Source organism: Sediminimonas sp. (assembly GCF_024637375.1).
Taxonomy (GTDB): domain Bacteria; phylum Pseudomonadota; class Alphaproteobacteria; order Rhodobacterales; family Rhodobacteraceae; genus Sediminimonas.
On sequence record NZ_JAGXFK010000021.1, the window covers coordinates 1 to 81527 of the forward strand.

The 81527-nt window shown below is 66.8% G+C and carries 84 protein-coding genes; 31 read left to right on the forward strand and 53 right to left on the reverse strand.

Going from position 1 to position 81527, the window contains the following annotated elements; genetic code table 11:
* From Q0L89_RS02740 to Q0L89_RS02775, 8 genes are all read right to left on the reverse strand, one after another.
* Positions 1–258: YitT family protein (locus Q0L89_RS02740; protein ID WP_296762353.1), on the reverse strand; the 258-nt coding region annotated here is incomplete at its 3' end.
* A gap of 235 nt (positions 259–493) precedes the next feature.
* Entirely contained in the window at positions 494–1708 is a 1215-nt protein-coding gene (locus Q0L89_RS02745; protein ID WP_296762355.1) for an NADP-dependent isocitrate dehydrogenase, read from the reverse strand.
* A 122-nt stretch (positions 1709–1830) separates the two neighbouring features.
* Complete coding sequence (locus Q0L89_RS02750) at positions 1831–3072, reverse strand: MFS transporter (protein ID WP_296762357.1); 1242 nt, start codon at positions 3070–3072, stop codon at positions 1831–1833.
* A complete protein-coding gene (locus Q0L89_RS02755) occupies positions 3069–3437 on the reverse strand; it encodes a potassium channel family protein (protein WP_296762359.1) in 369 nt (122 codons plus the stop codon). The genes Q0L89_RS02750 and Q0L89_RS02755 overlap by 4 nt, the downstream gene beginning before the upstream one ends.
* 24 nt (positions 3438–3461) lie before the next feature.
* On the reverse strand, positions 3462–4097 hold the full coding sequence (locus Q0L89_RS02760; RefSeq protein ID WP_296762360.1) for a DsbA family oxidoreductase: 636 nt from the start codon (positions 4095–4097) through the stop codon (positions 3462–3464).
* Positions 4097–5632 (reverse strand): class I adenylate-forming enzyme family protein, encoded by a 1536-nt coding sequence (locus tag Q0L89_RS02765; protein ID WP_296762362.1) that lies wholly within the window; start codon positions 5630–5632, stop codon positions 4097–4099. The genes Q0L89_RS02760 and Q0L89_RS02765 overlap by 1 nt, the downstream gene beginning before the upstream one ends.
* A 70-nt stretch (positions 5633–5702) precedes the next feature.
* Complete coding sequence (locus Q0L89_RS02770) at positions 5703–5834, reverse strand: entericidin EcnA/B family protein (RefSeq protein ID WP_296762364.1); 132 nt, start codon at positions 5832–5834, stop codon at positions 5703–5705.
* A complete protein-coding gene (locus Q0L89_RS02775) occupies positions 5831–7654 on the reverse strand; it encodes an extracellular solute-binding protein (RefSeq protein ID WP_296762366.1) in 1824 nt (607 codons plus the stop codon). The genes Q0L89_RS02770 and Q0L89_RS02775 overlap by 4 nt, the downstream gene beginning before the upstream one ends.
* A 320-nt stretch (positions 7655–7974) precedes the next feature.
* On the opposite strand from Q0L89_RS02775, the gene Q0L89_RS02780 reads away from it, so the two are divergent.
* The 3 genes from Q0L89_RS02780 to Q0L89_RS02790 all read left to right on the forward strand — a co-directional run bounded on the left by Q0L89_RS02780 (position 7975) and on the right by Q0L89_RS02790 (position 9628).
* A complete protein-coding gene (locus Q0L89_RS02780) occupies positions 7975–8748 on the forward strand; it encodes a 3-hydroxybutyrate dehydrogenase (protein WP_296762367.1) in 774 nt (257 codons plus the stop codon).
* A gap of 103 nt (positions 8749–8851) precedes the next feature.
* Positions 8852–9169 (forward strand): HPF/RaiA family ribosome-associated protein, encoded by a 318-nt coding sequence (locus Q0L89_RS02785; protein WP_296762369.1) that lies wholly within the window; start codon positions 8852–8854, stop codon positions 9167–9169.
* A 60-nt stretch (positions 9170–9229) separates the two neighbouring features.
* A complete protein-coding gene (locus Q0L89_RS02790) occupies positions 9230–9628 on the forward strand; it encodes a DUF2177 family protein (RefSeq protein WP_296762371.1) in 399 nt (132 codons plus the stop codon).
* Positions 9629–9656: 28 nt separating this feature from the next.
* On the opposite strand, the gene Q0L89_RS02795 is transcribed toward Q0L89_RS02790, so the two are convergent.
* Positions 9657–9863 (reverse strand): cold-shock protein, encoded by a 207-nt coding sequence (locus tag Q0L89_RS02795; RefSeq protein ID WP_296762478.1) that lies wholly within the window; start codon positions 9861–9863, stop codon positions 9657–9659.
* Positions 9864–10079: 216 nt separating this feature from the next.
* Here Q0L89_RS02795 and Q0L89_RS02800 point away from each other — a divergent pair, with 216 nt between their 5' ends.
* Positions 10080–10397, forward strand: coding sequence for an ArsC/Spx/MgsR family protein (locus Q0L89_RS02800; protein WP_296762479.1), 318 nt, complete (start codon positions 10080–10082; stop codon positions 10395–10397).
* A gap of 42 nt (positions 10398–10439) precedes the next feature.
* The gene (locus Q0L89_RS02805; protein ID WP_296762372.1) at positions 10440–10808 is read left to right on the forward strand and encodes a hypothetical protein; all 369 of its coding nucleotides are present in this window, start codon (positions 10440–10442) and stop codon (positions 10806–10808) included.
* Here the strand turns inward: Q0L89_RS02805 and Q0L89_RS02810 are convergent.
* From Q0L89_RS02810 to Q0L89_RS02830, 5 genes are all read right to left on the reverse strand, one after another.
* A complete protein-coding gene (locus Q0L89_RS02810; protein ID WP_296762480.1) occupies positions 10792–11334 on the reverse strand; it encodes a DoxX family protein in 543 nt (180 codons plus the stop codon). The two genes, Q0L89_RS02805 and Q0L89_RS02810, sit on opposite strands and share 17 nt — an antisense overlap.
* Position 11335: 1 nt before the next feature.
* Positions 11336–12103 (reverse strand): DNA-binding domain-containing protein, encoded by a 768-nt coding sequence (locus Q0L89_RS02815; RefSeq protein ID WP_296762373.1) that lies wholly within the window; start codon positions 12101–12103, stop codon positions 11336–11338.
* Positions 12100–12990, reverse strand: coding sequence for a DUF692 domain-containing protein (locus Q0L89_RS02820; RefSeq protein WP_296762374.1), 891 nt, complete (start codon positions 12988–12990; stop codon positions 12100–12102). Before Q0L89_RS02820 ends, Q0L89_RS02815 begins: the two co-directional genes overlap by 4 nt.
* Positions 12991–13065: 75 nt before the next feature.
* On the reverse strand, positions 13066–13368 hold the full coding sequence (locus tag Q0L89_RS02825; RefSeq protein WP_296762482.1) for a DUF2282 domain-containing protein: 303 nt from the start codon (positions 13366–13368) through the stop codon (positions 13066–13068).
* Positions 13369–13558: 190 nt separating this feature from the next.
* Positions 13559–14317 (reverse strand): alpha/beta hydrolase, encoded by a 759-nt coding sequence (locus Q0L89_RS02830; RefSeq protein ID WP_296762376.1) that lies wholly within the window; start codon positions 14315–14317, stop codon positions 13559–13561.
* 192 nt (positions 14318–14509) lie between these two features.
* Here Q0L89_RS02830 and thrS point away from each other — a divergent pair, with 192 nt between their 5' ends.
* From thrS to Q0L89_RS02845, 3 genes are all read left to right on the forward strand, one after another.
* A complete protein-coding gene (gene thrS / locus Q0L89_RS02835) occupies positions 14510–16456 on the forward strand; it encodes a threonine--tRNA ligase (protein ID WP_296762377.1) in 1947 nt (648 codons plus the stop codon).
* A gap of 85 nt (positions 16457–16541) precedes the next feature.
* The gene (locus Q0L89_RS02840; RefSeq protein WP_296762379.1) at positions 16542–17270 is read left to right on the forward strand and encodes an alpha/beta fold hydrolase; all 729 of its coding nucleotides are present in this window, start codon (positions 16542–16544) and stop codon (positions 17268–17270) included.
* A complete protein-coding gene (locus Q0L89_RS02845) occupies positions 17267–17509 on the forward strand; it encodes a hypothetical protein (protein ID WP_296762381.1) in 243 nt (80 codons plus the stop codon). Before Q0L89_RS02840 ends, Q0L89_RS02845 begins: the two co-directional genes overlap by 4 nt.
* A gap of 54 nt (positions 17510–17563) precedes the next feature.
* On the opposite strand, the gene phaZ is transcribed toward Q0L89_RS02845, so the two are convergent.
* Positions 17564–18844 (reverse strand): polyhydroxyalkanoate depolymerase, encoded by a 1281-nt coding sequence (gene phaZ, locus Q0L89_RS02850; RefSeq protein WP_296762383.1) that lies wholly within the window; start codon positions 18842–18844, stop codon positions 17564–17566.
* Positions 18845–18949: 105 nt separating this feature from the next.
* Here phaZ and phaC point away from each other — a divergent pair, with 105 nt between their 5' ends.
* From phaC to Q0L89_RS02870, 4 genes are all read left to right on the forward strand, one after another.
* Entirely contained in the window at positions 18950–20743 is a 1794-nt protein-coding gene (phaC, locus tag Q0L89_RS02855; RefSeq protein ID WP_296762385.1) for a class I poly(R)-hydroxyalkanoic acid synthase, read from the forward strand.
* Between the two features lie 136 nt (positions 20744–20879).
* Positions 20880–21338, forward strand: a complete 459-nt coding sequence (locus tag Q0L89_RS02860; RefSeq protein ID WP_296762387.1) for a phasin family protein — start codon at positions 20880–20882, stop codon at positions 21336–21338.
* 119 nt (positions 21339–21457) lie between these two features.
* Entirely contained in the window at positions 21458–22012 is a 555-nt protein-coding gene (gene phaR, locus Q0L89_RS02865; protein WP_296762389.1) for a polyhydroxyalkanoate synthesis repressor PhaR, read from the forward strand.
* A gap of 6 nt (positions 22013–22018) precedes the next feature.
* A complete protein-coding gene (locus Q0L89_RS02870) occupies positions 22019–22996 on the forward strand; it encodes a LysR family transcriptional regulator (RefSeq protein WP_296762391.1) in 978 nt (325 codons plus the stop codon).
* A gap of 106 nt (positions 22997–23102) precedes the next feature.
* Here Q0L89_RS02870 and Q0L89_RS02875 read toward each other — a convergent pair whose 3' ends face one another.
* The 16 genes from Q0L89_RS02875 to Q0L89_RS02950 all read right to left on the reverse strand — a co-directional run bounded on the left by Q0L89_RS02875 (position 23103) and on the right by Q0L89_RS02950 (position 37926).
* Complete coding sequence (locus Q0L89_RS02875; protein WP_296762393.1) at positions 23103–24320, reverse strand: aminotransferase class I/II-fold pyridoxal phosphate-dependent enzyme; 1218 nt, start codon at positions 24318–24320, stop codon at positions 23103–23105.
* 135 nt (positions 24321–24455) lie between these two features.
* Positions 24456–25760, reverse strand: a complete 1305-nt coding sequence (locus Q0L89_RS02880; RefSeq protein WP_296762394.1) for an FAD-binding oxidoreductase — start codon at positions 25758–25760, stop codon at positions 24456–24458.
* Between the two features lie 114 nt (positions 25761–25874).
* On the reverse strand, positions 25875–27233 hold the full coding sequence (locus tag Q0L89_RS02885; protein ID WP_296762395.1) for a glutamine synthetase family protein: 1359 nt from the start codon (positions 27231–27233) through the stop codon (positions 25875–25877).
* Positions 27230–27910 carry a type 1 glutamine amidotransferase gene (locus Q0L89_RS02890; protein ID WP_296762397.1) on the reverse strand — a complete coding sequence of 227 codons (681 nt, stop codon included), beginning with the start codon at positions 27908–27910 and terminating at the stop codon, positions 27230–27232. Before Q0L89_RS02890 ends, Q0L89_RS02885 begins: the two co-directional genes overlap by 4 nt.
* Positions 27911–27985: 75 nt before the next feature.
* A complete protein-coding gene (locus Q0L89_RS02895) occupies positions 27986–29320 on the reverse strand; it encodes a glutamine synthetase family protein (protein ID WP_296762399.1) in 1335 nt (444 codons plus the stop codon).
* A 165-nt stretch (positions 29321–29485) separates the two neighbouring features.
* Positions 29486–30292, reverse strand: a complete 807-nt coding sequence (locus tag Q0L89_RS02900) for an ABC transporter permease subunit (protein WP_296762401.1) — start codon at positions 30290–30292, stop codon at positions 29486–29488.
* On the reverse strand, positions 30289–31170 hold the full coding sequence (locus Q0L89_RS02905) for an ABC transporter permease (protein WP_296762483.1): 882 nt from the start codon (positions 31168–31170) through the stop codon (positions 30289–30291). The genes Q0L89_RS02900 and Q0L89_RS02905 overlap by 4 nt, the downstream gene beginning before the upstream one ends.
* 57 nt (positions 31171–31227) lie before the next feature.
* Positions 31228–31944: a transporter substrate-binding domain-containing protein gene (locus Q0L89_RS02910; RefSeq protein ID WP_296762402.1), complete on the reverse strand. Its 717-nt coding sequence runs from the start codon at positions 31942–31944 to the stop codon at positions 31228–31230.
* Between the two features lie 35 nt (positions 31945–31979).
* Positions 31980–32756 (reverse strand): ATP-binding cassette domain-containing protein, encoded by a 777-nt coding sequence (locus Q0L89_RS02915; RefSeq protein ID WP_296762403.1) that lies wholly within the window; start codon positions 32754–32756, stop codon positions 31980–31982.
* A gap of 134 nt (positions 32757–32890) precedes the next feature.
* The gene (locus Q0L89_RS02920; RefSeq protein WP_296762404.1) at positions 32891–33646 is read right to left on the reverse strand and encodes a PhnD/SsuA/transferrin family substrate-binding protein; all 756 of its coding nucleotides are present in this window, start codon (positions 33644–33646) and stop codon (positions 32891–32893) included.
* 13 nt (positions 33647–33659) lie between these two features.
* A complete protein-coding gene (locus Q0L89_RS02925; RefSeq protein WP_296762406.1) occupies positions 33660–34100 on the reverse strand; it encodes a TerB family tellurite resistance protein in 441 nt (146 codons plus the stop codon).
* 51 nt (positions 34101–34151) lie between these two features.
* Positions 34152–34448, reverse strand: a complete 297-nt coding sequence (locus Q0L89_RS02930; RefSeq protein ID WP_296762407.1) for a DUF1330 domain-containing protein — start codon at positions 34446–34448, stop codon at positions 34152–34154.
* A gap of 45 nt (positions 34449–34493) precedes the next feature.
* Positions 34494–35150 carry a hypothetical protein gene (locus tag Q0L89_RS02935; protein WP_296762408.1) on the reverse strand — a complete coding sequence of 219 codons (657 nt, stop codon included), beginning with the start codon at positions 35148–35150 and terminating at the stop codon, positions 34494–34496.
* An 86-nt stretch (positions 35151–35236) separates the two neighbouring features.
* On the reverse strand, positions 35237–36880 hold the full coding sequence (locus Q0L89_RS02940; protein ID WP_296762409.1) for a CTP synthase: 1644 nt from the start codon (positions 36878–36880) through the stop codon (positions 35237–35239).
* A 174-nt stretch (positions 36881–37054) separates the two neighbouring features.
* Complete coding sequence (gene secG / locus Q0L89_RS02945) at positions 37055–37429, reverse strand: preprotein translocase subunit SecG (protein WP_296762410.1); 375 nt, start codon at positions 37427–37429, stop codon at positions 37055–37057.
* 101 nt (positions 37430–37530) lie between these two features.
* Positions 37531–37926: a DUF6524 family protein gene (locus Q0L89_RS02950; RefSeq protein WP_296762411.1), complete on the reverse strand. Its 396-nt coding sequence runs from the start codon at positions 37924–37926 to the stop codon at positions 37531–37533.
* Between the two features lie 167 nt (positions 37927–38093).
* Between Q0L89_RS02950 and Q0L89_RS02955 the strand changes: the two genes are divergently transcribed.
* Together Q0L89_RS02955 and Q0L89_RS02960 are read left to right on the forward strand one after the other, a co-directional pair.
* Positions 38094–39389 carry an adenylosuccinate synthase gene (locus tag Q0L89_RS02955; RefSeq protein WP_296762413.1) on the forward strand — a complete coding sequence of 432 codons (1296 nt, stop codon included), beginning with the start codon at positions 38094–38096 and terminating at the stop codon, positions 39387–39389.
* Positions 39389–39634: a DUF2842 domain-containing protein gene (locus Q0L89_RS02960; RefSeq protein WP_296762414.1), complete on the forward strand. Its 246-nt coding sequence runs from the start codon at positions 39389–39391 to the stop codon at positions 39632–39634. The genes Q0L89_RS02955 and Q0L89_RS02960 overlap by 1 nt, the downstream gene beginning before the upstream one ends.
* A 10-nt stretch (positions 39635–39644) precedes the next feature.
* On the opposite strand, the gene Q0L89_RS02965 is transcribed toward Q0L89_RS02960, so the two are convergent.
* Positions 39645–41756 (reverse strand): hypothetical protein, encoded by a 2112-nt coding sequence (locus tag Q0L89_RS02965; protein ID WP_296762415.1) that lies wholly within the window; start codon positions 41754–41756, stop codon positions 39645–39647.
* 122 nt (positions 41757–41878) lie between these two features.
* On the opposite strand from Q0L89_RS02965, the gene Q0L89_RS02970 reads away from it, so the two are divergent.
* Positions 41879–42580 (forward strand): thiamine diphosphokinase, encoded by a 702-nt coding sequence (locus Q0L89_RS02970; protein ID WP_296762416.1) that lies wholly within the window; start codon positions 41879–41881, stop codon positions 42578–42580.
* A 68-nt stretch (positions 42581–42648) separates the two neighbouring features.
* Here the strand turns inward: Q0L89_RS02970 and Q0L89_RS02975 are convergent, their stop codons facing one another.
* From Q0L89_RS02975 to Q0L89_RS02985, 3 genes are all read right to left on the reverse strand, one after another.
* Entirely contained in the window at positions 42649–43527 is an 879-nt protein-coding gene (locus Q0L89_RS02975) for a DMT family transporter (RefSeq protein WP_296762418.1), read from the reverse strand.
* A 163-nt stretch (positions 43528–43690) separates the two neighbouring features.
* Positions 43691–45064 (reverse strand): L-serine ammonia-lyase, encoded by a 1374-nt coding sequence (locus tag Q0L89_RS02980; RefSeq protein ID WP_296762420.1) that lies wholly within the window; start codon positions 45062–45064, stop codon positions 43691–43693.
* On the reverse strand, positions 45064–45768 hold the full coding sequence (locus Q0L89_RS02985) for a glutathione S-transferase family protein (RefSeq protein WP_296762422.1): 705 nt from the start codon (positions 45766–45768) through the stop codon (positions 45064–45066). The genes Q0L89_RS02980 and Q0L89_RS02985 overlap by 1 nt, the downstream gene beginning before the upstream one ends.
* A gap of 147 nt (positions 45769–45915) precedes the next feature.
* On the opposite strand from Q0L89_RS02985, the gene rpiA reads away from it, so the two are divergent.
* From rpiA to Q0L89_RS03015, 6 genes are all read left to right on the forward strand, one after another.
* The gene (gene rpiA / locus Q0L89_RS02990) at positions 45916–46704 is read left to right on the forward strand and encodes a ribose-5-phosphate isomerase RpiA (protein ID WP_296762424.1); all 789 of its coding nucleotides are present in this window, start codon (positions 45916–45918) and stop codon (positions 46702–46704) included.
* 10 nt (positions 46705–46714) lie between these two features.
* Complete coding sequence (gene gor, locus Q0L89_RS02995; RefSeq protein WP_296762426.1) at positions 46715–48076, forward strand: glutathione-disulfide reductase; 1362 nt, start codon at positions 46715–46717, stop codon at positions 48074–48076.
* 69 nt (positions 48077–48145) lie between these two features.
* Positions 48146–49312, forward strand: coding sequence for an FtsH protease activity modulator HflK (gene hflK / locus Q0L89_RS03000; protein ID WP_296762428.1), 1167 nt, complete (start codon positions 48146–48148; stop codon positions 49310–49312).
* 4 nt (positions 49313–49316) lie between these two features.
* On the forward strand, positions 49317–50195 hold the full coding sequence (locus Q0L89_RS03005) for a protease modulator HflC (protein WP_296762429.1): 879 nt from the start codon (positions 49317–49319) through the stop codon (positions 50193–50195).
* Positions 50192–50386 carry a DUF2065 family protein gene (locus Q0L89_RS03010; RefSeq protein ID WP_296762431.1) on the forward strand — a complete coding sequence of 65 codons (195 nt, stop codon included), beginning with the start codon at positions 50192–50194 and terminating at the stop codon, positions 50384–50386. The genes Q0L89_RS03005 and Q0L89_RS03010 overlap by 4 nt, the downstream gene beginning before the upstream one ends.
* Positions 50387–50624: 238 nt before the next feature.
* Positions 50625–52016: a Do family serine endopeptidase gene (locus Q0L89_RS03015; RefSeq protein WP_296762485.1), complete on the forward strand. Its 1392-nt coding sequence runs from the start codon at positions 50625–50627 to the stop codon at positions 52014–52016.
* A gap of 69 nt (positions 52017–52085) precedes the next feature.
* Here Q0L89_RS03015 and Q0L89_RS03020 read toward each other — a convergent pair whose 3' ends face one another.
* Positions 52086–52616, reverse strand: coding sequence for a peptidoglycan-binding domain-containing protein (locus Q0L89_RS03020; RefSeq protein WP_296762433.1), 531 nt, complete (start codon positions 52614–52616; stop codon positions 52086–52088).
* A 192-nt stretch (positions 52617–52808) separates the two neighbouring features.
* Here Q0L89_RS03020 and Q0L89_RS03025 point away from each other — a divergent pair, with 192 nt between their 5' ends.
* Together Q0L89_RS03025 and Q0L89_RS03030 are read left to right on the forward strand one after the other, a co-directional pair.
* Complete coding sequence (locus Q0L89_RS03025) at positions 52809–53132, forward strand: 2Fe-2S iron-sulfur cluster-binding protein (RefSeq protein WP_296762434.1); 324 nt, start codon at positions 52809–52811, stop codon at positions 53130–53132.
* 11 nt (positions 53133–53143) lie between these two features.
* Positions 53144–53839, forward strand: a complete 696-nt coding sequence (locus tag Q0L89_RS03030; RefSeq protein ID WP_296762436.1) for a VCBS repeat-containing protein — start codon at positions 53144–53146, stop codon at positions 53837–53839.
* A gap of 56 nt (positions 53840–53895) precedes the next feature.
* Here the strand turns inward: Q0L89_RS03030 and Q0L89_RS03035 are convergent, their stop codons facing one another.
* The 4 genes from Q0L89_RS03035 to Q0L89_RS03050 form a co-directional block, all read right to left on the reverse strand.
* Positions 53896–54552, reverse strand: coding sequence for a DUF1638 domain-containing protein (locus Q0L89_RS03035; protein ID WP_296762438.1), 657 nt, complete (start codon positions 54550–54552; stop codon positions 53896–53898).
* A gap of 34 nt (positions 54553–54586) precedes the next feature.
* Positions 54587–55297 (reverse strand): B12-binding domain-containing protein, encoded by a 711-nt coding sequence (locus Q0L89_RS03040; RefSeq protein ID WP_296762440.1) that lies wholly within the window; start codon positions 55295–55297, stop codon positions 54587–54589.
* Positions 55298–55476: 179 nt separating this feature from the next.
* Positions 55477–56502, reverse strand: coding sequence for a betaine--homocysteine S-methyltransferase (bmt, locus tag Q0L89_RS03045; protein ID WP_296762442.1), 1026 nt, complete (start codon positions 56500–56502; stop codon positions 55477–55479).
* A gap of 114 nt (positions 56503–56616) precedes the next feature.
* A complete protein-coding gene (locus tag Q0L89_RS03050; protein WP_296762444.1) occupies positions 56617–56931 on the reverse strand; it encodes a DUF1476 domain-containing protein in 315 nt (104 codons plus the stop codon).
* A 153-nt stretch (positions 56932–57084) separates the two neighbouring features.
* Between Q0L89_RS03050 and purC the strand changes: the two genes are divergently transcribed.
* From purC to Q0L89_RS03085, 7 genes are all read left to right on the forward strand, one after another.
* The gene (gene purC, locus Q0L89_RS03055) at positions 57085–57849 is read left to right on the forward strand and encodes a phosphoribosylaminoimidazolesuccinocarboxamide synthase (RefSeq protein ID WP_296762446.1); all 765 of its coding nucleotides are present in this window, start codon (positions 57085–57087) and stop codon (positions 57847–57849) included.
* Between the two features lie 14 nt (positions 57850–57863).
* Positions 57864–58103 carry a phosphoribosylformylglycinamidine synthase subunit PurS gene (gene purS / locus Q0L89_RS03060; protein WP_296762448.1) on the forward strand — a complete coding sequence of 80 codons (240 nt, stop codon included), beginning with the start codon at positions 57864–57866 and terminating at the stop codon, positions 58101–58103.
* 356 nt (positions 58104–58459) lie between these two features.
* Entirely contained in the window at positions 58460–59128 is a 669-nt protein-coding gene (gene purQ / locus Q0L89_RS03065) for a phosphoribosylformylglycinamidine synthase subunit PurQ (RefSeq protein ID WP_296762450.1), read from the forward strand.
* A gap of 36 nt (positions 59129–59164) precedes the next feature.
* Positions 59165–60934: an ATP-binding protein gene (locus Q0L89_RS03070; RefSeq protein WP_296762453.1), complete on the forward strand. Its 1770-nt coding sequence runs from the start codon at positions 59165–59167 to the stop codon at positions 60932–60934.
* Positions 60935–60937: 3 nt separating this feature from the next.
* Positions 60938–62272 carry a sigma-54 dependent transcriptional regulator gene (locus tag Q0L89_RS03075; protein WP_296762454.1) on the forward strand — a complete coding sequence of 445 codons (1335 nt, stop codon included), beginning with the start codon at positions 60938–60940 and terminating at the stop codon, positions 62270–62272.
* A 410-nt stretch (positions 62273–62682) separates the two neighbouring features.
* Complete coding sequence (locus Q0L89_RS03080) at positions 62683–65532, forward strand: ribonuclease E/G (RefSeq protein WP_296762486.1); 2850 nt, start codon at positions 62683–62685, stop codon at positions 65530–65532.
* Between the two features lie 125 nt (positions 65533–65657).
* Complete coding sequence (locus tag Q0L89_RS03085) at positions 65658–66872, forward strand: hypothetical protein (RefSeq protein ID WP_296762456.1); 1215 nt, start codon at positions 65658–65660, stop codon at positions 66870–66872.
* Positions 66873–66891: 19 nt separating this feature from the next.
* Here the strand turns inward: Q0L89_RS03085 and Q0L89_RS03090 are convergent, their stop codons facing one another.
* The 13 genes from Q0L89_RS03090 to Q0L89_RS03150 form a co-directional block, all read right to left on the reverse strand.
* Entirely contained in the window at positions 66892–68127 is a 1236-nt protein-coding gene (locus Q0L89_RS03090) for a LysM peptidoglycan-binding domain-containing protein (RefSeq protein WP_296762458.1), read from the reverse strand.
* Between the two features lie 64 nt (positions 68128–68191).
* Complete coding sequence (locus Q0L89_RS03095; protein ID WP_296762460.1) at positions 68192–68842, reverse strand: protein-L-isoaspartate(D-aspartate) O-methyltransferase; 651 nt, start codon at positions 68840–68842, stop codon at positions 68192–68194.
* The gene (surE, locus tag Q0L89_RS03100) at positions 68839–69627 is read right to left on the reverse strand and encodes a 5'/3'-nucleotidase SurE (protein ID WP_296762462.1); all 789 of its coding nucleotides are present in this window, start codon (positions 69625–69627) and stop codon (positions 68839–68841) included. Before surE ends, Q0L89_RS03095 begins: the two co-directional genes overlap by 4 nt.
* A 174-nt stretch (positions 69628–69801) precedes the next feature.
* Positions 69802–70443: an SDR family NAD(P)-dependent oxidoreductase gene (locus tag Q0L89_RS03105; protein WP_296762463.1), complete on the reverse strand. Its 642-nt coding sequence runs from the start codon at positions 70441–70443 to the stop codon at positions 69802–69804.
* A gap of 47 nt (positions 70444–70490) precedes the next feature.
* A complete protein-coding gene (purF, locus tag Q0L89_RS03110; protein ID WP_296762487.1) occupies positions 70491–71948 on the reverse strand; it encodes an amidophosphoribosyltransferase in 1458 nt (485 codons plus the stop codon).
* Between the two features lie 162 nt (positions 71949–72110).
* Complete coding sequence (locus Q0L89_RS03115) at positions 72111–72662, reverse strand: CvpA family protein (RefSeq protein WP_296762465.1); 552 nt, start codon at positions 72660–72662, stop codon at positions 72111–72113.
* 29 nt (positions 72663–72691) lie between these two features.
* A complete protein-coding gene (gene radA, locus Q0L89_RS03120; RefSeq protein WP_296762467.1) occupies positions 72692–74056 on the reverse strand; it encodes a DNA repair protein RadA in 1365 nt (454 codons plus the stop codon).
* Positions 74057–74111: 55 nt separating this feature from the next.
* Positions 74112–74495, reverse strand: a complete 384-nt coding sequence (locus Q0L89_RS03125) for a hypothetical protein (protein WP_296762468.1) — start codon at positions 74493–74495, stop codon at positions 74112–74114.
* Between the two features lies 1 nt (position 74496).
* The gene (locus Q0L89_RS03130; protein ID WP_296762470.1) at positions 74497–75243 is read right to left on the reverse strand and encodes an ATP-binding cassette domain-containing protein; all 747 of its coding nucleotides are present in this window, start codon (positions 75241–75243) and stop codon (positions 74497–74499) included.
* Positions 75240–76022 carry an ABC transporter permease gene (locus tag Q0L89_RS03135; RefSeq protein ID WP_296762471.1) on the reverse strand — a complete coding sequence of 261 codons (783 nt, stop codon included), beginning with the start codon at positions 76020–76022 and terminating at the stop codon, positions 75240–75242. The genes Q0L89_RS03130 and Q0L89_RS03135 overlap by 4 nt, the downstream gene beginning before the upstream one ends.
* Entirely contained in the window at positions 76019–77062 is a 1044-nt protein-coding gene (gene alr, locus Q0L89_RS03140; protein ID WP_296762473.1) for an alanine racemase, read from the reverse strand. The genes Q0L89_RS03135 and alr overlap by 4 nt, the downstream gene beginning before the upstream one ends.
* A 119-nt stretch (positions 77063–77181) precedes the next feature.
* Positions 77182–78678, reverse strand: a complete 1497-nt coding sequence (locus Q0L89_RS03145) for a replicative DNA helicase (RefSeq protein ID WP_296762474.1) — start codon at positions 78676–78678, stop codon at positions 77182–77184.
* Between the two features lie 196 nt (positions 78679–78874).
* Positions 78875–79549 (reverse strand): orotate phosphoribosyltransferase, encoded by a 675-nt coding sequence (locus tag Q0L89_RS03150; RefSeq protein WP_296762475.1) that lies wholly within the window; start codon positions 79547–79549, stop codon positions 78875–78877.
* 292 nt (positions 79550–79841) lie between these two features.
* Here Q0L89_RS03150 and Q0L89_RS03155 point away from each other — a divergent pair, with 292 nt between their 5' ends.
* Positions 79842–81527, forward strand: a complete 1686-nt coding sequence (locus Q0L89_RS03155; protein WP_296762476.1) for an IS66 family transposase — start codon at positions 79842–79844, stop codon at positions 81525–81527.

The window sequence follows — 81527 nt, forward strand, 5'->3', positions numbered from 1 at the left end:
CGTGAAGGCCAGCCCCATCCGCCGCAGCGCCAGCCAGTAGAACGGCAGGTTGATGACGAAAAACACCGGCCCGAACCCGTAGCCGGTGACGTAGGACAGCAGCACCGCCAGCCCCGCTGTCTGGCCCGTCACCAGGCCCAGATGCGTCAGGATTGTCACCGCCGTGGCGGTCATCGCGGTGCCGAACAACAGCCCCTGGATATCGGCCAGCGGGCCGTGGCGGCGGTGATGCTTCTGCGAGTCTGCCTGATCTGCCATGGCGGCGTTTTACCCCATTCGCCGCGCGATTCCAGCAGCGAATGGGGCAGGGCGGTGCGGATCAGACGACGCGCAGGCGGTCGTCACGCGTGGCGCGGGCCGCGGCGCTGATCGCGGATAGGTGCTGCGTGTGAATCCGGCGTGACGGCGGAATGTCGGTTCGGTGACAGGCGCGCAAACGCGAACGGGGGCCGTTGCGGCCCCCGTTGCGTATCGTTGGTGGCACAGTGCGCCGTCAGATATCCAGCGCCTTGTTGAGGTTCTGATCGACCTTTTCCAGGAATCCCATGGTGGTGAGCCATTTCTGGTCGGGCCCGACGAGCAGCGCAAGATCCTTGGTCATGTGCCCGGACTCGACGGTTTCGACGACCACGCGCTCCAGCGTTTCGGCGAAAATCCTGAGCTTGTCGTTACCGTCGAGCTTGGCGCGGTGCTTGAGCCCGCCCGTCCAGGCGAAGATCGACGCGATCGAGTTGGTCGAGGTCTCCTCGCCCTTCTGGTGCTGGCGATAGTGGCGGGTGACGGTGCCGTGGGCGGCTTCGGCCTCCATGATCTTGCCATCGGGGGTCATCAGTTGCGAGGTCATCAGCCCCAGCGAGCCGAAGCCCTGCGCCACGGTATCGGATTGCACGTCGCCGTCGTAGTTCTTGCACGCCCAGACATAGCCGCCCGACCACTTCATCGCGCTGGCAACCATGTCGTCGATCAGGCGGTGTTCGTAGGTGATGCCCAGCTTGTCGAACTCTTCCTTGAACTCGTTTTCGTAGACCTCCTGGAAGATGTCCTTGAAGCGGCCGTCATAGACCTTCATGATCGTGTTCTTGGTCGACAGGTAGACCGGCCAGCCCATGTCGAGGCCGTAGTTCAGCGACGCGCGGGCAAAGTCGTAGATCGACTGGTCGAGGTTGTACATGCCCATGTAGACACCCGCCGAGGGGGCGTCGTAGACCTCTTTCTCGATCACCTCACCATCCTCGCCGACGAACTTCATGCTCAGCTTGCCGGGGCCGGGGAATTTCATGTCGGTGGCGCGGTATTGGTCGCCGAAGGCGTGGCGGCCGATCACGATGGGCTTGGTCCAGCCGGGCACCAGGCGCGGCACGTTCTGGCAGATGATCGGCGCGCGGAACACCACACCGCCCAGGATGTTGCGGATGGTGCCGTTGGGGCTGCGCCACATCTTCTTGAGGCCGAATTCCTCGACGCGCTGTTCGTCGGGGGTGATGGTGGCGCATTTGACGCCGACGCCGACTTCCTTGATCTTCTCGGCGGCGTCCACGGTGATCTGGTCGTCGGTGCGGTCGCGTTCCTCGATGCCGAGGTCGTAGTAGAGCAGGTCGACGTCCAGGTAGGGCAGGATCAGCTTTTTCTTGATGAAATCCCAGATGATCCGGGTCATTTCGTCGCCGTCGAGTTCGACGACGGGGTTGTCCACCTTGATCTTGTCCATGTGTCGGCTCCTTTGTTGATGCCTTGAATCGCTCGCTTGCCTGCCTCTTATCGCAAACGGGCCGGTGTGCAAAGATGGTATGCGGTTGTATACCGCAAAAAGACCCACCCGGAGCCGCAGGCTCAGGGTGTCACGCGGTTCTCGGCGCGGCGCATCCACAGCATCACGATCAGCGCCAGCGCCGAGTACCCGCCGGCGCCCAGGGTCAGCGGCAGTGGCGTGCCGTTGAAAAGCAGCCCCACCGGAATCGCCAGCAGGGCCCCGGCGAAGGTCGAGATCGAGCCGATCACGCTGGCCGCCATGCCGGCGATGTGGCCCATCGGCTCCATCGCGATGGCATTGAGGTTGCCCAGCGTCAGCCCGATCTGGAAAAACACCGTCATCAGCCAGAACAGAAAGGCATAGAACAGCGCGTCGCCCGACAGCCCGGCCAGCCAGGCCAGCGACATCGCCACCGACAGCGTCGTCTGCACCGCCAGTGCGGCGGTCGCCAGGCGGCGCATGCCCAGCCGTATCACCAGCGTGGCGTTGAGGAAACTGGCCGACGCCGCGACGACGGCCATGGCGCCGAACCACAGCGGAAAGCTGGCGGCGCGGTCGAAGACCCTGTCGAACACGGGCTGCACAAGGCTGATGGTGGTGAAGAGCGTGCTATAGCAGAACACCTGCGCCAGCACCGACAGCTTCACCGTCGGGTGGGTCAGCATCTCGACCAGCGCGCCGCGGATGGCGCGCAGCCGGATCGGACGGCGCCGCGCGCGGGGCAGCGACTCGGGCTGGCGCAGCGCCAGCCACAGACCCGAGACCAGGGCAAACACCACGAACGAGGCAAAGATCGCCCGCCAGCCCGCCACCGCGATCACCGCTGCGCCACCAAGCGGCGCCAGCGCCGGAACGATGGTGAACACCATCATCACCAGCGACATGATGCGCGCCATCGGCCGGCCCGAATGCAGATCGCGGATGATCGCCATGCCCACGATGCGCGGCCCGGCGGCGCCGATGCCCTGGATCGCGCGCGCCGCCAGCAGCAACTCCAGGCTGGGTGCTGCATAGGCCAGCGCCGCCCCGGCGATATACAGCGCCGATCCCGCCAGCAGAACGGGCTTGCGCCCGTAGGCATCCGACAGCGGCCCGGTGAAGAACGTCCCCGCGCCAAGGCCCAGCACGAAGGTGGTGACGATCAGTTGCGCGCGGTTGGGCGCGGCTGGGCTCAGCTCGACGCCGATCGTCGGCAATGCCGGCAGCATCGAGTCGATCGAAAAGGCGACCGTGGCGAAAAGCATCGCCATCAGGGCGATGAATTCCGGCAGCGCCAGGGGGGCGCGCGTGGTGGCGGCGGGCGCGCGGGCGGGCGTTGTCATGCCCCGCGCCCCGGCGGCCGTGCGTCACCATCGGAGCCGGGGGGCGCGGATTCTGCCTCTGTCTGGTCAACTTCCTTGCGTGCCTTGCGGCGCTGCGCCAGGCGACTTGCGTAGGTCAACTGGGTTAGCTGCCGTATCGCCGCCCCGAAGACGCCAAGCCCGAGGAAGATCAGCGCCGTCGTGGCGATCTTGCCGGCTGCGGTGGCCGGCACCAGGTTGCCGTAGCCCACGGTCGAGATGGTGACCACGGTGAAGAAATAGGCATCCAGCCAGCCCCATCCTTCCACGATGTGAAAGAAAACCGTGCCGCCGGCGACGATCGCCGCGAGCAATGCGAAGATGATCGCGATGCCTTCCCTGGCCATGGCAAGATGTCCTTTGCTTGGTTGTCAGACCTCTTTGCTGCGGATCTCGTCGATGACCTTGAGCCACGTCTCGGGCGGTTGCGCGCCCGGCACGGCGTGCTGTCCCGCGACGATGAAGGTGGGCACCGACGATACGCCCATTTCGTGCGCGGCCTTGTCGCGCGCAGCGATGGTGTCGCGGTCGGCGTCGCTTTGCAGCAGCCGCGCCACCACCGAGGCATCCATGCCGATGCCATCTGCGATGTCGGCCAGCACCTCGTGCGCGCCGATGTCGCGCCCGTGGTGGAAATAGGCCGCGAACAGCGCAGACACCACTGCCGGTTGCCGCCCTTCGATCCCGGCCCAGTGGATCAGCCGGTGCGCGTCCAGCGTGTTGGGCGTGCGCGCGATGGCACCAAAGTCGATCTCGAGCCCGGCCTCGCGCGCGGCGGCGTCGATGCGGGCATAGACCTGCGCCGCCTGTTCCTTGCCGCCGAACTTGGTTTCCAGGTAGTCGCGCCGGTCCATGCCTTCCGCGGGCATGTCGGGGTTGAGCTGGAACGGGTGCCATTCGATCTCGAACGGGTGATCGGGCCGGTCGGCAAGCGCCCGGTCGAGATGGGCCTTGCCGATGTAGCACCAGGGGCAGATCGGGTCGGACATGATGTCGAGCTTGACCATTAGCGGTCTCCTCCGGTGGCGTGGGGGAACAGATCGCGCAGTGCGCGGCGCAGCAGCTTGCCGTTGGCGCCGGTGGGCAGCGCGTCGAGGTGGACATAGGCGCGCGGCTGCTTGTAGCGCGCCAGTCGCCCGGACGCAAAGGCATCCAGCGTGGCGTCATCGAGGGGGGCCGGCCCGGTGTAGAAGGCGGCGATGATGCGCACGTCGGGCTTGACCTCGATATCGGTGACGCCGACCTGCTCGACCCCCGGATGGGGTTGCAGCGCGGCCTCGACCTCCAGCGGCGAGACGCGAAAGCCGCCCGCGTTCATCATGTCGTCGGCACGGCCCAGGTAGGCGATGTGGCCGTCGGCATCCATCGCGCCCTGATCGCCGGTCAGGAACCATTCGCCGCGCATTCGTGCCGCGGTATCCTCGGGCGCGCCCAGGTAGCCCAGCATCAGCCCCGGGTCGCGGCGCGATATGGCGATGGTGCCTTCCGCGTCCAGGCTTTGGGGCGTGCCGTCAGGGTCGACGATGGCCACCCGGCGCCCGTTTTGCGGGCGCCCCAGCGTGCCGGGATGCGCGGGTTCCGACGGGCTGCCGGAGATGAAGGTCGAGCATTCCGACATCCCGTAGGCCTCGTAGATGGTGCTGCCGGTGGCCGCGTGCCAGTCGGCGCGGATGGTGTCCGACAGCTTTTCGCCGGCGGCCAGGCCATGGCGCAGCGCCGGCAGGTCCATGCGGCTGTGCGCTGCCAGCACCTTGCGGTAAACGCCGGGCGCGGCGGCGAATATCGTGGCGTCGTGGCGGCGCATCAGATCGGGCAGGGCGTCGGGCGGCACGCCCTCGGCCGGGATCAGCGCGGTGGCGCCCCGCGTCCACGGGTCCATCAGCCCGGTGCCCAGCGTGTAGGTCCAGTTGAACGCGCCCGCATGCATGAGTCGGTCGCTGTCGCGCAGCCCGTACCAGCCGTCATGCATCATCCGGCGCGCCCAGATCGCGCGGTGCGCGTGGGCGACGGCACGCGGCACGCCCGCGGTGCCCGAGGTGTGAATGATATAGGCCAGCCGCTCGGGATCGCCGATATCGAACGCGGCCGGTGGCAGGGCACGCATGTCGGCCAGCGCGTCGGTGTCGATCACCGGCAGACCGGTGTCATCGGGGCAGGGCACGCGCGGGTCGCGCAGGATGGCGGCGGGCGACAGGTTGCCCACCATCTTGGCCACCTCGTGCGCGGTCAGTTGCGCCGCCGTGGGGGCCGGCACCAGCCCCACGGCGATGGCGCCAAGATAGGCCAGCGGGAAATCCACCGTGTTGCCAAGCCGCATCAGCACCACGTCGCCGGGGGTGAGCCCGGCACGGAGCAACCCCGCGCCAGTGCCCAGAACGGCATCCATTAGCGCGCCGTAGCTCCAGTCACTGCTGCCATCGGGCGACAGGATCGACAGCGCCACCTTGTCGGGCGTGGCCTCGGCCCGCGCCAGAACATGCGCGGCCATGTTGAAGGGCGTCGGGCAGGGGGCATCGGGACCCTGGTCGAAAATCACTTTCATCGGGCCTTGCTAAGCGCCGCGAGGCGCAGACGCAAGCCGCCCGCCCCGGCGCATCGAGGGCCGGCGATGCCTAGAACCAGCTCTGCACCCAGCGGGCGCCGCCCGATATATCCTGCCCCATGCCATCGACCGTCGCGCACCCTGTCAGCAGGCCAAGCATGACCAGCGCCACGGCGCCCCTCAGCGATCTTTCCGGTTTCATTTGCTGCTCTCCTCGTACCACCAGACATCGGGCATCCACCCGATCCTGTCCCCGTAGATCGGGGTATTTTTCGGGTATTTCAGCTCTTTCACATGCGCGATCCGATCCACCGTAGAGGTCCAGATCGGGATCACGTAGCGCCCCGCGGTCAGCGCCCGGTCCAGCGCCCGCGCGGCGGCGATGAAGTTGTCGCGCGTGCGGGCATTCACCAGGCGGCCGATCATGGCGTCGATCGCGGCCGATTGGACCCCCATCAGGTTGCGCGTGCCCGGCCGCTGCGCGCCTTGCGAGCCCCAGTAGAGGCGTTGCTCGTTGCCCGGCGACAGCGACAGGCTGCGCCGGATCGGGATCATGTCGAAATCCAGTTCGGTTTCGCGCTGGTTGAACTGGGCGTTGTCGACCTTGGTGATCGTGGCCTCGATCCCCAGGCGGGCCAACGCGCGGCGGTAGATTTCCCACACCGCATGGGCGGCGGTGTCGCCCTGGCGCAGCAGCACGTCGAAGGCAAATGGTCGACCCTGTGCATCGACCAGCCGGCCTTCCTGCACGCGCCAGCCCGCCTCGCGCAATAGCTTGGCCGCCCGCCGCAGGTTCTGGCGGTTGCGTTTCGTGTCGTTGCCTTCGGGCAGGCTGTAGCCCTCGATGGCGCCGGGGGGCAGGCTATCGGCGAAAGGCGCCAGCAGCGCACGCACCTTGCCTTGCGAGGGGCCGGGGCGCATCGCCAGCGCCGAGTTCGAGAAATAGGAGGTGATCCGCGCTTGCCGCCCGCCGGTGAGGGTGCCGTTGATGTAGTCGAAGTTGAAGGCCAGCAGCATCGCCTCGCGCACGCGCCAGTCGGAAAAAAGCGGGTTGCGGGTGTTCATCGCGTAGCCCGTGATTCCCGAGGGGCGTTCATGCGCGATCTCGGACTTGACGATATCGCCCCGGCGCACGGCGGGAAAGTCGTAGTCGCGGGCCCATTTCGCGGCGTTGCCTTCGCGGTAGGCAGTCAGCAGCCCGGACTTGAACGCCTCGAACATCACCGAGTCGTCGGCAAAGAACTCGATGCGGAACTCGTCGAGGTTGTGCATGCCGCGCCGCACCGGCAAATCCCGCCCCCAGTAGTCGGGGTTGCGGCGCAGGGTGACGTGGCGGCCCTGTTCGTAGTCGGCCACGACATAGGCCCCGGTGCCCAGGGGGATGTCGTGCAGCCCGGCGTCGGTGAAATCGCGACCTTCCCATTGCGCCTTCTTGAGGATCGGGCGCAGTCCGGCGAGCAGCGCCAGTTCGCGGTCGGCGGTGTTGAAGGTGATGCGCAGGCTGCGCGGGCCGGTCTGCTCGATGTGCTTGATCTTTTGCGCCAGGCCGAGGTAACGCGGGTGCCCCTCGCTGCCCAGCACATGGTAGGACCAGATCACATCTGCGACGGTGACGGGGCTTCCGTCCGAGAAACGTGCCTCGGGGCGCAGGGTGAACTCGACCCATCCGCGGTCGGGCCCGGTTTCGACCGATTCGGCCAGAAGCCCGTATAACGAGAACGGCTCATCCCAATTGCGCGCCATAAGTGATTCGTATCCCAGGAATCGCAATTGCCACGGGGCCGTCCCCTTGAGGACGAACGGGTTGAGCGAATCGAATCCCCCCGTATTGCCCATCACCACACGCCCGCCCCCGGGGGCGTTGGGGTTGGCATAGGGCAGGGACACAAAATCTGGTGGCAGAGCAGGCGTGCCATACATGGCAATGGCATGCCGCGGCTCGGCGTGGGCCGCGAAGGCCAGAAAAACAAGCGCGAATCCGGCCGCGGCCCGGCGCAAGGGTCGGAAATAATCCGCTATCATTTTGGCAACAATCCTGCTCTGGCCTTGTTTTTATGGTCCCCACACTAGCCGCGCTTTCATGGATTTTCAAACTTTTAGCTTGGAACGAGGCGGTGAATTGCTTATAAAGAGGGCACTGCTCGATAGGTTTCTTGCCTGTATGAAACCTGCCTCAATAACTGGACGCCCGCCTTGTGCGGGCGTTTTTTTTTGTGCGGGCGTTTTTTTTGGCCGGGTGGCAGCATTCGCTCCATGCCCCGATCACGCCTTTGGCCGTGCCGCGTTTGCTTCCCGGCAAACTGTCGCTACTGTCGCGGCGACAGCAACACGGAGGTCAGGCAATGTCACTCAAGGGAAAAACCGCCATCGTCACCGGGTCGAATTCCGGCATCGGGCTGGGCGTCGCGCGGGAGCTGGCGCGCGCAGGCGCGGACGTGGTGCTCAATTCCTTTACCGACAATTCGGAGGATCACGCCCTGGCCGACGGTATCGCGGCCGAGTTCGGTGTCAGCGCGCGTTACATCCGCGCCGACATGTCGCGCGGGGCCGAGTGCCGCGCCCTGATCGAACAGGCCGGCCGCTGCGACATCCTGGTCAACAATGCCGGCATCCAGCACGTCGCGCCCATCGAGGATTTCCCGACCGACAAGTGGGATGCGATCGTGGCCATCAACATGAGTTCGGCTTTCCACACCACCGCCGCCGCGCTGCCGATGATGCGCGCCGCCGGCTGGGGACGGGTGGTCAACATCGCCAGTGCGCACGGCCTGACCGCATCGCCCTACAAGTCGGCCTACGTCACGGCCAAGCACGGGGTGGTGGGGCTGACCAAGACCGCCGCGCTGGAAACCGCGCAGGAGCCGATCACCGTGAACGCGATCTGCCCGGGCTATGTGCTGACGCCGCTGGTCGAGGCGCAGATACCCGACACGATGGAAAAGTATCAGATGAGCCGCGAGGACGTGATCGAGCAGGTGATGCTGGAGCGCCAGCCGTCGCGAGAATTTGCCACCGTGGAACAGATCGGCGGCACGGCGGTGTTCCTGTGCTCGGATGCGGCGACGCAGATCACCGGCACCACGATCAGCGTCGATGGCGGCTGGACGGCGCTTTGACCCTTGGGCGCCCAGGGCCTCGTGGGGCTTGTGCCTCGCGCGCGATATGCCTAAGTCGGCGTGACGATCAACACCCGGGTACGAACAAGAACGGAGAACGCGGATGCAGTTCCAACTGAATACCGATCACAACATCGGTGGCGACGAGCGGGTCGCGGAAGTGGCCGAGCAGACGGTCACCGATACGCTCGGGCCGCTGGTCAAGCGGCTGACCCGGGTGGAGTTGCACCTGAAGGACACCAATGCCGGCAAGGGTGGCCCCGACGACATCCGCTGCACGCTCGAAGCGCGGCCCGAGGGGCTTCAACCGCACACGGTGCACCATGACGGCGCCGATGTCGTCGCCGCGATCAAGGGCGCGGCCAAGAAGATGCGCGCCCATCTCGATCACGAATTCGGCAAGTTGTCGTCGCGGCACTGATCCGGGCGCGGGGCGGGCGCGTAATACCTACACTCCGCCCCTGCCAGAAGGTCGTGCCAGATGCAGATCGTTGTCGTCTATGTTGCCACCGCGGTGGTGTTTCTCGCGCTTGACGCCGTGGTGCTCAAGACCGTGATGAGCCCACTGTTCGAACGCTACCTCGCGGATCAGTTGCTGGACCGTTTCCGCCTTGCGCCGGCGGTATTGTTCTACCTGTTCTACATCGCCGGGCTGGTGCATTTCGTGTCGCTGCCGGCGTTGGCGCAGGGGGCACCGCTCAAGGCGCTTGTCGGCGGCGCGCTTCTCGGCGCCATGGCTTACGGCACCTACGAGTTCACCAATTATGCCACGCTGCGCGATTGGCACTGGCACATGGTCGCGGTGGACCTCGCCTGGGGCACCGCCTTGACCGGCGTTTCGGCATGGGCCGGGGTGATGGTGGCGCGCGCCATCGGTTGAGCGCCGCATCGCGCCACGCAGAATGCGCTCAGAGTAGCGACAACTCGCCGGCCATCTGGCGGCCGTCGCGGCCCTCCTGCAATTCATAGCTGATCTTCTGGTTGTCGGCCAACCCGGTCAGGCCGGACCGTTCCACGGCCGAGATGTGAACGAACACGTCCTTGCCGCCGTCGTTGGGGGCGATGAAACCATAGCCCTTGGTGGTGTTGAACCATTTCACGGTGCCTTCGGGCATTTCCCGCGTCTCCCTGATCGTGCCGGTTCGCCCCCGCAAGTCATCGCCGGGGCGGTCACGCTCGGGAACAGGAGCCGCGGCCAGGTCAAGCGCGGGCTGGCTGAACCCAAATGTCACGGTTAAAATGATTGCACGGGTTTTGTAAAAATCAAGCGAAACGCGGTGCCTGCGGTCGCGGTGCCGCAGATTTCAGCGCCGGCGAAGCGGGGAAAGCGCATGAAGGTCTACGGCTTGATGACTTGCGACACATGCACAAAGGCGCGCAAGGCGTTGCCGAATAACGATTTCGTCGATATCAGGAAGGATGGCCTGCCGCACGGATTGCTGGAACGGGCGCTCACCCGGTTCGGCGACGCGCTGGTGAATCGCCGCTCGACCACATGGCGCGGACTGTCCGAGGCAGAGCGCGCGCGACAGCCGGCGGCATTGCTTTCAGAGCATCCGGCGCTGATGAAGCGGCCGCTGATCGAAGATGACCATGGCGATCTGCATCTCGGCTGGGGGGTGGAGGTGCGCAAGAAATTGCTTGGCTGACAGGCGCGTCTGGCCTATGCGCGGGAAACAGGAGGATACGACATGCGCAACGCGGCACTGGTTCTGGGCGTGATCGGCGGGATCGTCGGCATGCTGGTGGGGTTTTTCAGCTACGGGTATACCGAAGCGGTAGATCGTTTCGGCGAGATCGAGGGGCTGGCCGAGCAGGTGGCCAATGTCGAGGTGATCCGCGCCGCGAGCTTCCTGTCGCCGCTTCTGGCCATCGCCGGGGCGGCAATGGCCAAGGTGCGCGCGCTTTGGGGCGGTATCCTGCTGCTGATATCGACGGGCGGCATGTATTACGCGTTCGGGTTCAACGTATTCACCATGTTTCCGCTGGGGTTCTGCGGGCTGGCGGGCCTGTTGGCCATCGGGGCCGGCAAACCCGACGAGCCTAAGTCGCATTTCTGAACAGCAGTCGGTCGAGCGACAGCGCGCCGCCGCCCTTGAGCACGATCGTCAGCAGCACGAACACCCACAGCGCGCGCTGATCCATGATCAGGCTGTCGGGGGCGCGGTCAAACCAGGCGCCCAGTGTTCCGTCGTGTTCGATGCCACCATGGCCGAAAAGATCGGTCAGGCTCTGCACGATGATGAAACCCATCATGCCAAACGCGGCCAGACGTGAGAAAAGCCCGATAACGATCAGAAAAGGAAGGATGAATTCTGCCCAGGTTCCTGCCAGAACCACGAAGTGGTGGAAGATCGACAATTGCGAGGCATCGTACATCACCGCTTCCATCGCGCCGGGAAATATTTGCGCGCAAGCGCCGCTTGAGGGCGAGAATATCCCCATGACACCGTCGCCGAGCTTGGTCACCGCCGACGCCCAGAAATAGGCAAGCAATACGCCGGCAAAGACGATGCGGGCAAGAAGCGGCAGCGCAAGCGCGTTTTTGTCAAGATCATGAAATAGTAAAATATGTCGTAAAAGCATATCAGTAATTGCCATTCTTCATGTTGAGTGAGGCGATGGCAGCGCCATCGAGTAATAGCCCCAGCGTGAACGCGGGGTCGAACCCAGACGCCGTGGCGGCAGCCTGGTCATGGGCCTCGGCAAAGGTTGCGCCGCGCGCCAGCGCCTCCACGAACTCGGCGCCGCCAGCGGGCAGCGGGGTGGCGACAGGGTCGAAATCCGGCCGGGTGATCAACACGTTCTGCGGTGTTGCCGCCGGTTTCGGATTGCTTGGGTCCAGCGCGTAAGCCCGGATCGCGTGAACCGGCCAGACCGAGCGTACAATCGTTGTCGCCGGGGCCAGGTTCGCGCTCGAGTCCATGAGTGTTTTCAGCGCGATGGCGCGCAATGTTCCAGAACAGATCGCGGCGCTGTCGGCGGCGTGATAGGCCCGGCGCATGGCGTGTTCGAGGCGCGCGACATCGCCGAGGTAGCGGATGTGCGCCAGCGGCTCGAACCCGTCGAGGAAGGCGGGAAAGCCAGCACCATAGAGCATCAGAAGCGGCGAATCCGGCGGGTTTTCCTGCGCGTATGTCCTTGCGACGGTCGAGAAATTCTGCTCGCCGATCAGGCTGGCCACGGCCGGAAACCCGGTGCGCAGCGCTTCGCGCAGCGACACCGCGACGTTGTTGCGGTAGACCCAGAAACGCCGCCCGGCGGGCCGACCATGCCCATCGGACAGCCCCCCCGGCGGCGCCAGGTTCGGCGTCGTGATGGCGCGGTGCAGGGTGGCCTGGTCCGGCGGGGTCATGCGGTTTCCCTGTCTGTACCCGGTACGGATCGGGGCGTCGAATGTACGTTTTGCAGTGCCGTTGCGGCGCGCCGGGCCTCGGCGGCCAGAACCGGCCAGTCGGGCACGTCGGTATCCCATTCGACCAGCACCGGGCGTCGCCCACCGCGCGCAAGGGTGTCGTCGAGCAGCGCCCAGACGGGTTCGACGACCACGCGGCCGTGGCTGTCGATCAGCAGTGGCGCGTCGTGGTCGTCGTGATCCTGGTCATGGCCGCCAACGTGAATTTCACCCACCAGGTCAAGGGGATACGCGTCGATATAGGCGCGCGGCTCGTAGCCCAGGTTGGTGGCCGAGACGAACACGTTGTTGACGTCCAACAGCAGGCCGCAGCCGGTGCGCAGGGCCAGTTCGTGCATGAAATCGGGTTCGGCCCAGGTGGACTCGTCGAAGGCCAGGTAGCTGGACGGGTTTTCCAGCAGCATCTGCCGGCCCAGCGTCTGCTGCACATCGTCGATATGGGCGGCGACGCGCGCCAGTGTCGCGTTGGTATAGGGCAGGGGCAGCAGGTCGTTGAGGAACGCGCCCTCGTGCGTGGACCAGGCCAGGTGTTCCGAAAAGCTGGCCGGTTGCAACCAGTCGCAAAGGTGGCGCAGCCGTGCCAGGTGATCCCGGTCGAGCGGCGCCTCGCCGCCGATGCTCAGCCCCACGCCGTGTACCGAGATCGCGAAGCGCCGCGCCAGGTGTTCGAGCTGTGCCAGCGGCCGGCCGCCGTCACCCATGTAGTTCTCGGCGTGGATCTCCAGCCATTCGACGGGCGCGGGGTCGGCGATGATGTCGCCATAGTGCTGCGGCTTGTAGCCCACGCCGGGGGCGTGCGGCAGGCTGTCATGAGGGGGATGAGGCATGTCGCGGCCCTTTTGGTGTCTGTCCGAAGGGCGCACAGGCCGAGGCGTTCCCGCCCTGTGCGTTGTGCGGATCGCTCAGGACGGGATGTCGCGCTTGAGCGGTTCCAGCGCGCCTTCGCGCGGGCTGCCGTCGGCCATGTCGGGCAGGTCGATCTCAAGGCAGGTGCCGGCGTCGACCATCTTCCAAGCGTTGCCCTGAAAGTCGACGGTCGAGGTGCCCGCGCAGGTGGTGCCGGGGCCGGCGGCGCAGTCGTTCTGGCCCGCCAGCGCGACGCCAAAGCATTTTTCCTTGGCCTGAGCCCGGGCATCTGTGCCGTGCGCGGCCAGCGCGGTTGCGAAGGCGCCGGCGACGGCGAGGGTGGTCATGTGTTTTGACATTTCGGTCTCTCCCATTCGTTTCGAGGTCGGATCGCGTCGTGCGATGGGAAAGTCGTAGCGAGCGGCAGGCGTCACGCGCCAATCACGTCGCCGTGGCATCACGAAATGTTCAGTTGTGGTGAGATGATCGTGAGACGGGGCGCAAAGCCGGGCGTGTGGGCCGCGGGTGCGTCACCAGCATCCGCGCGTCTCATCCGGCGGCCTTCTCGGTGACCGCGACGATTGCGCGTTCGACCAGCGCCAGGCAGTCGGGCGTGGAAAAGCGATGATCGGCGCCCTTGACCAGCGTCAGGTGGATATCCGGGCTGTCGGCGTGATCCAGCAGGCGCAGCGCCACGTCGCGGGGCACGTCGGCGTCCGCCGTGCCCTGCAACAGCCGCACCGGGAACGGCAGGCCCAGCGGCGCGCGCAGCACCAGGTTTTCGCGCCCGTCCTCGATCAGCCGCCGCGTGATGACATAGGGCGCGTCGTCATACTCCGATGGTTGTTCCAGCCGCCCCTGAGCGGTGATTGCCGCGCGCTGGTCGGCATCGAATTCGGCCCACATGCCGTCTTCGGTGAAATCGGGCGCGGCGGCGATGCCCACCATGCCGGCGACGCGCGCGGGCATCGCGCGCGCCACCAGAGCCGCGATCCAGCCGCCCATGGACGAGCCCACCAGTATCTGCGGACCCTCGGTCAGCGCGTCGATGGCGGCGATGGCATCCGCCGCCCAGTCGCCGATGCAGCCGTCCTCGAACGCGCCAGAGGATTGACCATGCCCGGAGTAGTCAAAGCGCAGGAAGGCGCGGCCATTTCGTTGTGCCCAGTCCTGAAGGTAAAGCGCCTTGGTGCCTTCCATGTCGGATTTGAACCCGCCCAGAAACACCACACCGGGCCCCGTGCCGGCAAGGCGGTGATGGGCGATGCGCCGGCCCGCCGGCGTTTGCAGGTATTGTGGCTCTTGCATTCGGTGCCTCCTCCGTGCGCGGTATTGCGGCGGCGATCCTGCCCGCCCGGCGCGCGGGGGGCAAGGGGTGGCCCGGCCCCACCATCGCTGCGGCGGATGGCTTGACACCCCGCGGCGGCGGGGCCAAAAGGGCGCGAACCATACCCGCAACCGGGCGTTCCGTGGGCGCCAAACCGACGAGGAGCCAGCGCAATGGCACAAGTTTCTCTCACCTTCCCCGATGGCAATCAACGATCCTTCCCCGCCGGCGTCACCGCCGCCGAGGTTGCCTCCGATATCTCCAGATCGCTGGGCAAGAAGGCGATCAGCGCGCAGCTCGACGGCCGCCACTGGGATCTGCAATGGCCCATCGACCACGACGCGGCCATCGCCATCAACACCATGGCCGACCGCGCCCCTGCGCTGGAGCTTGTCCGCCACGACCTGGCCCACATCATGGCCCGCGCGGTGCAGGAAATGTGGCCCGATGTGCAGGTGACCATCGGCCCGGTGATCGAAAACGGCTGGTACTATGATTTCGATCGCAGGGAACCCTTCACCCCCGAGGACCTGGGCGCCATCGAGAAGCGCATGCGCGAGATCATCGCCGCGCGTGACCCGGTCACCACCGAGGTCTGGTCGCGCGAGCGTGCCATCGCGCATTACCAATCGACCGGTGAGCCCTACAAGGTGGAACTGGTCGAGGCGATCCCCGAGGACCAGGCCCTGCGCATGTACTGGCACGGCCCCTGGCAAGACCTGTGCCGCGGCCCGCATTTGCAGCACACCGGCCAGGTGCCCGCCGACGCCTTCAAGCTGATGAGCGTCGCCGGCGCCTATTGGCGCGGCGATTCCAGCCGCGCGATGCTGCAACGCATCTACGGCGTTGCCTTCCTCAACCGCAATGACCTCAAGGCGCATCTGACGATGCTGGAAGAGGCCGCCAAGCGCGACCACCGCAAGCTGGGCCGCGAGATGGACCTGTTTCACATGCAGGAGGAAGCCCCGGGTCAGATATTCTGGCATCCGAACGGCTGGAGCATCTACACCACGTTGCAGGATTACATGCGCCGCCAGCAGAACAAGGGCGGCTATGTCGAGGTCAACACCCCGCAGGTGGTGGACCGCAAGCTGTGGGAGGCCTCGGGCCACTGGGAAAAATACCAGGACCACATGTTCATCGTCGAGGTCGATGAGGAGCACGCGCGCGAGAAATCCATCAACGCGCTCAAGCCGATGAACTGCCCGTGCCACGTTCAGATATTCAACCAGGGGATCAAGAGCTACCGCGACCTGCCGCTGCGCATGGCCGAGTTCGGATCGTGCAACCGCTACGAGCCGTCGGGCGCGCTGCACGGCATCATGCGGGTGCGCGGGTTCACCCAGGACGATGCGCACATCTTCTGCACCGAGGACCAGATCGCGCAAGAGACCGAGCGTTTCATCGACTTTCTGTCGCGCATCTACAGCGATCTCGGGTTTGAAAAGTTCACCGTCAAGTTTTCCGACCGGCCCGAGACCCGCGCCGGGTCGGACGAGGTGTGGGACAAGTCCGAGGCCGCCCTCAAGCAAGCGACCGAGGCGGCCGGCTACGCCTATGACGAGAACCCCGGCGAGGGCGCGTTTTATGGTCCCAAGCTGGAGTTCGTGCTGACCGATGCCATCGGGCGCGACTGGCAATGCGGCACGCTTCAGGTCGATTTCGTCCTGCCCGAACGGCTGGATGCCAGCTATATCGGCGCCGATGGCGACAAGCACCGCCCCGTGATGCTGCACCGCGCGGTGCTGGGCAGTTTCGAGCGATTCATCGGCATCCTGATCGAAAGCCACGCCGGCAAGCTGCCGTTCTGGCTGGCGCCGCGGCAGGTGGTGGTGGCCTCGATCGTGTCGGACGCCGACGACTATTGCCGCGAGGTGGCCGCAGCGTTGCAAGCCCGCGGCGTGCGCGCCGAAACCGACCTGCGCAACGAGAAGATCAACTACAAGGTGCGCGAACATTCGGTGGCCAAGGTGCCGGTGATCCTGGCCTGCGGCGCGCGCGAGGTCGAAGACCGCAGTGTGACCGTCCGTCGCCTGGGCGAGAAGCAGACGCAGACCCGCACTCTGGACGAGATTACCACCGAGCTGGGCACCGAGGCCAAGCCGCCCGACATGGCCTGAGCGCCGCGTCGCGCACCGGGCGCCTTGCCGCCGGGCACCATAGGCGCCACACTTGTGTCGATGGCGACGCGAAAAGGGGCAAGCGATGGCTGAAGCGGTGGTTTTCCTGCCGGGCATGATGTGCGACGCACGGCTCTACGCCCCGCAACTCGCCGATCTGAGCCGCGATCACGCGGTCACGGTAGCGCCGATCACGCAGGGCGAGCGGGTCGAGGAAATCGCCTCGGGGTTGCTCGACGTGCTGCCGGGGCGGTTCGCGCTGGCCGGGCTGTCGATGGGGGGCATCGTGGCGATGGAACTGCTGCGCCGCGCGCCGGATCGGATCACGCGGCTGGCGCTGATGGACACCAACGCGCTGGCCGAGACGCCGCAAAGCGCCGCGCATTACGAGCCGCCGATCATCGCCGCGCGCGCCGGCCGGGTGGACGAGGCGGTCATGCAGATGGTGCGCCCCGAGGTGCTGGCGCCGGGACCGGGGCGAATGCAGGTGCTGGCGCTGGTGCGGCAGATGGCGGCCGACCTGGGCGCCGAGGTGTTCGTGCGCCAGGCGCGTGCCTTGCAGCGCCGCCGCGACTACCAGGCGGAGCTGCGCCGCTGCAAGGTGCCGACGCTGGTGCTGTGCGGCGCGCATGACGCGCTGACCCCGGTCAAGCGCCACCGTTTCATGGCCGAGCTGATCGGGCATGCGCGTCTCGACATCCTCGACGACGCCGGCCACCTGCCCACGATCGAGGCGCCCGAGGCAACGACAAGCGCGTTGCGCGACTGGCTGGAAATGCCGGCTCCGGGGGGCGCGGCGGAGGGCCGTCCATGAGCCGCGGGACGCGCCGATGGGTGAAGATCAGGCGCGGGTGCCAGCGTGCGCAGGTCTGGGCGCGCCGGCGCATTCCGCCGGGGCTGCGACTGCTGGCGGGGCTGGTGCTGATGGTGGGGGGCGTGTTCGGCTTCCTGCCGGTGATCGGGTTCTGGATGTTTCCCTTGGGCGTCGCGGTGGCGGCGCTTGACATCGCGCCGCTCTGGCGTCGGCTGCGCGCATGGTGGCGCCGACGCTGAAACTCCCCCCCCCGGCCCCCGGTGAGGGGAGGGCGCGTTCCGGTGCCGCGCGCCTCAGGCGGCGTTGGTGTTGGCGGCTTTCTTCGCGGTGCTCGGCTTGGGGGCGGGGCTGTTGGCGTCGATGAACTCCAGAACCAGCGGCCGGATGTTGTTGCGCCAGCTCTTGCCGGCAAAGATGCCGTAATGGCCGGCGCCAGGTTCGACGTGGCTGGCTTTTTTCGCGTCCGGCAGGCCGGTGCACAAATCCAGCGCGGCGATGCACTGGCCCGGTGCCGAGATGTCGTCGTTGGTACCTTCGACGGTTTTCACGGCGACATCGGTGATCTTGCCCATGTCCACCTGGTGGCCCTGGACGGTAAAGGCGTTGCGCGCGATCTCGCGGCCCTTGAAGACACGTTCGACGGTCGACAGGTAGAACTCGGCGGTCATGTCCATCACCGCGAGGTATTCGTCGTAGAACCGGTTGTGCGCGTCGTGGTCCGATGCCTCGCCGCGGGCGACGGCGCTGATCTGTTCGGTAAACGCCTTCTGGTGGCGTTCGCCGTTCATGCCGATGAACGAGGCCAGTTGCAGCAGCCCCGGATAGACCGTGCGCCCGACACCCTTGTAGGTGAAGCCGACGCGCTGGATCATGAGTTCCTCGAGCTGGCCCATGGTCACGCGGGCGCCGAAATCTGTCACTTCGGTGGGGTTGGCGTCGGGGTCGATGGGACCGCCGATCAGGGTCAGGCTGCGCGGCTGCGCCTTGGGGTCGATCTCGGCCAGGTAGGCGGTTGCCGCCAGCGCCAGGGGCGCCGGCTGACACACCGCGATGACGTGGGTGTCGGGGCCCATCTCGCGCATGAAGTCGACCAGATAGAGCGTGTAATCCTCGACATCGAACTTGCCGCAGCTCACCGGGATGTCGCGGGCATTGTGCCAATCGGTGATGTAGACCTCGCAATCGACCAGCAGGCTTTTTACCGTCGAGCGCAGCAGGGTGGCATAGTGGCCCGACATCGGCGCCACCAGAAGCACCTTGCGCGGCATCGGTTCGCGCCCCGGTACGGCGAAATGGATCAGGTCGCCGAAGGGTTTCTCGACCACCGTCTCGATATTGACCAGGTGATCCTTGCCATCGGCGCAGGTGAAGGTCCGGATACCCCAGTCGGGCTTGGCCACCATGCGTTGAAAGGTGCGTTCGGTCACCTCGCCCCAGGCTGCCATCCAGCTGAATGCGGGGTTTGGCACGGTGCTGAAAAACGGGTAGGATGCGAATGACAAGGCGGAGGCACCCAGCCATTGGTTCGCATTGCGGAAGGATTCCATCAGATCGTATGTCGCCATGTAGCGCATCGTGCGTCTCCTTTGGTGTCCGGGGCGGCCCCGATGGCATGCCGCTTGCCCCGGCCCACGGCATTTATGCTGCTTTGCAGCGAAGAATAGGGGTAAAACTTTAATATGACAACCAACGACGACGTCGCGAAGGAAAACCTGGAGCGGTTGAACGCCAATCTGGCCCGTGTCGAGGAACTGTCGCAGCGCCTGGTCCATGCCCTGACGGCGCGACAGGGGGTCAGCCCGGCGCTCAGCGGCCCCGACAGCGACGTGTTCCTCAAGGCCGGCGCGGCGTATTGGTCCGAGATGATGCGCGACCCGGCGCGCATGTTCGAGCATCAGGTCGAATACTGGAGCAAGTCGGTGAAACATTTCATCGAGGCGCAGCAGGCAATCGCGCAGGGCGGGCTGGAGGCGCCCGAGGACGAAACCCCCGACGATCCGCGCTTTGTCAATCCGCTGTGGCGCACGCATCCCTATTTCAACTTCGTCAAGCAACAGTACCTGCTGAACGCGCAGGCGGTGGAGCAGGCGGTGGCCGATGCGCAGGAGCTCGACCCGGTCGAGCGCAAGCGGCTGGAGTATTTCTCGCGCCAGATCATCGACATGATGTCGCCGACCAATTTCCTTGGCACCAACCCCGACGCGCTGGAACGCGCGGTCGAGACCGACGGCGAAAGCCTGGTGCGCGGGCTGGAAAACCTGGTGTCTGACCTAGAGGCCAACGACGGCGAACTGCTGGTGCGGCTGTCGAGTCCGGATGCCTTCAAGCTGGGCGAGAACATTGCCACCACGCCGGGGCAGGTGGTTTATCGCAACGACATGATGGAACTGATCCAGTATGCGCCCGCGACCGAAAAGGTGCACGCCACGCCGCTGATCATCTTTCCGCCCTGGATCAACAAGTTCTACATCCTCGACCTGAAAGACCGGAACAGCCTGATCAAGTGGATCACCGAGCAGGGGTTCACGCTGTTCGTGGTCAGCTGGGTCAACCCCGACGAAAGCTATGCCGATATCGGGCTGGAGGATTACATGGAGCGCGGCTACCTGGCGGCGCTGCGCGAGGTCAAGGCGATCACCGGCGAAAGCCGGGTCAACGCGGTTGGGTACTGCATCGGCGGCACCACGCTGGCGATGGTGCTGTCGCTGCTCAAGCACCGCGGCGACGACTCGGTCAAGTCGGCGAGCTTCTTCACCACGCTGACCGATTTTTCCGACCAGGGCGAGTTTACGCCGTTCCTTCAGGACGATTTCATCGACCCGATCGAGGCCGAGCTGGCCGAGCGCGGCATCCTGCGGTCGTTCATCATGTCGCGCACCTTTTCGTTCTTGCGCTCGAACGACCTGATCTACCGCCCGGCGATCCGCAGCTACATGCTGGGCGAGGCGCCGCCGGCCTTCGACCTGCTGTACTGGAACGGTGATGGCACCAACCTGCCGGGGCGCATGACCATGCAGTACCTGCGCCAGCTTTGCCAGCGCAACGAATTCGCCGATGGCGGGATCGAGCTGTTGGATGAACGTCTTCACCTTGGCGACATCAACCTGCCGGTGTGCGTCGTGGCCTGCCAGACCGATCACATCGCCGCGTGGAAGGACAGCTACCGCGGCATGCAGCAGATGAAATCGCGCAGCCGCACGTTCATCCTGTCGGAATCGGGGCATATCGCGGGTATCGTGAACCCGCCCAGCAAGAAGAAGTACGGCCACTATACCAACACCGCGCTGAGCCTGCCGGCCGAGAAATGGCTGGAGGGCGCCACCTACCACGAAGGCAGTTGGTGGCCGCGCTGGGGCAAGTGGCTGGCGAAACGCTCGGGCGGCATAGTGCCCGCGCGCACGCCGGGCGATTCGGAGCACCCGCCGCTCGCACCGGCGCCGGGGCGCTATGTCGATCGCGCGTTAAACGACTGATTCCAAATTGTTTTGGAAATTATCGCTGCATCGCGGCATAAATTCCTTGAAATGCTGCGTCGCAGCATGCATATTGTGTTCAGAACAACAAAGGCGGGGCGCTCCCTCCCCGCAGGCTCAGAAAAGGATTTGAGACATGACCAAGGCAAATGACATGACCGACATGACCGCCATGATGAAGGACATGATGGGCGCATTCCCCGTCGACACCAAGGCGATGGAAAACGCGTTCAAGAACCAGGCGACGCTGAACGAAAAGCTGTCCGGCGTGGCGCTGGATGCGGTTGGGAAGTCCTCGGAAATCTCCAGCAAGTGGACCAAGGACACTCTGGCCAAGATGGCCGACATGAGCAAGGCCAAGACCGATCCGGCCGACTATGCCAAGTCGATGACCGATTTCGCCTCGGCGCAGGCCGAAGTCGCCGCCGAGAACATGGCCGCCTTCGCCGAAGTCGCGAAGAAGGTTCAGATGGACACGGTCGAGCTGATGATGGCTGCCGGCAAGGACATGGGCGAAGAAGCCCAGTCGGCCATGCAGAAGGCCACCAAGGAGGCGAGCACCGCCGCCAAGAAGGCCACCGCACAGGCCAAGTAAGCGCGACGCATCGACTTCCTCCCTGTCGATGTCATCGGGGCGGGCTGCCAAGCCCGCCCTTTCAATTTGTCGGCACCTGCCCTAGGATTGCTGCACTGCTGCATCTGGGAGGATCGCCCGTGGCCGACGACGCCAAACCGCTTCTGATCAAACGCTACGCGAGCCGCCGGCTCTACAACACCGAAACCAGCGATTACGTCACGCTGGAGGATATCGCGCGGTTCATCCGCGAGGGCCGCGAGGTGCAGATCGTCGATCTGAAATCCGGCGACGACCTGACCCGTCAATACCTGCTCCAGATCATTGCCGAACACGAAAGCCGCGGCGAAAGCGTGCTGCCGGTCAACGTGCTCAACGACCTGGTGCGCAGCTATACCAGCCAGGCCGGGTCGATCGTGCCGCAGTTCCTGCAAATGTCGTTCGACATGCTGCGCGATGGCCAGAGCCAGATGATGGAGAAAATGGTCAAGGCGAACCCGATGGCCAAGATGCCCGGGTTCGAGGCGATGCAGGCCCAGCAGGAGGCGTTCCTCAAGGCGATGACCAGCGGCGTGGCCGGCAGTACCGGGCCTTCGGGTGGCGGGTCCGAGGCGGACGGCGGCGAAGAGGATCTCGACGAGATCAAGCGCCAACTGGCCGAATTGCAAGACAAGCTGTCAAAGATGAACAAGTAGGCCGCGATGGTCGATAGCCCCGGCCGGATAACCCTCTGGGGGATTGAGGTGTTCGTCGCCACGGCGGAGGAGGGCAGCATCTCGGCCGCGGCGCGGCGTCTGGGGGCCAGCCCCTCGGCGGTCAGTCAGCAATTGACCAACCTCGAAGGCGCGATCGGCGCGGCGCTTCTGGTGCGCAACGCCCGGCCGGTGGTGCTGACCCCGGCCGGAGAGCTGTTTCGCCGTCGCGCCGGCACCATCCTCAACGAGGCGGCGCTGGCGCGCAGCGAACTGGCGATGACCGACATGACGGCGCTGACCCGGTTCCGGCTGGGCATGATCGAGGATTTCGAGGCCGACGTGACGCCGCAGTTGCTGACCGGGCTGGCGCACGAGATGAGTCACTGCCAGTTTTTGCTGGAGACCGGGGCAAGCCACCATTTGCACGACCAACTCGATGCCCGCGCGCTTGACGTTGCGGTGGCCGCCGAGATGGGCGCGATCCCCGACTGGGCCGAGCAGCACCCGCTGCTGAGCGAGGGATTCGTGGTGGCGGCGCCGCGCGGTACCCTGGGCGAACTGGCCCTTGACCATGCGGGCGTTCTGGACCGGCTGCGGGCGATGCCGCTGGTGCAATACAGCAGTCGCCATTACATGGGCCGGCAGATCGCTGCGCATCTGGCGCGGCAGGATCTGCGCCTGTCGCACCGGTTCGAACTGGACAGCTACCACGCCATCCTGGCGCTGGTGGCCCAGGGCGCGGGCTGGACCATCCTGACGCCGCTGGCGCTGATGCGCGCGCGGCGCTTCGCCGGCAGCCTCGACGTGGCGGAGCTGCCCTTCGCGTCGCTGGAGCGGACGATCTCGTTGACCGCGCGGCGCGGGGAGCTGGGCGACATGCCGGCCCACCTGGCGGCGCTGATCAAGCCGCTGTTGCAAGAGGCGGTTGTGACCCCGGCGATTGCGGCGCACCCGTTCATGGCGGCGCACCTGCGGGTGCTCTGACGCAGGTCAGGAAAAGGCCGGATCGGGCGCGCCCCGTCGCTGGCGCGGCGGGCGGCGCGTTGCAAGCTCACGCCAGGGCCCTCTATCGGGCGCGCCTTGCCCGCGATCAGGTGCCGTAGCCGCGGATGTTGCCCATCACGTCCTGCGCGGCGCGCACCAGCGCTTCGGCGATCACGTCAAGTTCGGGCAGTTGCAGCCGCGCCGGCAGGCGGGTGTCGCAGGCCCGCATCAGCATCTGGCGGGTGCGCGGCAACTCGGGCAACTCGCCCAGGAACTGCCAGTTCCAGAACGCGCGCGCGTTGTCGGCGCTCAGCCCGAAAACCTGCACCTTGACGCCGCGTTCGGCCGCGGCGCGCGAGAACGCCTCGACTTGGTCCTGTGCCATGCCCACAAGGTTGAACTGGATGGAATCGGGGGCGCGTTCCTCCGGGTCCAGCTTGGCCGGCACCTCGATCCAGGGCGACAGGTTCAGCCGTTCGGCGACGTAGTCATGGTTGCGCCGCCCGTCGGCGATGCGGCGGGGCAGTTCGGGTATCTGCGGGCGCAGCAACGCGGCGCTGAGATTGCCCATCCGCAGGTTGTATAGCGGCAGGCGGTTCTGCCACCGAGCAAAAGCCTCGTGCAGCGCCTGCGCGTCTTCTTCGGTGGCGGCCATGTGCTTTGACCAGTTGTGCTCATAGGCGCCCGACATGATCACCGCGCGGGCCATGATGTCGGCATCGTCGGTGATCATCATGCCGCCTTCGCCGGAATTGAGCAGCTTGTAGCTCTGGAAGCTGAAGCAGCCCACGCGCCCGATGGTGCCGATGCGCTGGCCGTGCCAGGTGGTGCCCAGCGAATGCGCCGCGTCCTCGATCACCGGCACGCCGCGGGTCTCGGCCAGGGCCATGATCGCGTCCATGTCCGAGGTGTGGCCGCGCATGTGGCTGATGATGACGGCGTCGATGCTGTGGTCGAGCCGTTTGGCGAAGTCGTCGATGTCGATGCGGTAGTTGTCGCCCACCTCGCACAGCACCGGCGTGCAATCGGCGTGCACGACGGCCGAGGGCACGGCGGCGAAGGTGAACGCGGGAACCAGCACCCGCGCGCCGCGCGGCAGATCAAGCGCCTTGAGCGACAGGAACAACGCCGCCGAGCAACTGCTGACCGCAAGCGCGTAGCCGCTGCCAAGCGCGTCGGCGAATTCGCGTTCCAGCAGCGACACCGGCGCATCCTGCGGCGCGGTGTAGCGGAACAGATCGCCGGTCTGCAAGAGCCGCTCGATCTCTTCTCGGGCGGCGGCGGGGATCGGCTCGGCATCGTAGACATTGGGCGGCAGGGACATCGGGATTTCGGCTTTCCTGAAATTTCCTTTCCGATTTCCTAAACGAACCGAACCGAAAAGCAAAGCCCCCGGCGCCCGCGAGGGGCGCGGCGATAAGTCCCGTGGCAAGCGGAGGTGCGGCGCGCGCGGCGTGTGCTAAAGGCCCAGCCGGTCGCGCAGGGCAAACCAGCTCATCGCCAGCGTCAGCAGCGGTGTGCGCATGGCCGCCCCGCCGGGAAACGGCGTGTGCGGCAGGCGTGCCATGGTGTCGAAGCCCTCGGCCTGTCCGGCGATGGCCTGCGCCATCAGCATACCGGCATGGGTGGCGGTTCCCACCCCGTGCCCCGAATAACCCGAGGCCGACAGGATGTTGGGCGCCAGCCGCACCAGATAGGGCAGCCGCTTCATGGTGATGGCCAGGGTGCCGCCCCAGGCGTGGTCGATTCCCACGTCGCGCAGATGCGGGAAGATCTGGCACATCGGCTTGCGCACCAGCGCGGCGATATCGCGCGGGAAACGGTAGCCATAGCTTTCGCCGCCGCCGAACAGCAACCGGCCATCGTGGCTGAGGCGGAAATAGTTGATCACGAACTTGGTGTCGGCGACGGCGACGTCGCGGGTCAGCACGCGGGCGGTCTCGGCACCCAACGGTTCGGTCGCGGCGATGAAATTGTTGATCGGCATTACCCGGCGCGCCACTTGCGCATCCAGCCCGCCGAGGTAGCCGTTGCAGGCCAGGATCAGGTGGTCGGCTTGTACCCGTCCCGTTTCGGTGTGCACCACCGGCTGCGCACCATGGTCGAGCGCGCGCACCTCGCTGCGCTCGAAGATGCGCACGCCGGCGTCACGGGCCGCGCGTGCCAGCCCCAGAGCGTAGGCCAGCGGATGCAGATGCGCCGCGCCGTGGTCGAGCGTGCCGCCGTGATAGGCCGGCGAGGGGCACAGCGCGGCGAACTCTTCGGCGTCGAGCTTTTCCACCTGGTCATAGCCGTAGCGGCTGTTGAGGTGGTCGGCGTGGGCGTGCTCGGCGGCCATTTCGCGGCGGGTGAAACAGGCATGCGCCACGCCCGGTTTCAGGTGGCAGTCGATGGCGTGGCGGTCGATCAGGCCCTTGACCAGATCCTTGGCCTCTTCGGCCTGTTGCCACAGCCGCATCGCGTCTTCGGGGCCTACGAGACGTTCCAGCGCGTCCTGTTCGACGCGCTGGCCGCTGCCCAGTTGCCCGCCATTGCGCCCCGAGGCGCCGAAGCCCACGCGGTGCGCATCGAGCAGAACGACATCAAAGCCCGCCTCGGCCAAGTGAAGCGCCGCCGACAGCCCCGTGTAACCGGCGCCTACCACGCAGACATCGGCGCGCGTGTCGCCGTGTAGCGGCTCGAACGGCGGCAGCGGCGTGGTGGTGGCGGCATACCAGCTATCGGGGTAGGTGCCGGGGCGGTCGTTGGCGTGGAGCAGGTTCATGCGGCTGGTCTTTCGAGGTTCGGGCGATGGTGGGGGCGCTGCCCCCGCCGCGCGTGCCGCGCGACTCCCCCGGGATATTTGTGGCCAGAAGAAACGCCGGCGGCGAGGAGAGGATCAGACGTTGATGAGCAGGTGTTCACGCTCCCAAGGGCTGATGACCTGGAGGAATTCCTCGTACTCGGTGCGCTTGACGATGCTGTAGACGCGGGCGAACTCGGAACCGAGGATATCGTGCAGGTCGGTGGCGGCATCGAAGAGGTCGAGCGCCTGGCCCAGCACGCGGGGGATCTCGCCCTCGCCGTCATAGGCGTCGCCCTTGAACTGGCGGTCGGGGCGGACCTCGTCCATCAGGCCCATGTAGCCACAGGCGAGGCTGGCGGCGATGCCGAGGTAGGGGTTGCAATCCATGCCCGCCAGGCGGTTTTCCACCCGGCGCGCCTCGGGGCCCGACAACGGCACGCGGATGCCGGTGGTGCGGTTGTCGCGCCCCCAGGCCAGGTTGATCGGTGCGGCCTGGTCGCGCACATAGCGGCGGTAGGAGTTGACGTAGGGCGCCAGCACCGCGATGGCCGAGGGCAGGTGCCGTTGCAGCCCGCCGATATAGTGGAAGAAGGCATCGGTTTCGCCGCCCTGCGGGCCGGCGAATATGTTGTGTCCGGTTTCGATGTCGAGCACAGAGTGGTGGATGTGCATGGCCGAGCCGGGTTCCTCGGCAATCGGCTTGGCCATGAAGGTGGCGAAACAGTCATGGCGCATCGCCGCCTCGCGGATCAGCCGCTTGAAGAAGAACACCTCGTCGGCCAGCTTAACCGGGTCGCCGTGGCGCAGGTTGATTTCCAGTTGCCCGGCGCCGCCTTCCTGGGTGATGCCGTCGATCTCGAATCCCTGCGCCTCGGCGAAGTCGTAGATGTCGTCGATGACAGGGCCGAATTCATCGACCGCGGTCATCGAATAGGCCTGGCGCGCGGCGGCGGGGCGGCCCGAGCGGCCGATCATCGGTTCGATGCTCTTGGCGGGGTCCACGTTGCGCGCCACCAGGTAGAATTCCATCTCGGGCGCGACGACGGGGTTCCAGCCTTGCGCGTGGTAAAGCTCGACCACCCGGCGCAGCACGTTGCGCGGGGCGCATTCGATCGCCGCGCCGTGGCGGTCATAGGCGTCGTGTATGACCTGCAGCGTCCAGTCGCCCGTCCACGGTGCCGCCGAGGCGGTGGACATGTCCGGTTTCAGGATCATGTCGCGTTCGATGAACCCGTCGTCGCCGGCGGCCTCGCCCCAGTCGCCGGTGATGGTCTGGTAGAAGATGCTGTCGGGCAGGTGGAAGTAATCCTGCCGGGCGAACTTGCTGGCTGGCACCGCCTTGCCGCGGGCGATGCCGGGCAGGTCCGAGATGATGCATTCGACCTCGTCCAGGCGGCGCCCATCGAGGTAGGCGCGGGCATGGTCGGGCAGGTTGTCGGTCCATTCGGTCATGAGGTGGTCCTCTTGAAGAAGTCCGCCATCCGGTCGGCGAAGGTTTGCGCGTCCAGCGGCGTTTCGAGGCGGTCGCGGGCATCGTCGAGCAGCGCATCGTCGATCAGGCCGGGGCCGCGATGGCGGATCAGTGAATCGACCATCTCGGCGTTGAACTCGGGGTGCGGTTGCACCGTCAGCACGGTGTCGCCATAGGCCAGCCCGGCATTGCGGCAGAACGGGTGGGTGGCGATCACGCGCGCGGCGGCGGGTTTCTCGACCACCTGGTCCTGGTGCCAGGCGTTGAGGGTTATCGGGGTGCCGTCGAAATCATACTCCTGCGGGCCGATCGCCCAGCCGCCCGAGAACTTTTCGACCCGCCCGCCCAGGGCCTGGGCGATGATCTGGTGGCCGAAACAGATGCCGATCAGAGGCCGGCCCGAGGCGGCGATGTCACGCAGCAACGCCTCGAGCGGCGGGATCCAGGGGTGATCCTCGTAGGCGCCGTGTTTCGAGCCGGTGACAAGCCAGCCATCGGCGGCCTCGGGGCCGGGGGGGAACTGGTTGTCGACAACGGACCACGTTTCGAAATCGAAGCCGTGCCCCGACAGCAGCCGCATGAACATGTCTGAGTAGTCGCCCAGGGTGTCGACGACTTCGGCGGGGGCGTGGCCGGTTTGCAGGATGCCGATTTTCATGGATCACCGGTTGGTTGGAATGGCGCAAGGCTATGGCGGAGAAGCCCGGCAGGCAAGGGTGGCTCGGAGCGTGTTTCAGACCGAGTCGAGATAGATTTCCGCCTGTTCATCCGGGGTCAGTTCGCCCATGTAATGCATTTCCTGGCGCTTGGTCAGCACCAGGTTGCGGATCAGTTCGGGCGCGAAGATGCGCTTCACGATGTCCGAGCCCTCGAACGCGTCGATGGCACCGGCCCAGGTGTCGGGGATGTGCGGCAGGTCCAGCGCGTAGGCGTTGCCGGTGATCGGCGCGGGCGGCTCAAGCCCGTCCTCGATACCGCAAAGCGCGGCGCCCAGGATCGCGGCCAGCATCAGGTACGGGTTGACGTCGCCGCCCGCCACGCGGTGTTCGATGCGCCGCGCCTTGGGGCTGCCCGAGGGCACACGGATGGCGGCGGTGCGGTTCTCGTAGGCCCAGCAGATGCCGGTGGGCGCGTGGGCGTCGGGCACCATGCGATCGTAGCTGTTGGCGTGGGGGGCAAAGACCAGCGTGCTGTCGTGCATGGCGTTCAGGCACCCGGCGATGGCGTGGCGCAAGGTGTCGGTGCCTTTGGGCCCGCCATCGTCGAAGACGTTGTTGCCTTCCTTGTCGAGCAGCGAGAAATGCGTGTGCAGCCCCGACCCGGGGTAGTCGTCATAGGGCTTGGCCATGAACGAGGCGGCGAACCCGTGCCGCCGCGCCATCCCCTTGACCAGCATCTTGAACAGCCAGGCATCGTCGGCGGCGCGCAGGGCGTCGTCGCAATGCATCAGGTTGATCTCGAACTGGCCCAGTCCGGCTTCGGAAATGGCGGTGTCGGCGGGGATGTCCATCTCTTCGCAGGCGTCGTAAAGATCGGTGAAGAAGATGTCGAACTGATCCAGCGCGCGCACCGACATCGTCTCGGCCGCCTTGCGCCGCTTGCCCGAGCGCGGGCTGATCGGCACCTGCAGGTTGCGGCCCGAATCGTCGATCAGGAAGAATTCCAGCTCCACCGCGACCACCGGCGTCAGGCCGCGCGCCTTGTAGCGGTCAAGCACCGCGCGCAGCGCCTGGCGCGGGTCGCCGTCATAGGGGCGGCCATCCTCGCGGAACATCCAGATCGGCAGCAGCGCCGTGGGCGCCTCCAGCCACGGCATCGGCATGAAGCCGCGTTCGGTCGGTTTGAGCACACCATCGGCATCGCCCGAATCGAACACCAGCGGGCTGTCGTCGATATCCTCGCCCCAGATGTCGAGGTTGAGCACCGACAGCGGAAACCGGGTGCCATCCTCGACCACCTTGTCGGCAAAGCGCGTCGGCACGCGCTTGCCGCGCGGCTGACCGTTGAGATCCGAGGCGGCGACGCGGATGGTGCGCACCTCTGGGTGTTTCCTGAGCCAGTTCTTCATTCCTGTCACCCGGCGGGTTGGGGCCCGGCACGCCCGACCGATGGCGGAGCAGGGAGCCCGTGTGCGTTATTGTGATCAAATCATTGGCAGCGATGCCCCATCCCCCGGCAGGGTTTGGCGAGCGGTGTCAGCCCATGGCGTTAAAATTTGATCAAATATTGGATACTACCGGATAAGATTGGGACGCAAGCGAATTTTTCGCCGTGCTTCTTGCGGAAGATGCCGGTTCAGGCGTCTGTTGACCAGCCCGAACAGGCCGATGATACACAGCGTGAGCAGGATGAAATAGCCCGCCAGGATCGGGTAGGGGACGAACGGATTGAAGGTCTTGTCGGCGAAATAGCTGGCGTAATAGAGCGCGTCGCCCTTCTGTCGCCAGGCCGGGAAACCGGAAAAGTATACCAGCGTCGTGGCATGGAAGAGGAAGATCGCCTCGTTGATGTAGGCGGGCCAAGCCAGGCGCAGCATGGTCGGCCAGACGATGCGCCGGAACCGCGCCCAGCCGGAAAACCCGTAGGCGTCCGCCGCCTCGATATCGCCGCTGGGGATGGCGCGCAGGGCGCCATAAAATATTTCGCCGGAATAGGCGGCGGTGTTGAGAAACAGCACCACCAGGGCCCCCAGCCAGGCCGAGGTGAACGGGTCGAACGCCGGGTGCACCGACTTCAGCGACAGGAACAGGAAATAGGCAAAGAAGAACTGGATGAACAGCGGCGAGCCGCGGAAGACGAAAATGAACCATTCCGACGACTTGCGCACGAGCCGGTTGCGCGCGCTCTTGCCGACGGCCACGGCGGTGGCCAGAAAGAACCCCGCCAGCAGTGCCAGGGTGCCGAAATAGATGTTCCAGATCATCCCCGAGCCGATCAGCGTGACTTGCTCGCACAGGGTGAAATCCTCGCGCGGCAGCAGCCGTTCGCCGATGCCGACGCTGCGCAGGCCGTAATCCTGGACCGTCTGCCAGCAACTCATGCCGCTTTACCCTGTGCCCTGCCGCCCGAAGTGGCCTGGCCGTGGCTGAATTTCACCATCAGCTTTTCAAGGAAAACCTCGGAAACCCGCGTGAAGATCAGGTAGAAAACCAGCAGAGCCAGGAAATACCACACCCGCCAGTCGCCATGCGGGTAGGCGGTGAAGCGCGGGTTGGCGGTGCCGCCCAGTTCGCGCGCCCAGTAGACGATATCCTCGACCCCCAGCAGAAACAGCAGCGGCGTCGCCTTGATCAGCACCATCCAGAGGTTGGAAAGCCCCGGCAGGGCATAAAGCCACATCTGCGGCACGAGGATGCGCCAGAAGGTCTGATGGCGCGACATGCCATAGGCCTCGGCCGTTTCCAGTTGCGCCCGCGGCACCGCGCGCATTGCCCCGTAAAGGACGTTGGCCGAGAACGCGCCGAAGACGATGGCGAAGGTCAGTACCGCCAGGAAGAACCCGTAGGTTTCATGTATCCATTGCGGCGCGTTGCCCAAGGGCAGCTTGGCCGCGTCGCAGACAATGAAATCGTTGCCCTGACGAATGGGCTGGTCCCAGTCGGGGCACTTGATCTTGTGTCGAATCCACTCGAATGCCTGGTCGAGCGCGATCACGAAGAAAAGGAAAAAGGCGATGTCCGGCACGCCGCGCACCAGCGCGATATAGGCCTTGCCGAAAATCCGCAGCGGCAGGATGCGCGAGCGCGCGAGCGTCGCCCCCCCGAAGCCGAAGAGAAGCGCCGCGGGCGCCGTTATGCCCAGAAGTGCCAGCACCACCAGGACCGAGGTGTAAAGCGCCATGTGCTTGCCGGTGGTGAGGTAACAGGCAAGCCAGCGGACGCCGTAGAGAGTGTCCGGATCGGTGCAGAAATCGAAAATGGCCCTGTCTCCCCGGAGCGGGCGGACCCCGAAGGCCCGCCCGGTGATCGGTTGACCTCAGAACGTCGAGGCGACATCCCATTTCTTGATCAGATCGTTGAGGCTGCCGTCGTCCTTCATCGACTGGATGGCCGCGTCGAGCGTGGCCTTCAGTTCGGTGTCGGATTCGCGCACGCCAAGGCCCACGCCGCCGCCGATCGCTTCCTCGCGGTCGAGCAGCATCAGGTCGGCCTCTTCGTCGGCGATCGGTGTGAGATACGACTTGTCGGCCAGCACCGCGTCGGCCTCGCCGTTGCGCACCGCGGCGATGGTTTCCTCGGGCGTGGCGTATTCCACCAGCGTCCAGCCCTGTTCGGCGACGAAGCCGGCCTGGATCGTGTTGGCCTGTGCCGCGATCACGCCGTTTTCGAGGTCGATGTCCATGGACATGGCGATGTAGGATGACGGGTCGGGCGGGGTGTAGTTCTGGGTGAAGTCGATCACCTGGTCGCGCTCTTCGGTGATCGACATGCCGGCGATGATCACATCGTAGTTGCCCGACACCAGGTTCGGGATGATCGAATCCCAGTCGTTGGTCACCCAGGTGCAGTCGAGCTCGGCGCGCTTGCACAGCTCGTCGCCCAGTTCGCGCTCGAAGCCGTCGATCTCGCCGGCGTCGTTGATGAAGTTCCACGGTGGGTAGGCGCCCTCGGTGCCCAGGCGCACGGTGTCCTGGGCCCAGGCCATACCGGCGCTAAAGGCCACCACGGCGGCGGTCGCAATCAGTTTCTTCATGAGTTTCTCCCTCTTGGTTGGTGGTTGGTTTCCGTTCAGGCGGCCACGGTCGAACTGAGGAACTGCCGCAGCCGCTCGGATTTTGGCTGGCCGAAGAGAACCTCCGGCGCGCCTTCTTCTTCGATCAGACCCAGGTGAAGGAAGACGACGTGATCGGACAGATCACGCGCCAGCTTCATGTCGTGGGTGACAAGCACCATGGTCCGCCCCTCGGCGGCGAGATCCTTGATCACGCGCACCACCTCCTGTTCTAGCTCTGGGTCGAGCGCCGAGGTCGGCTCGTCGAAAAGCAGCGCCTCGGGTTCCATGCACAGCGCCCGCGCGATCGCCGCGCGCTGTTGCTGACCGCCGGAAAGCTGGGCGGGATAGACATCGGCCTTGTCGCCGATCCCGACCTTGTCGAGATAGCCGCGTGCGGCGGTCTCGACCTCGGCGCGATCCCGGCCCAGCACCGTCACGGGCGCCTCCATCACGTTTTGCAGGATGGTCATGTGCGCCCAGAGATTGAACTGCTGGAACACCATGGAAAGGTTGGTGCGGATGCGCAGTACCTGCCTGGCGTCGGCGGGGTGGCGGTGCGCGCCGCTGCCGCGCCACTTGACGGGCTCGCCCTTGAACACGATCTCGCCTTGCTGGCTGTCTTCCAGCAGGTTGGCGCAGCGCAGAAGCGTCGATTTTCCCGACCCCGAAGACCCGATCAGCGACACCACGTCACCGCGCCGGGCCGAGATATCCACCCCCCTGAGTACCTCCAGCGCGCCGAAGGCTTTGTGCAGGTTGCGGATTTCGATCACCGGGGGGGCCTCGGCCATGCGTGCGCTCCGCTGTAGGTCACAGGTCTGTAACACATGACAATAGGGCGGAAAATGTCCACCAATGCAATGTCCAATTCGAAATCCACCGCCGGAATCCGGCCGAATTGACCCCTGGGAAGGCCAATCCGCCATCATCCCGGCGGCTGGTCACCGGCGGGTGCGGGCGGTACGGGAAGGCGCAGGTAGGCCCCCTCGGGGACGTCGATCAGCGCCCGCAGCCCCAGTACCGCGCGCGCGTCGGCGTCAAGCGCGGCGATGGCGCGGCGCAGCGCGGCGCGGATCGGGGCCGGGTCGCGCGTGGCGGCGGTGATATAGGGCAGCCCCGGCGTGGGCGGGGTGGCGCACAGCACGCGCAGCCGGTCGGCGAAATCGTCGTGCCGGCGGATCAGCCGCCAGCTGGCCGCGTCGATGGCCGCGATGTCGGCGCGCCCCGTGGCCACGGCACGGGCCGAGGCCGCGTGCCCGCCGCTGCGCAGCGTGCGGCCAAAGCGCAGCCCCAACCGGTGCGCATATAGAACCGGCGCCGCCCAGCCCGATTGCGAACACCCCTCGTTATAGGCCAGCGTTTGCGCGGCGAAATCGGCCAGCCGTGTGCCTTGCGCGTCGCGGCGCACCACCAACAGGCTGCGGTAGTGGCCCGGCGGGCACCCCGGCAGCCCCAGGTCGGGTGCGCCCAGCAATGTCACGCGCCCGCGCAGCCGGGTGCGGTAGGGCAGGCTGCAGGTCTGCGACAACAACAGCTCGGGCGCCAGCCAGTCGGCCCACGCATCGCCGCCGCGGGAAAGCCGCGCGGGGCCGCGCCCCAACTCGTCGCGCACCGCCTGCCACAGCCGGTCATTGGCCGCGCGGGTCTCGGGCCGGTCATACATGGGCAGGCTTGCGATCATCGTCGCGGGCGGGTCACTGGCCGGTGTCTACACGCTGACGCGCCAGGGCGCTGTCGCGATCGTTGATGCCCAGCAGGTTGGCGACCATGCGCAGCAGCGAATCCTCGTGATGGTCGCGCTCCCCGTCAGCCAACGCCACCTGCCACAGCGCCTCGATCACGGCCAGGCGGTCTTCATAGGCCACCGAGTCCTTGATCGCGCGGGTAAAGCGCACCGTGTCGGGGGCGTGGGCCTCGACATCCTCGGCTTCGCGGCGCAGGGCCTTGGCCTCGGCGTGCGTCAGGCCGTACCGGGTGGCGACGATGCGGTCGATATGGGCGATCTCGTCGGCCTCGTAGGCCTCGTCGGCGCGCGCCACGCGCACCAGCAGCGCCGTCAGTGCCAGCCGCGCGTCGTGATCGCTCAGCGGTTTTGGCTCGGGCACGAAGAGGGTCTTGAGCAGGTTTGACAACATGACGTTCATATAGCCCGGTTCACGCCGCGCGCCAATGCGAAACCGCGGCGCTCAGGCAGGGTCATAGCCTTCGACGATCACCAGATCGCCGGTCGAGACCGGGTCGCGCAGCGCCTTGGCCGCCTGGTAGCCGGGCGAATCGTAGCACGCCAGCGCCGCCTCGTAGCTGGGAAACTCGATCACCACGGTACGGGCGCGGGCCGCGCCCTCGCGGCATTCGCGCGTGCCGCCGCGCACCAGGAAGCGCGCGCCGTACTCCGCGAACGGCGCCGCGTTGGCGGCCTTGTAGGCCTCGTATGCGTCGGGGTCGTCAACATCCACATGCGCAACCCAGTATCCCTTGGCCATTGCATTCCTCCTTGCCGGTGTATTCAGGTCGGTGCCAGTTCAGCGTCAACCGGTCAGCGGCGCAAGGGCGAAAACGATGTCGTCGATGGCAATGCCGCCGGGATCGGTGTTGTGGATGGTGATCGCGGCGATGCCCGCACCGGCGCCTTGCACCACGAAGCCGAACGATGCGACTCCGTGCCCGAGGGTCAGGGCCTCAATGCCAAGCCGGGTGCCGTCGCGGGCATGGAATTGCACCGTCGCGACGCCGGGCGGCGGCCGCCCTCCCAGCGGGTCGGCATAATCGGCGTGGATGCGAAGGCCGACAGCCTGCTGGTCGCTGTCGAACAACAGCGCCAGGGCCCCCTCGCCGCGACCCGAGCGCGCTTGTGCGCCGTTCGGGCCGACCGGGAACACCGCGCCCGACCCGAACCCGCGATGCTGGGCCACGGTCAGCGATTGCCCCGCCGTCCCGGATCGCAGCGCGAGCGGCGCGCGCAGGTCGGCATGTGACAGTTCGTCGTGCCGCCCGCCGCCCCATGCCTCTGGCAGGTGGCGTATGCTGACGCTCTGGCCGGCGAAGTGCTCTGCAAGGGCGGCACCGGGCACCCGGTATACTTTGTCGAGGATCACGCCTGGTTCGGCTGTCGCGGGCAGGTCTTCGAAATCCATCCGCCCGTCCAGTTGCGCGGCGAGCGTGTCGTAATCGGCCGTGACGATCACAACCGGAGCCCCGTCTTGCGGCGATGCGCCTGTCGACAGCAGAAACAACGGCAGTGCAAGTACTGCGGCGCAACGCCCGCGCATCGTCACACCAGCCTGCTCGTCTCCACCGCCGCGCGCACGAAATCGGCAAACAGCGGGTGCGGGGCGAAGGGCTTGGATTTCAGCTCGGGGTGGAACTGCACCCCGATGAACCACGGGTGATCGTCCCATTCGACGATCTCGGGCAGGCGCCCGTCGGGTGACATGCCCGAGAATTTCAGCCCGCAGGCTTCCAGCTTGTCGCGGTACTTGGTGTCCACCTCGTAGCGGTGGCGGTGGCGTTCCTCGATCCTGGTGGTGCCGTAGATCGCCGCCACCCGCGAGCCCTCGGCCAGCTTTGCCTCGTAGGCGCCCAGCCGCATGGTGCCGCCCTTGTCGTCATCGACGCGCCGTTCGATCCGGCGGCTGCCCTGCACCCATTCCTTGAGGTGGTAGACCACCGGTTCGAACCGGGTCTGGCCGGCCTCGTGGTCGAATTCCTCCGACCCGGCGGTGGGCAGGCCGGCGACGTTGCGTGCCGCCTCGATCACCGCCATCTGCATGCCCAGACAAATGCCCAAGTAGGGGATCTTGCGGGTGCGGGCGAACTCGGCCGCCTTGATCTTGCCCTCGGTGCCGCGCTCGCCGAAACCGCCGGGCACCACGATGGCGTGGAAGCCTTCCAGCCGCGCCGCCGGGTCTTCGGTGTCGAAGACCTCGGCATCGACCCAGTCCACCCGCACCTTGACGCGGTTGGCCATGCCGCCATGGGTCAGCGCCTCGCGGATCGACTTGTAGGCGTCTTCGAGCTGCGTGTACTTGCCGACGATGGCGACGCGCACCTCGCCCTCGGGGTTGTGGATGCGGTCGACGACATCCTCCCACACCGCCAGGTGCGGGCGCGGCGCGGGCGAAATGCCGAAGGCATCCAGCACCGCCTGGTCCAGCCCGACGCGGTGATAGGCCAGCGGCGCCTCGTAGATCGAAACCAGATCGTAGGCGGGAATGACGTTTTCCTTGCGCACGTTGCAGAACAGGCCGATCTTTTCGCGTTCTTTCTCGGGGATCGGCTGTTCCGATCGGCATACCAGCACGTCGGGCGCGATGCCGATGCTGCGCAATTCCTTGACGCTGTGCTGGGTGGGTTTGGTTTTCAGCTCGCCGCTGGCGGCCAGGTAGGGCAGCAGCGTGAGATGCATGAAGATGCACTGCCCGCGCGGGCGATCCTGCGAGAACTGGCGAATCGCCTCGAAGAAGGGCAGCCCCTCGATATCGCCGACGGTGCCGCCGATCTCGCACAGCATGAAATCGACCTCGTTATCGCCGATGTCGAGGAAGTGCTTGATCTCATTGGTGACGTGCGGGATCACCTGGATCGTCTTGCCAAGGTAGTCGCCGCGGCGTTCCTTTTCCAGAACGTTGGAATAGATGCGCCCCGAGCTGACCGAGTCGGTGGCGCGCGCCGCAACCCCGGTAAAGCGTTCGTAGTGGCCCAGGTCGAGGTCGGTTTCGGCGCCGTCATCGGTGACGAAGACCTCGCCGTGCTCGAACGGGCTCATGGTGCCGGGATCGACGTTGAGATACGGGTCGAGCTTGCGCAGCCGCACCGAGAACCCGCGCGCCTGCAACAGCGCGCCAAGTGCAGCCGAGGCCAACCCCTTGCCCAACGAAGAAACAACACCACCGGTGATGAAAATGTAACGCGCCATCTGGTTGGCAACCCCCGTGATCAGGCCGTTGATAGTCAGCAGTTAAGCGCCCTGACCGGCCCTGCCGGACCGCTGAACCACGGGACCCAAGTAATAAGGGATTCGTGGCGAAAGGGCAAGCCTGCCGCAATATGCTGTTGCGGCGCAGCGTGTCCGCCCCAATCGCTTGTGGGATCAGTCGGCGCGCGGCACCAGTGGCGCGCTTTCGCCCGGCGTCGGCGGCACCAGCGTGTCGTCCGCGGGCGCGGCCGGGTCGGCGGGCTCTTCGGCAGCGGGCTGTTCGCCCAGCCGGTCAAGCACCGATCCGCCGGTCGATTTCTGCGCCGCGATGATCGTCAGCGCCAGCGACGTGCAGATGAAGGCGATCGCCAGCACCCAGGTCAGCCGCCCCAGCGCGGTGGCTGCCGCGCGGCCCGACATTACCCCGCCGGCACCGCCGCCGCCACCGCCCATGGCACCAAGACCGCCGCCTTCCGAGCGCTGCAGCAGCACCACGCCGATCAGCGCCAATGCCAGAAGGAGGTGGATGATGAGGATGACGTTTTCCATGAAGGCGGCCCGCTGTCGCTGTGATGTGCGCCGTATCTAGGCAAATTGCGCGCCCGGCGCAACCCGTCGTCGCGCCCCCGCAGCCCGCGCCGGGCGGGGCGTTATTCGTCGACGTCGTCGATGTCGGCCTGGCCGCTGAGCTGGCGGCGCAGGATGGACCAGCTCAGCCCGATACCCAGCACCAGTGACAGCGCCAGCAGCGCCAGCCACAGGTTGAGATCGCGGTTGGCAAGGTCGAGCACGCCGTAATCGTAGAGCACCCACATAAGCGAGCCGACGATCGCCAGCACCAGCCCCATGCCGAAGGCCCCGATCGAGCGCAGAGTCGCGCGCAGGTAGATGATGTAGCCCACCAGCAGCAACAGCCCCAGGAAAACGGCCAGCGGTGTCTGCGGCTCCCAGTTGGTGCGCGCCCAGGTTGCATAGTTCCACGGCGTCGGGTTGTAGGTGCCGGCCAGCAATGCGAACGCCACCAGCCAACGCAGGAAGAACCCCATGACAAAATCTCCTTCGCTTCAATGCCGCGATCTTGCGCATCCGGGCCATCGCTGTCCAGTCGCGGTGACCCGCGATGGCACACGAATTTGCGGTTTCATGTGTGATCCGGTGCCGCTATACCGGCGCGGGTTTCACCGCAACACCGTTTCACACGAAGGGTCCGGACATGGCGAATGTGGTTGTCGTCGGCGCGCAATGGGGCGACGAGGGGAAAGGCAAGATCGTTGACTGGCTGTCCGAGCGGGCCGACGTCATCGCGCGTTTCCAGGGCGGGCACAACGCCGGTCATACGCTGGTGATCGACGGCGCGGTCTACAAGCTTCACGCGCTGCCCTCCGGGGTGGTGCGCGGCGGCAAGCTCAGCGTGGTGGGTAATGGCGTGGTGCTCGACCCCTGGCACCTGCTGGAGGAGATCGAGACGCTGCGCGGTCAGGGCGTCGAGATCACCCCCGACACCCTCATGATCGCCGAGAACACGCCGCTGATCCTGCCTTATCACGGCGAACTGGATCGCGCCCGCGAAGAGGCGGCCAGCAAGGGCACCAAGATCGGCACCACCGGGCGCGGCATTGGCCCATGCTACGAAGACAAGGTGGGCCGCCGGGCCGTCCGGGTGGCCGACCTCGCGGATGAGGCCACGCTTGAGGCGCGTGTGGACCGCGCGCTCCAGCATCACGACCCGCTGCGCAAGGGCCTGGGTGTCGAAGCCATCGACCGCGACGTGCTGATCGCCAGGCTCAAGGCGGTCGCGCCGGCGATCCTACCTTTCGCGGCGCCGGTGTGGAAGGTGCTCAGCGAAAAGCGCAAGGCCGGCAAACGCATCCTGTTCGAGGGCGCGCAGGGCGCGCTGCTGGACATAGATTTCGGCACCTACCCGTTCGTGACCTCGTCGAACGTCATCGCCGGGCAGGCGGCGACGGGCACCGGCATCGGGCCGGGCGGCATCGACTTCGTGCTTGGCATCGTCAAGGCCTACACCACCCGCGTCGGCGAGGGGCCGTTCCCGACCGAACTGCAGGACGGCGATGGCCAAAGACTGGGCGAGCGGGGCCACGAGTTCGGCACCACCACCGGGCGGCAGCGCCGCTGCGGGTGGTTCGACGCCTGCCTGGTGCGCCAAAGCTGCGCCATCTCGGGGGTGAACGGCATCGCGCTGACCAAGCTCGACGTGCTCGACGGGTTCGAGACGTTGAAAATCTGCATCGGCTACGACCTCGACGGCACGCGGCTGGATCACCTGCCCACCGCCGCCGATGCGCAGGCGCGCTGCACGCCGGTCTACGAGGAAATGCCCGGCTGGACCGAGTCGACCGAGGGTGCGCGGAGCTGGGCCGACCTGCCTGCCAATGCGATCAAGTACGTGCGCCGGGTCGAGGAGTTGATCGACTGTCCCGTCGCGCTGTTGTCGACCTCGCCCGAACGCGAGGACACCATTCTTGTCACCGACCCGTTCGCCGATTGATGGCCCTGTCCTGGAAAACCCGCCGGCGGCTGTCGCTGCTGATCCTGCTGGTCGGGATGCCCGCCTACATCGTGCTGGCGATCACGCTGCTGGGCATGCTGGACCGGCCGCCGTTCTGGGCCGAGGCGGGGCTTTACGTGCTGATCGGCACCGCCTGGATCGTGCCGTTCAGGGCGGTGTTCCGCGGCATCGGTCAGCCCGACCCCGACGCCGCCCCGGACAAGGGCGACGACGACGCGCGCTGAGCGCCCCCGCTCAGCCGGCGCGCCGCGCTTCCTGCTGGAACCCGATCTCGCGCGTGGCGGTGAATTGCCCGCCGCCGATCTTGCGCAGTTTGCCGTTGCGCAACAGTTGGCCGAAGCTGCGCAAGCCGTCTTCGCGGCTGAACGCGTCGCCCTGTAGCGCCCGCGCCCGCGTCATGAGCTGTGGGCGGGAGAATTCGGACCGCTCTTCGACGAAGGTCATGTAGGCGGCCGCTGCTTCGAGAATGTCGCCGAGATTGTGCACCCCGACGCTGGCGGCGAATTCGGCGAATCCGTCCTGCTGCGCGGGCGGCACCTGGGGGGCGGTGTCGCCGGTCGCATCGTTGAGGTCTGCGCGCGATACGCGGCGGGGTCTGACCGGTTGCGTCGGTTCGGGTGTGTCGATGCGCTGCTCGGGCACCAGTTTCAGGGGCGCCGGGCCCTCCGCGGCGGCCGGGCGACGGGTCGGCGCGCCCTCGGCGCGGGCGGGGCGCTTGGGCCGCACGGCGCTGGCAGGGTCGTCGGGCACCGCTGCGGGCATGGTGTCTTCGTGCGCACGGCCCTGACCGGCTTCGATCTCGGCAGTGGTGGCGGCGACGGCGGCGCGCAAGTGGGCGATGGCGTTTCGCCGGTTGGCGGCCTGGGGCTCGGCCATTTCGCTTTGCGTCTTGGCGATTAGGCGGTTCATGTCCTGTTCGTCAGCGGTTCTGTACAGGCGTTCGCGCCGCGCGATCCGGTCCTGGCGGCTTTCGTGCTCGGCCGCGCCGGTTTCGACAAAGATCGAGCTGACCTCATCGTCATCGTCGTCGTCGTCCTCGGCGGCTGCCGCAGCGTCGTCGCTGGTGCCCTCGTCCGGTTCACCGCCCAGCTCTGCCTCGACCTGGGCCAGTTCGCGGCGCAGTTCGGCCTCTTCCTCGGGGCTGAGGGTGCTTTCCTCGTCTTCGCCCTCGTCCCAGTTTTCGTCCCAATCGATCACGGCATCATCACCTGCCGTGTCTTCGCTTGCCGCCTCCTCGGCGGCTTCCGTCGCATCATCGTCCTGTTCAGGAGCGAGCGCCTCTTCGAAGTCGGCGCGCTTGACCTTGAGGACGCCGGCGCGCGTGGTGCCGGCGGTGTCTTCGGGCGCCGCCTCGGGCGTGTCGTCCTGCGCCCCGTCGTCCGCCGTGTCCTGCGCGGTATCGGGTTGGGCGCCCGATGCGTCTGTGTCGCCGCCGGGTTGGGCGGCCGGGGCTTCGGCGGCGGGGCCCATGCCGGCGCTGTCGTCGGCATGCTCGTCCTCGCTGTACCCGAAGGCGGCGGTGGCGGGCGTGGCCCCTTTCGAGACGACGGCACGAATGCGTCGCAGTTTTGCGGCGACGCTTTCGTTCTCGGCGCGCGTGTGCGGGGCCAGCGGTTCGGTCGCTTCGGGTTCGGGTTCGGGTTCGGCTTCGGCTGTTTCGGGTTCCGGCGCCGCCTCGGTCGCCTCGGCCTCCGTCTCGGCCGCTTCGGATTCGGGCTCGGCTTCGGCCGCAATTTCCGGTTCCGTGCCGGATACCGGTTCTGCCTCTGCTTCTGTTTCGATTTCCGGCGCTGTCTGGGCTTCGGTCGCTGGTTCGGTCGCGCTCTCCGGTTCCGGGGCAGGGGCTTGTTCGGCCTGCGGCACGGGGGTTGCGTCGGGCCTGGCGTCCGTTTCCGCCCCGGCTTCCGGCTGGTCCTCGCTGCCGGGTTGCCCGGCTTGCGCGGCGTCATCGGCCTCGGCCCCGGTGGCCTCGGCGGCGGGCTGTTCGGCGGGTTGCGGGGCCTCTTGAGGCGCAGGCGTGTCGCCATCGCCGACCGCCGCGTCCGCCTGCGCGGTCGCTTCGGGCGCCGGGTCTTCGGCTGCCATGGGCTGATCGGCGGCGCGCAGCACGATCTGGCCGTGCTCCTGGCGCGCCTCGACCTGGCGGGCGATTTCGCGTTCGGCAATGCGGGCAAGCATCTCGGCATCGGGCGTGGGCGGTTCGGCACCGAAATAGCGGTCGTTCGAGGCAAGGTCGCGGAAATACTCGGCAATAGCCTTCATCGTGCCGAAGGAATCGTCGAATCCTTCGAGCGTGCAGGAAAATGTCCCGTAGGAGACGGTAAGAATTTTACTCGTGTTCACCATAGCTCACTCGCTTTCTGCCGTAATGCAAGTTCCGCATTTACCATGTGATACACGTCGAAACGTGACCGATTCTTCGGTTATTAGGGTATCATTTCATGGCGGGAATGTGTTCTGTGCAAGATATGGGCGACAATTCGCGCGGCACGGGGGTCATTGTTCGCTCGGGCGATCCAATCGTGCTGGTGGGCGGTGGCGGTATCGCGCCGGCCCTGTGGGACGCGGTGACAGCGCATGGCGGCGAGGTCGTCGCCGCCGATCGCGGCGCCGGGGCGGCGCTGGCGCGCGGGCTGATGCCGCGCGCAGTGATCGGCGACATGGATTCGCTGCGCGCAAGCGACCGCGCGGCGCTGCCGCCGGGAATCATCCACCCTATCGCCGAGCAGGAGACCACCGATTTCGAGAAATGCCTGCGCTCGGTATGCGCGCCTGTGATACTCGGGCTGGGTTTCGGCGGGCCGCGGATGGATCACGCGCTGGCCAATTTCAGCGCCCTGGTGCGCCACCCCTACCGGCGCTGCCTCCTGCTGGACGGCAAGGACCTGGTCTTTCTGGCGCCGCCGGTCCTGCGGCTCGATCTGGTGCCAGGCACGCGGTTCTCGGTGTTTCCGATGGGGCCGGTCGAGGCCGAGTCGGAGGGGCTGCAATGGCCGCTCGACGGGCTGTCGCTGGCCCCCGACGGGCGCATCGGCACCTCCAACCGGGTGACCGGGCCGGTGTGGCTGCGCGCGAGCGCGCCCAAGCTGCTGGTGATCGTGCCGTTCAAGGCGCTGGATGCGGTGATCGCGGCGTTGCGCGCGCTGCCGGCCGATCCTTGGGGCAGCTGAAGGGTGCGGGTTCATGCCGGCGGCAGCGGGCGGCGGCGGATGCTGTTGGCGCGTTCGCGGGCAAACACTTAGAGCCCCGATCCCACGATCACCGCGATCCCGGCCCATGTCAGCAGGTTGGGAAAATCGCCGAAGATCCAGTAGCCCAACCCGGTGGCGGCGACGATTTCGAGATATTGCAGCGGCGCGATGGTGGCCGCCGGCGCCATGCGCAGCGCGAAGCTGATGAACAGGTGCGACACCGTTGCCGTCACGCCCACGCCCAGTAATGTCCACACCGCCAGCCCCCGTGGCACCACCGGATCGAGCGCGGCGACACCGGTGCCGTCGAACACTACCAGCAGCGGCACGATCACGAGGGTGGCGGCCACGGCTGTATAGCCCTGCAACGTGATCGGATGGATGCTCCGCGTCATCGAGCGCGTCATGATCATGTAGCCGGCGAAACAGAACGCGGTGCCCAGCGGCAACAGCGCGACGAAGCCCAGCTCGGCAAAGCTGGGCTGGATCACCAGCAGCGCGCCGCCGAACCCCACCAGGCAGGCAATGATGCGCCGGCGGCCCACGTCCTCGCCCAGCAACAGCCCGCCCAGCAGGGTCAGGATGAACGGCTCGACGAAGAAGATCGAGATCGCGTTGGCGATTGGCATGTAGCGCAGCGCGGTAAAGAAGAACCCCGTCGCCACCAGCAGCAGCACACCGCGCAGCAGGTGCAGGGCGCATTCGCGCAGGCCGGGCCGGTGCGCCATGCCCAGAACATGCGCCAGCGGGACCAGCGTGATCACCTGGAATCCGAAGCGCACCGCCAGGATCAGCCCCACGGCGATCACCTCGGGCGTGGCCTTGGCAAAGCTGTCCATCACCGGGGCAAGCGCGCTGAAGGCGATCATGCACACGATGCCGGCAACGGTGCGGTCGGGCAGGGCGGGGGCAGAAGTGTTGGTCATGCCGGCACCCTGCCACGCCCCGGCGCCGGGCGCCATGGGGTTGAGGCGCGTCGGCGCGCACGCGCGGTGCGGGTGTTGCGGGGGCCGGTCTGCGGGACGAAACGAGCCGCTCGTTTTGCATTCCCAGCGTGGAACCAGGGCGCGGAACGCGCCGCCGCGCGCCTCAGCAATTCGGTACGTTGACCGCCAGCCCGCCCAGCGAGGTTTCCTTGTATTTCTCGCTCATGTCGGCGCCGGTCTGGCGCATGGTCTCGATGCAGGCATCGAGCGGCACCAGATGGGTGCCGTCGCCCCTGAGCGACAGAGACGCGGCGCTGACTGCCTTGATCGCGCCCAGCCCGTTGCGTTCGATGCACGGCACCTGCACCAGCCCCCTGACCGGGTCGCAGCTCATCCCGAGGTGATGCTCCAGCGCGATCTCGGCGGCGTTCTCGATCTGCTCCGGCGTGCCGCCCATCACCGCGGCCAGACCGGCGGCGGCCATCGCCGCGGCGCTGCCCACCTCGGCCTGGCAACCGGCCTCGGCGCCCGAGATCGAGGCGTTGTATTTCACCAGCCCGCCGATCGCGGCGGCGGTCAGAAGGAATTCGGCGATGCGCGCGGTGGTGGCGCCCGGCACATGGTCGAGCCAGTAGCGGATCACCGCCGGCACCACGCCCGCGGCGCCGTTGGTGGGCGCGGTCACCACCTGCCCGCCGGCGGCGTTTTCCTCGTTCACGGCCATCGCGTAGGTGCTCATCCAGTCGTTGATGGTGTGCGGCGCGTTCAGGTTCATGCCGCGCTCGGCCATGAGCGCGTCGTGGATGGCCTTGGCGCGGCGCCTGACGCGCAAGCCGCCGGGCAGGGTGCCCTCGGTGCCCAGGCCGCGCTCGATGCAGGCGTTCATGACGTCCCAGACGCGCGTCAGCCCCTGTTTGAGGCTCTGGTCGCAGCCGCGCGAGACCTCGTTGGCGGCCTTCATCTGCGCGATGGTCTTGCCCGAGGCCTGCGCCATTTCCAGCATCTCGGCGGCGGTCTTGAACGGGTAGGGCACCGGTGGCCCGTCGTCGGTGTCGCGCCCGGCGGCCAGTTCCGCCTCGGTCAGCACGAAGCCGCCGCCGACCGAGTAATAGGTTTCCTGCAAGATCACGTCGCCCTGCGCGTCGGTGGCCATCAGGATCATGCCGTTGGCGTGGCCGGGCAGGGGCGGGCCGTAGTCGAAGACGATGTCGCGTTCGGGGTCGAAGTTCAGCGTGCCCAGGCCCTCGGGCGCGACGGTCCTGGTGTCGCGAATCGCCGCCAGCGCCGCCTCGGCGGCGTCGGTGTCGTAGGTTTCGGGTTTGAACCCGGCAAGGCCCAGGATCGTGGCCCGGTCGGTGGCATGGCCCACGCCGGTAAAGGCGAGGCTGCCGTGCAGCGACCCCTTGACGCCGGCGCAGTCGAAGGGTGCTGCGCGCATCAGCTCGAGAAACCGCGCGGCGGCCACCATCGGGCCCATCGTGTGCGACGACGACGGGCCGATGCCGACCTTGAACATCTCGAATACGGACAGGAACATCAGGTTGCACTCCCTTCGGGCGGGGTGGGCAGGCGCGGCGTGGTGAATGGGTGTGGCCCCAGCCCCTCGGACCGGGCGGCGCGGGCGACGCTGTCGCGCGCCTCCACGCTTGCGGCAAGGCGCGCCAGGTGCGGGTGCTCGGGCAGGGCGAACCACGAAGTGTCGCCCACCGGGTACAGCGCCAGCCAGCGCAGGCACGCACACAGGTAGAGATCGAGCGCCGAGGGCGTCGCTGCGCCGAGCCAGCCGTGACCCGCGCCGGCCACCCGGTCGAGCAACGCCAGATGCCGGCGCAGGCTGTCGCGCAGGCCGGTGCGCAGAGCGTCGCACGCATGGGCGTCGGGGCCGGTGTATTGATCGGGGTAAAACAGCATCCGCATCTCGGCATGCAGCGTGTTGGACAGGAACATCAGCCAGCTCAGCGCCAGCGGCCGCGCGCCGCTGTCGGCGCCGGGCAGCACCCGCCCGTGCCGGTCGGCAAGCCACAGAAGAATCGCCGCCGTTTCGAACATCGGCCCGTGCGGGGTTACCAGCACCGGGATGCGGCCCACCGGGTTCAGTGCCAGGTAGGCGGCCGACCGCTGTGCGCCGGCGCGGCGGTCGACCAGCACCGTTTCGAACGGCTGGTCCAGTTCCAGCAGCGCCAGCCGGATCACCAGCGAGGCGTTGTCGGGCGCGTAATGCAGGCGATAAGGCGTCTCCATGCCCCAGACCTATCAAACCAGCCGCCGCGGTCCACGCCGAAAAGCGGCACTGCGGCGGCGAAACGCGCAAAACTCTGGCGATGCCCCCTCGCGCCGGGAGCGGCTATTGCCTATAAGTGCCGGTGAAGCCACTCGGGAGTTTCAGACATGAGCGGAGAATTGTCGCCCATCGACAAGGCCAAGTTCGTGGCCGCCAAGCGCGCGGTGGATTTCGTCGAGGACGGAATGCGCGTGGGGCTGGGCACCGGATCGACCGCCGCGTGGATGGTGCGCTGCCTGGGCGAGTTGGTGCGCGAGGACGGGTTGCGCATCAAGGGCGTGCCCACCTCCAGCCGTACCGCGGTTCTGGCACGCGACGTGGGAATCGACGTGATAAGCCTCGACGAGGCGAGGTGGCTGGACCTGACCATCGACGGCGCCGACGAGATCGACAGCGAACTCAACCTCATCAAGGGCGGCGGCGGCGCGCTGTTGCAGGAAAAGATCGTCGCCACCGCCAGCGACCAGATGGTGGTGATCGCCGATGCCGGCAAGGAGGTCGAAAGCCTTGGCGCATTCCCGCTGCCGGTCGAGGTGATCCCGTTCGGCTGGCAGACCACCAAGGCGCTGGTCGAGGAGTTGCTGGTGTCGATGGACGTGCTGGGCCGCGAAGTGACGTTGCGCATGAACAGCGACCACCCTTACGTGACCGACGAGGGCAACCATATCCTCGATCTGCACCTCAACCGCATCGGCAATGCCCGGCAACTGGCGATGGTGCTCAACCAGGTGCCCGGCGTGGTGGAAAACGGGCTGTTCATCGACATCTGCGACGCGGTCGTGGTGGGCTATGGCGACGGGCGGGTGGAAACCCGCGACATCAACGAAGGCACTGTCGAACGCGACCGACTGGATTTCGTCGAGAACGAGAACCTGTTCACCGACCTCAACGACTGAAAGGCAAGGAATGGCATTCGACTATGATCTCTTCGTGATCGGTGGCGGCTCTGGCGGGGTTCGCGCGGCGCGCGTGGCCGCGCAAGGGGGCGCGCGCGTGGCGCTGGCCGAAGAGGACCGTTACGGCGGCACCTGCGTCATTCGCGGCTGCGTGCCCAAGAAGCTGATGGTCTATGCCAGCGAATTCGTCGATACCGTCGAGGATGCCCGCGCCTTCGGCTGGGACATCGCGCCCGGCGCCTTCGACTGGGCCGGGTTCCGCACCAGGCTGCATGCAGAGCTGGACAGGCTGGAAGGTGTCTATCGCAAGCTGTTGTCGGGCAACGGGGTCGAGACCTTCGACATGCGCGCCAAGCTGGCCGACGCCCACACGGTGGAACTGGCCGACGGCACCCGCAAGAGCGCGCGGCACATCCTGCTGGCCGCCGGCGGCTGGCCCGTCAAACCCGGTATCAAGGGTGAAGACCTGGCGATCACGTCCAACGAGGTGTTCCACCTCGACCATCTGCCCGAAAGCATGCTGATCGTCGGCGGCGGCTACATCGCCTGTGAATTCGCCTGCATTCTCAATGGCCTGGGCGTGAAGGTGACGCAATACTACCGCGGTGCGCAGATATTGCGCGGCTTCGACGACGAGGCCCGCGGCCTGGTGGCCGAGGAGATGCAGCAGCGTGGCGTCGAGCTGCACCTGGGCACCAACGTGTTGGAGATGTCGCGCGACGATGCCTCGGGCGGCGTGTTGGTGAAATCGACCAATGGCGACGAACGCGTCTTCGACAAGGTGATGTTCGCCACCGGCCGCGCCCCCAATACCGCCGGCCTGGGCCTGGAGGACATCGGCGTCGAGCTGGGCCGCAACGGCGAGGTGATGGTTGACACTTACAGCCAGTCGACGGTGCCTTCGATCCACGCCATCGGCGACGTGACCGACCGGGTCAATCTCACCCCGGTGGCAATTCGCGACGGCATGGCTTTTGTCGAGACGATATTCGGCGGCAACCCCACGCCGGTGGATCACGCGCTGATCCCGACGGCGATCTTCACCCAGCCGGAGATAGGCACAGTCGGCCTTTCCGAGGAAGCCGCCAGCGCGCAAGAACCGATCGAGGTCTACTGCACCTCGTTCAAGCCGATGCAGCAGGCCTTTGCGGGCCGCGGCGACCGGGCGCTGATGAAACTGATCGTCAGCCGCGAAAACCGCAAGGTGCTAGGGTGCCACATCGTCGCACCGGGCGCGGGCGAGATGATCCAGATGGCTGGAATCGCCGTGAAAATGGGCGCGACCAAGGAAGACTTCGACCGCACCGTCGCGGTGCATCCGACCATGTCGGAAGAGATCGTGACGATGAAGGTGCCGGTCAGGACGGGTTGAAATCCGCCGCTGGCTGCACAGGTAATGACAGGAGATGATACGTGAAAACCAACAAGGGAAGGTTCGCTGATGGCTGGTAACTCAGGCGGCCCATGGGGCGGCGGCGGCGGCGGTGGAAATCGCGGCGGCGGTGACGACCGGCGGCCACCACAGGGCGGCGGGCGGCCCCCGCAGGGCGACGGGCCGCAAATCCCCGAGATAGACGAGCTGATGAAAAAGGGCCAGGAGCGGCTGCGCGTGCTCATGGGCGGGCGCGGCGGCGGCGGCCAGGGCGGCGGCGCCGATGGTGGCGGCGGGCCCGGTTTCAATCGCGGCACGATTGGCCTGGGTGTGTTGGTGGCAGTCGGCCTGTGGGCCTTCGCCAGCTTCTACACCGTCAAGCCCGAAGAGCAGTCCGTCGAGTTGTTCCTCGGCGAATTTTCCTCTATCGGCAGTCCGGGTCTGAACTTTGCGCCGTGGCCGCTGGTCACCGCCGATGTCGTCAACGTTACCTCGGAGCGGACAGAAAACATCGGCCAGCGTAGCGGTACCGGCGATGGCCTGATGCTGACCACCGATGCCAATATCGTGGATATCACGTTTCAGGTGGTCTGGAACATCAACGACCCCTCGAAATTGCTGTTCAACATCCGCGACCCGCAGTTGACGGTTCAGGCGGTGTCGGAGTCCGTGATGCGCGAGATCATCGCGGCCAGCAACCTCGGTCCAATCCTCAACCGTGATCGTGGCCTTATCGCCGATACCGCGATGCAGGACATCCAGAACACGCTGGACGAGTATGAGAGCGGCATTTCAATCGTGCGTGTCAACCTCGACACCGCAGACCCGCCGAACGAAGTGATCGACGCCTTCCGCGAGGTGCAGGCTGCCGAACAGGAACGCGACCGCCTGCAACGTCAGGCCGACGCTTATGCCAACCGCGTTCTGGCCGAATCGCGTGGTAACGCCGCGCAGATCCTGCAGGAAGCCGAAGGCTACCGCGCACAGGTCGTCAACCAGGCGTTGGGTGACGCGAGCCGCTTCACCTCGGTGCTTACGGAGTTCACCAAGGCCCCCGAAGTGACCCGCAAACGGCTTTACCTCGAAACGATGGAAAATGTCATGAGCTCGGTCGACAAGACGCTTCTCGACCAAAGCGTGGTTGGCGAAGGCCAGGGCAGCGGCGTGGTTCCGTACCTGCCGCTGAACGAACTGCGTCGCGATCGCTCGACCACCGACACCGGACAGGGGAACTAGGATTATGCGCAAGACAACACTCCTGCTGCCGCTCGTCGTGATCCTCGTGATCGCCGGGCTGTCGTCGATCTTCGTGGTGGACGAGCGTGAAAAGGCGCTGGTGCTGCAATTCGGGCAGATCAAGGCTGTCAAGAAAGAGCCCGGACTGGCGTTCAAGATCCCGCTCATCCAGGAGGTCGTGCGCTATGACGACCGCATCCTGTCGCTGGATACCGAAACGATCGAGGTCACGCCGTCGGACGACCGCCGCCTGGTGGTGGACGCCTTTGCCCGGTATCGCATTGCCGACGTGGTGGAATTCCGCAAGGCGGTTGGCGTCGGTGGCGTGCGTGCCGCCGAGTCGCGACTCCAGTCGGTTCTCAATGCGCAGATCCGTGAGGTGCTGGGCGCTGACCAGGTCACGTCCGATACCATCCTTTCAGAGGACCGGCGCGAGCTGATGAACCGCATCCGTGATCAGGCGCAGACGAGCGCGCAGGGTCTGGGGCTGAACGTCGTCGACGTGCGGCTCAAGCAAACCAACCTGCCCACGCAGAACCTTGACGCAACCTTCGCGCGGATGCGCGCCGAGCGCGAGCGTGAAGCCGCCGACGAGATCGCCCGCGGTAAGGAAGCGGCCCAGCGCGTGCGCGCCCAGGCCGACCGGACCGTGACCGAAACCGTATCGGATGCCGAACGCGAGGCACAGGTGATCCGCGGCGAGGCCGATGCGCGGCGCAACGCGGTGCTGGCCGAAGCCTACGGCAAAGATACCGAGTTCTTTGCCTTCTACCGCTCGATGGCGGCCTATGAGAAGGCGCTTTCGGGCGAGAACTCGAACATGGTCATGACGCCTGACAGCGAGTTCTTCGAATACCTGCGCTCGGGGACCGCGTCGCAGTGATCGAGACGGCGTTTCTGGCCCTCGGGCTGGTACTTATCGTGGAGGGGCTGATCTATGCATTGGCCCCTTCGCTTGTCGAACAACTGCTCGACGCGCTGCGCGCGCTGCCGTTGTCGGCGCGTCGCAACCTCGGGCTGGCGGCATTGGCGCTGGGCGTGGCGCTGGTCTGGATCGCCAAGAGCGTCCTCTGATCGGTGGCCGCCGCGCGTCGGCGAGGTGCCGCCGATCCCGGTAACAGGCCCGTGATTGCGCATCGTGCTGCTTTGAAATGGTGCGCGCGCGTTCTTAGATGTCGATCAACAGGCCGGGCTGCGCGGGTTTCGCGCGCCGGGGACGGAGCCAACGAGAGGAGATCAGGATTTGCGACATCACGTAACCGCATTGACGCGCGACGACGACATGGCACCAACGCTCAGGCTTTTCTGGGGCATGTTTCTCGGGCTGGTCGCCGCGATGGCGCTGGCCCTGCCGGCCGCGGCGCGCCCCGGCAGCTTTGCCGACCTTGCCGACAAGATCAGCCCCGCAGTGGTCAACATCACCACCTCGACGATGGTGGCGGGGCAAACCGGGCCGGGGCCCATTGTGCCCGAGGGCAGCCCGTTCGAGGACTTCTTCCGCCAGTTCCAGGATCGCAACAACCCCGAGGGGCGGCCGCGCCGGCGTTCGGCGCTGGGGTCCGGGTTCGTGATTTCCGAGGACGGCTTTATCGTTACCAACAACCATGTAATTGACGGCGCCGACGAGATCGATGTCGAATTTCAGGATGGCGAGACATTCGCCGCCGAGGTCATGGGCACCGACCCCAAGACCGACATCGCGCTGCTCAAGGTCAAGGCCGACCAACCGCTGCCCTTCGTCACCTTCGGCGACAGCGACACGGCGCGCGTCGGCGACTGGGTGCTGGCGGTCGGCAACCCGCTGGGGCAGGGCTTCTCGGTCAGCGCCGGGATCGTGTCGGCCCGCAACCGGGCGCTGTCGGGCACCTATGATGACTACATCCAGACTGACGCGGCGATCAACCGCGGCAATTCGGGCGGGCCGCTGTTCAACATGGATGGCAAGGTCGTCGGCGTGAACACCGCGATCCTGTCGCCCAATGGCGGCTCGATCGGGATCGGGTTCTCGATGGCCTCGAACGTGGTCGGCCGCGTCATCGATCAGCTCAAGGAGTTCGGCGAAACGCGGCGCGGATGGCTGGGCGTGCGCATCCAGAACGTGACCGACGACATGGCCGAGGCAATGGGCCTGGAAGCGGCGCGCGGGGCACTGGTCACCGACGTGCCCGAGGGTCCGGCGCGCGAGGCCGGCATGAAGCAGGGTGACGTGATCTTGTCCTTCGACGGGCGCGAGGTGACCGACACGCGCGAACTGGTGCGTGTGGTGGGCAACACCAAGGTCGGCAAGACCGTCCGCGTGGTGGTCTTCCGCGATGACGGAACGACGACGCTGAAAGTCACGCTGGGCCGTCGCGAAGAGGCCGAGGCCGCCGCCATTCCCGCGGCACAGCCGAGCGAACCCGTGCAGGACAGCGTGATGGGGCTCACGCTGAGCACCCTGACCGAAGACCTGCGCCGGCAACTCGAACTGGGCGACCGGGCCAACGGCCTGGTGGTGATGGATGTCGACCCGGCCTCGCAGGCCTACGAGAAGGGTCTGCGCGCCGGCGACCTGATCACCGAGGCCGGGCAACAGACGCTCATGACGATCACGGATTTCGAAAACCGGATCGAGGCCGCGCGCGAGGCCGGGCGCAAATCGTTGCTGCTGCTGGTGCGGCGCGGCGGGGAGCCGCGTTTCGTGGCCCTGTCGGTGGCCGAGTAGACCCGCGTACAGGGTCGCGTAACGGGGCGCCCCGGTTCGGGGCGCCCTTTTTTCCATCCGTGCAAGGGGTTACTCCGATTGATCCTCGCGCGGGACCGGCGCCAGCCCGAGGCTGCGCGCCGTCTTCAACGTCAGGATGCCCGAGTCCAGCCCACGCGGCTTCTGAAAACGCCGGATCGCGGCGCGGGTGCGCCCGTCCATCCTGCCGCTCGCGGTCCCGCGATAGATCCCGCGCACCTTCAGCGCGCGCTGTAGCGAGGCGACGAATTCGGGTGTCATCTGGTCCTCGCAGGGGGTCTCGAACCAGGTTTCGCTGCGTTCGCGCGTGATCACGCTTTCGGTCGCTGTCCGGTAGATCGCCGGGGTGCGCACGGTGCCGTCGGCCATGACCTCGGGCGGCTGCACCATGATCTGGTGGGTAACGGTTTCGACCCGGGCCGGCGTTACCTTCTTGCCCCAGCAGGTGCCTGCGCGCGCGCCGGGGGGCGCGGTCTGTGTCTGGCGGATCAGTTCCGGTTCGCTCACCCTGCCGGGCGCCTCGTCACAGGCGCCCAGAAGGGCGGCACAGGCAACAGCCATCAGTGGGCCGGGGTGTTTCATCTGCTCGGGCCTTTCTGGCGCGTTGTGGCGGTTGTAGCCGGTTTTGAGCGCCCGGGAAAGCGTCCTCCCGATCGTTTCGGTCCGGGCCGTGGCGCCACCTACCTGCAAAGCGCGGCTCGGCGCGCGAAAGGGCTGGAATGCGCGGCGCGCCTTTACTAGGTATGGCCCGAAGAAACCAGAGGAAGGCGCGAGATGGCGAAGATCACCTATATCGAGCACAACGGTACCGAGCACGTCGTCGACGTGGCCACCGGCCTGACCGTGATGGAGGGCGCACGCGACAACAACATCCCCGGCATCGAGGCCGATTGCGGCGGCGCCTGCGCCTGTTCCACCTGCCATGTCTACGTCGCCCCCGACTGGGTCGCGAAACTGCCCGAAAGGGACGACATGGAGGAAGACATGCTCGATTTCGCCTATGAACCCGACCCCGAGCGTTCGCGCCTGACCTGCCAGATCAAGGTGACCGACGATCTGGACGGGCTGATCGTGCAGATGCCCGAAAAGCAGATCTGAGCATGGCGCGCATGGCAGCGATTCTCCTGTCGTGCTGCGTGGCGCTTCTGGCGCTGCCGGCGGGCGCAGGCGGGGTCGCGCAGGCGCGCTATGATGCCCCGACAACCCGCTATGCCCATGGCGTGCTGGGCGACGCTGTCGAATACGGCGCGCTGGTGCTGACGCTGGACGATGGTAGCGAACGGCGCATCACCCTGCCCGGCACGCGCGTGTTCGAGGATGTCGCGCCGCGGCTGATCCGCGACGGTGACGGAAGGGTGCTGGCGATGGTGGTGGAAAGCAGCCTCGCCAAGGGGGCCCGGGTGGCGCTTTACGATGCAGACGGCCTGCGCGCGGCCACCCCGCATATCGGCCGCCCGCATCGCTGGCTGGCGCCCGTGGGGGCCGCCGATCTCGACGGTGACGGGCGGATCGAGGTGGCCTATGTCGACCGCCCGCACCTGGCCATGCGCTTGCGTGTCTGGCGCCTTGCGGGCGGGCGACTGGTGCATGTCGCCGACAAGGGCGGGCTGAGCAACCACCGCATCGGGTGGGATTTCATCCCCGGCGGCATCCGGCAATGTAGCGCAGCACCCGAGATGGTGACCGCCACCGCGGACTGGTCGGCCATCGTCGCCAGCACGCTCAGGGAGGGCCGTATCGCCACGCGCCGCATCGGTACCTACGATGGATCCGCAAGCCTCGACGCTGCGCTGAGCTGTCCCTGATCTTCATCTTTCCGGAAATACTCCGGGGGTGCGGGGGGCTGGCCCCCCGCCCGGGCTCAATCGCGGCGCGATCCCTCCTTCGCGGCCTGCCGCGCAAGCGCGTCCTCCAGGTCGCCATAGCCCGTGAACCGGCGCTCGAAAGCCAGCCCCAGCCGCTCGGCGCAGTGGCGGGCCTTCCCGGTCAGCGCCGGGTCGTCGGTCTGGGCCTGGTAGACCAGTTTCTCGTAATTTCCGAAATACACCTCGCGCAACTGCGGGTGCCGGTCGAGCCCCAGCGGCCGGATCACGAAGGCGTCGAACTGGCGCACCAGGAAATCGGTCAGGTAAAAGGCCGTCGCCTCGTCGCGGGCCGCGAAGGCGGCGTTGCCTTCGAAGAAACTGTAACAGTGCGGCCCTTCGAGCATCTCGACGCCCAACTCGTCGCAGGTGCGTGCCAGTTGGCCACCGGTGCCGCAATCGCCGTAAGCGACGAAAATCCGCTCATAGCTCGCGCGGTGGCGCGCCACCATGTCGCGCACCGCGGGGGCGATGCGCTCGGGGTGGTTGTGCAGGATCGCGGGCAGGCAGGCCAGGTCCAGATGATGCAGCCCGTTGGCGTCGCGGATTGCCACGATCTCGCGTGCCAGCGCCCCGCAGGCCACCACCAGAACCCGCCCCGCCCGCGCGGGCGGCAGGCCCTCGCGGGTCAGAGTGGTGTCGCTGGGCAGGGTCATGCGCGGGGGCCTCCTGCGCGTGGCGGGGCGCTGTTCAGGCGCCGACGCTGACGCCCTGGTTGTGCTTGCGTGACATGTAGTCCTTGGCGGTCTCGACGGCCACGGCGGCGTCGCGGCAATAGGCGTCGGCGCCGATGGCGCGGCCGAATTCCTCGTTCAGCGGCGCGCCGCCGACCAGTACCACGTATTCCTCGCGCAGCCCCTTTTCGATCATCGTGTCGATCACGACTTTCATGTAGGGCATGGTGGTGGTCAACAGCGCCGACATGCCCAGGATATCGGGTTGCTCGGTCTCCAGCGCCTCGAGGTAGTTCTCGACCGGGTTGTTGATGCCCAGATCGACGACCTCGAAACCGGCGCCTTCCATCATCATCGACACCAGGTTCTTGCCGATGTCGTGGATGTCGCCCTTGACGGTGCCGATCACCATCTTGCCCATGCGCGGGGCGCCGGTTTCGGCCAGCAGCGGCTTGAGGATGTACATGCCGCCCTTCATCGCGTTGGCCGCCAGCAGCACCTCGGGCACGAACAGGATACCGTCGCGGAAATCCTTGCCGACGACGGTCATGCCGCCCACCAGCGCCTCGGTCAGTATCCTGTAGGGCGCCCAGCCGCGTTCCAGCAGGATGTTGACGCCTTCCTCGATCTCGTCCCTCAGGCCGTCATAGAGGTCGTCGAACATCTGTTGAACGAGTTCGTCGTCGTCCAGTTCGGAAAGGATCAGCTCGTCTTCTTCATCCGACATGGGATATCCCCTGCTTTGGGCGCGGGCGCCGCGCGCGACTTGTGCCTGCCCCTGCTTTGGCCATTTTGTCGCATCCGCACTGTCCGGATTGCGACATGCGCGCACCCGCAACCGACTTCGGGCGGCAAATGCCGCTCACCGGGGGTAAATTCTGCTTGTCTGCGTGGGGGTTGCGCGGATCAGCCGCGCCGCCGGCGGCGCCCGCCGCCACGGCGCGGCGCCGGTTCTTCGCCCGCGTCGCCGGTGCCTTCGGTGGCCGACGAGAACGGCCCCAGCGCCTGCGTGATCTGTTCCAGCGTCGGGCGCGGACCGCGCGGGCGCGTCTCCAGCGCCAGGCGCATCTTCTCCAGGTGCGCGGGCATGGTGCCGCAGCAGCCCCCGATGATGGTGGCGCCGCAGTCGCGGGCCATCGCGGCGTAATCGGCCATCAGGTCGGGCGTGCCGTCATAGTGGATATGGCCGTCGTGGTATTTGGGGATGCCGGCGTTGCCCTTGGCGATGATCGGACGCTCGGCCCCTTGTGCGGCGAATCCCAACACCGTGCGCAGCAGGTCCGATGCACCGGTTCCGCAATTGGCGCCGTAAGCCAGCGGCGGGTTGTCGAGCCCCTCGACGATCGCCACCATGTCGGCGCTGGTCAGGCCCATCATGGTGCGCCCGGCTGTGTCGAAGCTCATGGTGCCGCACCACGCCATCCCGGCCAGCCGGAACGCCTCGGCGGCGGCGCGGTATTCCTCGGGCGCCGAGATGGTCTCCAGCCATGCGACGTCGGCGCCGCCCGCCTTGAGCCCCTCGGCCTGTTCGTGGAACATCTCGACCGCCAGCGCGTGGGTCATCACGCCCATGGGTTCGAATATCTCGCCAGTGGGGCCGACCGACCCGGCCACCACCACCGGGCGTCCGGCGGCGTCGGCCACCTCGCGGCCCAGCTCCGCGGCGATGCGCGACAGCTCAAAGGCACGCTTTTGCGCGCCGTGCAGTTTCAGCCGGCTGGCATTGCCGCCGAAGGAGTTGGTCAGGAAGATGTCACTGCCCGCGTCCACCGCGCCGCGGTAAAGCGTGCGGATGCGCTCGGGGTGGGTGTCGTTCCACAACTCGGGAGCCTCGCCCGATTGCAACCCCATATTGAACAGGTTGGTCCCCGTGGCGCCGTCGGCCATCAGCCAGTCGCGGGTATCGAGAAGGCGGGAAAGGGCATCGGTCATGGCGCGATCCTGATCGGCTCGGACCCCCACGTGCGGCGGGCATCAAATCGGGTTTCGCCCGCGGCGCGAGACGGAAGCGTGCCCCGGAGACAGCGGCGCGCAGATGAGCGGCGTTCAGTGCTCCTTGACGAGCTGGCCCTTTGCCTCGCGCAGGAACTCTTCCATCTTGGCGCGGATCTGGGCCTCGTCGGCGCGCCCGCCCAGATCGCCGGCGACCTTGCGCACGACATCCTCGTGACCGGCTTCCTGGAAATCGGCCTTGATGACTTCGGCGGCGTAGGTCTGGGCTTCCGCGCCGGTCTTGCCCAGAAGCTCGGCCGCCCACAGGCCCAACAGCTTGTTGCGCCGGGCCTCGGCCTTGAACTGCATTTCGGCGTCATGGGCGAATTTGTTTTCGAACGCGTTTTCGCGGTCGTCGAAGGTGCTCATGGTCCGGTCCTCGGATCAGATTGACGTTCCCCCTGATATGCCTGCCGCGAGGCTTGGGCGCAAGGGGCTGCATCTTGCGGCGGGCGGGCCCTTGAACTATGAGATGCGGCAAGGGCGCGGGGACTCATCCCCGCAAACAGCGACGGAGTGGCCATGGCGCGGCGCAAGAAGATCTACGAGGGCAAGGCGAAAATCCTGTACGAGGGCCCCGAACCAGGCACCATCGTGCAGTATTTCAAGGACGATGCCACCGCCTTCAACGCCCAGAAGCACGACGTGATCGAGGGCAAGGGGGTGCTCAACAACCTGTTGTCCGAATTCTTCATGACCGGGCTGGGCAATGTCGGGGTGCCGACGCATTTCATCAAGCGCATGAACATGCGCGAACAGATGGTGCGCGCCTGCGAGATCGTGCCGCTGGAAATCATCGTGCGCAATTACGCCGCCGGGTCGCTGGCCAAGCGGCTGGGCCTGGACGAGGGCGGGCAACTGCCACGCCCGATCGTGGAATACTGCCTCAAGGACGATGCGCTTGGCGATCCGCTGGTCAGCGAGGAACACATCGCCGCCTTCGGGTGGGCCAGCCAGCAGGACATGGACGACATTCTCAGCCTGGCGCTGCGGGTCAACGATTTTCTCAGCGGGGTGCTGTTCGGTGTCGGTATCCGGCTGGCGGATTTCAAGATCGAGGTCGGGCGCGTCTATGACGGCGATTTCCAGCGCCTGATCCTCGCCGATGAAATCAGCCCCGATTCGTGCCGCCTTTGGGATATCGAGACCGGCCAGAAGCTCGACAAGGACGTGTTCCGGCGCGATCTGGGTAGTCTGACCGACGCCTATACCGAGGTCGCGCGGCGGCTGGGCGTGCTGCCCCGGGGCGGCGCCACGCCGATGGCCAAGCCGACGCTGATCAACTGAAGGGGACTCCACCGATGAAGGCACGCGTGCATGTGATGCTCAAGACCGGCGTCCTGGACCCACAGGGCGAGGCGGTGCGCCACGCGCTGGGCAGCCTCGGCTTCGACGGGGTCGAAGGCGTGCGCCAGGGCAAGGTGATCGAGCTGGACCTGGCCGAGACGGACCCAACCCGCGCCGAGGCGCAGGTGCGCGACATGTGCGAGCGGTTGCTGGCCAACACCGTGATCGAAAGCTACACGGTGGAACTGACCTGAGGGGCGGCTGCCGGTCCGCTTTGCGGGACGGAGCTGCCGTTCGCAGCGGTCGCCAAGCCGTGCATCACCGGGCCGTGGTGCGGCGATCCAACGTTCGTGCGGCAGCACTTTATGTTTGCATAATCCGAAAAAGATCAAAGTGTTGCGCAGGCGCCAACCAAATCGCCGTGCCGGGGGGCGGCCCGGCGATGCGCGGCGGCGCGTTCCGCGCCTTGATTCCGCGCATGGGTAACGGACATTATTGGTACCTGGCCCCATCTCCCGCACTCCGCGCCGCGTGCCGCACCTCCCCGTGATGGACAAGCACGTCGCAGCGCGCTAGAGCATCGCCACAGCATCAACAGAGGGTCCTTGTCATGCGCGCGGCTGTCATCGTCTTTCCCGGCTCCAACTGCGACCGTGATCTTGCCGTTGCCCTTGAGCGGGCGGGCGCGCGGGTGTCCATGGTGTGGCACAAGGATACCGAACTGCCCGCCGGTATCGACCTTGTCGCGATCCCCGGCGGGTTCTCGTTCGGTGATTACCTGCGCTGCGGGGCGATCGCCGCCAACTCGCCCATCTGCCGCTCGGTGGTGGCGCATGCCGAACGCGGCGGCCACGTCCTGGGCATCTGCAACGGCTTTCAGGTGCTGACCGAAACCGGCCTGCTGCCCGGCGCGCTGATGCGCAATGCAGGGCTCAAGTTCATCTGCCGGCGCACCGAACTGCGGGTCGAGACGACCGACAGCCCGTTCACCTCGGGCTATGCGCCGGGGCAGGTGATCGACATCCCCGTTGCGCACCACGAGGGCAACTACACCGCCGGCCCGGATCTGGTGGCGCGGCTGCGCGACGCGGATCGCATCGCCTTTACCTATTGCGACAACCTCAACGGATCGGTCGCCGATATCGCCGGAATCCTCAGCGAAAACCGCCGCGTTCTGGGCATGATGCCGCATCCCGAACGCGCCGCCGACGCGGGCCACGGCGGCACCGATGGGGCGATCCTGTTCGATTCGGTGGTCGCGCAGATGGCGACGGCCTGACTTGAGCCGCCGGCGCGCAGGGCGTACACATAGCCGATGGCGCGCACGAGCTTAACCGAACAAACTGCGGACGGTCCGCGCACCGTAAGCTGGCGGGCGCGGCTGGCGCTGGGCCTGCTGCTGGTACTGGCAGTGGTGACGGTGGTGGTGAGCAACCGTTTCCTGACCGAACGCTTCACCAGCGACACCCGCAACCGCGCCGAATTGCGGCTGGCGCTTTACGGCGGCAACCTGATGAGCGAGCTGCGCCGCAACGCTATCGTGCCGCAGCTTCTGGCGCGCGACCCGACGCTGATCGCGGCGCTTGCCACCTCGGATTTCTCGCAGTCGACGCAGCGGCTGCTGTCGTTCGTCGAGGAAATCGGCGCCGCATCGCTGATGCTGCTCGACCGCGACGGGCGCGCCGTGGCCGCCACCGACCGCAACCGCCTGGGCTCGCAGCACCGCAGCGCCTCCTATTTCGTCGATGCGCTGCGCTCGCGCGATACGCTTTTCAGCGTCGGCGAGCGCGAAAGCGGTGGCTACCGGTTCACCTATTCGCGCCGGATCGAGCAGCGGGGCGAGGTTCACGGCGTGATCCTTGTCGAGGTGGACCTGCGCAAGTTCGAACAGGACTGGAAGGGCATTTCCGACGCGGTGCTGGTCACGGACAGCTCCGGGATGATCATCTTGGCGACCGAGCCGCGCTGGCGTGGCCTGACCGAGGAGCGCGCGCTGGCGCGGGCCCCGGCCGAAAGCGCCATCGAGCGCGCCATCCAGGCCACTGCCGACTGGACCGCCGAGCGTGCCGATGCCTACCTGGGCGGTGAGGCGGTGATGCGGGTCGAATCGCGGCTGCCATTCCGAGGCTGGCGGATCGCCAGCTTCACCACCTATGACAGCGTGCGCGAGAAGGTGAACGGCGTCCTGGCGCTGGAAATCATGGGATTCGCGGTGCTGTTCGCGCTGGCATTCTATTTCCTGTCGCGCCGCACGGCAGTGCGCATGGCGCTGTTCCAGCGCGAATCGGCGGAGCTCCGCCGGTTGAACGCGCGGCTACAGCGTGAAATCGCCGAGCGCGAGCGGGTCCAGGAAACCCTTGCCGAGGCCGAGCAGACGCTTGCCCAAAGCTCCAAGCTGGCGGTTCTGGGCGAAATGTCGGCGGCTGTCAGCCACGAGTTGAACCAGCCGCTGGCGGCGATGAAAACCTACCTGGCCGGCGCCCGGCTGCTGGTGCAGCGCAACCGCGCCGACGAGGCGCTGTCGGCCTTCCAGCGTATCGACGACCTGATCGGGCGGATGGGGGCCATTACCCGGCAGCTGAAGTCCTATGCGCGCAAGGGCGGGGACGTGTTCGAACCCGTCGACCTGCGCGACGCGGTCGCGGCATCGCTTTCGATGATGGAACCGCAGCTCAAACAGCGCAGCGTTCGCATCAGCCGCGCGTTACCGGCCCACCCGGTGCGCGTGATGGGCGACCGCGTTCGTATCGAGCAGGTGTTGGTCAACCTGTTGCGCAACGCCCTGGACGCCACCCACGGCGAGGCGGAACCGCAGATCGACATCATCCTGGCAGCGGGCGAAACCGCGTCGCTGAGCGTGCGCGACAACGGCCCCGGGATCGCGGATCTGGAGTCCCTGTTCGAACCCTTCTATACCACCAAGAAGCCCGGCGACGGGGTCGGCCTGGGGCTGGCGATCTCGTCGGGGATCGTCGCCGACATGGGCGGACGGCTGATCGCCCGAAATGCCGAGGGCGGGGGGGCTGTATTCGAGATGCAATTGCCTATCTTGACTGATGATGCAGAAACAGAAGCGGCGGAGTAGCCCATGTCGAAAGTGATGAAGATCGCCATCGTGGATGACGAACAGGACATGCGGCAATCGATCAGCCAGTGGCTGGCGCTGTCGGGGTTCGACACCGAGATATACGCGGGCGCCGAAGAGGCGCTCAGGGCGCTCGGCCCCGATTACCCCGGCATCGTGATCACCGACATCCGTATGCCCGGCATGGACGGGATGCAGTTGCTCAAGAAGCTGATGGCGACCGACAGCGCGCTGCCGGTGATCATGATCACTGGGCACGGCGACGTGCCCATGGCGGTCGAGGCAATGCGCCTGGGCGCCCATGATTTTCTTGAAAAGCCGTTCAACCCCGAACGCATGACCGAGCTGGCCAAGCAGGCGGTCGCGGCGCGGCGGCTGACGCTGGACAACCGCGCGCTCAGGCGCGAGTTGTCGCATGGCGAGCATATCATGAACAAGCTCATCGGCTCCAGCAGCAGCATGGAACGCCTGCGCGAGGACATCCTGGACCTCGGCCAGGCCGATGGCCATGTCCTGATCGACGGCGAAACCGGCACCGGCAAGACGCTGGTGGCGCACGCGCTGCACGCGGTCGGCTCGCGCTCGGGGCGCAAGTTCGTGTTGGTGGCCTGTGGCGCGCTGGAAGAGGAGGCGCTGACGCGGCGCCTGTTCGGGCCGGTGCTGCCAGACGAAAGCCGCCTGCCCGCGGTCGAAGAGGCGCGCGGCGGCACCTTGGTGCTGGAAGGGGTCGAAACCCTTTCGGACGCGCAGCAGGAGCGCCTTCTGGGCGTCATCAACGAGCAGGGCGCGCCGCCCGAGACGCGCATCATCGCCATTTCCAATCTTCAGGACGAGGGGCGCACCAGCGAGGACGCCCTGCGCGCCGACCTGTTCTACCGGATGGCGTCGTTGCGCATGACCCTGCCGCCGTTGCGCGCGCGCGGCGAGGACATCCTGACCCTTTTCAACCGCTTCGCCGAGCAGTTCTCGGAGGAATATGGCTGCGACGCGCTCACCGTCAGCGCGCAGGAGGCAGCGCAACTGTTGCAGGCGCCGTGGCCCGGCAACGTGCGCCAGCTCATCAACGTGGCCGAACGCGCGGTGCTGCAATCGCGCCGCGGGCAGGGGACGATCACCTCGCTGCTGATGAGCGACAACGACGAGATGGCGCCGGTGATGACCACCGAGGGCAAGCCGCTCAAGGAATATGTCGAGGCGTTCGAGCGCATGCTCATCGACAACACCATGCGCCGCCACAAGGGCTCCATCGCGGCGGTGATGGACGAGCTGTGCCTGCCACGCCGGACGTTGAACGAAAAGATGGCAAAGTACGGTTTGCACCGGTCGGATTATACCTGAATGCCCCGGCCACCGGGCCGGGCGCACATTTTCACCATTGTAATTGGCCCTCCGCTGCCTTTATTGTCCCGCTAACGGCATGGGGTTTGCGACGACCTCGCCGCGAGAGTTTCGCTGTTTCAGACAATCGCAGGAATTACTTCCGCCACGCCTGAACAGACCGATTGGACCCGGACACGGGCCACGAAAGCCCCTGCTGCCCGGAATGCGGCGCCGCAGGGAAGATAATGGGCGCTCCGCAAGCGGGCGTCGGAGAAGAAATGCGATGAGGCGCGCGAGAGCATCAGATCTTAGGGTGGAGTCCGTTCGCGGGCCCTCTCTCGACGCGCCCGGTTTCGCCCAGCCAGACATCAGCCGTATAGCCGTCGCCCCCTGCGGGCGAAGGCCGTGCCGCGATGCAGACGGAAATCATGGCCAAGAAAATGCTGATCGACGCCACGCACGCGGAAGAAACCCGCGTCGTCGTGGTGGATGGAAACAAGGTTGAGGAGTTCGACTTCGAGTCCGAGAACAAGCGTCAGCTTGCGGGCAATATCTACCTGGCGAAGGTAACGCGGGTCGAACCGTCGCTGCAGGCGGCGTTCGTCGATTACGGCGGTAACCGCCACGGATTCCTCGCGTTCTCAGAGATACACCCCGATTACTACCAGATCCCCGTCGCCGACCGCGAGGCGTTGATGGAGGAAGAGCGCGTGCAGGCCGAGGCGCAAGGCGCGCGGGACGACGAAGCCGCCGACGGCGGCGGCCGCGGTGGCCGCGGCCGGGGCGGGCGCAAACCACGCGCGGCCAGGTCCGGTAGCGGCGACGCGACCACGTCGCGTGCTCCCCGCGATGATGCCGGGGCCGTCGAATCCGGGGCCGAGATCACCGGCATGGAGACGATCGACCTGGAGGCCGATGCGGACAAGCACGCCGAGGTGCCCGAGGGCAGCTCGCCGATGGAAACCGTTGCCGAAACGCCCGTAGCCGAACCCGATGAGGGCCAGTCGGCCGGCGGTGACGACGACGGCGGCGACCAGGCAGCCGACACCGCCGCGCCGGCCGACGACGACACGTCGGATGGCAACGGCAACGGTGCCGGCCGGCGCAGCGATGCCGCCCAGAAGGACGACAGCATCGAGGCCATCGCCGACGATGACGACCAGGACGACATCCGCCCGCCGCGCAAGCCGCGGCCGCGCCGGTACAAGATCCAGGAGGTCATCAAGGTCCGCCAGATTTTGCTGGTCCAGGTCGTCAAGGAAGAACGCGGCAACAAGGGCGCGGCGCTGACCACCTACCTTTCGCTTGCCGGGCGCTATTGCGTGCTGATGCCCAACACCGCGCGTGGCGGCGGCATAAGCCGCAAGATTACCAACGCCGTTGACCGCAAGAAGCTCAAGGAAATCGCGAGCGAGATCGACGTGCCCCGCGGTGCCGGGCTGATCGTGCGCACCGCCGGGGCCAAGCGCACCAAGACCGAGATCAAGCGCGACTACGAGTACCTGCAGCGCCTGTGGGAGCAGATTCGCGAACTGACGCTGAAATCCATCGCGCCGGCGAAGATCTACGAGGAGGGCGACCTGATCAAACGCTCGATCCGCGACCTCTACAATCGCGAGATCGACGAGGTGCTGGTCGAAGGTGAAAAGGGCTACCGGATCGCCAAGGACTTCATGAAGATGATCATGCCGTCCCATGCCAAGAACGTGAAACAATACAGTGAGAGCATGCCGCTTTTCGCCCGCCACCAGGTGGAAAGCTATCTCAACTCGATGTTCAACCCCACGGTGCAACTCAGGTCGGGGGGCTACATCGTGATCGGCGTGACCGAGGCGCTGGTGGCGATCGACGTGAACTCCGGCAAGGCGACCAAGGAAGGCTCGATAGAGGACACCGCGCTCAAGACCAACCTCGAAGCGGCGGAAGAGGTCGCCCGACAGGTGCGTCTGCGCGACCTGGCCGGCCTGATCGTGATCGACTTCATCGACATGGACGAGCGCCGCAACAACGCCGCCGTCGAGAAGAAGATCAAGGACAAGCTGAAAACCGACCGCGCCCGCATTCAGGTGGGCCGCATAAGCGGTTTCGGCTTGATGGAGATGTCGCGCCAGCGCCTGCGCCCGGGCATGATCGAGGCCACGACGCAGCCCTGTCCGCATTGCCACGGCACCGGGCTGATTCGCTCGGACGACAACCTGTCGCTGTCGATCCTGCGCCAGATCGAGGAAGAAGGCGTGCGCCGCCGCTCGCGCGAGGTGCTGGTCAAGGCGCCCGTCGGCATCGCCAACTACCTGATGAACTTCAAGCGCGAGCACATCGCGCAGATCGAGGCGCGCTACGGGCTGTCGGTGCGGGTCGAAGGCGACCCGTTCCTCGTCAGCCCCGATTTCAGCCTGGAGAAGTTCAAGACGGCGACCCGTGTCGTCGGCGATGCGACGGCGCCGGTGGTGTCTGTCGATACCTCGCTGATGGACCAGATCGACGCCGACACGCCGGCCGAGGTTGTCGCCGAGGCTGCCGAGACCCCCGATGCCGCCAAGGCCGAGGAGGCCCCCGCCGCCACGCCAGCGGCCGCGGAAGAGGGTGGCAAGCCCAAGAAGCGCCGCCGCCGGCGTCGCCGCAGCGGTGGGAAATCCAAGTCGGGCGAGGGCGCTGAGAACACGCAAGGCGCCGGGCCCGAAGACGACAACGGGCAGGATGCGCAGCCGCAACCCCGGCCCGAGGCGCCCGACGCTGCCGCCGAAACCGATGAGGGTGACAAGAAGCCCGGAAAGAAACCGGCCAAGCGGCGCGCGAAATCCGCGAAGGGCGGCGAAGCGGCCCCCGCCGACAGCCCCGAAGCGGCGACCGGCGAGGCCGCGCAGGCCGAAGCGGGGGCGCCCGCGGACGAAAAGCCCAAGGTCAAGCGCACGCGCAAGAGCCCGGCAAAGACCGCCAGGACCCCGGCCAAGGCCGCGCCGCCTGAGCCGTCTACCGCGTCACCAGACGTGACGGAACCCTCGCCGGCGCCGCAGCCTGATCGCGCTGCCGACAGCCCCAATGGCGCCGTCGCACAGGCGGATGCGGATCAGGCGCCACCCCCGCCGGTGCCGCGCGAGGAGGTTCCCGAACCCGTCGCGGCAACGCCGCACGCAGAGGCCGACACGCCGGACGATGCCGGCGCAGAGGCCGAACCGGCGCCTGCGCCTTCGACCGAATCCGAGGAGGCACCGGCCGCCGCGCCGGAGGAAGACCGCGAAAAGCCCAGGCGCCGCGGCTGGTGGTCGCTGGGACGGTGAGCGTCCGCCGCGCCTGAGCACCGGCAGCAAAGGCCGCGATCCGCAAGGGTCGCGGTCTTTTGCGTTGCGCCTGCCGCGCGATCTGCGGCAACTATGAGGCCGACCGGGCAGATCGAGGGGGCGGCATGACGCGCGACGGAACAAACGATGTGAAACGGCGCCGCGTATTCTACATCCCCGGCTACGACCCGATCCCGCCGCGCCGCTACCGCGAACTCTACCGTGAACACGGTGCGCGGCAGGCACAGGTCAGCCGCTACGCGCTGGATCTCGGCCCGCGGCGTGGTGACGGCCCGTTCGGCTGGCATGTCAGCGCCACCATCGAGGATCGACAGGTCGAGACAGATGTCGAGGTGATGGTCTGGTCGGACCTGGTGCGCGACAGCATGGATCGCGGCATCCTCGCCACCTATGTGCAAATGTTGCGAACCGCGTGGATCTACATTGCCAGCGGTGCGCTGTTCCGGCTTGCGCGCCTGCGCAAGGGGCCGGTGATCGCGGCGCTCTACCCGGTGGTGTTCCTGGTCGGGCAATTGCTGGTTGCGCTGGCGCTGGCAAGGGTGGCCGGCTGGGGCCTGGGTCTGCTGCATCCTTTCGCGGCCTGGGCGGGGCTTTTGGTGGTGCCCCCGGTGCTGGCGGGGTTCCGGCGCATCGACAACCGCCTGTTCGCCTATTACCTGATGCATGACTACGCCTATTCCGCGCAGTTCAAGGGCGCCAACCCACCCGCGTTGGAGGCCCGCCTGGCCACCTTCACCGACCGCATCGCCGCGGCGCTGGCCGAGGATATCGACGAGGTGCTGGTGGTTGGCCATTCCTCGGGTGCGCACCTGGCGGTGTCGGTGCTGTCGGATTTGCTGCGTGCCGGGCACGGCCCCGGGGCGGAGGGGCCGGCGTTGGGGCTGCTGACGCTGGGGCAGGTGGTGCCGATGGTGTCGTTCCTGCCCGATGCCCAACGCCTGCGCGCCGATCTGCGCTACCTGAGCGAAAGCGAGGCGCTGGCCTGGGTCGACGTGACGGCGCCCGGTGACGGCTGCGCCTTCGCGCTGTGCGACCCGGTGGCGGTGACGGGGGTGGCAACCGCGCAGCAGCGTTGGCCGCTGGTGATCTCGGCGGCGTTCAGCGAAACGCTGTCGCCGCCCGAGTGGAGGCGCCTGCGCCGGCGGTTCTTTCGCCTGCATTTCCAGTATCTTTGCGCCTTCGACCGGCCGCGCGACTACGACTATTTCCGCATCACCGCCGGCCCGCGCACGCTGGCGGCGCGCTTTGCCGGGCGCGCGCCGTCGCCGTCAAGGCTCCGGCGGCCGGTTTCGGGCTATCGCGATACCGGCGCGAGCTGAGCCGCCCGCGCCCGCGCGCTCAGGGCAGGTATTGCGCCGGGTCGACGCTTTCGAACCCTTCGCGGACCTCGAAATGCAGATAGTTGGCGTCGCCGTCCCTGATCGAGGCGATTTGCTGCCCGCGGCTGATGCTGTCACCCTTCTTGACGCGGATATCGGCGATGTTGCCGTAGATGGTCAGCAGGTTGTTGTCATGCTTGACCACCAGGATCGGCACTTCGTCGGAATCCGAGGTGATCGCCGCGACGCTGCCCTCGGCCGCAGCGACGATGGCGCTGCCCGCCGACGCCTGGATGTCGATGCCTTCGTTGCGGCCCTTGTCATAGGCGCGGATGATCTTTCCGCGCGTGGGCATCGCCAGGCGCGCATTGTCGGTGTCGGCCGTCTGGGTCTGGCCGAGATCGGGGGCGGACGGCGAGGCCGCCGCGATGTCGTCGGCTGTGTCGTCGGGCAGGGGCTTGCTGGAGGAGGGCGGTGTCGGCGTCGGGCTGCCGACGCCGGGGCTGGTGGCCTCGGCGGTGGTGCGCTCCTGCTCGCCGGTGTCGCCATCGTCGCGCTGCGCCGAGGCTTCGGGCACCGGGATCAGCAGGTATTGGCCTTCGCGCACGGTAAAGCGGCTGTCGAGCCCGTTCCAGTCGGCCAGCGCGCGCGGGGTGACATCATAAAGGCGCGCGATGGAATAAGCGGTCTCGCCCCGTTCCACCTTGTGGCGAATGGGTTCGATGCCGATCTGGGAGTCGGACCGGGGCTGTGCCGGCGCTGCCGAGCCGTCGGTGGTTTCGGCCTCGTCGATGGCGTTTCCGGCCAGCGTGGTGATATCGACGCCCGGCGGCTGGATCGGCCCGGTCGCGGGCGCGCCGGTTGCGGGCGAGGGTTCGGCCACGCGGTCGGGCAGCGCGATGATTTCCCCGGCGCGCAGCGGGTCGTCGGGCTTGATGCCGTTGAAGCGGGCCAGGCGCTGCGCGTCCATGCCGATACGGGTGGCGACATCGCGCAGCGTGTCGCCCCTGCGCGCCACCGCGACCTGGTAGCCCGGGTACGAGATGATACCGCGGTCGTCGGGCTGCGGGCGGTCTGCTGTCGCTTTCCGCGCCGCGTCGCTGGTGGTCATGGCATTGCCGAAATTGCCGCGCATGTCGTAGTCGAGCGGCTCGCTGCACGCCGCAAGCAGGGCAAGCGCGCATCCGGTCGCGATCACGCGCCGCTGCAGGTGCCGGCGGTTGGGCGTCGTGGGGCTGTTGTCGGGGTGGGTCATCTCGATTTCCTCTGTCTCTCCCCTTGTGGCCGGGGCCTTGGCTGACTGTGTATCGGTCGGCCGGTCAAGCATCGCGCCCCAACCCTTCGACAAGTGGAACGAAACGCACCTGGCGCAACTCGTCGTAATCGTAACCCGCGTCATGCCTTGTGACGCGGATCAGGCTTTGCACGGTGTCGGACTGTCCGACTGGCAATACCATGATACCCCCGATCTTGAGTTGCGCCAATAGCGGGCCTGGGGGGTCTTCGGCCGCGGCTGTGACAAGGATACGGTCGAACGGGGCCTGTTCGGGCAGCCCGAAGCTGCCATCGACGGTGAGCGCGGTGATGTTGGTCAGGTCCAGCGCCTCGAAAATGGCGCGTGCCTCGCGCACCAGGCGGCGGTGCCGGTCGACGGTATAGACCCGGCGCGCCAACTGCGACAGGATCGCGGCCTGGTAGCCGCTGCCGGTGCCCACCTCCAGCACCTTGTCGCGCGGGTTGATGCGCAGCGCCTGGGTCATCAGCCCCACGATCGAGGGCTGCGATATGGTCTGCCCGCAGGCGATCGGCAGCGGCATGTCCTCGTAGGCGCGGTCGGCGAAATGGCCACGGATGAACGGGCCGCGGTCGATCTTTTCCATCGCCGAGAGAACCCGCGCATCGGTGACGCCCTTCGAGCGCAGCGCGAAAAGGAACTGCATCTTGCGTGTGGCGTCGTCCGGGTCGTTCATTCGAAGGCCTTGATCTGGTCGAGGATGTCGTGCGCGGTCAGGTCGGCGCGCATCGGCGTGACCGAGATGTAGCCGTCGAGGTTGACGGCGGCATCGGTATCCGGCGCGGTCGGACGGTGCTGATCGCCGCCCTTGACCCAGAGGAACTTGCGCCCCGAGGGCGACAGGTGCGGTTCGACCCCGAAATGGGTGTGGCGGCGAAAGCCCTGCGCCACGATCCGCGTGCCCTTGACCTCGGCGGCGGGCAGGGGCGGGAAGTTGATGTTGTAGAACAGCCGGTAATCGGCGCCATCCTCGGAATGTGGCGTCGCGGCCAAAAGCTTTCGGATGACGCCCGCCGCGTGTTCGGCGGCGGCCTCGAACGGATTGTCGGCCTGGAAATTCTGCGGGCCCAGATACTGCGACAGCGCCATCGCCGGCAACCCCTGGAGTGCGGCTTCCATGGCGCCGCCCAGGGTGCCGGAATAAAGCGCGTTCTCGGCCGAGTTGTTGCCCCGGTTGACGCCGGACAGCACCAGGTCGGGGCGGTCTTCGCGCAGCACCTCGTGCAGCCCGGCCATGACGCAGTCTGCGGGGCTGCCCTCGGCCGCGTAGCGCCGCGCCCCCAGCTTGGCCAGCATCATCGGATGGGTGTAGCTGATCGCATGGCCGACCCCCGATTGCTCGAAGGCGGGCGCGACGGTCCAGACTTCGCCGTCCGCGCCGGCCAGGTCGGTGGCGATGGCGTGCAGCACCTCCAGCCCCGGGGCGTTGATGCCGTCGTCGTTGGTAATGAGAATACGCATGCCGAGCCCCGTCGCCGTTTCTCTCGTTGTCTAGATGAGTGCCGCGCGCGGGGCAAGCGGCAGACCCCGCCTCGGGGCGCGCGCGGTCAGGGGGCGTTACCTCCTCTTGCCCGTGGCGCGCAATTCACCCCCGGAGGACTTGCAACAAGATGAAGGGCTGGCGCGCGGCCGTGGTCAGGCGATTTCGGCCAGAAGGCGCGCGGCCTCGTCGGCCGGGGTGCTCAGCGCGTCGCGGTCCTCGCCGGGGAAAAAGCGCGCCCGCGTCGCCGTGGCCATCGGTGCGGGTGTCAGAACCGCGACCCGTGGGCCGGTGCGCACGCTTTCGGCTGCCCAGCTTCGGGCCAGCGCGATCTGCGCGGCCTTAGTCGCGCCATAGGCGCCAAAGTACTTTTCGCCCGCGCGCGGGTCGTCGAAGAACAGCGCCGTGCCGTCCTCGCCCAAAAGCGGCGCGATGAACGGGATCAACTGGCCGGTGGCGGTGACGTTGCTGGCCACCGATTTTTCCCAGTCACCGGCATCCAGAAAACAGGCCGGGGCCAAAGGTGCCGCATGGATGGCCGTGTGCGCCCAGATATCGACGGTTCCCCAGCGATCGAAGATCGAGCGGCAAAGCTGTGCCATGGCATCGGGGTTGGTCACGTCCATCGGTGCCAGCGTGGCGTTTCCGCCGGCGTCCTGGATGCGGTCGTCGAGGTCTTCGAGCGCGCCGGTGGTGCGGGCCACCGCCACCACGTGGTGGGTGCCGGCCAGCGCCTCGGCCAGCGCGGCACCAAGGCCGCGTGACGCACCGGTAATCAGGGCAATCTTTTCGCTCATGGTCGCGCTCTCTTGCCTGTGCCGCGCCCGCTATGGGGCATGGCCGACTATTCCGCGGCTTTCACTTTCAGTTGAAAGCCTTTCTCGATCATGTCCGACGGGGCCACCGGATAATCGCCCGAGAAACAGGCGTCGCAGTATTGCGGGCAACCCGCGTCGCGGCCCTGCGCCTCACCCACGGCGCGGTAGAGCCCGTCGAGCGTGACAAACCTCAGGCTGTCCACCTGAAGGTGGCTGCGCATCTCTTCCTCGGACATGCCGGCGGCAAGCAGCTTCTCGCGCTGCGGGGTGTCCACACCATAGAAACAGGGCCAGGCCGTGGGCGGGGACGCGATGCGAAAATGCACCTCCGCCGCGCCGGCATCGAGGATCATTTCCTTGATCTTGCGCGAGGTGGTGCCGCGCACGACGCTGTCATCGACCAGCACCACGCGCTTGCCCTTGATCAGCGCGCGGTTGACGTTGAGCTTGAGCCGCACGCCCATGTTGCGGATCTGCTCGGTCGGCTCGATGAAGGTGCGGCCGACATACTGGTTGCGGATGATCCCCATGGCATAGGGAATGCCCGATTCCTGGCTGAATCCGATCGCGGCGGGGGTGCCGCTGTCGGGCACCGGGCAAACAAGATCGGCCTCGACCGGGGCCTCGCGGGCCAGTTCGACACCGATCTGGCGGCGTGTCTCGTAGACCGAACGCCCGCCCAGGATGCTGTCGGGGCGCGAGAAATAGACATGTTCGAAAATGCAGAAGCGCGGCGATTGCGGCCGGAACGGGAATCGGCTGTCGATGCCGTTGTCGTCGATCACGACCATCTCGCCGGGTTCGATCTCGCGCAGGTAATCCGCCCCGATGATGTCCAGTGCGCAGGTTTCGGAACTCAGGACGTAAGCGCCCGCCACCCGGCCCAGCACCAGCGGCCGCACGCCCAGCGGGTCGCGCACGCCGATGAGCTGGCTCCGGGTCATGGCGACGATGGAAAACGCACCCTCGACCCGGCGCAGTGCGTCCTCCATCCGTTCGGGGATATCCTTTTGCAGCGACCGCGCCATCAGGTGGATGATGCATTCGCTGTCCGAACTCGACTGGAAGATCGAGCCGCGCTCGATCAACTCGCGTCTGAGCGCCTCGGCATTGGTGATGTTGCCGTTATGCGCGATGGCGGCGCCGCCCATCGAGAATTCGCCGAAGAAGGGTTGCACGTCGCGGATCGCGGCGCCCTTGGACCCGGCGGTGGAATAGCGCACATGGCCGATTGACAGCATCCCCGGCAGGGTTTCCATCAGGCTCTGCCGGGTGAAGTTGTCGCGCACATAGCCGAAGCGGTGCGCGGCATTGAACCCGGTCTCGGGCTCGTAGGCGACGATGCCGCCGGCTTCTTGCCCGCGGTGTTGCAGCGCGTGCAGGCCGAGGGCGACGAAATTGGCGGCGTCGGCGACGCCGAGAACCCCGTAGACGCCGCACTCCTCGCGCAGCTCGTCGTCGTCGAAGGGATGGGCGGGGGGCATTTGCTTGGACAAGGCCGAAAGCTCCGAATCCGTTGCGCGTTTTCTGGCCCCTACATAGGCCGTTGACCCCCCGGTGTCACGAAAGGATCATGAAAGCGCCCCGTGCCCGCACCACCGATGGCGCACCGGGCCGGCGACGGCACACAGCGGATTTCAGCCCGGTCACTCGCATACGCTGACAAGGGTCTCGTATTGCTGGGTAATCCAGCCCAGAACCTGCTGGGGTTCGCGGTTCTCGATCTGGGTGGTCATGCGCCCGAATACCTGTGCCGAGCGACTGTCGTCGATCATTGCCACCTCTTGTCCGGTCATGATCGTGTCGTAGACGAAAAACGCCACCGCGATCAGCAAGATACCGCGCAGCACGCCGAACAGGAACCCCGCCCCCTGGTCGAGCCCGCCGATGGCCGAGCGGTGCACCACCGACGAGAACAGCGGCGTGAAAAGTGCCGCGATGACCAGCGCCACGGCGAAGACCGCGGCAAAGGCGGCGATGACCGACAATTCGCAACTGTCGCCGAGGATCGTGCCCACCACCGGGATTTCCTCGACCAGCGGTTGCACCTTCGGGGCAAAGGTAAAGCCCACGATCGCGGCCACAACCCAGCCGACGATGGCCAGCGTCTCGCGCACGATGCCCCGCGCATAAGCCAGAACCGCCGATAACAGGATCAGCAGTGCCACGACACCGTCGATGATGGTAAATCCGTCCATCTGCCCTCATATCCCCGCTTGCCGGGCGCTCAACCGGCGCCGAAAACCTCGCCAACGAATGCCGTCAGATCGCCCATCCGGGTGAGCTCCAACCCGCCGGTCCCGCCCGGCTTGCCGCCCACGGGCATGATTGCCTTGGTGAAACCAAGTTTTTGCGCCTCTTTCAACCTGTTTTCGCTCTGCCCCACCGGGCGCAGCGCGCCCGACAGGCTGATTTCGCCGAACACCACCGTTTCGGCAGGCAGCGCCACGTCCTCGCGCGCGCTCAGCAGCGCCGCGGCCACGGCCAGGTCGGCGGCCGGTTCGCTGACCTTCATGCCGCCGGCGACGTTGAGATAGACATCCAGCCCGGCAAACGGGATGCCGCAGCGCGCCTCAAGCACGGCCAGGATCATCGCCAGCCTCCCGCCGTCCCAACCCACGACCGTGCGCCGCGGCTGCGACAGCGACGAGGGCGCGACCAGGGCCTGGAACTCCACCAGCAGCGGGCGCGTGCCCTCGATTCCCGAAAAGACGACCGAGCCGGGCGCCGGCTCGCCGCGCTCAGACAGGAACAGCGCCGAGGGGTTGGTGACCTCCAACAGCCCGGCGCCGGTCATCTCGAACACGCCGATCTCGTCGGCGGGGCCGAAGCGGTTCTTGACGCTGCGCAGGATGCGGAACTGGTGGCCGCGCTCGCCCTCGAAATAGAGCACGCAATCGACCATGTGCTCGACCACGCGCGGGCCCGCGATCTGGCCTTCCTTGGTGACATGGCCCACCAGCACCACCGACATGTCGTGGCACTTGGCGAAACTGGTCAGTTCGTGCGCGGCGGCACGTACCTGTGCCACGCTGCCCGGCGCGCTTTCGACATTGTCGGCCCACATCGTCTGGATCGAGTCGATGACGACAAGCTGCGGTTTTTCCTCTTCCAGCGTGGTGAGGATGTTGCGCAGGTTGGTCTCGGCCGCCAGCTTGACCGGCGCGTCTGTCAGGGAAAGCCGCTGCGCGCGCATTCGCACCTGGGCGCTGGCCTCTTCGCCCGAGACGTAAAGCGTTTTCAGCCCGGCTCGCGCAAAGTGCGCCGCGCCCTGTAACAGCAGCGTCGACTTGCCGATGCCCGGATCACCCCCCACCAGCACCGCCGATGACGGCACCAGCCCGCCGCCCAGCACGCGGTCAAGCTCGTCCAGCCCCGAACGGGTGCGCGGCGGCGGCACCTCCTGCGTGGCCAGGTCGGTCAGCGCCACGGCGCGCCCGCGCCGCGCCCCGAGCGCTTTTGAGGGCGGCCCAGCCGATAGCGGCTTTTCCTCGACGATGGTGTTCCAGGCCCCGCAGGCATCGCACTGCCCGGCCCATTTCGTCGTCGCGGCGCCGCAGGCCGTGCAGGTGAAGCTCTTGGGTCTTGCCATGGCGCCGTTCTGCCCGACCGCGCGCGAGGGCGCAAGCACGCAGGTGGCACCGCGCTCAATGGGCCACCGCCCACAGGCCCAGCAGCACCAGAACCAGCACGCCGTTGAGCGCATCAACGAGCCGCCAGCGCGCGCCGCGCGGCACCGCCGACAGGCCCAGCAGGGCCGACGCCACAAGCGGCAGCGCCATGCCGCCGCCAAGCCCCACGATGCGATCTGCGATCTGCGCCACCGGCCCGGTGTAGTGCCTCGTCAGCGGCGGGCCAAAGCGTGCCGCGACCCCCGTCAGCGCCACCGCCGCCGCCATTGCCGCGAGGCCGCGCACCCACGCCCCGCGCCCCGCCGCGACCCGCAGCACCGCCAGCGCCATCACCAGCGGCAGGTAGGTGTAGGCCTTGAGCGCGATGAACAACAAGAAAACAGGGCCGGGCTCGAACATCTCAACGCACCGCCTCGATCGGGCCCTCGGCGCGGCCGTGGATGAACTGATCGAGGTAAGGGTCGCCCGAGTCGTCGAGCCGCGACACAGGCCCCGTCCACTGGATCACCCCGTCATGCAGCATCGCTACCTTGTCGGCGATGGCGCGCACGCTGGTCATGTCGTGGGTGATCGCCATCGCGGTGGCGCCCATTTCGACCACGATCTCGCGGATCAGTTCGTTGATGACACCCGACATGATCGGGTCGAGGCCCGTGGTCGGTTCGTCGAAGAATATGATCTCGGGGTCGGCGGCAATGGCGCGGGCCAGGCCGACGCGCTTTTGCATGCCCCCCGACAGCTCGGCGGGGAACATATCGGCCTGTTCCGGTTTCAGCCCGACGCGGCGCAGCTTTTCGATGGCGATCTCGCGCGCCTCGTCCTTGGGGCGCTTGAGGCTGCCGCGCAGCAGCCGGAATGCCACGTTCTGCCACACCGGCAGGCTGTCGAACAGCGCACCGCCTTGGAACAGCATGCCGAAGCGCGCCAGGAACGCGTCGCGGTCGCCGGCGGCCACGTCGCGGCCATCGACCTCGATGGTGCCGCTGTCGGGCTCCACCAGGCCAAGGATGCATTTCAGCGCCACCGACTTGCCGGTGCCCGAGCCGCCGATGATCACCATGCTTTCACCCCTGGGCACGTCCAGCGTCAGCCCGCGCAGCACGCGGTTGTTGCCGAAAGCCTTGTGAACGTCCCTGAGCGCGATCATGCCGAGAAAAACAGCTCCGTCAGAAGGTAGTTGGCCGCCAGGATCAGGATCGAGGCCGACACCACCGCCGATTTGGTGGCCCGCCCCACGCCCTGCGCGCCGCGGCCCGAATGCATGCCGTGAAAGCAGCCCATCACGGCGACGATGAAGCCGAACGCGGCGCCCTTGATGAGGCCCGACACGACATCCCAGCTTTCGAGAAAATCCACCGTGTTGTGCAGGTAGGTGCCGGGGTTGAACTCCAGCCGCGTGACGCCGACCATGTAGCCGCCCATGATGCCGATGGCGTCGCCCACCCCCACCAGCACCGGCACCGCCAGCGTCGCCGCCAGCACCCGCGGCGCGGTGAGATATTTCATCGGGTGGGTCGACAGGGTGACCAGCGCGTCGATCTGCTCGGTCACCTTCATGGTGCCGATCTCGGCGGCGATGCTTGAGGCCACCCGTGCCGCCACCATCAGCCCGCCCAGCACCGGGCCCAACTCGCGCACCATGCCGATGGCGACGATCGAGGGCACCACCGCTTCGGCGTTGAACCGCGAGCCGCCGGCGTAGATCTGCAGCGCCAGCGCGCCGCCGGTGAACAGCGCCGTCAGCCCCACCACGGGCAGCGACAGCCACCCGATCTGCACCAGGGCATGGCCGAATTCACGCCAGTAAAAGGGCGGCCGCACCAGGTGGCTGACGGTTTCGGCCGCGAACAGCGCGATGCGCCCGAGCAGCGCCAGCGCGCCCAGAACCGGCCGGCCAAGCGCGGCAAACGCGGCGGTCGCGCTCATGCCCCGTGCAGGCGCCGCGTGTAACGCCCCCCCAGCGAGGTGAGAACCTCGTAGCCGATGGTGTCGATCATTGCCGCCAGGTCGTCGACGCCCTGTTGCTGCCCCAGCACGTCCAGTGCCGGCGGATCCTCGGGCAGGTCGGTGATGTCGACGCCGATCAGGTCCATGGAAATGCGCCCGCGCACCGGGCAGGCGGTGTGGCCCGCGTAAAGCGACAGACGCGGCCCCAGCAGGCGCATGACGCCGTCGCCATACCCCGCCGCCACGGTGGCGATGCGGCTGTCGCGCGGCGCGCTCCAGGTGTTGCCGTAGCCCACCGTTTCGCCCGCCGCGACCCAGCGGGTCTGGATCACCGGCAGCGACAGGTAGGCGACGGGTTGCGCCTGTGCGAAGGGCAGCCCGCCGTAAAGCCCGATACCGGGGCGGGTGAGGTCGAAGTGGTACTCCGGGCCCATCAACACCCCTCCCGTGGACGCCAGCGAGCGCGGCACCGCCATTCCTGCGGTCATCTCGGTGAAGGTGCGCAATTGCTGCGCGTTCATCGGGTGGTCGGGGGTGTCGGCGCAGGCCAGGTGCGACATGATCAGCGTCGGACCCTGCTGTTGGGCGATGTCGCGCAGGGCCGCCCATTCGGCGGGCTCCATCCCCAGCCGGTTCATACCGGTGTCGAGCTGGACGCCGAACGGCGCGCCGGGCAGGGCCTCTACATGGCGCAGCATCTGGTCGATCGAGTTGATCATCGGGACCAGTTCAAGGTCGGTGATCATCTCGGTATCGCCGGCCATGTGGCCGGAAAAGACGTTGATCTCGGGCCCCGGCCCAAGCGCCTGCCGGATGGCGGCGCCTTCCTCGGCGATGGCGACGAAGAACCGCCGCGCGCCTGCCCGCGCCAGTGCGCGCGCCACTTGCGCCGCGCCCAGGCCGTAGCCATCGGCCTTGACCACCGCCGCCGTTTCGACATGCGGAGCGGTGCGCGCGTCGAGCGCGCGCCAGTTCTCGACAAGCGCTTCGAGGTCTATTGTCAGAACACCACTGGCCATGGCGGTTTCTTGACAGGGTTGTGCCCAAGGTCAAGGGCAAACACGGGCGGCGGCACACGCGTCCCGCTTCATCTTGCCAAGGACACTCAAGAATCCGGCGCCGCAGGCGCGCCGTGGCTTCAGAATCCTTGTCCGCCGCCGTCCTGCTGCCACGGTTTTACCAGGTTGCCGAAGCGGGTGAAGCGCCCTTCGAAGCTGAGCTCGACATGGCCGATGGGGCCGTGGCGCTGCTTGCCGATGATCACCTCGGCGCGCCCGTGCAGCCGCTCCATCTCCTCGGTCCACTTGGCCGTCGCTTCGAGGTCGTGGTCGCCGGGTTTCTCGCGTTCCTTGTAGTATTCCTCGCGGAACACGAACATCACCACGTCGGCATCCTGCTCGATCGAGCCGGATTCGCGCAGGTCCGACAGTTGCGGGCGCTTGTCCTCGCGCGCCTCGACCTGGCGCGAGAGCTGCGACAGCGCGATCACGGGGATATCCAGTTCCTTGGCGATGGCCTTCAGTCCCATGGATATCTCGGAAATCTCGTTGACGCGGTTTTCGCCTCTCCCGGTGCCGCGCACCAGTTGCAGGTAGTCCACGATCAGAACGTCCAGCCCATGGGTGCGTTTCAGCCGCCGGGCGCGCGCGGCAAGCTGACTGATCGGCAGCGCCGGGGTATCGTCGATGAACAGAGGGCACGCCTCGAGCGCCTTGGCGGCGTCGACGAAGCGGCGGAATTCGGTTTCGGTCATGTCACCGCGGCGGATCTGCTCGCTGGGGACTTCGGCCGCCTCCGACAGGATCCGGGCAGCCAGTTGTTCGGCGCTCATCTCCAGGCTGAAGAAGCCCACGACGCCGCCCTGGACCGTGCCCTCGGTGCCATCGGGCAGGGTGCCGCGCTTGTAGGCCTTGGCGATGTTGAAGGCGATGTTGGTGGCCAGCGATGTCTTGCCCATCGACGGCCGCCCGGCAAGGATCAGCAGGTCGGATCGGTGCAGCCCGCCCAGCTTGCGGTCCATGTCGACCAGCCCGGTCGACACCCCCGCCAGCCCGCCGTCGCGCTGATAGGCGGCATTGGCCACGTTGACCGCGTCTGTCACCGCCTTGAGGAAAGACTGGAAACCGCTTTCGGACTGGCCCTGTTCGGCCAGCTTGTAGAGCGCCTGCTCGGCCTCGACGATCTGCTCGCGCGGTTCATTGTCGACCTCGACCTTGGCGGCCTTGGCAGCGATGTCGCGGCCCAGCCCGATCAGTTCGCGCCGCACCGCCAGGTCGTAGATCATCTGCGCGTAGTCGCGTACCGCGTAGGCGCTGATCGCGGCGCCCGCCAGCCGCACCAGGTAGGCCGGGCCGCCCAGCTCCTTGAGGCCCTCGTCATCCTCGAAAAAGGCCTTGAGCGTCACCGGCGAGGCAAGGTTGTTCTTGGCGATGCGTGCCGATGCGGTCTCGAATATGCGGGCGTGCACGGGGTCGTAGAAATGCTGCGGCCCGATGATGCTGGCGACCCGGTCGTATAGGTCGTTGTTGGTCAGGATGGCGCCCAGAAGCTGCTGCTCCGCCTCGATCGAATGCGGCATCGTTTCGGCGTCTTCGATCTGCGCGCCGGTCGGGTTGAATGCTGCGATCTCGTTCATGTGCTGTCCGGTTCCGGCCCCGTGATTGCCCCGATGACGCCGCGACGGGCACGCGCGGCGGTGGCGCTGGTGATAACCAAAGACGCCCGGCGGGGGCAACTTGTATGTTTGCGGGGACAAGCTGTGGATATCCCGGCCCATACACAGTGTAGCACGAGTATCGACGGGCGGGCCAACATCTTGTGGCGGGTAGGGGCTAGCGCCGCGCCGCCTGCCAGCCGCGCGGATCGTCGAGGAAGGCCGCGACCCCCTCCAGCGTGGCGTCGTCGAAGGCGCCCTGCGCGCGCGCCTCGGCCAGCACGTCGCGCCAGGTGCAAAGCGCATGCAGGCGCACACCGTGATCGCCCAGCGTCTTTTCCGTCTCCGGGAAGATGCCGTAGCTGAAGACCACCGCGGTATGGGCGCAAGTCGCGCCGGTCGCGCGGATCGCGTCGACGAAGCTGAGCTTGCTGCCGCCATCGGTGGTCAGGTCCTCGACCAGCAGCACCCTCTGGCCCTCGTGCATCGCGCCCTCGATGCGGGCATTGCGGCCGTATCCCTTGGGCTTCTTGCGCACGTAGGTCATGGGCAGGGCCATCCGTTCGGCCACCAGCGCGGCAAAGGGGATGCCCGCCGTCTCGCCGCCGGCGATGGTGTCGAACGCCTCGAATCCGGCCTCGCGCATCACCGTGACGGCCAGGAAATCCATCGCCGTGGCCCGGATGCGCGGAAACGATATCAGCTTGCGACAGTCGATATAGGTCGGGCTGGGCAGGCCCGAGGCCAGCGTGAACGGCTCGGCCACGTTGAAATGCACCGCCTCGATCTCCAGCAGCATCCGCGCGGTCAGGCGGGCGATTTCTTCCTTGGCGGGGTAGGCGGTCGGGATCATGTGCGGTGTCCTCAGGGTGTGATCGTGTCGGTGCGCCGCGGGCGACGACGTTCGAAACGAAGGTCTATCCGCGCGCGGCGGATTCGTCATCCGTTTCTTTTCGCCCCTCTGTTGCCGAACCGCGTTCGTGTGCCCGGTGCGGCAGATCTTGCCACCAAGGCAGGGCAAGGGCAGTGCAGGAGGCGACGTCGTGAACTTTTCGACTTGTTTTCGGCGATCATGGCCGATAAACGCGACCGCGGAGACGTGGCCGAGTGGTCGAAGGCGCTCCCCTGCTAAGGGAACGCATATTTTGGGTAAGCCGCTGAAATTCAGCGGCTTTTTTGCTCCCCAGATTTCGGATTCCCAAATCTTGCCGATCATGGCTGGAACTCCCAACCGTGCGCACGAAGCCGGTCGGCGAGGTCTGCGGTCGGAAGCTTGCGATAGCGACGCGCCATTTTTGCGCTACTCCATCCCCGAGGACCAGCGCGACACTGTCGCCGCGCTGTTGCGCGAGACGGCCTCCCTCAAGGAGATCAACAAGCGCCTCGAGCACCTGGTCGCCGAATTGAACCACGTTGTGCATGGCAAGAAGTCCGAGAAGCTCGACGAGGACGACCGGCAGCTGGCCTTCGAGGACCTCAACATTGCCGTCTCCGAGGCCGAGGAACAGAAACAGGATCAAGCGCCCAGCGAGGACACGTCAAAACGCAAACGGGTGGCCAGGCGCAACCGCGGCAACCTGCCCAAGGACCTGCCACGCATCGAGCGCGTGATCGAGCCGGAAAGCCTGGAGTGCCCGTGCGGCTGCGGACAGATGCACAAGATCGGCGAAGATCGCACGGAGCGGCTGGACATCGTGCCGGCGCAGCTGCGCGTGCTGGTCACCGTGCGCCCCAGATATGCCTGCCGTGCCTGCACGGATGGCGTGACGCAGGCATCGGCCCCCGCCGCCCTGATCGAGGGCGGGCTGCCGACCGAGGGGGCCATCGCGCACGTGCTGGTCAGCAAGTATGCCGACCATCTGCCGTTATATCGCCAGAGCCAGATGCTCGCCCGGTCGGGCGTCACCATCGACCGCAGCACCCTGGCCGACTGGGTCGGTGTTGCGGGGTTCCACCTGCGGCCCGTCGTCGACCGATTGGCCGAGCACCTGAAGGCGTCCAGCAAGCTGTTCATGGACGAGACCACTGCGCCGGTTCTCGATCCGGGGCGGGGCCGGACCAAGACCGGTTATCTCTGGGCGCTGGCCCGCGACGACCGCAGGTGGGGTGGCGCCGACCCGCCAGGGGTGGTGTTCTTTTACGCCCCGGACCGGAGCGGGCAAAACGCTGAGACGTTCCTGCGCGGCTTCGACGGAATCCTGCAACTCGACGGGTATACGGGCTACAATCGCCTGACGCGCCCCTCCCGCAAGGGCGGTGATCCCATCCGCGTGGCGCATTGCTGGGCGCATGCCCGGCGCAAGCTGAAGGAGGTCTTCGACCGCGACGGCTCGGAGATCGCGGCAGAGGGCCTGCGCCGCATTGCCGAGATCTACAAGGTCGAGGCCGACATCCGCGGCTGCGCCCCCGGCCAGCGTCTCTCGGCCCGCCAAGCACACACGGCGCCCCTGGCCACGGCGTTCGGCGACTGGCTGCAAGAGCAGCGCCTGCGCGTGTCGGCGAAATCAAGGCTGGGCGAGAAGCTGGCCTATATCCATCGCCACTGGGATCGCCTGCAGACCTTCCTCCATGACGGCCGCGTCGAGATCGACTCGAACGGCGTCGAGAACCTGATCCGCCCGATCGCACTGAACAGGAAAAATGCGTTGTTCGCCGGTCACGACGAGGGCGGCAAGACCTGGGGCCGCATTGCGTCGCTGATCGAAACCGCAAAGATCAACGGCGTCGAGCCCTTCGCCTATCTCAAGGCCACCCTCGAGGCCATCGCCGCCGGCCATCCGAAAAACCGGATCGACGAACTCCTCCCTTGGAACTTCCAGCCGTCAAGCTGA

Bases quoted from the DNA above. Each gene is read 5' to 3' on its own strand.
- Q0L89_RS02745 (WP_296762355.1), bottom strand. From the start codon at position 1,708: ATGGACAAGATCAAGGTGGACAACCCCGTCGTCGAACTCGACGGCGAC.
- Q0L89_RS02750 (WP_296762357.1), bottom strand. From the start codon at position 3,072: ATGACAACGCCCGCCCGCGCGCCCGCCGCCACCACGCGCGCCCCCCTG.
- Q0L89_RS02755 (WP_296762359.1), bottom strand. From the start codon at position 3,437: ATGGCCAGGGAAGGCATCGCGATCATCTTCGCATTGCTCGCGGCGATC.
- Q0L89_RS02760 (WP_296762360.1), bottom strand. From the start codon at position 4,097: ATGGTCAAGCTCGACATCATGTCCGACCCGATCTGCCCCTGGTGCTAC.
- Q0L89_RS02765 (WP_296762362.1), bottom strand. From the start codon at position 5,632: ATGAAAGTGATTTTCGACCAGGGTCCCGATGCCCCCTGCCCGACGCCC.
- Q0L89_RS02770 (WP_296762364.1), bottom strand. From the start codon at position 5,834: ATGAAACCGGAAAGATCGCTGAGGGGCGCCGTGGCGCTGGTCATGCTT.
- Q0L89_RS02775 (WP_296762366.1), bottom strand. From the start codon at position 7,654: ATGATAGCGGATTATTTCCGACCCTTGCGCCGGGCCGCGGCCGGATTC.
- Q0L89_RS02780 (WP_296762367.1), top strand. From the start codon at position 7,975: ATGTCACTCAAGGGAAAAACCGCCATCGTCACCGGGTCGAATTCCGGC.
- Q0L89_RS02785 (WP_296762369.1), top strand. From the start codon at position 8,852: ATGCAGTTCCAACTGAATACCGATCACAACATCGGTGGCGACGAGCGG.
- Q0L89_RS02790 (WP_296762371.1), top strand. From the start codon at position 9,230: ATGCAGATCGTTGTCGTCTATGTTGCCACCGCGGTGGTGTTTCTCGCG.
- Q0L89_RS02795 (WP_296762478.1), bottom strand. From the start codon at position 9,863: ATGCCCGAAGGCACCGTGAAATGGTTCAACACCACCAAGGGCTATGGT.
- Q0L89_RS02800 (WP_296762479.1), top strand. From the start codon at position 10,080: ATGAAGGTCTACGGCTTGATGACTTGCGACACATGCACAAAGGCGCGC.
- Q0L89_RS02805 (WP_296762372.1), top strand. From the start codon at position 10,440: ATGCGCAACGCGGCACTGGTTCTGGGCGTGATCGGCGGGATCGTCGGC.
- Q0L89_RS02810 (WP_296762480.1), bottom strand. From the start codon at position 11,334: ATGCTTTTACGACATATTTTACTATTTCATGATCTTGACAAAAACGCG.
- Q0L89_RS02815 (WP_296762373.1), bottom strand. From the start codon at position 12,103: ATGACCCCGCCGGACCAGGCCACCCTGCACCGCGCCATCACGACGCCG.
- Q0L89_RS02820 (WP_296762374.1), bottom strand. From the start codon at position 12,990: ATGCCTCATCCCCCTCATGACAGCCTGCCGCACGCCCCCGGCGTGGGC.
- Q0L89_RS02825 (WP_296762482.1), bottom strand. From the start codon at position 13,368: ATGTCAAAACACATGACCACCCTCGCCGTCGCCGGCGCCTTCGCAACC.
- Q0L89_RS02830 (WP_296762376.1), bottom strand. From the start codon at position 14,317: ATGCAAGAGCCACAATACCTGCAAACGCCGGCGGGCCGGCGCATCGCC.
- thrS (WP_296762377.1), top strand. From the start codon at position 14,510: ATGGCACAAGTTTCTCTCACCTTCCCCGATGGCAATCAACGATCCTTC.
- Q0L89_RS02840 (WP_296762379.1), top strand. From the start codon at position 16,542: ATGGCTGAAGCGGTGGTTTTCCTGCCGGGCATGATGTGCGACGCACGG.
- Q0L89_RS02845 (WP_296762381.1), top strand. From the start codon at position 17,267: ATGAGCCGCGGGACGCGCCGATGGGTGAAGATCAGGCGCGGGTGCCAG.
- phaZ (WP_296762383.1), bottom strand. From the start codon at position 18,844: ATGCGCTACATGGCGACATACGATCTGATGGAATCCTTCCGCAATGCG.
- phaC (WP_296762385.1), top strand. From the start codon at position 18,950: ATGACAACCAACGACGACGTCGCGAAGGAAAACCTGGAGCGGTTGAAC.
- Q0L89_RS02860 (WP_296762387.1), top strand. From the start codon at position 20,880: ATGACCAAGGCAAATGACATGACCGACATGACCGCCATGATGAAGGAC.
- Q0L89_RS02870 (WP_296762391.1), top strand. From the start codon at position 22,019: ATGGTCGATAGCCCCGGCCGGATAACCCTCTGGGGGATTGAGGTGTTC.
- Q0L89_RS02875 (WP_296762393.1), bottom strand. From the start codon at position 24,320: ATGTCCCTGCCGCCCAATGTCTACGATGCCGAGCCGATCCCCGCCGCC.
- Q0L89_RS02880 (WP_296762394.1), bottom strand. From the start codon at position 25,760: ATGAACCTGCTCCACGCCAACGACCGCCCCGGCACCTACCCCGATAGC.
- Q0L89_RS02885 (WP_296762395.1), bottom strand. From the start codon at position 27,233: ATGACCGAATGGACCGACAACCTGCCCGACCATGCCCGCGCCTACCTC.
- Q0L89_RS02890 (WP_296762397.1), bottom strand. From the start codon at position 27,910: ATGAAAATCGGCATCCTGCAAACCGGCCACGCCCCCGCCGAAGTCGTC.
- Q0L89_RS02895 (WP_296762399.1), bottom strand. From the start codon at position 29,320: ATGAAGAACTGGCTCAGGAAACACCCAGAGGTGCGCACCATCCGCGTC.
- Q0L89_RS02900 (WP_296762401.1), bottom strand. From the start codon at position 30,292: ATGAGTTGCTGGCAGACGGTCCAGGATTACGGCCTGCGCAGCGTCGGC.
- Q0L89_RS02910 (WP_296762402.1), bottom strand. From the start codon at position 31,944: ATGAAGAAACTGATTGCGACCGCCGCCGTGGTGGCCTTTAGCGCCGGT.
- Q0L89_RS02915 (WP_296762403.1), bottom strand. From the start codon at position 32,756: ATGGCCGAGGCCCCCCCGGTGATCGAAATCCGCAACCTGCACAAAGCC.
- Q0L89_RS02920 (WP_296762404.1), bottom strand. From the start codon at position 33,646: ATGATCGCAAGCCTGCCCATGTATGACCGGCCCGAGACCCGCGCGGCC.
- Q0L89_RS02925 (WP_296762406.1), bottom strand. From the start codon at position 34,100: ATGTTGTCAAACCTGCTCAAGACCCTCTTCGTGCCCGAGCCAAAACCG.
- Q0L89_RS02930 (WP_296762407.1), bottom strand. From the start codon at position 34,448: ATGGCCAAGGGATACTGGGTTGCGCATGTGGATGTTGACGACCCCGAC.
- Q0L89_RS02940 (WP_296762409.1), bottom strand. From the start codon at position 36,880: ATGGCGCGTTACATTTTCATCACCGGTGGTGTTGTTTCTTCGTTGGGC.
- secG (WP_296762410.1), bottom strand. From the start codon at position 37,429: ATGGAAAACGTCATCCTCATCATCCACCTCCTTCTGGCATTGGCGCTG.
- Q0L89_RS02950 (WP_296762411.1), bottom strand. From the start codon at position 37,926: ATGGGGTTCTTCCTGCGTTGGCTGGTGGCGTTCGCATTGCTGGCCGGC.
- Q0L89_RS02955 (WP_296762413.1), top strand. From the start codon at position 38,094: ATGGCGAATGTGGTTGTCGTCGGCGCGCAATGGGGCGACGAGGGGAAA.
- Q0L89_RS02960 (WP_296762414.1), top strand. From the start codon at position 39,389: ATGGCCCTGTCCTGGAAAACCCGCCGGCGGCTGTCGCTGCTGATCCTG.
- Q0L89_RS02965 (WP_296762415.1), bottom strand. From the start codon at position 41,756: ATGGTGAACACGAGTAAAATTCTTACCGTCTCCTACGGGACATTTTCC.
- Q0L89_RS02970 (WP_296762416.1), top strand. From the start codon at position 41,879: ATGGGCGACAATTCGCGCGGCACGGGGGTCATTGTTCGCTCGGGCGAT.
- Q0L89_RS02975 (WP_296762418.1), bottom strand. From the start codon at position 43,527: ATGACCAACACTTCTGCCCCCGCCCTGCCCGACCGCACCGTTGCCGGC.
- Q0L89_RS02980 (WP_296762420.1), bottom strand. From the start codon at position 45,064: ATGTTCCTGTCCGTATTCGAGATGTTCAAGGTCGGCATCGGCCCGTCG.
- Q0L89_RS02985 (WP_296762422.1), bottom strand. From the start codon at position 45,768: ATGGAGACGCCTTATCGCCTGCATTACGCGCCCGACAACGCCTCGCTG.
- rpiA (WP_296762424.1), top strand. From the start codon at position 45,916: ATGAGCGGAGAATTGTCGCCCATCGACAAGGCCAAGTTCGTGGCCGCC.
- gor (WP_296762426.1), top strand. From the start codon at position 46,715: ATGGCATTCGACTATGATCTCTTCGTGATCGGTGGCGGCTCTGGCGGG.
- hflK (WP_296762428.1), top strand. From the start codon at position 48,146: ATGGCTGGTAACTCAGGCGGCCCATGGGGCGGCGGCGGCGGCGGTGGA.
- Q0L89_RS03005 (WP_296762429.1), top strand. From the start codon at position 49,317: ATGCGCAAGACAACACTCCTGCTGCCGCTCGTCGTGATCCTCGTGATC.
- Q0L89_RS03015 (WP_296762485.1), top strand. From the start codon at position 50,625: ATGTTTCTCGGGCTGGTCGCCGCGATGGCGCTGGCCCTGCCGGCCGCG.
- Q0L89_RS03020 (WP_296762433.1), bottom strand. From the start codon at position 52,616: ATGAAACACCCCGGCCCACTGATGGCTGTTGCCTGTGCCGCCCTTCTG.
- Q0L89_RS03025 (WP_296762434.1), top strand. From the start codon at position 52,809: ATGGCGAAGATCACCTATATCGAGCACAACGGTACCGAGCACGTCGTC.
- Q0L89_RS03030 (WP_296762436.1), top strand. From the start codon at position 53,144: ATGGCAGCGATTCTCCTGTCGTGCTGCGTGGCGCTTCTGGCGCTGCCG.
- Q0L89_RS03035 (WP_296762438.1), bottom strand. From the start codon at position 54,552: ATGACCCTGCCCAGCGACACCACTCTGACCCGCGAGGGCCTGCCGCCC.
- Q0L89_RS03040 (WP_296762440.1), bottom strand. From the start codon at position 55,297: ATGTCGGATGAAGAAGACGAGCTGATCCTTTCCGAACTGGACGACGAC.
- bmt (WP_296762442.1), bottom strand. From the start codon at position 56,502: ATGACCGATGCCCTTTCCCGCCTTCTCGATACCCGCGACTGGCTGATG.
- Q0L89_RS03050 (WP_296762444.1), bottom strand. From the start codon at position 56,931: ATGAGCACCTTCGACGACCGCGAAAACGCGTTCGAAAACAAATTCGCC.
- purC (WP_296762446.1), top strand. From the start codon at position 57,085: ATGGCGCGGCGCAAGAAGATCTACGAGGGCAAGGCGAAAATCCTGTAC.
- purS (WP_296762448.1), top strand. From the start codon at position 57,864: ATGAAGGCACGCGTGCATGTGATGCTCAAGACCGGCGTCCTGGACCCA.
- purQ (WP_296762450.1), top strand. From the start codon at position 58,460: ATGCGCGCGGCTGTCATCGTCTTTCCCGGCTCCAACTGCGACCGTGAT.
- Q0L89_RS03070 (WP_296762453.1), top strand. From the start codon at position 59,165: ATGGCGCGCACGAGCTTAACCGAACAAACTGCGGACGGTCCGCGCACC.
- Q0L89_RS03075 (WP_296762454.1), top strand. From the start codon at position 60,938: ATGTCGAAAGTGATGAAGATCGCCATCGTGGATGACGAACAGGACATG.
- Q0L89_RS03080 (WP_296762486.1), top strand. From the start codon at position 62,683: ATGGCCAAGAAAATGCTGATCGACGCCACGCACGCGGAAGAAACCCGC.
- Q0L89_RS03085 (WP_296762456.1), top strand. From the start codon at position 65,658: ATGACGCGCGACGGAACAAACGATGTGAAACGGCGCCGCGTATTCTAC.
- Q0L89_RS03090 (WP_296762458.1), bottom strand. From the start codon at position 68,127: ATGACCCACCCCGACAACAGCCCCACGACGCCCAACCGCCGGCACCTG.
- Q0L89_RS03095 (WP_296762460.1), bottom strand. From the start codon at position 68,842: ATGAACGACCCGGACGACGCCACACGCAAGATGCAGTTCCTTTTCGCG.
- surE (WP_296762462.1), bottom strand. From the start codon at position 69,627: ATGCGTATTCTCATTACCAACGACGACGGCATCAACGCCCCGGGGCTG.
- Q0L89_RS03105 (WP_296762463.1), bottom strand. From the start codon at position 70,443: ATGAGCGAAAAGATTGCCCTGATTACCGGTGCGTCACGCGGCCTTGGT.
- purF (WP_296762487.1), bottom strand. From the start codon at position 71,948: ATGCCCCCCGCCCATCCCTTCGACGACGACGAGCTGCGCGAGGAGTGC.
- Q0L89_RS03115 (WP_296762465.1), bottom strand. From the start codon at position 72,662: ATGGACGGATTTACCATCATCGACGGTGTCGTGGCACTGCTGATCCTG.
- radA (WP_296762467.1), bottom strand. From the start codon at position 74,056: ATGGCAAGACCCAAGAGCTTCACCTGCACGGCCTGCGGCGCCGCGACG.
- Q0L89_RS03125 (WP_296762468.1), bottom strand. From the start codon at position 74,495: ATGTTCGAGCCCGGCCCTGTTTTCTTGTTGTTCATCGCGCTCAAGGCC.
- Q0L89_RS03130 (WP_296762470.1), bottom strand. From the start codon at position 75,243: ATGATCGCGCTCAGGGACGTTCACAAGGCTTTCGGCAACAACCGCGTG.
- Q0L89_RS03135 (WP_296762471.1), bottom strand. From the start codon at position 76,022: ATGAGCGCGACCGCCGCGTTTGCCGCGCTTGGCCGGCCGGTTCTGGGC.
- alr (WP_296762473.1), bottom strand. From the start codon at position 77,062: ATGGCCAGTGGTGTTCTGACAATAGACCTCGAAGCGCTTGTCGAGAAC.
- Q0L89_RS03145 (WP_296762474.1), bottom strand. From the start codon at position 78,678: ATGAACGAGATCGCAGCATTCAACCCGACCGGCGCGCAGATCGAAGAC.
- Q0L89_RS03150 (WP_296762475.1), bottom strand. From the start codon at position 79,549: ATGATCCCGACCGCCTACCCCGCCAAGGAAGAAATCGCCCGCCTGACC.